98 protein-coding genes and 6 tRNA genes (1 of these 104 cut by a window edge) are annotated in these 113,484 nt (G+C 65.2%); 48 read left to right on the top strand and 56 right to left on the bottom strand.

Going from position 1 to position 113,484, the window contains the following annotated elements:
- On the bottom strand, window positions 1-415 hold the 5' portion of the coding sequence (locus AC1RQC_RS26535; protein WP_492372800.1) for a TetR/AcrR family transcriptional regulator. The gene continues 260 nt to the left of window position 1, outside the view; only the first 415 of its 675 coding nucleotides appear in the window; its start codon is at window positions 413-415; its stop codon lies beyond the left edge, outside the window.
- 125 nt (window positions 416-540) lie between these two features.
- Between AC1RQC_RS26535 and AC1RQC_RS26530 the strand changes: the two genes are divergently transcribed.
- The 7 genes from AC1RQC_RS26530 (at window position 541) to AC1RQC_RS26500 (ending at window position 10,375) form a co-directional block, all read left to right on the top strand.
- Window positions 541-2,349, top strand: a complete 1,809-nt coding sequence (locus AC1RQC_RS26530) for an ABC transporter ATP-binding protein (protein ID WP_492372799.1) — start codon at window positions 541-543, stop codon at window positions 2,347-2,349.
- Window positions 2,343-4,109, top strand: a complete 1,767-nt coding sequence (locus AC1RQC_RS26525) for an ABC transporter ATP-binding protein (protein WP_492372798.1) — start codon at window positions 2,343-2,345, stop codon at window positions 4,107-4,109. The genes AC1RQC_RS26530 and AC1RQC_RS26525 overlap by 7 nt, the downstream gene beginning before the upstream one ends.
- Window positions 4,109-5,050: an ABC transporter permease gene (locus AC1RQC_RS26520; RefSeq protein WP_492372797.1), complete on the top strand. Its 942-nt coding sequence runs from the start codon at window positions 4,109-4,111 to the stop codon at window positions 5,048-5,050. The genes AC1RQC_RS26525 and AC1RQC_RS26520 overlap by 1 nt, the downstream gene beginning before the upstream one ends.
- Window positions 5,047-5,997 carry an iron chelate uptake ABC transporter family permease subunit gene (locus tag AC1RQC_RS26515; protein WP_492885088.1) on the top strand — a complete coding sequence of 317 codons (951 nt, stop codon included), beginning with the start codon at window positions 5,047-5,049 and terminating at the stop codon, window positions 5,995-5,997. Before AC1RQC_RS26520 ends, AC1RQC_RS26515 begins: the two co-directional genes overlap by 4 nt.
- Window positions 5,994-6,770, top strand: a complete 777-nt coding sequence (locus AC1RQC_RS26510) for an iron ABC transporter ATP-binding protein (protein WP_492372795.1) — start codon at window positions 5,994-5,996, stop codon at window positions 6,768-6,770. The genes AC1RQC_RS26515 and AC1RQC_RS26510 overlap by 4 nt, the downstream gene beginning before the upstream one ends.
- The gene (locus AC1RQC_RS26505) at window positions 6,767-7,774 is read left to right on the top strand and encodes a siderophore ABC transporter substrate-binding protein (RefSeq protein WP_492372794.1); all 1,008 of its coding nucleotides are present in this window, start codon (window positions 6,767-6,769) and stop codon (window positions 7,772-7,774) included. The genes AC1RQC_RS26510 and AC1RQC_RS26505 overlap by 4 nt, the downstream gene beginning before the upstream one ends.
- A 120-nt stretch (window positions 7,775-7,894) precedes the next feature.
- Entirely contained in the window at window positions 7,895-10,375 is a 2,481-nt protein-coding gene (locus AC1RQC_RS26500; protein ID WP_492372793.1) for a TonB-dependent siderophore receptor, read from the top strand.
- A gap of 46 nt (window positions 10,376-10,421) precedes the next feature.
- On the opposite strand, the gene AC1RQC_RS26495 is transcribed toward AC1RQC_RS26500, so the two are convergent.
- The 5 genes from AC1RQC_RS26495 to phaC form a co-directional block, all read right to left on the bottom strand.
- Complete coding sequence (locus AC1RQC_RS26495; RefSeq protein WP_492372792.1) at window positions 10,422-11,402, bottom strand: tRNA dihydrouridine synthase; 981 nt, start codon at window positions 11,400-11,402, stop codon at window positions 10,422-10,424.
- A gap of 383 nt (window positions 11,403-11,785) precedes the next feature.
- The gene (gene phaR / locus AC1RQC_RS26490) at window positions 11,786-12,337 is read right to left on the bottom strand and encodes a polyhydroxyalkanoate synthesis repressor PhaR (RefSeq protein WP_006155938.1); all 552 of its coding nucleotides are present in this window, start codon (window positions 12,335-12,337) and stop codon (window positions 11,786-11,788) included.
- 396 nt (window positions 12,338-12,733) lie between these two features.
- On the bottom strand, window positions 12,734-13,474 hold the full coding sequence (locus tag AC1RQC_RS26485) for a 3-ketoacyl-ACP reductase (protein ID WP_043345337.1): 741 nt from the start codon (window positions 13,472-13,474) through the stop codon (window positions 12,734-12,736).
- A 115-nt stretch (window positions 13,475-13,589) separates the two neighbouring features.
- Entirely contained in the window at window positions 13,590-14,771 is a 1,182-nt protein-coding gene (locus AC1RQC_RS26480) for an acetyl-CoA C-acetyltransferase (RefSeq protein WP_043345333.1), read from the bottom strand.
- 76 nt (window positions 14,772-14,847) lie between these two features.
- Complete coding sequence (gene phaC / locus AC1RQC_RS26475) at window positions 14,848-16,641, bottom strand: class I poly(R)-hydroxyalkanoic acid synthase (RefSeq protein ID WP_492830833.1); 1,794 nt, start codon at window positions 16,639-16,641, stop codon at window positions 14,848-14,850.
- A gap of 372 nt (window positions 16,642-17,013) precedes the next feature.
- Between phaC and AC1RQC_RS26470 the strand changes: the two genes are divergently transcribed.
- Window positions 17,014-17,274, top strand: coding sequence for a hypothetical protein (locus tag AC1RQC_RS26470; protein WP_492372790.1), 261 nt, complete (start codon window positions 17,014-17,016; stop codon window positions 17,272-17,274).
- Window positions 17,275-17,287: 13 nt separating this feature from the next.
- On the opposite strand, the gene pgeF is transcribed toward AC1RQC_RS26470, so the two are convergent.
- Window positions 17,288-18,079 carry a peptidoglycan editing factor PgeF gene (pgeF, locus tag AC1RQC_RS26465; RefSeq protein WP_492372789.1) on the bottom strand — a complete coding sequence of 264 codons (792 nt, stop codon included), beginning with the start codon at window positions 18,077-18,079 and terminating at the stop codon, window positions 17,288-17,290.
- Window positions 18,069-19,379, bottom strand: coding sequence for an RluA family pseudouridine synthase (locus AC1RQC_RS26460; RefSeq protein WP_492372788.1), 1,311 nt, complete (start codon window positions 19,377-19,379; stop codon window positions 18,069-18,071). Before AC1RQC_RS26460 ends, pgeF begins: the two co-directional genes overlap by 11 nt.
- Between AC1RQC_RS26460 and AC1RQC_RS26455 the strand changes: the two genes are divergently transcribed.
- Window positions 19,303-20,133 carry an outer membrane protein assembly factor BamD gene (locus AC1RQC_RS26455; RefSeq protein WP_183031633.1) on the top strand — a complete coding sequence of 277 codons (831 nt, stop codon included), beginning with the start codon at window positions 19,303-19,305 and terminating at the stop codon, window positions 20,131-20,133. The genes AC1RQC_RS26460 and AC1RQC_RS26455 overlap by 77 nt on opposite strands.
- Before the next feature lie 92 nt (window positions 20,134-20,225).
- Here AC1RQC_RS26455 and yoaA read toward each other — a convergent pair whose 3' ends face one another.
- The 3 genes from yoaA to AC1RQC_RS26440 form a co-directional block, all read right to left on the bottom strand.
- Window positions 20,226-22,403: a DNA repair helicase YoaA gene (gene yoaA / locus AC1RQC_RS26450; protein WP_492827026.1), complete on the bottom strand. Its 2,178-nt coding sequence runs from the start codon at window positions 22,401-22,403 to the stop codon at window positions 20,226-20,228.
- Window positions 22,404-22,479: 76 nt separating this feature from the next.
- Complete coding sequence (locus AC1RQC_RS26445) at window positions 22,480-22,683, bottom strand: DUF465 domain-containing protein (protein ID WP_150987726.1); 204 nt, start codon at window positions 22,681-22,683, stop codon at window positions 22,480-22,482.
- Window positions 22,684-22,828: 145 nt separating this feature from the next.
- The gene (locus AC1RQC_RS26440) at window positions 22,829-23,641 is read right to left on the bottom strand and encodes a hypothetical protein (protein WP_492826782.1); all 813 of its coding nucleotides are present in this window, start codon (window positions 23,639-23,641) and stop codon (window positions 22,829-22,831) included.
- 201 nt (window positions 23,642-23,842) lie between these two features.
- On the opposite strand from AC1RQC_RS26440, the gene AC1RQC_RS26435 reads away from it, so the two are divergent.
- A complete protein-coding gene (locus tag AC1RQC_RS26435) occupies window positions 23,843-26,212 on the top strand; it encodes a Tex family protein (RefSeq protein WP_492372786.1) in 2,370 nt (789 codons plus the stop codon).
- 121 nt (window positions 26,213-26,333) lie between these two features.
- On the opposite strand, the gene AC1RQC_RS26430 is transcribed toward AC1RQC_RS26435, so the two are convergent.
- The 8 genes from AC1RQC_RS26430 to AC1RQC_RS26395 all read right to left on the bottom strand — a co-directional run bounded on the left by AC1RQC_RS26430 (window position 26,334) and on the right by AC1RQC_RS26395 (window position 35,958).
- Window positions 26,334-28,232: a potassium transporter Kup gene (locus AC1RQC_RS26430; protein ID WP_492372785.1), complete on the bottom strand. Its 1,899-nt coding sequence runs from the start codon at window positions 28,230-28,232 to the stop codon at window positions 26,334-26,336.
- Window positions 28,233-28,562: 330 nt separating this feature from the next.
- Window positions 28,563-29,282, bottom strand: coding sequence for an ABC transporter ATP-binding protein (locus AC1RQC_RS26425; RefSeq protein WP_492807656.1), 720 nt, complete (start codon window positions 29,280-29,282; stop codon window positions 28,563-28,565).
- The gene (locus AC1RQC_RS26420) at window positions 29,279-30,109 is read right to left on the bottom strand and encodes an ABC transporter ATP-binding protein (RefSeq protein WP_492372783.1); all 831 of its coding nucleotides are present in this window, start codon (window positions 30,107-30,109) and stop codon (window positions 29,279-29,281) included. The genes AC1RQC_RS26425 and AC1RQC_RS26420 overlap by 4 nt, the downstream gene beginning before the upstream one ends.
- Window positions 30,106-31,077, bottom strand: a complete 972-nt coding sequence (locus tag AC1RQC_RS26415; RefSeq protein WP_492372842.1) for a branched-chain amino acid ABC transporter permease — start codon at window positions 31,075-31,077, stop codon at window positions 30,106-30,108. The genes AC1RQC_RS26420 and AC1RQC_RS26415 overlap by 4 nt, the downstream gene beginning before the upstream one ends.
- Before the next feature lie 58 nt (window positions 31,078-31,135).
- Entirely contained in the window at window positions 31,136-32,002 is an 867-nt protein-coding gene (locus AC1RQC_RS26410; RefSeq protein WP_150987739.1) for a branched-chain amino acid ABC transporter permease, read from the bottom strand.
- A 110-nt stretch (window positions 32,003-32,112) separates the two neighbouring features.
- Window positions 32,113-33,294: an ABC transporter substrate-binding protein gene (locus AC1RQC_RS26405; protein WP_183030966.1), complete on the bottom strand. Its 1,182-nt coding sequence runs from the start codon at window positions 33,292-33,294 to the stop codon at window positions 32,113-32,115.
- A gap of 145 nt (window positions 33,295-33,439) precedes the next feature.
- A complete protein-coding gene (locus AC1RQC_RS26400; protein WP_492807659.1) occupies window positions 33,440-34,255 on the bottom strand; it encodes an alpha/beta fold hydrolase in 816 nt (271 codons plus the stop codon).
- Window positions 34,256-34,269: 14 nt separating this feature from the next.
- Window positions 34,270-35,958 (bottom strand): benzoate-CoA ligase family protein, encoded by a 1,689-nt coding sequence (locus AC1RQC_RS26395; protein ID WP_492807661.1) that lies wholly within the window; start codon window positions 35,956-35,958, stop codon window positions 34,270-34,272.
- 231 nt (window positions 35,959-36,189) lie between these two features.
- On the opposite strand from AC1RQC_RS26395, the gene AC1RQC_RS26390 reads away from it, so the two are divergent.
- The 15 genes from AC1RQC_RS26390 (at window position 36,190) to AC1RQC_RS26320 (ending at window position 51,161) form a co-directional block, all read left to right on the top strand.
- Window positions 36,190-37,128: a helix-turn-helix transcriptional regulator gene (locus AC1RQC_RS26390; protein WP_492372781.1), complete on the top strand. Its 939-nt coding sequence runs from the start codon at window positions 36,190-36,192 to the stop codon at window positions 37,126-37,128.
- Window positions 37,129-37,239: 111 nt separating this feature from the next.
- The gene (gene boxC / locus AC1RQC_RS26385) at window positions 37,240-38,928 is read left to right on the top strand and encodes a 2,3-epoxybenzoyl-CoA dihydrolase (RefSeq protein WP_492885085.1); all 1,689 of its coding nucleotides are present in this window, start codon (window positions 37,240-37,242) and stop codon (window positions 38,926-38,928) included.
- An 83-nt stretch (window positions 38,929-39,011) separates the two neighbouring features.
- The gene (gene boxB, locus AC1RQC_RS26380; RefSeq protein WP_174422703.1) at window positions 39,012-40,436 is read left to right on the top strand and encodes a benzoyl-CoA 2,3-epoxidase subunit BoxB; all 1,425 of its coding nucleotides are present in this window, start codon (window positions 39,012-39,014) and stop codon (window positions 40,434-40,436) included.
- Between the two features lie 84 nt (window positions 40,437-40,520).
- The gene (gene boxA / locus AC1RQC_RS26375) at window positions 40,521-41,759 is read left to right on the top strand and encodes a benzoyl-CoA 2,3-epoxidase subunit BoxA (protein WP_492372779.1); all 1,239 of its coding nucleotides are present in this window, start codon (window positions 40,521-40,523) and stop codon (window positions 41,757-41,759) included.
- A gap of 213 nt (window positions 41,760-41,972) precedes the next feature.
- Window positions 41,973-42,362 carry an MbcA/ParS/Xre antitoxin family protein gene (locus tag AC1RQC_RS26370; protein ID WP_043345277.1) on the top strand — a complete coding sequence of 130 codons (390 nt, stop codon included), beginning with the start codon at window positions 41,973-41,975 and terminating at the stop codon, window positions 42,360-42,362.
- Entirely contained in the window at window positions 42,322-43,074 is a 753-nt protein-coding gene (locus AC1RQC_RS26365; RefSeq protein WP_492807665.1) for an RES family NAD+ phosphorylase, read from the top strand. Before AC1RQC_RS26370 ends, AC1RQC_RS26365 begins: the two co-directional genes overlap by 41 nt.
- Before the next feature lie 123 nt (window positions 43,075-43,197).
- Window positions 43,198-43,273 (top strand) — tRNA-Met (locus AC1RQC_RS26360).
- Between the two features lie 203 nt (window positions 43,274-43,476).
- Window positions 43,477-44,061 (top strand): NUDIX hydrolase, encoded by a 585-nt coding sequence (locus AC1RQC_RS26355; protein WP_174422706.1) that lies wholly within the window; start codon window positions 43,477-43,479, stop codon window positions 44,059-44,061.
- 28 nt (window positions 44,062-44,089) lie between these two features.
- Window positions 44,090-44,830, top strand: coding sequence for a leucyl/phenylalanyl-tRNA--protein transferase (gene aat / locus AC1RQC_RS26350; RefSeq protein ID WP_492807666.1), 741 nt, complete (start codon window positions 44,090-44,092; stop codon window positions 44,828-44,830).
- Between the two features lie 91 nt (window positions 44,831-44,921).
- Window positions 44,922-45,767: an arginyltransferase gene (locus AC1RQC_RS26345; protein WP_492807668.1), complete on the top strand. Its 846-nt coding sequence runs from the start codon at window positions 44,922-44,924 to the stop codon at window positions 45,765-45,767.
- Window positions 45,768-45,868: 101 nt separating this feature from the next.
- Window positions 45,869-46,903, top strand: a complete 1,035-nt coding sequence (locus tag AC1RQC_RS26340) for a quinone-dependent dihydroorotate dehydrogenase (protein WP_492807670.1) — start codon at window positions 45,869-45,871, stop codon at window positions 46,901-46,903.
- A 58-nt stretch (window positions 46,904-46,961) separates the two neighbouring features.
- Window positions 46,962-48,020, top strand: coding sequence for an aldo/keto reductase (locus tag AC1RQC_RS26335; RefSeq protein WP_492885083.1), 1,059 nt, complete (start codon window positions 46,962-46,964; stop codon window positions 48,018-48,020).
- A 323-nt stretch (window positions 48,021-48,343) separates the two neighbouring features.
- Window positions 48,344-49,315, top strand: coding sequence for an ABC transporter substrate-binding protein (locus AC1RQC_RS26330; RefSeq protein ID WP_043345265.1), 972 nt, complete (start codon window positions 48,344-48,346; stop codon window positions 49,313-49,315).
- Window positions 49,316-49,468: 153 nt separating this feature from the next.
- Window positions 49,469-50,365: an ABC transporter permease gene (locus AC1RQC_RS26325; RefSeq protein ID WP_492375942.1), complete on the top strand. Its 897-nt coding sequence runs from the start codon at window positions 49,469-49,471 to the stop codon at window positions 50,363-50,365.
- A gap of 1 nt (window position 50,366) precedes the next feature.
- On the top strand, window positions 50,367-51,161 hold the full coding sequence (locus tag AC1RQC_RS26320; RefSeq protein WP_492375941.1) for an ABC transporter ATP-binding protein: 795 nt from the start codon (window positions 50,367-50,369) through the stop codon (window positions 51,159-51,161).
- Window positions 51,162-51,252: 91 nt separating this feature from the next.
- Here AC1RQC_RS26320 and AC1RQC_RS26315 read toward each other — a convergent pair whose 3' ends face one another.
- From AC1RQC_RS26315 to AC1RQC_RS26300, 4 genes are read right to left on the bottom strand one after another with little or no spacing between them, the layout of a single operon-like run.
- On the bottom strand, window positions 51,253-51,528 hold the full coding sequence (locus AC1RQC_RS26315) for a hypothetical protein (protein ID WP_492375940.1): 276 nt from the start codon (window positions 51,526-51,528) through the stop codon (window positions 51,253-51,255).
- The gene (locus tag AC1RQC_RS26310) at window positions 51,528-52,937 is read right to left on the bottom strand and encodes a LutB/LldF family L-lactate oxidation iron-sulfur protein (RefSeq protein ID WP_492375939.1); all 1,410 of its coding nucleotides are present in this window, start codon (window positions 52,935-52,937) and stop codon (window positions 51,528-51,530) included. Before AC1RQC_RS26310 ends, AC1RQC_RS26315 begins: the two co-directional genes overlap by 1 nt.
- 41 nt (window positions 52,938-52,978) lie before the next feature.
- Window positions 52,979-53,704: a (Fe-S)-binding protein gene (locus tag AC1RQC_RS26305; RefSeq protein ID WP_150987773.1), complete on the bottom strand. Its 726-nt coding sequence runs from the start codon at window positions 53,702-53,704 to the stop codon at window positions 52,979-52,981.
- Between the two features lie 33 nt (window positions 53,705-53,737).
- Window positions 53,738-53,866 carry a hypothetical protein gene (locus tag AC1RQC_RS26300; RefSeq protein ID WP_492375938.1) on the bottom strand — a complete coding sequence of 43 codons (129 nt, stop codon included), beginning with the start codon at window positions 53,864-53,866 and terminating at the stop codon, window positions 53,738-53,740.
- 75 nt (window positions 53,867-53,941) lie between these two features.
- Between AC1RQC_RS26300 and AC1RQC_RS26295 the strand changes: the two genes are divergently transcribed.
- From AC1RQC_RS26295 to AC1RQC_RS26285, 3 genes are all read left to right on the top strand, one after another.
- The gene (locus AC1RQC_RS26295) at window positions 53,942-54,727 is read left to right on the top strand and encodes an IclR family transcriptional regulator (protein ID WP_150987776.1); all 786 of its coding nucleotides are present in this window, start codon (window positions 53,942-53,944) and stop codon (window positions 54,725-54,727) included.
- A gap of 173 nt (window positions 54,728-54,900) precedes the next feature.
- Window positions 54,901-55,647: a FadR/GntR family transcriptional regulator gene (locus AC1RQC_RS26290; protein WP_492885081.1), complete on the top strand. Its 747-nt coding sequence runs from the start codon at window positions 54,901-54,903 to the stop codon at window positions 55,645-55,647.
- 30 nt (window positions 55,648-55,677) lie between these two features.
- A complete protein-coding gene (locus AC1RQC_RS26285; protein ID WP_492885079.1) occupies window positions 55,678-57,090 on the top strand; it encodes an FAD-binding oxidoreductase in 1,413 nt (470 codons plus the stop codon).
- A gap of 93 nt (window positions 57,091-57,183) precedes the next feature.
- Here the strand turns inward: AC1RQC_RS26285 and pbpG are convergent, their stop codons facing one another.
- The 5 genes from pbpG to AC1RQC_RS26260 form a co-directional block, all read right to left on the bottom strand.
- Window positions 57,184-58,329 (bottom strand): D-alanyl-D-alanine endopeptidase, encoded by a 1,146-nt coding sequence (pbpG, locus tag AC1RQC_RS26280; protein ID WP_492375935.1) that lies wholly within the window; start codon window positions 58,327-58,329, stop codon window positions 57,184-57,186.
- A 367-nt stretch (window positions 58,330-58,696) separates the two neighbouring features.
- Window positions 58,697-59,398, bottom strand: coding sequence for a nitroreductase (locus AC1RQC_RS26275; protein WP_492375934.1), 702 nt, complete (start codon window positions 59,396-59,398; stop codon window positions 58,697-58,699).
- A 28-nt stretch (window positions 59,399-59,426) separates the two neighbouring features.
- The gene (locus AC1RQC_RS26270) at window positions 59,427-59,879 is read right to left on the bottom strand and encodes an acyl-CoA thioesterase (RefSeq protein ID WP_150987792.1); all 453 of its coding nucleotides are present in this window, start codon (window positions 59,877-59,879) and stop codon (window positions 59,427-59,429) included.
- A 22-nt stretch (window positions 59,880-59,901) separates the two neighbouring features.
- Complete coding sequence (locus AC1RQC_RS26265; protein ID WP_492885077.1) at window positions 59,902-60,807, bottom strand: DMT family transporter; 906 nt, start codon at window positions 60,805-60,807, stop codon at window positions 59,902-59,904.
- Window positions 60,804-61,790, bottom strand: a complete 987-nt coding sequence (locus AC1RQC_RS26260; protein WP_492375932.1) for a histone deacetylase family protein — start codon at window positions 61,788-61,790, stop codon at window positions 60,804-60,806. Before AC1RQC_RS26260 ends, AC1RQC_RS26265 begins: the two co-directional genes overlap by 4 nt.
- 451 nt (window positions 61,791-62,241) lie before the next feature.
- Here AC1RQC_RS26260 and phaP1 point away from each other — a divergent pair, with 451 nt between their 5' ends.
- Complete coding sequence (phaP1, locus tag AC1RQC_RS26255; RefSeq protein ID WP_150987801.1) at window positions 62,242-62,820, top strand: TIGR01841 family phasin PhaP1; 579 nt, start codon at window positions 62,242-62,244, stop codon at window positions 62,818-62,820.
- Between the two features lie 368 nt (window positions 62,821-63,188).
- On the opposite strand, the gene lpdA is transcribed toward phaP1, so the two are convergent.
- The 4 genes from lpdA to aceE form a co-directional block, all read right to left on the bottom strand.
- Window positions 63,189-64,979: a dihydrolipoyl dehydrogenase gene (gene lpdA / locus AC1RQC_RS26250; protein ID WP_492375931.1), complete on the bottom strand. Its 1,791-nt coding sequence runs from the start codon at window positions 64,977-64,979 to the stop codon at window positions 63,189-63,191.
- 28 nt (window positions 64,980-65,007) lie between these two features.
- Window positions 65,008-65,625 carry an Ntn hydrolase family protein gene (locus AC1RQC_RS26245; protein ID WP_150987807.1) on the bottom strand — a complete coding sequence of 206 codons (618 nt, stop codon included), beginning with the start codon at window positions 65,623-65,625 and terminating at the stop codon, window positions 65,008-65,010.
- Window positions 65,626-65,706: 81 nt separating this feature from the next.
- Window positions 65,707-67,377 carry a dihydrolipoyllysine-residue acetyltransferase gene (gene aceF, locus AC1RQC_RS26240; protein ID WP_492885075.1) on the bottom strand — a complete coding sequence of 557 codons (1,671 nt, stop codon included), beginning with the start codon at window positions 67,375-67,377 and terminating at the stop codon, window positions 65,707-65,709.
- A 165-nt stretch (window positions 67,378-67,542) separates the two neighbouring features.
- Window positions 67,543-70,230 carry a pyruvate dehydrogenase (acetyl-transferring), homodimeric type gene (gene aceE, locus AC1RQC_RS26235; RefSeq protein WP_492375929.1) on the bottom strand — a complete coding sequence of 896 codons (2,688 nt, stop codon included), beginning with the start codon at window positions 70,228-70,230 and terminating at the stop codon, window positions 67,543-67,545.
- A gap of 430 nt (window positions 70,231-70,660) precedes the next feature.
- Here aceE and AC1RQC_RS26230 point away from each other — a divergent pair, with 430 nt between their 5' ends.
- Together AC1RQC_RS26230 and AC1RQC_RS26225 are read left to right on the top strand one after the other, a co-directional pair.
- Window positions 70,661-73,249 (top strand): PAS domain S-box protein, encoded by a 2,589-nt coding sequence (locus tag AC1RQC_RS26230; protein WP_492807689.1) that lies wholly within the window; start codon window positions 70,661-70,663, stop codon window positions 73,247-73,249.
- Between the two features lie 134 nt (window positions 73,250-73,383).
- Window positions 73,384-74,016 (top strand): response regulator transcription factor, encoded by a 633-nt coding sequence (locus tag AC1RQC_RS26225; protein ID WP_006155997.1) that lies wholly within the window; start codon window positions 73,384-73,386, stop codon window positions 74,014-74,016.
- A 66-nt stretch (window positions 74,017-74,082) separates the two neighbouring features.
- Here the strand turns inward: AC1RQC_RS26225 and AC1RQC_RS26220 are convergent, their stop codons facing one another.
- A complete protein-coding gene (locus tag AC1RQC_RS26220) occupies window positions 74,083-74,775 on the bottom strand; it encodes a hypothetical protein (protein WP_492807691.1) in 693 nt (230 codons plus the stop codon).
- Between the two features lie 98 nt (window positions 74,776-74,873).
- Between AC1RQC_RS26220 and folD the strand changes: the two genes are divergently transcribed.
- Both folD and AC1RQC_RS26210 read left to right on the top strand, forming a co-directional pair.
- Complete coding sequence (gene folD / locus AC1RQC_RS26215; protein WP_043345220.1) at window positions 74,874-75,725, top strand: bifunctional methylenetetrahydrofolate dehydrogenase/methenyltetrahydrofolate cyclohydrolase FolD; 852 nt, start codon at window positions 74,874-74,876, stop codon at window positions 75,723-75,725.
- A 129-nt stretch (window positions 75,726-75,854) separates the two neighbouring features.
- The gene (locus AC1RQC_RS26210) at window positions 75,855-77,969 is read left to right on the top strand and encodes a M3 family metallopeptidase (RefSeq protein WP_492807693.1); all 2,115 of its coding nucleotides are present in this window, start codon (window positions 75,855-75,857) and stop codon (window positions 77,967-77,969) included.
- 33 nt (window positions 77,970-78,002) lie between these two features.
- On the opposite strand, the gene AC1RQC_RS26205 is transcribed toward AC1RQC_RS26210, so the two are convergent.
- Window positions 78,003-79,232: an MFS transporter gene (locus AC1RQC_RS26205; protein ID WP_492376227.1), complete on the bottom strand. Its 1,230-nt coding sequence runs from the start codon at window positions 79,230-79,232 to the stop codon at window positions 78,003-78,005.
- Between the two features lie 277 nt (window positions 79,233-79,509).
- On the opposite strand from AC1RQC_RS26205, the gene hutC reads away from it, so the two are divergent.
- Entirely contained in the window at window positions 79,510-80,223 is a 714-nt protein-coding gene (gene hutC, locus AC1RQC_RS26200; protein WP_174422728.1) for a histidine utilization transcriptional repressor HutC, read from the top strand.
- Here the strand turns inward: hutC and AC1RQC_RS26195 are convergent.
- Window positions 80,220-81,110, bottom strand: a complete 891-nt coding sequence (locus tag AC1RQC_RS26195) for a LysR family transcriptional regulator (protein ID WP_492885073.1) — start codon at window positions 81,108-81,110, stop codon at window positions 80,220-80,222. The two genes, hutC and AC1RQC_RS26195, sit on opposite strands and share 4 nt — an antisense overlap.
- 137 nt (window positions 81,111-81,247) lie before the next feature.
- Here AC1RQC_RS26195 and AC1RQC_RS26190 point away from each other — a divergent pair, with 137 nt between their 5' ends.
- The 6 genes from AC1RQC_RS26190 to AC1RQC_RS26165 all read left to right on the top strand — a co-directional run bounded on the left by AC1RQC_RS26190 (window position 81,248) and on the right by AC1RQC_RS26165 (window position 86,513).
- Entirely contained in the window at window positions 81,248-82,660 is a 1,413-nt protein-coding gene (locus AC1RQC_RS26190; RefSeq protein ID WP_492885071.1) for an MFS transporter, read from the top strand.
- Window positions 82,661-82,705: 45 nt separating this feature from the next.
- A complete protein-coding gene (locus AC1RQC_RS26185; RefSeq protein ID WP_492376224.1) occupies window positions 82,706-83,101 on the top strand; it encodes a hypothetical protein in 396 nt (131 codons plus the stop codon).
- Between the two features lie 125 nt (window positions 83,102-83,226).
- Complete coding sequence (gene xth / locus AC1RQC_RS26180) at window positions 83,227-84,024, top strand: exodeoxyribonuclease III (protein ID WP_492376223.1); 798 nt, start codon at window positions 83,227-83,229, stop codon at window positions 84,022-84,024.
- A 97-nt stretch (window positions 84,025-84,121) separates the two neighbouring features.
- The gene (gene hpaR / locus AC1RQC_RS26175) at window positions 84,122-84,571 is read left to right on the top strand and encodes a homoprotocatechuate degradation operon regulator HpaR (protein ID WP_492376222.1); all 450 of its coding nucleotides are present in this window, start codon (window positions 84,122-84,124) and stop codon (window positions 84,569-84,571) included.
- Window positions 84,568-86,382, top strand: a complete 1,815-nt coding sequence (locus AC1RQC_RS26170; protein WP_492885069.1) for a SulP family inorganic anion transporter — start codon at window positions 84,568-84,570, stop codon at window positions 86,380-86,382. Before hpaR ends, AC1RQC_RS26170 begins: the two co-directional genes overlap by 4 nt.
- Window positions 86,379-86,513, top strand: a complete 135-nt coding sequence (locus tag AC1RQC_RS26165; protein WP_492885067.1) for a hypothetical protein — start codon at window positions 86,379-86,381, stop codon at window positions 86,511-86,513. Before AC1RQC_RS26170 ends, AC1RQC_RS26165 begins: the two co-directional genes overlap by 4 nt.
- A gap of 41 nt (window positions 86,514-86,554) precedes the next feature.
- Here the strand turns inward: AC1RQC_RS26165 and AC1RQC_RS26160 are convergent, their stop codons facing one another.
- On the bottom strand, window positions 86,555-86,818 hold the full coding sequence (locus tag AC1RQC_RS26160) for a DUF1488 family protein (protein WP_006159541.1): 264 nt from the start codon (window positions 86,816-86,818) through the stop codon (window positions 86,555-86,557).
- Window positions 86,819-87,105: 287 nt separating this feature from the next.
- On the opposite strand from AC1RQC_RS26160, the gene AC1RQC_RS26155 reads away from it, so the two are divergent.
- Window positions 87,106-87,181 (top strand) — tRNA-Lys (locus AC1RQC_RS26155).
- A gap of 255 nt (window positions 87,182-87,436) precedes the next feature.
- Here the strand turns inward: AC1RQC_RS26155 and AC1RQC_RS26150 are convergent.
- Together AC1RQC_RS26150 and AC1RQC_RS26145 are read right to left on the bottom strand one after the other, a co-directional pair.
- A complete protein-coding gene (locus tag AC1RQC_RS26150; protein WP_492376220.1) occupies window positions 87,437-88,822 on the bottom strand; it encodes an 8-oxoguanine deaminase in 1,386 nt (461 codons plus the stop codon).
- Window positions 88,823-88,965: 143 nt separating this feature from the next.
- Window positions 88,966-89,874: a LysR substrate-binding domain-containing protein gene (locus tag AC1RQC_RS26145; RefSeq protein ID WP_492376219.1), complete on the bottom strand. Its 909-nt coding sequence runs from the start codon at window positions 89,872-89,874 to the stop codon at window positions 88,966-88,968.
- A 211-nt stretch (window positions 89,875-90,085) separates the two neighbouring features.
- On the opposite strand from AC1RQC_RS26145, the gene AC1RQC_RS26140 reads away from it, so the two are divergent.
- The 4 genes from AC1RQC_RS26140 (at window position 90,086) to AC1RQC_RS26125 (ending at window position 93,467) form a co-directional block, all read left to right on the top strand.
- Window positions 90,086-91,360: a DUF2252 family protein gene (locus tag AC1RQC_RS26140; protein ID WP_492807704.1), complete on the top strand. Its 1,275-nt coding sequence runs from the start codon at window positions 90,086-90,088 to the stop codon at window positions 91,358-91,360.
- A 63-nt stretch (window positions 91,361-91,423) separates the two neighbouring features.
- Window positions 91,424-91,499, top strand: a tRNA-Lys gene (locus AC1RQC_RS26135).
- 335 nt (window positions 91,500-91,834) lie between these two features.
- Window positions 91,835-92,809 (top strand): Bug family tripartite tricarboxylate transporter substrate binding protein, encoded by a 975-nt coding sequence (locus AC1RQC_RS26130; RefSeq protein ID WP_174422736.1) that lies wholly within the window; start codon window positions 91,835-91,837, stop codon window positions 92,807-92,809.
- Between the two features lie 310 nt (window positions 92,810-93,119).
- Window positions 93,120-93,467, top strand: coding sequence for a hypothetical protein (locus AC1RQC_RS26125; protein WP_492374717.1), 348 nt, complete (start codon window positions 93,120-93,122; stop codon window positions 93,465-93,467).
- Window positions 93,468-93,858: 391 nt separating this feature from the next.
- Here AC1RQC_RS26125 and scpC read toward each other — a convergent pair whose 3' ends face one another.
- On the bottom strand, window positions 93,859-95,373 hold the full coding sequence (scpC, locus tag AC1RQC_RS26120; RefSeq protein WP_492374718.1) for a succinyl-CoA:acetate CoA-transferase ScpC: 1,515 nt from the start codon (window positions 95,371-95,373) through the stop codon (window positions 93,859-93,861).
- A gap of 369 nt (window positions 95,374-95,742) precedes the next feature.
- Between scpC and AC1RQC_RS26115 the strand changes: the two genes are divergently transcribed.
- Together AC1RQC_RS26115 and AC1RQC_RS26110 are read left to right on the top strand one after the other, a co-directional pair.
- Complete coding sequence (locus AC1RQC_RS26115) at window positions 95,743-100,623, top strand: NAD-glutamate dehydrogenase (protein ID WP_492830870.1); 4,881 nt, start codon at window positions 95,743-95,745, stop codon at window positions 100,621-100,623.
- Between the two features lie 63 nt (window positions 100,624-100,686).
- Window positions 100,687-101,277: a DUF2939 domain-containing protein gene (locus tag AC1RQC_RS26110; RefSeq protein WP_492807708.1), complete on the top strand. Its 591-nt coding sequence runs from the start codon at window positions 100,687-100,689 to the stop codon at window positions 101,275-101,277.
- A 69-nt stretch (window positions 101,278-101,346) separates the two neighbouring features.
- Here AC1RQC_RS26110 and AC1RQC_RS26105 read toward each other — a convergent pair whose 3' ends face one another.
- The 6 genes from AC1RQC_RS26105 to AC1RQC_RS26080 form a co-directional block, all read right to left on the bottom strand.
- Window positions 101,347-101,601 (bottom strand): hypothetical protein, encoded by a 255-nt coding sequence (locus tag AC1RQC_RS26105; protein ID WP_441630569.1) that lies wholly within the window; start codon window positions 101,599-101,601, stop codon window positions 101,347-101,349.
- Between the two features lie 207 nt (window positions 101,602-101,808).
- Window positions 101,809-102,177 (bottom strand): hypothetical protein, encoded by a 369-nt coding sequence (locus tag AC1RQC_RS26100; protein WP_492374721.1) that lies wholly within the window; start codon window positions 102,175-102,177, stop codon window positions 101,809-101,811.
- A 107-nt stretch (window positions 102,178-102,284) separates the two neighbouring features.
- On the bottom strand, window positions 102,285-102,536 hold the full coding sequence (locus AC1RQC_RS26095) for a hypothetical protein (protein WP_150983934.1): 252 nt from the start codon (window positions 102,534-102,536) through the stop codon (window positions 102,285-102,287).
- Between the two features lie 75 nt (window positions 102,537-102,611).
- Window positions 102,612-102,854 carry a hypothetical protein gene (locus AC1RQC_RS26090; protein ID WP_492374722.1) on the bottom strand — a complete coding sequence of 81 codons (243 nt, stop codon included), beginning with the start codon at window positions 102,852-102,854 and terminating at the stop codon, window positions 102,612-102,614.
- 20 nt (window positions 102,855-102,874) lie between these two features.
- Entirely contained in the window at window positions 102,875-103,165 is a 291-nt protein-coding gene (locus AC1RQC_RS26085) for a hypothetical protein (protein WP_492374723.1), read from the bottom strand.
- 189 nt (window positions 103,166-103,354) lie between these two features.
- Complete coding sequence (locus AC1RQC_RS26080; protein ID WP_492374724.1) at window positions 103,355-103,609, bottom strand: hypothetical protein; 255 nt, start codon at window positions 103,607-103,609, stop codon at window positions 103,355-103,357.
- 411 nt (window positions 103,610-104,020) lie between these two features.
- On the opposite strand from AC1RQC_RS26080, the gene AC1RQC_RS26075 reads away from it, so the two are divergent.
- Window positions 104,021-104,440: a hypothetical protein gene (locus AC1RQC_RS26075; RefSeq protein WP_492374725.1), complete on the top strand. Its 420-nt coding sequence runs from the start codon at window positions 104,021-104,023 to the stop codon at window positions 104,438-104,440.
- A gap of 163 nt (window positions 104,441-104,603) precedes the next feature.
- Here the strand turns inward: AC1RQC_RS26075 and AC1RQC_RS26070 are convergent.
- The 11 genes from AC1RQC_RS26070 to AC1RQC_RS26020 all read right to left on the bottom strand — a co-directional run bounded on the left by AC1RQC_RS26070 (window position 104,604) and on the right by AC1RQC_RS26020 (window position 113,481).
- Window positions 104,604-104,680, bottom strand: a tRNA-Pro gene (locus AC1RQC_RS26070).
- Between the two features lie 55 nt (window positions 104,681-104,735).
- Window positions 104,736-105,167, bottom strand: a complete 432-nt coding sequence (locus AC1RQC_RS26065) for a MerR family transcriptional regulator (RefSeq protein ID WP_492374726.1) — start codon at window positions 105,165-105,167, stop codon at window positions 104,736-104,738.
- Window positions 105,168-105,291: 124 nt separating this feature from the next.
- Window positions 105,292-105,708: an integration host factor subunit alpha gene (locus tag AC1RQC_RS26060; protein WP_267606194.1), complete on the bottom strand. Its 417-nt coding sequence runs from the start codon at window positions 105,706-105,708 to the stop codon at window positions 105,292-105,294.
- 69 nt (window positions 105,709-105,777) lie between these two features.
- Window positions 105,778-108,225, bottom strand: a complete 2,448-nt coding sequence (gene pheT / locus AC1RQC_RS26055) for a phenylalanine--tRNA ligase subunit beta (protein ID WP_492830871.1) — start codon at window positions 108,223-108,225, stop codon at window positions 105,778-105,780.
- A gap of 71 nt (window positions 108,226-108,296) precedes the next feature.
- Window positions 108,297-109,328, bottom strand: coding sequence for a phenylalanine--tRNA ligase subunit alpha (pheS, locus tag AC1RQC_RS26050; RefSeq protein WP_043345035.1), 1,032 nt, complete (start codon window positions 109,326-109,328; stop codon window positions 108,297-108,299).
- A 337-nt stretch (window positions 109,329-109,665) separates the two neighbouring features.
- Window positions 109,666-110,022: a 50S ribosomal protein L20 gene (gene rplT, locus AC1RQC_RS26045; protein ID WP_006163216.1), complete on the bottom strand. Its 357-nt coding sequence runs from the start codon at window positions 110,020-110,022 to the stop codon at window positions 109,666-109,668.
- Between the two features lie 27 nt (window positions 110,023-110,049).
- Window positions 110,050-110,247, bottom strand: coding sequence for a 50S ribosomal protein L35 (gene rpmI, locus AC1RQC_RS26040; protein ID WP_006163215.1), 198 nt, complete (start codon window positions 110,245-110,247; stop codon window positions 110,050-110,052).
- A gap of 170 nt (window positions 110,248-110,417) precedes the next feature.
- Complete coding sequence (gene infC, locus AC1RQC_RS26035; protein WP_081488948.1) at window positions 110,418-110,939, bottom strand: translation initiation factor IF-3; 522 nt, start codon at window positions 110,937-110,939, stop codon at window positions 110,418-110,420.
- A gap of 45 nt (window positions 110,940-110,984) precedes the next feature.
- Window positions 110,985-112,892 (bottom strand): threonine--tRNA ligase, encoded by a 1,908-nt coding sequence (thrS, locus tag AC1RQC_RS26030; protein WP_043345032.1) that lies wholly within the window; start codon window positions 112,890-112,892, stop codon window positions 110,985-110,987.
- A 366-nt stretch (window positions 112,893-113,258) separates the two neighbouring features.
- A tRNA-Val gene (locus tag AC1RQC_RS26025) sits at window positions 113,259-113,335 on the bottom strand.
- 69 nt (window positions 113,336-113,404) lie between these two features.
- Window positions 113,405-113,481: transfer RNA gene (locus AC1RQC_RS26020), tRNA-Val, on the bottom strand.
- Window positions 113,482-113,484 lie beyond the last annotated feature (3 nt).

Raw genomic sequence — 113,484 nt, 5'->3', positions numbered from 1 at the left:
GGCTCTGGTGCCCGTCGATTTTGGCGAGCATGGGCTGTGTCGCAGCCAACCTGCGGATCACGTACGGCGTCAGCCCAGGGTGTGCCTTGACGAACTCCCGTACCGATGTGGTGAACGCGATCAGGTAATCCTTTAATCCGCCACGTCCCTTGCCGCAAGCCTGCGGAATCTGCCAGCGGCTGAAGATCTCCTCAGCGACCAGGCGCTTGAGTTCCTCAAGACTCGGCACATGCTTGTAGAGCGCCATATGGCTGACCCCGAGTGCGGCAGCGACGCCGACGAAGGTGATGTTCGGCAAGCCGATCTCGATGCCCGCGTCGGCGATCCGTTCGCGCGTGATGGTACGAGGGCGCCCGCGCGCCGAAGGTTGTTGTGGCGATTTCATCTTTGTTCCTTGATCGCTGGTGACAGCCATGTAGCCGCCTTGCCAGCCTTTCGTCAATTAGTTTATAGTCATGCAACTAATTATCATTTCGATTCACGGGACTCCTCCATGACCGCCCCATCCCACCTTTCTGAATCTCTGGACGTCTCTTTTTCATGAACACTCGTGACGCGGCTGCGGCCAAACCCAAGGGACCCGGACCGCTCAGCCAAGTATTGAACCCCATCCGTGGGCAACTGATCGCCGCCGCGGCACTGGCCGGCGTGGGTGCCATGTTCACGCTGGTGCCGCTGGCCGGCATCGCGCATATCGCGAAGATCGTCCTCGGCGGCGCCGACATCGCGGCAGCGGCACGCACGCAAGTGCAGGGCGAAGTCTGGTGGACCGTCATTGCCAGCGTGGTGAGCCTGTTCGTCGGCATGGCGCTGGTGTCCGCCGGGGAACTGACCGCCCATCTGGCCGACAACCGCATCACCCATCACCTGCGCCTGGCGGCCGCGCAGCGGCTGGCCCGCGTGCCGCTGGGCTGGTTCACCAGCCGCGCATCGGGCGAGGTCAAGCAGGCGATGCAGGACGACATCGGCACGCTGCACAGCCTGACCGCGCACTTTTACACGACGCTAGGGCGCACCGTCGGCGCCATCCTGATCTCGGTCATCTACCTGTTCGCGATGGACTGGCGCATGGCCATCGTCTCGATCCTGCCGTTCCCGGGCTTCTTCCTGTTCTTCGGCAGGGCCATGAAGGCCAGCGGGGCGAACATGAAGGCATTCGTCGACGGGCTGGGGCGGATCAACAACGCGGTAGTCGAGTTCGTCAACGGCATTCCCGTGGTCAAGTCCTTCGGGGCCAGCGGCAAGGCGCACGGCGGCTACCGCGAGGCAGTCGATGCCTTCGCCCAAGCCTTTGTCGGTTTCACCCGTCCCCTCGTGGGCTCGATGGCCAACGCCAACGCGATGATCGCGCCGGTGGCGGTGCTGGGCGTGGTGCTGGTCTTCGGCACGCTGTTCGTTAGCCTGGGCTGGATTACCCCAGTGGACGTGCTGCCGTTCGCTCTGGTGGCACCGGGCCTCTGCGCGCCGTTGCTGCTGCTGCACTACATCATCCATGACCTGAACCATGCCACCGGTGCCGCCCAGCGCGTGCAGGCGCTGCTGGAGACGCCTGTGCTGGAGCAGCCGGCGCCCGATAGGCGGCAGTTGCCCACGGGTACCGAAATCCGCGTTGAGCACGTCGGTTACGCCTACGACGCACAGAACAAGGTGCTGTCGGACGTCAGCTTCACCCTCAAGCCCGGCACGGTGACCGCCATCGTCGGCGCGTCCGGTGCTGGCAAATCGACCCTGGCCCGGCTGCTGCTGCGCTTCTTCGACCCGACCGATGGGCGCATCACGCTCGGCGGCGTGGATTTGAGGCATATCGAGACCTCGGATCTGTACCAGCGCATCGGTTTCGTGCTGCAGGAGGTGCGCCTCATCCACGCCAGCGTACGCGAGAACATCGCGCTGGGCCGGCCCTCGGCCAGCCGGCAGGAGGTCGAGGACGCCGCGCGCGCCGCGAACATTCATGAGCGCATCCTGGGCCTGCCGCGCGGCTACGACTCGATGATAGGCGAGGACGCGCTGCTCTCCGGTGGCGAGCAGCAGCGCGTGAGCATCGCCCGTGCCGTGCTGCTCGATCCGTCCGTGCTCGTGCTCGACGAAGCCACCGCGGCCGCCGATGCCGAGAACGAGGTGGCGATCCAGGACGCGCTATCGCGCTTCGCGCAAGGCCGCACGCTGCTGATCATTGCACACCGGCTCGACACGGTGATGCACGCCGACCACATCATCGTGATCGAGAACGGCACGATCCACGAGCAAGGCCGCCACGCCGAGCTGATCGCGCGCAAAGGCCGCTATGCACGGCTATGGACGCTGGGCGGCTACGAAGAACCCCAGGAGCTGGCGGTGCCGTCATGCTGAAAACCTTCATTCGATTGCTGGGCGACGATGCGCACGTCTTGCGCCGCTACGCCTGGATGGCCGTGTTCCATGGCCTGCTCAGCGGGCTGACCATCACCACGCTGGTGCCCATTCTCAGCCGCCTTCTGGCCGGCGATACGCGCGGCGCGGCGCTGTGGCTCATCGTGCTGCTGGCCGGCATGACGGCCTGCTGGGGCTGGCGGCGCAAGGTGGAGAAGGCCGGCGTGCGCGTGGGGGTTGCCGTCCTGCAGGGCGCGCGCCAGCGGATCGGCGACCACGTTGCACGCCTGCCCGTCGGCTGGTTCACGCCGGAGAACAGCGCCCGGCTTGGCCATGTCATCACGAACGGCATGATGGCAGTGGCCCAGCTTCCCGCACACGTGCTCACGCCGGTGATCAGCGGCGCCGTGACACCGGTGGTGATCGTGGCCGCGCTGTTTGCGCGGCACTGGCCGATGGGCCTGATCGCGCTGGCGGCGCTGCCGATCCTGATCGGCACGTTCCTGATCGCCGCGCGCCTGGGCCGGCGCGCCGACCACACCTTCCATCGCCACTTCGCCCACACCAGCCAGCGCATGGTCGAGTTCGCCCAGGCCCAGTCGGCACTGCGCGCATTCAACGGTGGAGGCGGCAGCACGCGCTTGCTTGAACAGGCCATCGACCAGCAACGCCATTCCGGCACGCGGCTGATCTATCTGTCGGCGGCGTCCACGGCGCTCAACGCCTGGGTCGTGCAGGCCGTCTTCGCCGCGTTGCTGATCGCCGCCGCATTGTGGCTCAACGCCTGCCTGGGCGGCGCGCTGGAAGCGGACTCGGTCGTCGCCGTCATCGTGGCCCTGCTGCTGGCCAACCGCTACATCGATCCGCTGCTGGACGTGGCCGGCTATGGCGATGTCCTGCGCGGCGCGCGCGGCCAGCTCGACGCGGTGCGCGAGATCCTTGCGGTCAAGCCCTTGCCGGAACCGGACCAGCCGCAGGCACCGCGTGATGCGTCGATCGAGCTGCGCGAGGTGAGCTTGCGCTACACACCGGATCAACCCGATGTGCTGAAGGGCGTGAACCTGCGCATCGAGCCGGGCAGCATGACCGCGCTGATTGGCGCCTCCGGGTCGGGCAAGACCACACTGGTGCGGCTGATCGCACGCTTCTTCGATGTGAGCCAGGGCAGCGTACTCGTCGGTGGCGTGGACGTGCGGCAGATGTCCAACGCGCAGTTGGCCGGCCAGATCAGTCAGATCTTCCAGGACAACTACCTGTTTGCGGGCAGCATTGCCGACAACATCCGCATCGGCAAACCCAATGCCAACGATGTCGAGATCATGCAAGCTGCGCGGCAGGCCGGCGTGGCCGAGATCATCGAGCGCCTGCCGCAGGGCATCGACACCCCGGTCGGCGAAGGCGGCGCACGCCTGTCGGGCGGTGAGCGCCAACGCATCGCCATCGCCCGCGCGCTGATCAAGGACGCGCCCATCCTGCTGGTGGACGAAGCCACCGCCGCGCTGGACGCGGAGAACCAGGCCGCCATCGCCGAGGCGCTGGCGCGTCTGCGCGGCAAGCGCACGCTGATCGTCATCGCGCACCAACTCTCGACGGTGGCAATGGCCGACCAGATCGTGGTGCTCGATGGCGGCAAGGTCGTCGAGCAGGGTTCGCCCGCGCCATTGCGCGCGAGCCAGGGGCGCTACGCGCATTTCCTGGCCCAGCGCCGGGCCGCCAGAGGCTGGCGCATCGCGGCGGCGTCGAACGGAGACCGACGCTGATGCGCGCACATTGGCTTGGCTTGTTCGCCATCCTCTGCGGCGCCTCGCTGCTGGTCGGTGCCCGGCAGCTGGCGTGGTCGCAGGTATTCTCGCTGTCGGGCGATGCCTGGCTGACGATGACGGCCAGCCGCCTGCCCCGCCTGGCAGCGCTTGTTCTGACCGGCGTAGGCCTGTCCGTCTGCGGCGTGATCCTTCAGCAGATCGTCCGCAACAAATTCGTCGAGCCGGCCACCTCGGGCGGACTGGATGCGGCCAAGCTCGGCATCCTGGTGTCGATGACGCTGGCGCCCGCCGGCGGCCCGATGGGCCGGATGCTGTTCGCGCTGGTCTTCTGCTTCGCCGCGAGCCTGGTCTATGTGGCGATCATCCGCCGCATCAAATTCAAGAACACCGTCCTCGTGCCGGTCATCGGCCTCATGTACGGCAGCGTGCTCAGTGCCGTGGCCGAGTTCTACGCCTACCGGTACAACATCCTGCAAAGCATGCAGGGCTGGCTGCTCGGCGATTTCTCCAAGGTCGTCCAGGGCAACTACGAGATCATCTACCTGATCCTGCCGATCGTCGCGCTCACCTACCTGTATGCGCACCGCTTCACCGTGCTCGGCATGGGCGAAGGCATGGCCACCAGCCTGGGGCTGAGCTATTCGGCAACGGCGGCGCTGGGCCTGATGCTGGTGGCGGTCACGGTGTCGGCCACGGTCATCACCGTCGGCGCGATCCCCTTCGTCGGGCTGGTCATCCCCAACCTGGTCGCGCTGCATCACGGCGACAACCTGGGCCGGACGCTGCCCATCGTCGCGCTGGGCGGCGCGTCGCTGCTGCTGGGGTGCGACATTCTCGGCCGCCTGCTCATCTACCCGTTCGAGGTGCCCATCGGCCTGACCGCAGGCAGCGTGGGCGGCGTGCTGTTCCTCGTGCTCATCATCTGGAAGAAGCAATGAGGCGCGCGGCCCCCCGATATGCCCTCTGGATGGTGGTCCTCGCCTTGGCCGCGGCTTTCGTCCTCGTGCGATCCGGCTTCGACCTCGACTACGTCATTCCCAAACGGCTCGCCCGGCTGGCCGCCATCGTCATCGGCGGAATCTGCGTCGCCTTCTCCTCGATCACGTTCCAGACCATCGCGGGCAACCGGATTCTGACGCCGGCGATCATGGGATACGAGGCGGTCTATCTGCTGTTGCAGTCGCTGCTGATCCTGGCCATGGGCACGCATGGCCAGGTGGTACTCGGCCAGAGCGGCAACTTCTTCCTCTCCATCCTGTTGATGCTCGCCTATTCGTGGGCCATCCATCGGTGGCTTTTGCGCAACGGCAGGTACAACGTGTATTTCCTCCTCCTGCTGGGACTCGTGCTGACCATGGTGATCGGCACTGTCACACAGTTCGTCCAGCTCAGGATCAGCCCGGGCGAGTTCGCCGTTCTCCAGGGCTTTGGCTACGCATCCTTCAACAGGGCACAACCCGAGCAGTTGCTCTATTCGGCCCTTCTGGTCGCGGCCGTGTGCCTGCCAGGGCTGAAGACCCTGCCGATCCTCGACGTGCTCTCGCTGGGCCGCGACCAGGCCATTTCCCTAGGGGTCGATTACCAGCGGTACGTGAGGCTCTACTTCGCGCTGATCGCGGCTCTCGTGGCGGTCTCGACCAGCCTGCTCGGGCCCACGGCCTTCATGGGGATCTTCGTGGCGAACATCGCCTATGCGATGGCCCGGACTTCCAGGCATCGGGTCACGCTGCCCATCGGCTGCGCGATCGCCATCGGCATCTTCATCGTGGCCCAGCTCCTGGTCGAACACGTTTTCAACTACAAGACCACCGTCAGCATTCTCGTCAACCTGGTGTGTGGCGCGTATTTCCTCGCGCTGATGGCTCGCACCCGAGGCACCGCATGATCACCGTTCACAACCTTCACAAGGCCTACGGCGCCAAGACCGTACTTTCCGGCGTCAGCGCGCAATTCCCGGCGCAGCGCGTGACGTCTCTCATCGGCCCCAACGGCGCAGGCAAAACGACGCTGCTGCTGATGATCGCGCGCCTGTTGGAGCCGACCCAGGGCGACATCCTGATCGGGGATCGCAGGGTTTCAAGCATCGGCATCAGCGAATACGCCAAGCACGTCGCCACCTTGCGCCAGGCGCCCGACTTCAACCTGCGCCTGACGGTCGAGGAACTCGTCGCTTTCGGGCGCTTCCCCTACAGCCGCGGCGCGCTCACCCCCAAAGACCACGACGTGATCGACGAGGCCATCGCGTTCCTGTCGCTGCAAGCGCTGCGCGGGGCCTACATCGACGAACTCAGCGGAGGGCAGCGCCAGATGGCCTTCCTGGCGATGACCATTGCCCAGCAGACGAACGTTCTGCTGCTGGACGAGCCACTCAACAACCTCGACATGAAGCATGCCGTCCAGATCATGCGCGCGCTTCGCCGCTTGTGTGACGAGCACGGGCGCACCGTGATCCTGGTGATCCATGACATCAATTTCGCGGCCAACTACTCCGATCACATCGTCGCATTGAAGGGCGGCATGGTTCGCTTCTGCGGCCCCGTCGTGGAGGCTGTGACCGAGACACGGCTGCAGGAACTGTATGGACTGGACTTCGAAATCGTGCGCAGCGATCGAGGATGCGTATGCAACTACTTCAATCCATCAGGAAAACTGAAATGACCCGGAATCACAGAAACAGGCGTTGGGCGTTAGCCCTGCTGATGGCCGCAACCGTCGCGGTACAGGGGTGCGGCCGGAAACCAGCCGAACCGCCAAAGGCAACCGCACAGCCGGATTCTGCCAGCCGGCCCCCGCAGGAAGCGTTCGCGCCCGTCACGGTTCAGCACAAGCTGGGAACGACCGTCGTCGAGCACCTTCCGCAACGCGCGGCGGCCCTCGACATGAATGAAGTCGATTTCCTCGACCAACTGGGTGTCCCTGTCGTTGGCATGCCGAAGGATTTCGTCCCGCACTTCCTCGCCAGGTACAAGGACGCCCCGGACGTTCAGGATCTGGGCTCGATCGTTCAGCCCAATCTGGAGCGGGTTCATGCCGCCAGGCCTGAACTGATCCTGATCACCTCGCTCCAGGCGAACCACTACAAGGAATTGAGCGAGATCGCTCCGACGATTCATTTCGATGTGGACTACCGGGATAGCGAGGTCAAGCACATCGAGGTCATCAAGGACCACCTCATGACCCTGGGGCGAATCTTTGGCAAGGAAGGCCTCGCCCGCCAGAAAGCGGCTGAACTGGACGCCAAGGTCGAGGAGGCCAGGCGCATGACCCGGGGCCGTCTCGAGAAGGCGCTTGTCGTTCTGCACAACAACGGCGCCTTCAGTTCCTTTGGCGTGCATTCCCGTTACGGGTTCGTCTTCAATGCCCTGGGCGTGAAACCGGCCAGCCCGACTGTCGAGACCGGCCTGCATGGCCAGCCGATTTCCAGCGAATTCATCCAACAAGCCAACCCCGACATCATCTTCGTGGTGGACCGGACGGCCGTCATGGAGCGCCGTCCGGTCATGGACGCCGGGAGCATGGGCAACCCGCTGCTGCGCCAGACCAACGCCTGGAAGAACGGCCGTGTGGTCTTCGTTGATGCTGAAGCTTGGTACGTCACCGCCGCCAGCCCGACCTCTTTGAAACTCGTGATCGACGACGTCATCAAGGGCTATCAGCACTGATTTGTTCCAGGGCCTGTCCCTGGCCCTAAGCCAAAAACGTAATGATTCGTATTCGCCATAGCTTTCTCACTCGCAAGACGTGCTGAGAACCAACCCGATCTCAACTGAAAAGAGCTTGTAATGACCAAACGTCACCATCGCATCGCGCGATCTGCACAGCAGGCGGTGCGCCCCCAACCCGCCTTTGCCCTGAAGCGCGCCGCTGCCGTGCCGACGGTGCTGCTGGGGCTGACCGTGGGCGCCCTGGCCTTGGCCGCCCCGCCGGCACTCGCACAAAGCACCGGCCAGGCGGTGGACGCCCGGAGCCGCTTCAACGTGCCGACCGGCCCGCTGGGCGAGGCGCTCAAAGCCTATGCCGCTGCGGCCGGTGTCGAACTGACCGTGGATGCGAGCCTGCTCCAAGGCAGGAACAGCCAGGGGCTGTCCGGCAGCTACAGCGTGCGCGAGGGTTTCACCGAACTGCTACGCGGGCACGGTCTGCAGGCAGTGCGCGAGGCCAACGGCCGCTACACGCTAAGCCGGACGGCCCAACAGACGCAAAGCCCAGCCGCAGAAAGTGGGGTTACGTTGCCGGCGGTGACGGTACAGGCGAGCTCAGCGATCGACGCCTACGCCGGCGGGCAGGTGGCGTCCGGCAGCCGCGTGGGGCTGCTGGGCGACAAGGACTTCATGGAAACGCCGTTTTCCACCATCAGCTACACGGACAAGTTCATCGAAGACCGGCAGGCCAAGGACATCACCGACGTGATCGCCGCCACCGATCCCACGGTGTTCAGCAACGGCGTCACCGGCGCCTGGAGCGAGAACTACTCCATCCGCGGCTTCGCCTCCAACACCAGCGATATCACCATCGGCGGCCTGTTCGGCATGGCGCCGTACTACCGCACCACCCCCGAAATGTTCGAGCGTATCGAGGTATTGAAAGGCCCATCGGCCCTGCTCAATGGCATGCCTCCGGGCGGCTCGGTGGGCGGCACCGTCAATCTGGTGCCCAAGCGCGCGGGCGATGAGCCGCTGACGCGACTGACGGCGACCTACATGTCCAATGCGCAGTTCGGCGGACATGTGGACCTTGGGCGGCGCTTTGGTGAGAACAAGCAGTTCGGCATCCGCTTCAACGGGGTCTATCGGGATGGAGAGGGGGCCGTCAACCGGCAGGAGAAGAAAACCCAGTTCGCGTCCCTCGGGCTGGACTGGCGGGGCGAGCGCGCTCGCGTCTCTGCCGACCTCTACAGCAGCGATGACCGCGTGGACGGCGTGACCCGAGGCATCAATCTAGCCCCCGGCGTGGCAGTGCCCAAGCCACCCAGGCCCGAGACCCTGCTGAACCCGGATTGGTCCTTCGTCAACACCAGGGACAAGGGTGCGATCGTCCGCGGCGAATTCGACGTGAGCGAAAACCTGATGGCCTATGCAGCCTTCGGCACCAGCAGGACCAACTACAAGTACAACGGTACGATGTCGGCCCAGGTGCTCAACGCGGCGGGCGATGTTCGGCACAGCATGGGCCAACTGGCCTTCGATATTGAAAAGACATCGGGGGAAGCTGGATTGAAGGGCAAGTTCCAAACCGGCAGCGTCAAGCATCAATGGGCTTTAAACATCACGCACTACTCGGACACCGAAAGGGACTATGGCCGCAGATCGGTCCCGGGCGCGGACTGGACCACCAACATCTACAACCCGGTCTGGGGCCCAGCCGCCGGAATGCGTTGGCCGCCGACCCTCCACACGGAAACGCGCCTGACCAGCTACGGCGTAGCGGATACCCTGTCCTTTGCACAGGACAGGGTGCAACTGACGCTGGGCGTGCGTCACCAGGAAGTACTCACCGATACCTTCAGCCTCACGACCGGGGCGCGCAGTGCCCGCTATGACGCAAGCGCCATGACACCCGCGGCCGCGCTGCTGGTCAAAGCCACGAACCATATTTCCGTGTACGGCAATTACATTGAAGGGTTGAGCAAGGGTCAGACCGCGCCGGCAACTGCCGCCAATGCGGGAGAGCTGTTTCCGCCGTCCAAGACCAAGCAGAAGGAAATCGGCCTCAAGCTCGATCTCGGCGAATTCGCCCACACGCTCAGCTTGTATCAAATCGAGCGGCCAAGCAGCTATACCGACATTTCCACCAACGTCTTTTCCTTTGGCGGAGAGCAGCGCAACCGGGGTGTCGAGTGGGGCTTCTTTGGCTCGCCGCTGCGCGGCGTGCGCTTGATGGGTGGCATCGCCTATGTGGACCCCAAGCTCACCAAGACCGCCGGTGGCGTCAACCAGGGCAAGCAGGCGACCGGGGTGCCCAAGCTGCAAGGCAAGCTGGGCGTGGAGTGGGACACCTCCGCCGTGCCGGGCTTGACGCTGACCGCCAATGCGACCGCCGTATCCAAGCAATACATCAGTGCCGACAACTCGCTGTCGGTGCCGGGCCACACGGTGTATGACCTGGGCGCACGCTATGCTACCCAGGTCTCCAGCCATCCGCTGACCGTGCGGGCCAGCGTCAATAACGTGACAAACAAGGCCTATTGGGGCATGCCGCTGTTGTCCAGTTTGGCCCTGGGCGCCCCGCGCACCTTCATGCTCTCGGCCACGATGGACTTCTGAACGATGCGCGCGCATACGCGTCTGATGGCCGCGCCTGCTCGCGAGCCTATTGCAACGAGGGTGATGTCCCCGGCATGCCCTCCAGGGCGCTCTCGATCACCGCCTGAACCTCCAGCGCCCCTTGCAGGCGCCGGATAGCTGCATGCAGCTCTGCGGCCTGCGGCCAGGTCCGTTTCAGGTAGCTGAGCCACAGCTTGACGCGTCCGTGCTCGTGAGCGCATTCGTCATTGGCCTGCAGCTTCTTCAGGTAGCCGGCGATATGGCGGAGCACCGACGGCCATTCCTCGGCGCAGGGCGTTCTGTCCATCAGTCCGCGTATGCGCAAGGCCAGGAATGGATCCGACACGGCGCCCCGCCCGATCATCACGTCGGCACAGCCGCTGACGGCCCGGCATCGCTCCCAGTCCGCAACCGTCCAGACTTCGCCGTTGGCAACAACGGGCACGTCCACGGCGGCATCGATCCGAGCGATCCACTCCCAGTGTGCGGGAGGCCGGTAGCCATGATCGCGCGTCCTGGCATGCACGACGAGCGAGGCTGCGCCGCCTTCCGCCAGCGCCGTGGCGCAGTCGATCGCCAGCGCGGTATCGGACACGCCAAGCCGCATTTTGGCTGTCACGGCGATGTTCGCGGGCACTGCGGCGCGAACGGACAACACGATCCGGTTCAGCAGTTCCGGGTCCGCCAGCAGCATGGCCCCGCCACCGTGCCGGTTGACGACTTTGGCGGGACAGCCGAAATTCAGGTCGATGCCATGCGGCGACACGGTAGCTGCCTGGGCCGCATTGACCGCCAGCCACTCAGGATCGCTCCCGAGCAGCTGGATCACCATCGGCGTGCCGCTTGGAGTATGGCCGCCGTGAAGGATTTCGGGTGTGTCCCTCTCGTAGACACGCTCGGGAAGCAAAGAGCCCGTCACCCTGACGAACTCGGATACACATCCATCGTATCCTCCCGAGCCGGTCAGTACGTCGCGCAGCACGTAATCAGCAAGCCCCTCCATGGGGGCAAGAAACAGCCGGCTCATAGCAAAGCTGGCGGCGATGCCGGAAAACGAGAAAACGCCAAACCCACCGTCGGAACGGGCGTGGCCTCGGCGGCGAGCGCCTGGCGAAGGTCTTGGATTGCGGAGGGCATTGGGATTCGCGCTGTGCAGGCGAGTCCGCAGTATGAATCGCCACATTTGACAGGGGTAGCAGCCGCGGTGATTCCGCGCGTTACCCGAATATGCGTGATTTTAACCGATCGCCCCGATCAGCGAAGGAAGGTCATGCGTGCGCTGGGAATTCGCCTCCACGCCAGCCCGGCCTGAAGCCACTTTGCAGGAAAGGAGGCTGCCGGCGCCGCGAGGGTTCCATGCGTTCCCGGGGGATTGGGAACGCGCAACAGGCCGGCGAGGCGTGCGCCGGCTTATTTCTTGTCCGGCTGATTGAACGGGAACGTGCCAAACATGTTCTTGGCCTGGCTTTGCATCTGCTCCTGCATCTGCACAAACAGGTTCTTGCTCTGCTCGATGTAGTTGCTCATCATCCCTTGCATCATCGGGCCCTGCATGTTCATGAACTGGGACCACATATCGGGGCTGAACGGCTCGCCCGAGTACAGGCCCTTGGAGTTCTCGGCCAGCTTGCTCTGGATGTCGATGAAGGCCTGGATGTTCTTTTCCAGGTAGGTGCCCATCATGCCCTGCATCGCATGGCCGTAGTAGCGGATGATCTGCGACAGCATGGAGCTTGAGAACATCGGCACGCCGCCCGTCTCTTCTTCGAGAATGATCTGCAGGAGGATGCTGCGCGTGAGCTCGTCGCCGGACTTGGCGTCGATCACCTTGAAGTCTTCGGTATCCATCACGAGCTGCTTGACGTCGGCTAGCGTGATGTAGGTGCTGGTCTGCGTGTCGTAGAGCCGGCGGTTTGGATACTTCTTGATCAGTCGCTCTGCGCCTTTCTTGGTGGTAGCCATCGTGCTCTATCCTTTTATCGTCGCTGTTGCATGCTGCTGCACCGCATGCTGTGCGGTGCGCAAATCGGGACCGCCAGCGGGGGATACAACGTGTTGACCTGCAACGCATGATCTATTTTGGTGCGGGCTAGCCGCTGCCCTGATTCTATGCCCAACAAGGCACTATTGAAAGCCGGACCCGTTAAGGAAAACCCGCACGGGGCAAAGGATTGCGGGTGTTTGGGGCCCGCAATGCCGCGCCACGCCCGCGCGTTGGTGCGGTGCGGGGTGTGCGATGCAATATTGCTGCGGGGTGAGAGGCCTCCCGAGCGGCCGCGGAAATAAAAAAGGCCCTCGGCAGAGGACCTTCCCAAGACAAGAAACCATCCAGGAAAACCAGGGATGGCTTGCCGTTCATCACCCCATGTGCAGGCCGCCGTTCAGCGAGAAGTCCGCGCCCGTCGAGAAGCCCGACTCTTCGGACGCCAGCCACGCGCAGATCGAGGCAATTTCTTCCGGCGCGCCCAGGCGCTTGACCGGAATCGTGCCGACGATCTTGTCCAGCACGTCCTGGCGGATCGACTTGACCATATCGGTGGCGATATAGCCCGGCGACACCGTGTTCACGGTCACGCCCTTGGTCGCCACTTCCTGCGCCAACGCCATGGTGAAGCCGTGCAGGCCAGCCTTGGCGGTGGAGTAGTTGGTCTGGCCGAACTGGCCCTTCTGGCCGTTGACCGACGAGATGTTGACGATGCGGCCAAAGCCACGATCCGCCATGCCGTCGATGACCTGTTTGGTCACGTTGAACAGCGAGGTCAGGTTGGTGTCGATCACGGCATCCCAGTCGGCGCGCGTCATCTTGCGGAACACCACGTCGCGCGTGATGCCGGCGTTGTTGATCAGGATGTCGACCTCGCCCACTTCGGCCTTGACCTTGTCGAACGCGGCTTTGGTCGAATCCCAGTCGGCAACATTGCCTTCCGAGGCGACAAAATCGAAGCCCAGGGCCTTCTGCTGCTCGAGCCATTTTTCGCGGCGCGGCGAGTTGGGGCCGCAACCGGCCACGACCTTGTAGCCATCCTTGGCCAGACGCTGGCAGATGGCCGTTCCAATGCCACCCATGCCACCGGTTACGTATGCAATGCGCTGAGTCATATCTACTCCTTGATGGCTAGTTTTTATTGACGCCGGCAAGCGGGAAGCCCCCCGCGCCGGCACACCCCTCAGACCGGCCTGCGCGCTTGTTCGCTGCGGCAAGCCCGGCAAATCGTCACTTGCGTTCCACAGCCAGCGCCACACCCATGCCGCCGCCGATGCACAGCGAGGCCAGGCCCTTGTGGGCGTCGCGGCGCTTCATTTCGTGCAGCAGCGTGACCAGGATGCGGCAGCCCGACGCACCGATCGGGTGGCCAATCGCAATGGCGCCGCCATTGACGTTGACCTTGGACGTATCCCAGCCCATCTGCTTGTGCACGGCCAGGGCCTGGGCGGCGAAGGCTTCGTTGATTTCCATCAGGTCGAGCTCTTCCACGCTCCATCCGGCGCGCGACAGGCAGCGCTTGGACGCAGGCACCGGACCCATGCCCATCACCTTGGGATCGACACCGGCGGTGCCGTAGGCGCGGATCGTGGCCAGCGGGGTCAGGCCGAGTTCCTTGGCCTTGGCCGCCGACATGACCACCACCGCGGCGGCGCCGTCGTTCAGGCCCGAGGCGTTGGCAGCGGTCACGGAACCAGCCTTGTCGAAGGCCGGCTTGAGACCAGCGAGCGCATCTTGCGTGACGCCGTGGCGCACGAACTCATCGGTGGCGAACATCACCGGGTCGCCCTTGCGCTGGGGAATCGGCACCGGCACGATTTCTTCATCGAACTTGCCGGCCTTCTGCGCGGCTTCCGCCTTGTTCTGCGAACCGGCCGCGAACGCGTCCTGGGCTTCGCGCGTGATGCCGTATTCCTTGGCCACGTTCTCGGCGGTGACGCCCATGTGGTACTGGTTGTAGACGTCCCACAGGCCGTCCACGATCATGCTGTCGATCAGCTTGGCGTCGCCCATGCGGAAGCCATCGCGCGAGCCCGGCAGCACGTGTGGCGCGGCGCTCATGTTTTCCTGGCCACCGGCCACCACGATCTCGGCATCGCCCGCGGCAATCGCGTTGGCGGCCAGCATCACGGCCTTCAGGCCGGAGCCGCAGACCTTGTTGATGGTCATGGCCGGCACCATCACGGGCAGGCCAGCCTTCAGCGCTGCCTGGCGCGCCGGGTTCTGGCCGGAGCCGGCCGTCAGTACCTGGCCCATGATCACTTCGCTGACCTGCTCGGGCTTGACGCCGGCACGCTCAAGCGCAGCCTTGATGACGATGGCGCCCAGCTCAGGCGCGGGAATCTTGGCGAGCGAGCCGCCGAACTTGCCCACCGCGGTACGGGCAGCGGATACGATGACAATGTCAGTCATTGGGAGGTCCTCTCGAGTTGGATGCAAATAAGGGGTGAAAGAGGCCGGCCCCGCAGGGCGCCGGCCCGGACAAATCCTATGCCTTCGCCTTGACGTAGCGGCCCGGTGCCGGCTCGATCGCGCGGTAATCCTTGTTGCCGTAGTCGGTGGGGGCCGCCTTGCGCGCGCCGGCGTGCTTGGCCAGCCAGGCCGCCCAGTCCGGCCACCAGCTGCCGGCGTGCTCGGCGGCGCCGTCGAACCACTCCTGCGCCGAAGCCGGGAGCTTGTCGTTGGTCCAGTGGCTGCGCTTCTTCTTGGCCGGCGGGTTGATCACGCCGGCGATATGGCCCGACGCGCCCAGCACGAAACGCAGTTTGTTCTTGAGCAACGCGGTGGAAGCATAGGCCGACATCCAGGGTACGATGTGGTCTTCACGCGAGCCATAGATGTAAGTTGGCACGTCGATGCTGCCCAGGTCCACCGGCGCGTTGCACACGGTCAGCTTGCCCGGCACCTTGAGCTCGTTCTGCAAGTAGGTATGGCGCAGGTACCAGCAATACCAGGGGCCCGGCAGGTTGGTGGCGTCGCCGTTCCAGAACAGCAGGTCGAACGGGACCGGCGTATTGCCCTTCAGGTAGTTGTCGACGACATAGTTCCAGACCAGGTCGTTGGGACGCAGGAACGAGAACGTGTTGGCCAGTTCCACGCCACGCAGCAACGCGCAGGGCGTGCCCGCCGCGCCACCCAGCGTGTTTTCACGCAGCTTGACGTGGGCTTCGTCGACGAACACATCGAGCACGCCGGTATCGGCAAAATCGAGCAGCGTGGTCAGCAGCGTCAGGCTGGCGGCGGGATGCTCGCCGCGCTTGGCCAGCACCGCCAGCGCAGTGGAGACGATGGTGCCGCCCACGCAGAAGCCCAGCACGTTGATCTGGTCCTGGCCGCTGATCTCGCGCGTGACTTCGATGGCGCGGATGGCGGCATGTTCGATGTAGTCATCCCAGCTGAGCTCGGCCATCGAGGCATCCGGATTGCGCCAGGAAACCATGTAGACGGTATGGCCCTGCTCCACCATGTAGTGCACCAGCGAGGTCTGCGGCTGCAGGTCGAGGATGTAGTACTTGTTGATGCAAGGCGGCACAAGCAGCAGCGGGCGCGCAAACACCTTGTCGGTGACGGGCTTGTACTGAAGCAGCTGGAAATAGGCGTTCTCGTAGACCACCGCGCCCTCGGTCACGGCCACGTTGCGGCCCACTTCGAAGGCGGATTCGTCGGTCTGCGAGATCTTGCCGCGGCCAAGGTCGTCGAGCATGTTGCGCACGCCGGCCCGCAGCGATTCGCCGCCGGAGTCGATCAGCTTTTTCTGCGCCTCCGGATTGGTGGCGAGGAAATTGGCCGGCGACATGGCGTCGACCCATTGCGAGATCGCGAAACGGATACGCTGGCGGGTCTTGGCATCGGCTTCGACCGCGCCCGCCAGCTCATTCATGGCACGCGCATTGATCAGGTAGAAAGCGGCAGCGTAGTGAAACGCCGCGCTGCTGCGCCAGGCATCGCCGGAAAAGCGGCGATCAGCCAGGGCCGTGGCGGGATTGGCGCCGCCCTCGGCCATGCTTCGCCAGAGCGCGGTGAAGTCCTTCATGTAGCGTTGCTGGATGTCGGCCAGTTGATCGGGCGCGATTTTCACGCCCGCCATGGCGGAACCCTTCAATGCCTCGAAACCGGGGATAAATGGCATGCCAGGCATGCCCTGCTGGGTCGTCGCACCGTTAGCCTGTGCCTGACGGGACCATTCCAGCCATGTCGCTGGATCAAATGGCCCCGAAGCAAATGAAAACGGTTGGGACTTGTCTTCCTTGGTGGAAGCTGCCGCACCTTTGCCGGTTGCCATGATGTTTCGTCTCTCTGCCGTCACTTATTTGAAAGCTGGCTGGGCGGCGTACCACCACCGCGGGGCTCTCCCCCGCCGCCAGCCTCGGAACCGGCCCGCGCTGACGCCCTCGGCTGGTGACGTCATGCGGTATGCTTGCCGGACACGCCGCGCCGCGGACCTGAACGTCCCGGCGGAGCCTGCGAATGCCTGCCAGCACACTGCCTTGCAGTGCATTCGAGGCCATTGTTGCCTTGCAATGTTATGCCTGTCAATGCGGAAAAATGCGCGGACCGGCGCTAACGGCAAAATGCGCTCAGCGCGAACCTGCGAGCCTCCCTTTGGCGCCACTCCGGCCACGGGGCTAGCTTGCCCGAGAAGGATGACTTCCTGATGTACATCGTTGCAATCGGTTGGCTGTATGTGGTCCTGATGATGGCCATTACCGAGCATACCGTGGTCGCGGGACTGGCCACGTTCGTCTTTTACGGCCTGTTCCCCGTGGCGATCCTCGTGTACATCATGGGCACCCCGGGGCGCCTGCGCCGGCGCAAGGCAGAGGAAGCGAGGCAGGCGAAGAGCGCGCAAGCGCCCTCCGGCTCCGTGGAACCTGCAGAATCCGCGGGACAGGAACAGCCGCCTGCCCGGGATTGACGCTGGGAAAGTTTCAGGCGGCCAGCCAGACCAGGCTGGCCATGCGCCCTGTGACGCCGTCGCGCCGGTAGGAGTAGAAGCGCTGCGCATCGCCAACGGTGCAGGCGTTGCCGCCGTACACCGCGGTGCAGCCGGCGCGGGCCAGGCGGATGCGGGCCAGCGTGTAGATATCGGCGAAGTACTTGCCGCCTGCGCCGGCGCGGAAGGCAAGATCCACCTGCGCCATCTCGTCAGGCCGCGCCTGGGCCAGGAACGCCTGCCGGACTTCGGCGCCAACCTCGAAGGCATCCGGGCCGATCGCCGGCCCGAGCCAGGCCAGCCACTGCGCCTGCGCGCCAACCTGCTTGCCCATACGCGCCAGGGTTGCCTCGATCACGCCGCCACACAGCCCTCGCCAGCCGGCGTGCGCGGCGCCAACCACGGTGCCGGCACGGTCGCACAGCAGCACGGGCAGGCAATCGGCGGTCATCACGGCGCAGACCCGGCCAGCGGTCGTGGCAATGCTGGCGTCCGCCTGCGGAGCCACGCCATCGGCGGCAAACTGGTCCTCGGTGGCGATCGCGCAGCCGTGCACCTGCTCTAGCCAGCCGGGCACGGCCGGCAGCCGCGCGGCCAGCCGTGCGCGGTTGGCCGCGACCGCGGCGGCTTCGTCGCCCACATGGGTGCCAAGGTTCAGCCCGCCCGGGCTGCCGTCAGCCAGGCCGTAGGGGGCCTCGCTGACGCCGCCCTGGCGGGTGGTGGACAACGCGCGCACCCGCGCCGGAGCCGGCCAGTCCGGGACTAGCCAAGGCGCCTCAGTCGTCATCGCCGTATTCCCATGCGCCGTCCTCGCCTTCGGTCCAGCCGTCGTCCTCCTCTTCGTCGTCGGCACGGTCAAAGTCGAGCGCCTCGATCAGCGCCTGCAAGTCATCGGGCGGCTGCGCTTCCCAAGATACGAGCTTGCCGGTGGCCGGGTGCACCAGCCCAAGCCGGAAGGCGTGGAGCGCCTGGCGCGCCAGCGGCACCGGCAGCGGTGCCTTGATGGCCGGACGCTGGCCGCGCTGGGTGGCGGCGCGGTGATAGACCGGGTCGCCCACCATCGGATGGCCGATCGACTCGAAGTGGACGCGAATCTGGTGGGTGCGGCCGGTTTCGAGCTGGCACATCACCATGGAAACATGGCCGCGCCCGAGCGGCACCGTGCCAAGGGTACGGAAATGGGTGCGCGAGGGCTTGCCGCTGTTGGTGAGCACGATCGCCATGCGGATCCGCTCGCGCGGATCACGGCCGATCGGCGCGTCGATCGTGCCGGACTCGGGCGTCACGCCCCACACCAGCGCCAGGTAGCTGCGCTTGACAGTACGCGCCTGCAGCTGGCGCACCAGGTCGGTCTGGGCGGTCAGCGTGCGGGCCACCACCATCAGCCCCGACGTTTCCTTGTCGAGCCGGTGGACGATGCCCGCGCGCGGCAGGCTTGCAGCCTCCGGGTAGCGGTGCAGCAGGCCGTTTAGCACCGTGCCGCCCCAGTTGCCGGCGGCAGGATGCACCACCAGGCCGGCGGGCTTGTCGATGACCAGCAGCGTGGCGTCCTCGTACACGACGTTGAGCGGCACGTCTTCGGCCACGAAGGCGCGCGATTCTGCCGCCGCCTGCGGACGGACCACGACGCGTTCGCCCATCTGCACGGAGGACTTGGAGCGGCGCACCTCGCCGTCGACCAGCACCGCCCCGTTCTCGATCCATTGCTGCAGGCGGCTGCGCGAGAAGCCGCTGAGGTGGCGTGCCAACAACTTGTCGAGGCGCTCGCCGTGTGATGCACCATCGACTTCGATCTCTACCGGCTGCATTTCCAATTCGATTGGAGATGCCTCCGCTCCTGCCTCCAGGCCGCCTAGCGCGGCCACATCGGTCAGGTCTTCCAGGTCCTCCACCTCGTTCAAGATGTCGGTTGAATCGGCAGCTTGCTGCTCGATGCCCTTGGCGGCGGTTTCCGACAAGGGGCTTGGGCTATAATGCTTGACGCTATTTTTCATCCGGGATACGTTGCCCATGCAATTGATGAGCATGAAGCGCGCCAGCTGGCGCGCAAGAATTGGAGCGATTCTGCTCGCAGGCGGCTGCGTCATGCTATCGGCGTGCGGCCTGCTGTCGGATCAACCAGACGAAACTGCCGGCTGGTCGGCTAACAAATTATATTCGGAAGCCAAGGACGCACTAGATTCCGGCGACTTTACCCGAGCTGTGAAGCTGTACGAGAAGCTTGAGGGACGTTATCCCTTCGGCCGTTTCGCCCAGCAGGCACAGATCGATACCGCCTACGCCAACTACAAGGACGGCGAAACCGCCGCCGCGCTTGCCTCGGTCGACCGCTTCATCCAGTTGCATCCGAATCACCCGAACGTGGATTATGCCTATTACCTGAAGGGCCTGATCAACTTCAATGACAATTTGGGCTGGCTCGGCCGTTTTTCCGGTCAGGACCTGAGCGAGCGTGACCCCAAGGCCGCGCGCGCTGCTTATGACGCCTTCAACACGCTGGTCACGCGCTTCCCGGACAGCAAGTACACGACGGACGCTGCCGCGCGCATGCAATACATCGTGAACTCGCTGGCCCAGCACGAGGTCCATGCGGCACGTTACTACTACCGCCGTGGCGCCTACCTGGCTGCGGCAAACCGGGCCCAGCAGGCGCTCAAGGACTATGACGGCGCACCGGCCAACGAGGAAGCGCTGTACATCATGATCCGCTCGTACGATTCGCTGGGCATGAAGGACTTGCGCGACGATACCGCCCGCGTGATGGAAAAGAACTTCCCCAACAGCGATTACATCAAGTACGGGGAACGCCGCAAGGACAAGTCCTGGTGGGAAGTGTTCTGAACGTCAGGCACCGCGCTTGAGTGCGCTGGCAACAAAAAACCCGATCGGAAGATCGGGTTTTTTGTTTGTTGGCCGCCGCCCGCGCCAGGCGGTCAATCGGGTGCGGCTTCCCCTCCGGCGTCGTCGGCCGCCGGCGCGCTTTCGCCATTGCGCAGCGACTCCAGGAAGTGCACCACCGTCTCGGCCTCGCGCGTGCGCTTGAAGGGCGGCAGGCTCTGCCAGATCTGGCGGCCGTAGGGCTTCTCCACCAGCCTGGTATCGCAGATCACCAGCACGCCACGGTCGGATTCCGAGCGGATCAGCCGCCCCGCGCCCTGCTTGAGCGTGATCACGGCATGCGGCAGCTGATGCACGGCGAACGGGCTCAGGCCCTTCTTTTGCAGTACTTCCATGCGCGCCGCCAGCACCGGGTCGTCGGGCGGGGCGAACGGCAGCTTGTCGATGATGACCAGCGAGAGCGCCTCGCCGCGCACGTCGACGCCTTCCCAGAAGCTCTGGCTGCCCACCAGCACCGCATTGCCAAGCTCGCGGAAGCGATCCAGCAATTCGGTACGGCTGGCCTGGCCCTGCACCAGCAAGGGCAGTTCCAGGCCGCGTTCGGCAAAGGCCTCGTAAAGCAGGTCGGAGGCACGTTGCACTGCCCGCAGCGTGGTGCACAACAGGAAAGCGCGGCCGCCGGCGGCCTCGATCAGCGGCAGCGCGGTCTGCACCACGGCGTCGGTGAACTGCGGCGACTGCGGCGCCGGCAGGTCGCGCGGCACGTAGAGCAGGCCCTGGGTGGCGTAGTCGAACGGACTGGGCAACGTCAGCGACTTGTCTTTGTCCAGGCCAAGCTGGGCCGCATAGTGCGTGAAATTGCCCTTCACGGATAGCGTAGCCGAGGTGAAGATCCAGGCGCGAGGGTGCCCTTCGCGCTGGCGCGTGAAGATCGGCGCGATCGACAGTGGCGTGCGGTGCAACTGTACGGTCTGGGAGAACACCTCGACCCAGCGCACGGTTTCCGGCCCGAAGGCCGCGCTGGCCGGGGACTTTTCATCGCCCTCGACTGCGGCGGGCGGTGGCACCGCCTTGGCATCGTTGCGCCAGGCGGCCAGGCGCTGGTCGAGCTCCACCGCGCGGCGATGGCACTGCTCCAATGACTCGGCGCGTTCGGCCTGGCTTTCCAGCAGGGTCACGAATTCCGACAGCGCGGTTTCGAGCGCATCCAGCGTCTCGAAGAATGGCTTGCCGATGCGGGGATCCGCCTCGATCTGGCTCACCGCCAGGCGGGAATTGTCCCGGGTGAAGGCCAGGCGCAGGTCCCGCGCGGCGCGCTCCAGGGGGGCCGCGATCCGCACCCAGTCGGCGGCGTCCCGCGCGTGCGAGAGGCCCTCGGCCACGGTGTCCCGCGCCAGCTCCAGCAACTGGCTGGTGGACAGGCTCTCGCCGAAGAATAGCGTCGCCGTATCGGGCAACTGGTGCGCTTCGTCGAAGATCACCGTATTGGCCGCTGGCAGCAGCTCGGCCATGCCCGTGTCACGCAGCACCACGTCGGCAAAGAACAGGTGGTGGTTGACTACCACGATGTCCGCCTGCTGTGCTTCCTTGCGGGCGCGCATCACAAAGCACTCTTTGTAGCTCGGGCACTCCGTGCCCATGCAGTTGTCGCGGGTCGAGGTAACCAGCTGCCAGACCGGCGCGTTTTCCGGCACCGAGGCCAGCTCGCCCTTGTCGCCCGACGACGTGACCTTGGCAAAGCGGGCGATCTCGCGCAGCCAGGCGGCATCCTGGCGCGAAGCCAGGCGGCCCTGGATCTCGGCCCGCTCCAGGTGGTAATGGCAGAGGTAGTTGGCCCGCCCCTTTAGCAGCGCCACCGACACCGGCACGTTGAGCGCTTTACGCACCGTGGGGATATCGCGAAGGAAAAGCTGGTCCTGCAGGTTCTTGGTGCCGGTGGAGAGGATCACCTTGCCGCCCCACAGCATGGCCGGAACCAGGTAGGCGAAGGTCTTGCCCGTGCCCGTGCCGGCCTCGACGATGACCGTGTCTGCGCGCTCGATCGCCCCGGCCACGGCGGCAGCCATCTGCTCTTGCGCCGCGCGCGGGCGATAGCCTTCGATGCCGGTGGCCAGTGTCCCGGTCTCGGCAAAGATAGTGGCCAGTTGAGCGGCGTGCGAAGCCGCCGTACCGGACGGCCCGGCAGCGCTGGCCGCCGGTGCTTCGGGCGAGTCAGGCGTGTCGGGCGTAGCGGCTTGATCAGACGGATCTGACGTTACGTTGGCGGCGGGCAGGTCTTCGGAGTCGGGCAAGGCGAGGCTTTTTGGCGAGCCACTTCAAGAGCGGCCCGGGGCAAGGGGAATCGGGGAATCAGGCGGGCACGTCCGGCTCGAGCTGAAGCTGTAGCAAGGTAATCGCGTCCTTGAGCTTGAGACGGCGCTTTTTCAGTCGGCGCAGTTGCAGCTCATCGTGCGCGGCATCAGCCGCCATGCGGTCGATCAGGTAATCGAGATCGCGATGCTCGATCTGCAACTCCATGATCTGTCGCGATAAGGTATTCAGGTTGCGGTCCATGGGCTCCCCCGCTCAAAGCCGGCGCTGGGCGCCGGCGGGCCGGTACGGCAAATGACGTGGGCGCGGCCAGATGCATCGCGCCGACGTCTGGCACCGGCTATTGTCGCCGGTATTGCCCCCGGCTGTGGGCGCGGCGCTTAGCCGCTCAGAAACCGAAGGGACGTGGCGCGGACGCCTGACCCTGCTGCTCCTTGGCCTTGGCACGACGCTCGTCGACGTCTTTCTGCCGTTGCTCGGCGTCACGCTGCTTTTGCTCGTAAGCCTTGACATTTTCCTGCCGCTGCTTGGCTTGCTGCGCGCCCTGCTCCTGGGCGGCCTTGACGCGGGCATCGAAGTCGGCCTGCTTCTTGTCGTAGGCCTGGGCATTGGCGGCGCGCTGCGGCGCATCGGCCTCATGCTGCGCATCGCGCAGTTTCTGCTCTTGCTGCTTGCGCTCGTAGCTTTCGCGGCTGGCGCGCTCGTTGGCGTCGCGGCTGGGCTGTTCCGCTTCGTACTGGGCGCGCTGGATCGCCTGTTGCCGGTCACGCTCGGCCGCCTTGAATGCGCGCTCAGCGTCACCGACCTCAAGCTCCCGCTTGCGCAGCACCTGCAACTCGGCACGCTGCGCGTCCTTGGCCTTGTCGATGCAATGCGTGACAAAGAACTTGTTGTAGCAATCGTGCTCGGCCGTGCCATAGCGATAGGTGGTCCAGGCGCGCGAGTCGCTGATGGCCTTGCGCTCCGCGGCGAAATCCCGGGGCGGCGTTTGCGCCGCGCCGGCAGCGGCAGGAGGCTGCGCGGCACCAGGGGCCGCCTGCGCCTGGCCGAGCGTTGGCAGGAACAACGCCGCCAGGCCAGTGGCAAGCACGGCAAGCCGCACCTGCGCAGGCAGGAAGCGGGCCGCGCGGAGCACAGCCGGAGTGGCGAGGCGGTCGGGGAACGCGGCCGCAAAGGCGGTCGGATGTGGCTTGACGATCATGCTTGGATTCTAACATCCGCCCTGCCGGTTGCCGTGCTTGTTGCCACGCTTGTTGACATACGGGCGGGCCGGCATCCCGGCGCGGCGCCACCGCCCCCGCGGGCACCCCGGGGCCACGCAGGCAGCCCCACTCCCAAGCGCCTCGCCGCGTGGCGGCAAGCTTGTGGCAAAATGCCCCGCTTTCGACCGACTGTTTTCCTGATGTCCACTCTGCCAGCTTCCGTCATGCAAAAGATCGTGTCGCTCATCGCGGCCGAACTGTCCGTCCAACCCCGCCAGGTGGCGGCGGCCGTAGAACTGCTCGACGAAGGCGCGACCGTGCCGTTCATTGCGCGCTACCGTAAGGAAGTGACCGGCAACCTGGACGACACGCATCTGCGTAATCTGGAAGAACGCCTGCTCTATCTGCGCGAGATGGAAGAGCGCCGCGCCACCATCCTCGCCTCGATCGAGGAACAGGGCAAGCTGACGCCCGAGCTGCGCGCAGCCGTCGAAGGCGCGGAGACCAAGCAGGTCCTGGAAGACCTTTACCTGCCCTACAAGCCCAAACGCCGCACCCGCGCCCAGATCGCGCGCGAATGCGGGCTGGAACCGCTGGCGCTGGCGCTGCTGGCCGACCCCACGCTGGACCCGCAGGCCGAGGCCGCCAAGTACGTCAACGGCAACCCCACCGCCGAGGGCGGCGTGCCGGACGTCAAGGCCGCGCTGGATGGCGCGCGCGACATCCTGTCGGAACAGTTTGGCGAAACCGCCGAGCTGCTCGGCAAAGTACGCGAGCACCTGTGGAGCCATGGCCTGGTCACCTCCTCTGTGATGGAAGGCAAGGAAGGCGCGGAAGAAGAGAAATTCCGCGATTACTACGAATACAGCGAAACCATTCGCACCATTCCGTCCCACCGCGCGCTGGCGCTGTTCCGCGGCCGCAATGCGGGCGTGCTGATGGTCAAGCTCGGTCTGGGCGAGGAACAGGACGCGATGGTGCCGCACCCGTGCGAAGGCATGATCGCGCGCCATGTCGGCATCCAGAACCAGAACCGCCCGGCTGACAAGTGGCTGGCCGATGTCTGCCGCTGGTGCTGGCGCGTCAAGGTGCAGCCGCACCTGGAAACCGAGCTGCTGACCCAGCTGCGTGAAACCGCGGAAAGTGAAGCCATCAAGGTGTTCGGCCGCAACCTGCACGAACTGCTGTTGGCCGCGCCGGCGGGTCCGAAGTCCGTGATGGGCATCGACCCGGGCATCCGCACCGGCTGCAAGGTGGCCGTGGTCGACGCCACCGGCAAGCTGATCGACACCGCCACCATCTACCCGCACGAGCCGCGCCGCGACTGGAACGGCTCGCTCGCCACGCTGGCGCGCATGGCCAAGCAGCACAATGTCATGCTGGTTTCGATCGGCAACGGCACCGCCAGCCGCGAAACCGACAAGCTGGTGCTGGACCTGATGAAGGCATTGCCCGAAGCCAAGCTGACCAAGATCGTGGTCAGCGAAGCCGGCGCCTCGGTGTACTCGGCATCGGAGCTGGCCGCCAAGGAATTCCCGGACCTCGACGTGTCGATTCGCGGCGCGGTCTCGATTGCGCGGCGCCTGCAGGATCCGCTGGCGGAACTCGTCAAGATCGATCCCAAGTCGATCGGCGTGGGCCAGTACCAGCATGACGTGAACCAGCGCGAGCTGGCCCGCGCGCTGGACGCCGTGGTGGAGGATTGCGTGAACGCCGTGGGCGTGGACGTGAATACCGCCTCGGCCCCGCTGCTGGCCCGCGTGTCCGGCCTGAACACGGTGCTGGCGCGCAATATCGTCGAGTACCGCGATGCCAACGGGGCCTTCCCCAATCGCGCTGCGCTGAAGAAGGTGCCGCGACTGGGTGACAAGACGTTCGAGCAGGCCGCGGGCTTCCTGCGCGTCAACGATGGCGACAACCCGCTGGACCGCTCCTCGGTCCACCCGGAAGCCTACCCGGTGGTCAAGCGGATCCTCGACCAGATCAAGAAGGGCCTGCCGGAAGTGATGGGCAATCGCGAAGCGCTGCGTGGCCTCTCGCCGACATCCTTCACGGATGAGACCTTCGGCCTGCCGACCGTGCGCGACATCCTGTCCGAACTGGAAAAGCCCGGCCGCGACCCGCGCCCCGAGTTCAAGACCGCCACCTTCCAGGACGGCGTGGAAGACATCAAGCACCTGCAGCCGGGCATGGTGCTCGAAGGCGTGGTCACCAACGTTGCCGCGTTTGGCGCGTTCGTCGATATCGGCGTGCATCAGGACGGACTGGTCCATATCTCCGCCCTGTCCACCAAGTTCATCAAGGATGCGCACGAGGCGGTCAAGGCTGGCCAGATCGTCAAGGTCAAGGTGATGGAAGTGGACGTCAAGCGCAACCGCATTGGCCTGACCATGCGGCTGGACGACGAACCCGGCCAGGGCCCGGTCCGCGCGGGCCAGACCGACCGCGGCAACGCGCCGCGCCAGGGTCAGGGCCAGCGGCCCGGCCAGGGCAAGGGGTTCGGCGGCAATCAGCGCCGCGATGAACCGTCAGGCGCCATGGCGGCAGCCTTCGCCAAGCTCAAGCGCTGAGCCTCGCGGGACCGACGTAAAAAAGCCCCTGTGCCATGTGCACAGGGGCTTTTTTACTATCTGCGGGCCAGTGAGGCTATCCCGGCCGCTACTGCGGCATGCGAGCCGGGGGGGAGTGCCGTCAGATTTCCACCTTGGTTCCAAGCTCAACTACACGGTTGGCTGGAATCTGGAAGAAGTCCGAGGGCTTGGCACCGTTCTGATGCATCCACGCGAACAGGCTTTCACGCCACATCGACATGCCCGGCAGCTTCGACGGAATCACCGATTCGCGGGCGATGAAGAACGAGGTTTCCATCAGCTCGAACTGCATGTTGAGCTTGCGCTGGGCCAGATCCAGCACCCGCTGCACATCCGGCGTTTCCTTGAAACCGTACTCGGACTTGAGGATGAACACGCCGCCGCCAAGATCCTTGCAGGTCAGGCGATGGTCATCGTCCACATAGGGCACGTCGCGCGTGACGAAGCTCAGGAACACCACGCGCTCATGCAGCACGCGGTTGTGCTTGAGGTTGTGAAGCAGCGAAACCGGTACGGACTCGGTGTTGCCGGTCAGGAACACGGCCGTGCCTTCGACCCGATGCGGCGGGTGCGCCAGCAGGCCACCGATAAACGGCTCGAGCGGAATGCCATCTTCCAGGCTGCGTGCGCGCAGCAGCTTGCGCCCGCTGTGCCAGGTCATCAGCAGGAAGAAGGCGGTGCCGCCCATCAGCAGCGGGAACCAGCCGCCCTCGGCGATCTTGAGCAGGTTGGCCGAGAAAAACGCCAGGTCAACCAGCAGGAAGGTCAGGCCGATCAGGGTCACCAGGATCGGGTTCCACTTCCACACGTTGCGCATGACCACGGCGGCCAGGAACGTGGTGATCACCATGGTGGTCGTCACCGCGATACCGTAGGCGGCCGCCAGGTTGTCGGACTTCTTGAAGGCCACCACCACGATCACCACCAGCACCAGCAGGAGCCAGTTGATGACCGGCAGGTAGATCTGGCCGATTTCAGCGTCCGAGGTATAGCGGATGCGCATGCGCGGCACAAAGCCCAGCTGGATAGCCTGGCTGGTCAGCGAGAAAGCACCGGAGATGACAGCCTGCGAGGCGATCACCGTGGCAAAGGTGGCCAGCAACACCATCGGCAGCAGCAAGGGTTGCGGCACCATCAGGTAAAACGGGTTGCTGATGGCTTCGGGGTTCTGCAGCAGCATCGCGCCCTGCCCGAAGTAGTTCAGCATCAGGCAAGGCATCACCACCGCGAACCAGCCCGTGCGGATCGGCCGGATGCCAAAGTGACCCATATCGGCGTACAGCGCTTCCGCGCCGGTCAGCACCAGGAACACCGAGCCAAGCACCACAAAGGCCTGCAGCGAATGCTCCATCAGGAAGGTGACCGCGTAGTACGGGTTGACCGCCATCAGGATCGAGGGCACATGCATCATGTGGTAGGCGCCCAGCGCGCCTAGCGCGGCGAACCACACCATCATGATGGGCCCGAACAGCTTGCCCACCGCGGCGGTGCCGCTGCGCTGGATCATGAACAAGGCCACCAGGATCACCAGCGTGATCGGTATGACGAAGTGCGACAGCCCGGGCGCGGCGATCTCCAGGCCCTCCACCGCGGACAGGACCGAGATCGCCGGGGTGATCACCGCGTCGCCATAGAACATGCAGGCGCCGAAGATGCCGAACATCATCAGCAGCTTTGCCATGCGCGAGCGCGGTGCCGCGGTACGCAGCGCCAGCGCCATCAGGGCCAGGATGCCACCCTCGCCGTCGTTGTCGGCGCGCATGACGAACATCACGTACTTGAGCGAAACCACGATGATCATCGCCCAGAACAACATGGAGATGATCCCCATGACGGCGGCGTCGCTAAATGGGATGCCGTGCTCGGTGCTGAAGCACTCCTTCAGGGCGTACAACGGGCTGGTACCGATATCGCCGAAGACGACGCCGATCGCCCCGATCACCAGCGCACGCTTGCTGGGACTTTCGACGAAATAATGACTGGATGCGGGCTGGGTCATGGATAAGGGTAAGGTTGAAAGGCTCGCGCAACGGCATCGGCGCACGGATATGTGCGCCTGAGATGGCGCAACGGCACCGCGCCGCTATTGCATTGCACAAACGCGCGCCATTCTAGATGAAGTGCCGGGTGACGACCACTAGGGAGCATCCCGCCTTGAGGAACCTGCCTCGTGCTGGTGACGTGGCAAGCATGCGAGGGAAGTCCCGCCCGGTCAAGCGCTTGCGCGGGGTGGACCACCAAATCGCCCACGAATAGGGGGATACGCACGTTGCTGCACCGCCACAAACTGTGCACATTTAGTCACAATTGAACATGGATCGTGTGCGGATCAAACGCCAAGATAGCGATCCAGCAAGCCGGGTTGCACCGCCAGTTCGGCCGCAGGCCCGTTCATGACGACCATGCCCTTCTCCAGCACCACCACGCGATCGGCATTGGCCAGCACCGTGCGGTAGTTGCGATCCACCACCACGGATGCAATGCCGGTGGCGCGCACGGTGGCAATGACCTGCCAGATCTCGGCGACAATGCGTGGCGCCAGGCCTTCGGTCGCCTCATCGAGGATCAGGCAGTCCGGGTTGGTCATCAGGGCCCTGCCGATCGACAGCATCTGCTGCTCGCCGCCGGACAGTTGCTGCCCACCGTGGCCAAGGCGCTCCTTGAGGCGCGGGAACAGGTCCAGCACCCTTGCCTCGTCCCAGTCCATCCGGCCAGACGGCCCTTTGCGCGCCGCCATCAAGAGGTTCTCGCGCACTGAGAGATTGGGGAAGATGCCCCGTCCTTCGGGCACATAGGCCACGCCCAGGCGTGCCACTTCATACGGCTGCGCACGGGAGACGTCGCGCCCGCCGGCGAGGATGGTGCCCTCGCGCTGCCGCACATGGCCCAGGAGAGTACGCAGCAGCGTGCTCTTGCCCATGCCGTTGCGCCCCAGCAAGCCCACGGTCTCGCCCGTGCCGACGCTGAAATCGATCCCGCGCAGGACGTGGCTGCTGCCATACCAGGCATGGACGCCGCGTGCGGCAATCATCTCGCTTGGCGCGCTCATGCTGCCTGCTCCCTATGCAGGGCCGCCTGGTGGGAGGCTGCCCCCTCCTCGTCCTTCTCAGCCTCCTCGCCCAGGTAAGCCTGCTGGACTTCGCGATTGACGCGGATCGCTTCGGGATCGCCAGAGGCGATCACAGTGCCGTTGACCATCACCGTGATCCGGTCCGCCACGGAGAACACCGCCTCCATGTCGTGCTCGACCAGCAGCACCGCGTGGCCATCGCGCAGCGAACGCAGCAGCGCAAGCATGCGTGCCGACTCCTCCGCGCCCATGCCGGCCAAAGGCTCATCCAGCAGCAGCACGGTGGGCTGGGTGGCCAGGCACATCGCCACCTCGAGCTGGCGCTTCTGGCCATGCGACAGCGCCGTGGCAACGGTATCCGCGCAGCCTGCCAGGCCGGCGCACTCCAAGGCTTCGTCGCCCAGCGCGCGGCTGGTGCGGCATCGCTGCGCGCCCTCCCACAGCCGCCAGGCCCGCTGCGCGCGCGACTGTGCCGCCAAGCGGCAGTTCTCGCGCACCGTCAGCGGCAGGAAGATATTGTTGCGCTGGTAGCTGCGGCCCACGCCTTCGCGCGCCAGGCGCGGCTGCGACCAGCCGGTCACGTCGCGCCCCTGCAATTGCAGCGCGCCAGACGATGGCGGCAGCTCGCCCGACAACATATTGATCAGCGTGGACTTGCCCGCGCCATTGGTGCCGATCACCGCGTGGATCTCATGCAAGGCCAGGTCCAGGTCCACGTCGCCCACCGCGGTGAGGCCGCCAAAGCGGCGAGTCAGCTTGCGGGCCGACAGGACCGGCGCAGGTACGACAGGTACAGGTGCGTTCATCGTGATCCTCCTTGGCGCCGGCGCGCGGCACCACGGGCCAGGCTGATCAGCCCATGCGGCAGCAAAGCCACCGCCAGGATGACAAAGCCGCCCATCAGCAACTGCCAGTGCTTGGTCAGCGTGCTGAACCACTCCGCGAGCAAGACGAAGGAGAAGGCCCCCAGCACCGCGCCCGCCAGGCTGCCGGCCCCGCCCAGGATCACCATCAGCATGGCGTTGCCGGACTGGTGCCAGGATGCGATCTCCGGATTGACGAAGCCGTACTGGATGGCATACAGGTAGCCGGCCAGGCCGGCAAAGGTGCCGGCCACCACGAAGGCGCCAAGCTGGTAGCGATAGGTGGCATAACCGGCAGCACGCATGCGCTGCTCGTTATGCTTGATGCCCACCAGCGCATGGCCGAAGCGCGAGCGCAGCACCACCGCCAGCCCGGCCACCGTGAGCACCAGCGCGCCAAGCACCAGCCAGTAGAAATGCGTGACGTCGTTGACGTCGAACGGGTGCGCCCCCAACAAGCCGAACTCCGGTCGGAAATAGATATAGGTACCGTCGCTGCCGCCCGCGATCTTGGTGTCGTGAAAGACGAAATACACCATCTGCGCGAATGCCAGCGTGACCATGATGAAATAGATGCCACGCGTGCGCAGCACCAGCGCGCCCACCACCAGCGCCAGCAGCGCGGCCGCGCCAAGCGCGCCCATCAGCAAAAGCCAGCCGTTGCCCGGACCGGCCTGCGGCGCCATCATCGCGGTGGCGTAGGCGGCCATGGCAAAGTAAGCCGCATGGCCCAAGCTGACCAGCCCGGTGTAGCCGATCAGCAACTGCAGCGACAGCGCGAAGATGGCCATGATCATGACCTTGCTGACCAGCTCGATGTAAAAACGCTGCCCGTCCGAGTTCAGCAGTAGCGGCAGCACTGCCAGCACCGCAAACGCGGCCAGCCAGCCCAGGCCGCCCAGCCAGGGCATGGGCTGGCTGCGCGCGCGCGCCGGCCCCTCCAATGCATTGGTATCGCTTGGCATATCCCTACCCCGCCTTGAACAAGCCCTGGGGTTTCCAGAGCAGGATGAGTGCCATCAGCAGGTAGACCAGCACGCCGGAGGCCTCCTGCCAGAACACCTTGCCGAACGTATCGACGAAACCCAGCAGCAGCGAGGCCACCATGGCCCCCTTGACCGAGCCGATGCCACCGATCACCACCACCACGAAGCACACGATCAGCACCTGGCTGCCCATGCCCGGATAGACCGAGGACACCGGCGCGGCGATCATGCCGGCCAGCACCGCCAGGGCCACGCCCAGCGCAAACACGAAGCGGTACAGCACCGTGACGTTGATGCCCAGCGACTGCACCATCTCGCGATTGGTGGCGCCGGCGCGAATCATCATGCCAAGGCGCGTGCGGCGGATGACCAGGTACATGGCCGCGGCCACCAGCAGGCAGATCGCGGAGATAAACAGGCGATAGACCGGATAGGTCATGTCATTGCCGATCGGCAGGGCCCAGTCGAGCATGGCCGGCACGGTCACGCCATGTACGTCGTCGTCCACCAGGATGCTGCGCAGTTCCTCGAACACAAGGATGAGCCCGTAGGTCATCAGCACCTGCTGCAGATGCTCGCGCTCGTAGAGATAGCTGAAGAACACCCACTCCAGCACGTAGCCGAACGCCACCGCCAGCACGATGCCCAGCGGAATGGCGATCAGCAGGCTGCCGGTCAGCCCGGCCAGCGTGAAAGCCAGGTAGGCGCCCAGCATGTAGAAGCTGCCGTGGGCGAGGTTGATCACGCCCATGATGCCGAAGATCAACGTCAGGCCGCTCGCGACAAGAAAGAGCAATAGGCCGTACTGGATGCTATTGAGGCACTGAATGAAGAAGGAAACGATATCCATGGATATCCATGCGGCAAAGCGGCAACTCGGTTGCGGTATGCGGCCCGGCTGGCGCCGGGCCGGACTTCGGCACGGCGCCTTGGCGGCGGCGGGCCACGGCGACTACCCGCTCAGAGCCGGCAGCCGCGCGCCGGATCGGCCAACGCCTTCACTGCAACGGCGCCCAGCTTGTTCTCCCGGCCATCGACTTTGCGCAGGTAGAAATCCTGCACCGGATTGTGGGCCTTCGAGAGCGTGAAAGTCCCGCGCGGGCTATCGACCTTGGTCTGCTCCATCGCCTTGATGACCTCGGCCTTCTTGCTCATGTCGCCCTTGACCGCGCCGGCGCCTGCGGCCAGCAACTGCGCGGCGTCGTAGCCCTGCACGGCGTACACGTCGGGCTGCAGCTTGTAGGCCTTGGCGTATTCCAGGCGGAAGCTCTTGTCGCGCGGGTTGGGCAGGCCATCGGCATAGTGCAGCGTGGTTTCGATGCCTTGCGCCGCGGCGCCCTGTGCTTCCAGCGTGCCGTCGGTGAGGAAGCCCGACGCGTAGAGCGGAATCTTGTCCTTGAGGCCCGCCGCGGCCCAGTCCTTGACGAATTTCACGGCGCCGCCGCCGGCGAAGAACACGAAGACCGCATCGGGCTTGATCGATGCGACCTCGGTGATCAACGCCTGGAATTCCACGTTGGGGAACGGCAGGCTCAACTCCTTCACCACCTTGCCGCCCTTGGCCTCGAAGGCTTCCTTGAAGCCCTTGACCGACTGCTCGCCGGCCGCGTATTTCCACGTCAGCGTGACCACCTTCTTCATGCCGCGCTCGGCCAGCACATGGCCCATGGCGTAGCCCGGCTGCCAGTTCGAAAACGAGGAGCGGAAGATATTGGGGCCGCACAGCGGGCCGGTGGCTTCATCCACACCCGCATTGGGAATGATCAGCAGCGTGTTGTTTTCCTTGGCCACCTTGACGATGCCCATCTGCACGCCCGAGTGCACCGTGCCCACCACCACGTCGACCTGGTCGCGCTTGATCAGCTTGGTGGCGTTCTCCGGCGACTTGGCCGGATCGGACTCGTCGTCCACCTTGAAGTACTCGATCTCACGCCCGCCCAGCTTGCCGCCCTGCTCCTGCACGTACATCTTGAAGCCATTCTCGATGGCGTTGCCCAGCGACGCATAGGTGCCCGTGTAAGGCAGCATGAAGCCAACCTTGATCTTGCCGGTGCCCTGGGCATTGGCGCCCGCGGCAAAGGCAAGGGATGCAGCGATGGCTAGGCATGCGGGGGCCAGCCCGCGCGATGTGAAGCGATGCATGGATGTCTCCTGGTGGTCAAGCCGACTTCCGTCGCCTGGGCCGGCATCGCCAGCCTGCGGGACTCCCATCCGTGCGCGGCATTCGCAGACCTCGCGAGCTGCCGGACGGGGGGGAACTGCAGGCCAACGCGCAGGGGGCGCGGAATTATTTTAGGTATGAAGTATGTGCCGTTATAAACCTGACTGCCGCGTCCGTCAACGGCCCGGGCTGGTCGCGGTGAGGCGAGTGGCCGCATCGCGGGAGTTTAAGCAGGACGGTTTGTGGCGCATATCGATGGATACCCTCAATCTGCGCCATGGTGCCGTATTCATCGTCCTCGCCTTGCACCGCCAGCACGGGACATTGGATCTGCGACAGCAGCGGATGCAGGTCGAAGGCGCGGAACGCGGGATCGAGCCAGATATCGTTCCAACCCCAGAAGGCGGAATCCACATCGTCGTGATGGCGCGCCAGCTTGCTGCGCAGGTCCGCCTGCAGATAGGCCTCGCGGGCGGCCCGGATGCTGCTCACCGAGATATCCTCCACCAGGATGTGCGGCGCCAGCACGGTGATGCCATCGACCGCCTGAGGGAAACTCGCGGCATGTATCAGCGCGATCGAGCCGCCGTCGCTGTGGCCGAACAGCCAGGGCTTGCCACGTTTGCGTCCCGGCCCGATCTCGAGTGTGTCGAACAGCGCCGGCAGTGCCTCGCGCGCCTGGCGATGCATGTAGTCGACGCCCCACTTTTCCGGGGCGGGACGCGGGGTGGAGCGCCCATAGCCATAACGCGACAGCACCAGCCCGCGAAAGTCTCCAGCCTCGCACAGCGCGGCGGGATAGTCGCGCCACATGCTGATCGAACCCAGCCCCTCGTGCAGGAAGACCACCAGCGGGCGCTCCTGCCGCTGCGGCCGCAGCCACTGGATCTCTACCTGGATACGGCGGCCGTCGAACGGAATTTCCACCAATTCGCTTTGCATGCCCTTGCCCTTCATCATCGGTCTGTCGTCGCCGGCGCGATTGCCGACTCCGGAGCCGCGCCATCGGCAGCCGCGTGCGCAGCCTGCTCACGCTGGCGCAGCCGGAAGCGCTGGATCTTGCCGGTGGCCGTCTTCGGCAGTTCAGCCACGCACTCGATCTGGCGCGGATACTTATACGGGGCCAGCCGCGACTTGACGAACGCCTGCAGCTCGGCCGCCATGCCCTCATGCCAGGACTGGCCGGGGCGCAGCACCACGAAGGCTTTCGGCTTGACCAGTTCGTCGGCATCGGCCACGCCGATCACCGCTGCCTCCAGCACGGCCGGATGCAAGGCCAGCACGGCCTCGACCTCGAATGGCGATACATAGATGCCGCCCACCTTGAGCATATCGTCGCTGCGCCCGGCGTAGATGAAATAGCCATCCGCATCCTGCTGGTACTTGTCGCCGCTGCGGGTCCATTCGCCCACGAAGGTGTCGCGGGTCTTGTCGCGGTTGCCCCAGTACATCAGCGCGGCGCTCGGGCCCTTGATAAAGAGGTCGCCAATCTCGCCCTGCGCGCAGGGCTGGCCCGCTTCATCCAGCAGCCTCAGCGCGTAGCCGGGCACCGGCTTGCCGGTGGTGCCGTAGCGCACGTCGCCGGGACGGTTCGACAGGAAGATGTGCAACATCTCGGTGGAGCCAATGCCGTCGAGGATGTCGCAGCCAAAATGCGCGCGGAAACGATCACCGATATCCTTGGGCAGTGCCTCGCCCGCCGACGTGCAAACGCGCAGCGCAACCTCCGGCCGACGCGGCAGGTCGCCCGCGGCCAGCATGCCGGCATATAACGTGGGCACGCCGCAGAAAACCGTCGGGCGCTGCTCGCGCAGCCGGCGGAACACCGCTTGCGGCGTGGGACGTTCGGCCATCAACACGGTGGTGGCGCCAACGGCAAGCGGAAACGTCAGCGCATTGCCCAGGCCGTAGGCGAAGAACAGCTTCGCCGCGGAAAAAACCACGTCGTCTTCACGCAGGCCAAGCACCTGGCGCGCATAGAGATCGGCGGTATGGAACAGGTTGCCATGCGTGTGCACGGTGCCCTTTGGGCGCCCCGTGGAGCCGGACGAATACAGCCAGAAGGCGATGTCGTCCGGCCGTGTGGCGGCAGCGCCTTCCAGCGCCATGCCCTGCCCGGCCATCTCGGCCACGCTCGGCCCCGGGCCGGCACTGCCGGCATCCGGTGCGGCGAGGATCAGCGCGGGCGCGGTGCCAGCTTTGCCGATGGCATCGCGCATGACGCTGGCCAGCGGTGCCGAGACCACGACCGCGCGCGCGCCGCTGTGGTCCAGCATGTAGGCGTAGTCGTCGACGGTCAGCAGCGTGTTGACGGCCACGGGCACCACGCCGGCGAGCAGGCAGCCGAGGAACACCGTGGGGAAATCGATGGTGTCCAGCGCGCACAGCAGCAGGCGCTCCTCGGGGCGGATCCCGGCATGCAGCAGGGCGGCGGCAAAGCGCCGGCATCGCTGGTCCAGCGCGGCAAAGCTGAGCAGGCCGGCATCGTCCACATAGGCGACCTTGTCGGCGCGGCCTGCCGCCAGGTTGCGCGACAGCAAGTCGGCGGCGGCGTTGTAGCGGGCCGGCAGTACGGAAATGGCCGCCGCTGTAGCGGCATGAGTCGCATCGGCCGCCGGGGACGGGGATGCAATGGGGGGCGTCATGTCTCCACTCCTCGATGCCGTCCCCGGGGTCGCACTTCGCCGTGGGAACGGAGTCAGGTTTGTCGTGATTTTTTGTTTTTTCTTGACCTGCATTTGTCGATGCATTTTATTGCATATCGCCTATTATGCAAGCAGAGAAATGCACTATATGACACGAAGGCCGCGTCCCTTATAATCGCAACCCCGATCCTGGCCCCAACCGCTCCCATTCCCTATCCAAACCCGCCCGCCATGCGCCGCGACCCAGACCCACTGCTGGCCCCCGATTCCTCCGACGCCCGCCCTGCCGGCGAGCGCGATCCCTACCTGACGCAACTCGGCGAGCGCATCCGCTCGCTGCGCGCGGCGCGGGGCATGTCGCGCAAGGACCTCGCGCGCGGCGCGGAGGTGTCCGAGCGCTACCTCGCCAACCTGGAGACCGGCACCGGCAATGCGTCCGTGCTGCTGCTGCGCCAGGTGGCGCGCGCGCTGGATGTGCCGCTGCCGGTGGTGCTGGCGGAGATGGAGACCCAGCACGCTGCTGGTGGCCAGCCTGCCTCGGAGTTCTCGCAGCTGGTGCAGTGGCTGGCGCAACTGCCCGCGGCCGACCTGTCACGCGTGCGCGAGGCTTGCCGCCATGCCCTGGCGCCCTCCGCCTCCCATGACGCGCGCCATCGCCGCATTACGCTGATCGGGCTGCGCGGCGCCGGCAAATCCACACTCGGGCGGGCGCTGGCCGCGGCCATGGAAGTGCCCTTCGTCGAGCTCAACGGTGTCATAGAGCAGGAAGCCGGTGCCAGCCTGGCCGAAATCCACTCCCTCTACGGGCAGGCCGCCTACCGCCGCTACGAGATGCGCGCACTTGAACGCGTGCTGCGGGAGAACGACCGCATGGTGCTGGCCACACCCGGGAGCCTGGTCTCGGAGCCCTCCACCTTCAACCTGCTGCTGGCACGCTGCTACACAGTCTGGGTAAAGACCTCGCCCGAGGAACACATGGCACGAGTGGTAGCGCAGGGCGACATGCGCCCGATGGAAGGCAACCGTGAAGCCATGGACGATCTGCGCCGGATCCTGCTGGCGCGCACTCCGCTGTACTCCCGCGCGGACGTGACGATCGACACCAGCGGCCAGGATCCCACCACCTCCCTGCAGGCTTTGCGCGCCCATCTTCGCGTGATTGGCGCGTGATTGGTACCTGTTTGGCGCCTGAACATCGAGCAAGGATTGCGTCGGCCAGATTTGTGCACTATATTTCATCACAAGGGATGATCGACAATATAATGCATAAAGGAGACCACGATGTCCGCCCCGGCCACTCCCACCGCCACGACGATTGAGCAAGCCCCCGTCACCTTTGAGCGCGACCCCGCGCAGTACCGCCACTGGAAACTGACGTTCGCGGGCCCGGTGGCCACGCTGTCCATGGATGTCGACGAAGACGGCGGCCTGCGCCCCGGCTATGCCCTCAAGCTGAACTCCTACGACCTCGGCGTGGACATCGAACTGCACGACGCCGTGCAGCGCATCCGCTTCGAGCACCCGGAAGTGCGCACCGTGGTCCTCACCAGCGCCAAGGACCGCATTTTCTGCTCAGGCGCCAACATCTTCATGCTCGGCAAGTCATCGCACGCCTGGAAGGTGAACTTCTGCAAGTTCACCAACGAAACCCGCAATGGCATCGAGGACGCCAGCCGCCACTCTGGCCTGAAGTTCATCGCGGCCTGCAACGGCACCACCGCCGGCGGCGGCTATGAGCTGGCCCTGGCCTGTGACGAGATCGTGCTGGTCGACGACCGTTCCTCCGCCGTCAGCCTGCCCGAAGTGCCGCTGCTGGGCGTGCTGCCTGGCACCGGCGGGCTCACGCGCATCACCGACAAGCGCCGGGTGCGGCGCGACCACGCCGACATCTTCTGCACCACCACCGAGGGCGTGCGTGGGCAGCGGGCGCACGACTGGAAACTGGTCGATGCCGTGGTCAAGCCGGCGCGCTTCGCGGAACATGTGCAACAGCGCGCGCTTGCGCTTGCCGCGCAGAGCGACCGGCCCGCCGGCCAGGATGGCGTGAAGCTCACGCCACTGTCGCGCAGCCAGGATGCGCACGGATACCGCTATGAAACGGTCCAGGTGCATATCGACCCGCATGCCCGCAAGGCCACGCTGACGGTCTTCGGCCCGACCAAGCACCAGCCGCAGGCGCTGGCCGCGATCCTTGCCGCCGGCGCCGACTGGTGGCCGCTGAAGATGGCGCGCGAGCTCGACGACGCCATCCTCACGCTGCGCGCCAACCATCTCGACATTGGCATGTGGATCCTCAAGACCGAAGGCGATCCCCATCAGGTGCTGGCCACCGATGCGCTGCTGGATGCGCATGCCGGGCACTGGTTCGTGCGCGAAACCATCGGCATGCTGCGCCGCACGCTGGCGCGCCTGGAGGTGTCGTCGCGCACGCTGTTTGCGCTGATCGAGCCGGACTCCTGCTTTGCCGGCACGTTGCTAGAGCTGGCCCTGGCCGCCGACCGCAGCTACATGCTGCACCTGCCCGACGCGCCGGACGATGCACCGCGCGTGTTCGCCAGCGCCGCCAACTTCGGCCGCTATCCGGCCGTCAACGGGCTGACCCGGCTGGCCGCGCGTTTCTACCAGGACGAGGTGGCGGTCCAGGCCGTGCAGGACCATATCGGCGCGCCGCTCGACGCCATCAACGCCGCCTCGCTCGGCCTCGTCACCGCCACGCCCGACGACATCGACTGGGAAGACGAGATCCGCATTGCCATCGAGGAGCGCGCCAGCCTGTCGCCGGACGCCTTGACGGGACTCGAAGCCAACCTGCGCTTCGGGCCGGTGGAGACCATGGAGACCCGCATCTTTGGCCGCCTCACCGCCTGGCAGAACTGGATCTTCAACCGGCCAAATGCGGTGGGCGAGCAAGGCGCGCTCAAGGTGTTCGGCTCGGGCAACAAGGCCCGCTTCGACTGGGACCGCGTCTGAGCCCGTTTGCCCATCCGGGCCAGCCGTCCGCGCAACAAGAAACAAAAAACAAGAAACAAGAAACAAGACAAGGAGACAACCCCGTGAGCATCGACTACAGCCAGAAGATCCCGAACAACGTCAACCTGTCCGACGACCGCGCGCTGCAACGCGCGCTCGAGCACTGGCAGCCCGCCTTTCTCGACTGGTGGCGCGACATGGGACCCGAAGGCTCGCACCAGCACGATGTCTACCTGCGCACGGCGGTCTCAGTCGATCCTTCCGGCTGGGCGCATTTCGACCACGTCAAGATGCCCGACTATCGCTGGGGCATCTTCCTCCAGCCCGCCGACCCGGCACGCCGCATTCATTTCGGCGAGCACAAGGGCGAAGCGGCCTGGCAGGAAGTGCCGGGCGAGCATCGCGCCAACCTGCGGCGCATCATCGTCACCCAGGGCGACACCGAGCCGGCCTCGGTGGAGCAGCAACGCCACCTGGGCATGACCTGCCCCTCGCTCTACGACCTGCGCAACCTGTTCCAGGTCAATGTGGAAGAAGGCCGCCACCTGTGGGCCATGGTGTACCTGCTGCATCGCCATTTTGGGCGCGACGGGCGCGAAGAGGCCGAGGCGCTGCTGGGACGGCGTTCCGGCGACGAGGACAACCCGCGCATCCTGGGCGCCTTCAATGAGCGCACGCCCGACTGGCTGGCCTTCTTCATGTTCACCCACTTCACCGACCGCGACGGCAAGTTCCAGCTCTGCGCGCTGGCCGAATCCAGCTTCGACCCGCTGGCGCGCACCACGCGCTTCATGCTGACCGAAGAAGCCCACCACATGTTCGTCGGCGAGTCCGGCATCTCCCGCGTGATCCAGCGCACCTGCGAAGTCATGCGCGAGCGCGATATCCAGGATCCCGCGGACGTGCGTGCTGCTGGCGTGATCGATCTCGATACCATCCAGCGCTACCTCAACTTCCACTACAGCGTGACCATCGACCTGTTCGGCGCCGACCAGTCGTCCAACGCCGCCACTTTCTACAGCGCCGGGCTCAAGGGCCGCTTCGAGGAAGGCAAGCGTGGCGACGACCACGTGCTCAAGGGCGAGGTGTACCGCATCCTCGACGTCACCGACGGCCGCCTGGGCGAGCGTGAGGTGCCCATGCTCAACGCGCTCAACGAGGTGCTGCGCGACGACTACGTCAAGGACACGCTCGGCGGCGTGGCGCGCTGGAACAAGGTGATCGAAAAGCACGGCATCGCATTCCGCATGACAGTGCCGCACAAGGCATTCAACCGCAAGATCGGTAGCCTGGCCAACGTCCATGTCTCGCCGGCTGGCGAACTGCTCACCGAAGCGCAATGGCAGGCCGGCGAGCGCGAGTGGCTGGCAACCGACGAGGACCGCGCCTTCGTGGCCTCGCTGATGGGCCGGGTCACCGAGCCCGGCAAGTACGCCAACTGGATCGCTCCGCCGGTGGTGGGCGTCAACCGCCAGCCGATGGATTTCGAGTACGTGCGCTTCAACTGACCCTGACCAGCCCGGACTGACCCACGGGCAACATGCGGCGCAGCACCGGCGACAGACCGGCCGCGCGCCAAGGAGACCAAAGAGATGGGCGCCCCCGACATCATCAAGCAGCACCTGATCGACCCCGAGATCTGCATCCGCTGCAACACCTGCGAAGACACCTGCCCGATCGACGCGATCACCCATGACGACCGCAACTACGTGGTCAGGGCCGACGTGTGCAACGGCTGCGGCGCCTGCCTGGGGCCGTGCCCCACCGGCGCGATCGACAACTGGCGCACGATGCTCAAAAGCGCGGCCTATCCGATCGAGGCGCAGTTGCTATGGGACGAACTCCCCGCCAGCCTGCCCTTGCCGGCGGACGCGGGGCTCGATAGCGCGCCGGATCCGGCTTCACCGCCGCAGACCGGGCAGGAGCCGCAAACCCAGCAGGTGGAAACCAGCCGGCATACCTCGCCCAAGGCGCCGTGGTCGGCGGCGCATCCGTATGTCAACCTGCACGGCGTGCGCGCCCCCGTCACCGCCACCGTGGCCGGCAACTACCGCCTGACCGCCGACGACGCATCGAGCGATGTGCATCACATCGTGCTGGATTTCGGGCAGCACTATTTCCCGGTGCTGGAAGGCCAGGCCATCGGCATCGTGCCGCCCGGCACCGACGCCAACGGCAAGCCGCACTACATCCGCATGTACTCGATCGCCAGCCCGCGCGACGGCGAGCGGCCGGGCTACAACAACCTGGCGCTCACCGTGAAGCGCGTCGAGCAGGATCATGACGGGCAGCCTGTGCGCGGCGTGGCATCCAACTTCCTGTGCGATCTCGCGCGCGGCGACGAAGTGCGCGTGGTCGGCCCGTTCGGCACCACCTTCCTGATGCCCAACCACCGTGAAGCCAGCGTGATGATGATCTGCACCGGCACCGGCTCGGCCCCGATGCGCGCCATGACGGAGCACATGCGGCGCAACGTCGAGCAATTCGACGGACAGCGCCTGTTGTTCTTCGGCGCCCGCAACGCGCGGGAACTACCCTACTTCGGCCCGTTGATGAAACTGCCGCCGAGCTTCCTCGATATCCATCTCGCCTTCTCGCGCGATCCCGGCCAGCCCCGACGCTATGTGCAGGACGCCATCCGCGAAGCCGGCGCCCGCGTGGCGGCGCTGCTCAACGACCCGCACGGCCATGTCTACATCTGCGGCCTCAAGGGAATGGAAGACGGGGTGCTGGCTGCGTTCGCAGAGGTCTGCGCCAGCACCGGGCTGGCCTGGGGTGAACTGGAGGTTGCCATGAAGACAGAGGGACGGCTGCATATCGAGACGTACTGAGACGTACTGAGACATACTGATCCGGCGGAAGGCCTCGCTCCGTTGCGCCCCACACCCTCGCAACGCAGAGCGCCGCAGAAATGTCGTATACAGGACAAGTGCGCATTCTGCAGTGGGCGAGGCCACCAAACCATGCGGATAAAGATGGTGTTTTCCCGCTTCCCTTACGAAACGAACCGCCTATAATGTTTCTGAAGAAACAGGAGCGAGGCGATGCAACCCAAGCAAGTCCCGGAGCATCTTCCTGCCGGCAGTCCGGACCCCGGCACCACCCTCACCAAGGCGGTCATGCGTGCAGCCGGCTTTCTTGGCATCAGCCAGGCAGGCGTGGCCAACGTGCTGGGCATCAGCACCGCCTCTGTGTCCCGAATGGCTTCCGGGGGCTATGTGCTCGATGCGCATCGCAAGGAATGGGAGTTCGGCGTGCTGTTCGTGCGCCTGTTCCGCTCGCTCGACGCCATCCTCGGCCACAGCGACCAGGCCCGCCTCTGGCTGGCCAACGAAAACCTGGCGTTGGGTGGCAAGCCGCTCGACCTGATCCGCACAACAGAGGGCCTGGTACGTGTCGTTCACTATCTGGATGCCACCCGCGGTCGCGTCTGAGCGCAAGCCGTTTGCGCTCACGCTCTGGCGCGCGGTTGAGGCCCAGCATGTGGTATCGACCATGCCGCTGGTCGACAGCCTGGAGGAGCAGGCCGTGCTGGAAGCCGTGCTGGACGCCGGCAAGCCCGCGGTGCCCGCCGACGCACGCCACCTGCACTACCTTCTGTTCACGCCCTTTCGCTACCCGCCCTCGCCCTGGGGCTCGCGCTTTCGCGCCGAGCAGGATCCTGGCGTGTTCTACGGCGCGGACGATATTCGCACCGCCTGCGCGGAACTGGGCTACTGGCGCTGGCGCTTCCTGCTCGACAGCCCGGCGCTGCCCCGCATCGACGCCCGGCCCCATACCTTGTTCCAGGTGAGCGTGCGCACCGAAGGCATCGCGCTCGACGCCCCGCCCTTTGCCGAAGACGCAACGAAGTGGACCGATCCCGACCACTATGATGCCTGCCAGGCCTTGGCCCGCACGGCCCGGGAAGCTGGCCTCGGCATGATCCGCTACACCTCGGTGCGCGACCCGGAGCACGGCGCCTGCGCCGCACTGCTAACCCCGCGCGCCTTCGCCGAACCCCAGCCACGCGTCACCACCACCTGGATGCTGACCGTGCGGCCTGACCGCGTCATCTGGCAACGCGACGACCTGCTGCAGCGGGACAGCTTCCAGTTTGCCGCCAGCGTCTGGCAGCGCAGCAAGGCCAGTCCCGCCCCTGCCTGAACCCCCGCGCGCCATTGCGGCCGCGATCCTTATCGGGGCGAGTTCTTGCGCCCTTCGCCATTCTGGCGCAATTGGCTGTTGCACCGCGGTAGGATTTGCCTTATAATCTTTTTCTTCGACGGACGCGGGGTGGAGCAGTTGGCAGCTCGTCGGGCTCATAACCCGAAGGTCGCAGGTTCAAGTCCTGCCCCCGCAACCAAACGCCTGCATGCCAATGCAGTCACGGTCGAATGCAAAGCAAACCAACGCCCCAACGCCCAATTCCGGGCGTTTTTTGTTTTGTGCGCCGGGTGCTCGACTTCGGTGCGGTCCCGCGCGCTAGCCCACCCCAAACTCGCACCCCACCCCCGGCAGCCCCCATCGGCGGTGATACACTTTCGCCATTCCTCCCGGACGCCCCTCATGAAATTCTGCTCGAACTGCGGCCATGCGGTCGTGCTGCGCATCCCTGAAGGCGACTCGCGCCTGCGTTCAGTGTGCGACAACTGCAGCACCATCCACTACGTCAACCCGCGCAATGTGGTCGGCACCATTCCCGTGTGGGAGGACAAGGTCCTGCTGTGCAAGCGCGCCATCGAGCCGCGCTACGGCTTCTGGACGCTGCCGGCCGGCTTCATGGAGATCGGCGAGACCACCGCGCAGGGCGCCGCGCGCGAGACGCTGGAGGAGGCCGGGGCACGGGTGCAGGTCGGCGAACTGTTCTCGATCCTGAATGTGCCGCATGTGCATCAGGTGCACATGTTCTACCTGGCAACGCTGGAAGACCTGGACATCTCGGCGGGCGAGGAAAGCCTGGAGGTAAAGCTGGTCGAGGAAGCCGACGTACCCTGGGACGAACTGGCCTTCCCCACCGTAATCCATTCGTTGCGCTGCTTCTTCGCGGATCGCGCGGCGGGACGGCTAGCCGACGGCACCTTCCGCCTGCACAGCCTGGATATCGACAAGCCGATGCGCCCGCTGACCACCCGGGCCACGGTCGAACCCTGAACCCGGGCACGTTGCCCGCACTGCCCGCATGATCACCTGGCTGGATCCGCATGATCCGTTCCCGCCGGTCGAGCGTGCGCTCGGCCCGGGCTCCGACGCGCCCGGCCTGCTTGCGGCCAGCCGCGAGCTGTCGGCGCAGCGCCTGCTGCTGGCTTACCGCCAAGGCATCTTTCCCTGGTATGCCGAAGGCCAGCCGGTGCTGTGGTGGAGCACCGATCCCCGCATGGTGCTGCCGCCGCAGGCGCTGCGCGTTTCCAGCACCTTTCGCAAGACCCTCAAGCGCGTGCTGCGCGACCCCGACTGGGAAGTCCGCGTCGACGACGACTTTATCGCCGTCATGCAGGCCTGCGCCGAAACCCCGCGCGATGGCCAGCATGGCACCTGGATCACCGAGGACATCATCACCGCCTATGGCGCACTCCACCGCAATGGCCTGGCGCATTGCGTGGAGACCTGGTACCAGGGCGAGCGCGCGGGTGGCCTGTACGGCGTGGCGCTCGGGCGGATGTTCTATGGCGAATCGATGTTCGCGCGGCGCACCGATGCCTCCAAGATCGCCCTGGCCGCGCTGTGCGCGTTCCTCGGCAGCCACGGCGTGGCGATGATAGACTGCCAGCAGGAAACCGATCATCTGGCTTCGCTCGGGGCGAGCCCCATCCCGCGTGCGGAGTTCGCGGCCCATATCCGCATTGCCACCCGCCAGCCGGATATCGTGCCGTGGGGTTTTGACAAGACGGTGCTGCAGAGATGGACTCAGGTGCAGCCGTAGGGCGCACCGCATTGGCCACTCGCCGCAAGGCCTGGTCGCTGCGCCATCGGCTTTCCCGCGTTGCTGTTTCATCCCTGGCCGTTGCAGACACATGAGCAAGCTAAAGGAACTCCCCCTTTCCGCGTTGCAGTTTTACGCTACGGCACCCTACGCTTGCAGCTACCTCGATGGCCGCATGGCGCGCTCTCAGGTGGCCACGCCCGCCCACCTGATCAATGCCGATGTCTATTCGCGGCTGGTGCGCGCCGGCTTCCGGCGCAGCGGCATCTTTACCTACCGCCCCTATTGCGATGAATGCCACGCCTGCACGCCGTGCCGCGTGGTGGTCGACCAGTTCCGCCCTGACCGCAGCCAGCGCCGGGCCTGGCGCCAGCACGGCAGCCTGCAGGCGCTGGTGGCGCCGCTCACCTACGTGGAAGAGCATTATTCGCTCTACCTGCTGTACCAGTCGATGCGCCACGCCGGCGGCGGCATGGACCAGGACAGCCGCGACCAGTACGAGCAGTTCCTGCTGCAAAGCCGGGTCAATTCGCGGCTGGTGGAATTCCGCGAGCCGCCGGGCTCGGCCGAGGCCGGGCGGCTGCGCATGGTCAGCATGATCGATGTGCTCGACGATGGCCTGTCCTCGGTCTACACCTTCTACGACCCGCTGGAGGTGCACGCCAGCTACGGCACCTATAACATCCTGTGGCAGATCCAACAGGCCCGCGAACTCGCCCTGCCACACCTGTACCTGGGCTACTGGATCGCCGATAGCCGAAAAATGGCCTATAAGGCGCGCTACCAGCCGCTGCAGGTGCTGACCGCAAACCAGTGGCGCGCGTTCGATGCGGCGCCGGCGTCGCTGCGGGATGCGGCACCCGCCGTGACATCGCCCACCGCTGTGCCCGTCGTGCCGCCGCAGCCTGGCGACGAAGCCCCGGAAAACAGCCTGTAGCGGACAGCCTGCGCAAGTCATGCCCGCGCCAGCGGCGCAGTACCCGATCCGGCCCAACCGTTACAATGCCGCCTTGGTCCCGACTTCCAAGCTGATTCCCTGTGCTGAACGCGCTCTACCCCCTGTTTCGCCCCGCCCTGTTCTCGATGGATGCGGAGGACGCTCACCATTTCACCCTCAACAACCTGCTCCGCGCCAAGCGCATGGGGCTGGCGGGCTGCATCGGCAATACCATCGCCGATGACCCGCGCACGGTGATGGGCGTGCGCTTCCCCAACCCGGTTGGCCTGGCCGCCGGGCTCGACAAGGATGGCGCCTACATCGACGGGCTGGCCGCCTTCGGCTTCGGCTTTATCGAGGTAGGCACCGTAACGCCGCGCCCGCAGGCGGGCAACCCGCGGCCGCGCATGTTCCGCCTGCCGCAGGCGGATGCGCTGATCAACCGCATGGGCTTCAACAACGGCGGCGTGGATGCCTTTATCGCCAATGTGAACGCGTCGCGCTGGAAGGCCGAAGGCGGCGTGCTGGGCCTGAACATCGGAAAGAATGCCGATACGCCGATCGAGCACGCGGTGGACGACTACCTGCACTGCCTGGAACGGGTCTACCCGCACGCCAGCTACGTCACCGTCAATATCTCCTCGCCGAACACCAAGAACCTGCGCCAGCTGCAGGGCGCCAGCGAGCTCGACCACCTGCTCTCCACGCTCAAGGACGCACAGCAGCGCCTGGCCGACAAGTACAAGCGCTACGTGCCGCTCGCGCTCAAGATCGCGCCGGACCTCGATGCCGACCAGATCGGCAATATCGGCGATGCGCTGGTCCGCCACCGGATCGACGGCGTGATCGCCACCAACACCACGATCGCCCGCGACGCCGTCAAGGGCCTGCCGCACGGCGAGGAAGCCGGCGGCCTGTCGGGCCGGCCGGTGTTCGAATCCTCCACGCGCGTGGTCAAGAGCCTGCGCGCGGTGGTTGGGGACGCGGTGCCCATCGTAGGCGTGGGCGGCATCTTCAGCGGTGCCGATGCGCAAGCCAAGATCGCGGCCGGCGCGCAACTGGTGCAGGTGTACAGCGGGCTGATCTACCGCGGCCCGGTGCTGGTCAAGGAATGCGCCGCCGCGCTGCGCGCCTGACGGCCCCGGCCCAAACCCGTTTTTTGCGCCTTATCACCCCAGCCTCACAAGGATAGCCATGGAAACCACCCGTCTTGGCCGCAGCGACCTGCAGGTTTCGCGCATCTGCCTGGGCACCATGACCTTCGGCGAGCAGAACACCGAAGCCGAAGGCCACAGCCAGCTCGACTACGCGGTGTCGCGCGGCATCAACTTCATCGACACCGCAGAGATGTACCCGGTCAAGCCGCGTGCCGAGACCTATGGCAGCACCGAGCGCATCGTCGGCACCTGGCTCAAGCGCCAGCAGCGTGAGCGCGTCGTGCTGGCCACCAAGGTGGCGGGCCCGGCGCGCATGCCGTGGATCCGCAATGGTGGCGACCTGACCCCGGACAGCATCCGCGCGGCGGTGGACGCCTCGCTGGCGCGCCTGCAGACCGATTACATCGACCTGTACCAGATCCACTGGCCCGCTCGCAACGCGCCCATCTTCGGGCAAAAGCAGTTCGATCCGGCCAATGAGCGCGAGTGCGCCTCGATCCAGGCGCAGCTCGAAGCCATGGGCGAGCTGGTGCGCGCGGGCAAGATCCGCTATGTCGGCGTGTCCAACGAAACGCCGTGGGGCGTGGCCGAGTTCGTCAAGCAGGCGGAGCTGCACGGCCTGCCGCGCATCGCCACCATCCAGAACCCGTACAACCTGCTCAACCGCAGCTTCGAGCAGGGCCTGGACGAGGCGTGCTTTCGCACCGACGTGAGCCTGCTGGTATACAGCCCGCTGGCCTTTGGCCAGCTCACCGGCAAGTACCTCGGCGGCGACCTCGCCCACCCCGTGTTTGACGCGCAAGCCAAGGGCCGCCTGACGCGCTTCCCGCCCGACTGGAGCCCGCGCTACCTGCGCCCGGAAAGCCTGGCCGCGGCCGCCCGCTATGTGACGCTGGCACGCGAGCACGGCCTCTCGCCGGCAACGCTGGCGCTGGCCTGGAGCTACTCGCGCTGGTTCGCGGCGAGCACCATCATCGGCACCACCTCGCTGGAACAACTGCGCGAGAACATCGATGCCTGGCAAACGCCGCTGCCTGAGGCGATCACCGCGGCCATCGCCCGCATCCACGCCGAAATCCACAATCCGGCGCAGTAACGTTTCCGCGTTCCAGGCACCAGCGACGGTGCGCCGCCCGGCGCCGCCCATAGCGCGCTCCGGGCCTGCCGTTTTCCCCTACTGACGCACTGGAACAAGGCAAAACCGGGCAAATTTCGCCTCGAAAATGGTATCCTCGCAGGCTTATCACCGTCGTATCCGCTGTACAAGAGCGTCCTCCAGCCTGCCGCCTGGTGTATCGCCCACACAACGGACCGGCCGGTTGGCGCAGCGCGCCGCCGGGCAAGACGGCGGACCAGTTCTTATCGAGAACGAAACGCGGCTCATCACCCAGAACCCATATCCGGGGGAGATTAAAAATTATGAAGTGTCTCAAGACATCGACCAAGACCATCCTGGGCAGCGCCGTCGCCCTCGCGCTGCTGTACGGTGGCGCCGTGCAGGCCCAGACCGTCAAGGTGCTCTCGATTGTCGACCATCCCGCGCTGGACGCCATCCGCGATGGCGTGCGCGACGAGCTGAAGACCGCCGGCTTTGACGCCGACAAGAACCTGAAGTGGGAATACCAGAGCGCGCAGGGCAATACCGGCACGGCCGCGCAGATCGCCCGCAAGTTCGTTGGCGACCAGCCCAACGTGATCGTGGCCATCGCCACGCCGTCGGCCCAGGCCGTGGTGGCCGCCACCAAGTCGGTGCCGGTGGTGTACTCCGGCGTGACCGATCCGGTCGCCGCCCAGTTGGTCAAGAGCTGGAGCGCATCGGGCACCAATGTGACCGGCGTGTCGGACAAGCTGCCGCTGGACCGCCAGGTTGCCCTGATCAAGCGCGTGGTGCCCAAGGCCAAGACGGTCGGCATGGTCTACAACCCCGGTGAAGCCAACTCGGTGGTGGTGGTCAAGGAGCTGAAGGCGATGCTGGCCAAGGAAGGCATGACGCTGAAGGAAGCCGCCGCACCGCGCACGGTCGACATCGGCGCCGCCGCCAAGAGCCTGATCGGCAAGGTCGATGTGATCTACACCAACACCGACAACAACGTGGTGTCGGCGTACGAAGCCCTGGTCAAGGTTGCCAACGAGTCGAAGATCCCGCTGGTGGCTGCCGATACCGACAGCGTCAAGCGTGGCGCCATTGCCGCGCTTGGCATCAACTACGGCGACCTCGGCCATCAGACCGGCAAGGTGGTGGTGCGTATCCTGAAGGGCGAGAAGCCCGGCGCGATCGCTTCGGAAACCAGCGACAAGCTGGAGCTGTTCGTGAACACCGGCGCGGCCGAGAAGCAAGGCGTGACGCTGTCGCCCGAGCTGATCAAGGAAGCGAAGACCGTCATCAAGTAATCACGGCACGCTGACCCTGCGCGTTCTCGCGCAGGTGGCTCTATCCGGGCCCGCCCCCGGAAACGCCTGCGCCGCGCCGCCTGACCCGGGCAGCGTGCCAGGCGTTTTCAGATTCGGCCTCCCGTGCCGGACACAAGCAACTGGATTTCCCCCATGTCCCTCTTTTCCCTGCTGGGCGCCCTGGAGATCGGCCTGATCTTCAGCCTCGTCGCCCTGGGGGTGCTGATCTCCTTCCGCATCCTCAATTTCCCCGATCTGACGGTCGATGGCAGCTTCCCGCTGGGTGGCGCCGTGGCGGCCACGCTGATCGCCTCGGGCCAGGATCCGTTCATCGCCACCGCGCTGGCGATTGTTGCGGGCGCCTTTGCCGGCTTCGTCACCGGCTGGCTCAACGTGCGCCTCAAGATCATGGACCTGCTGGCCAGTATCCTGATGATGATCGCGCTGTACTCGATCAACCTGCGCATCATGGGCAAGCCCAATGTGCCGCTGATCACCGAGTCGACCATCTTCACCATCCTGCAGCCGGACTGGCTGCCCGACTACATGCTGCGCCCCGCGCTGCTGCTGATCGTGGTGGTCGTGGCCAAAGTTGGCCTGGACTGGTTCTTCTCCTCGCAGCTCGGCCTGGCCATGCGAGCCACCGGCGCCAATCCGCGCATGGCGCGCTCCCAGGGCATCGCCACCGGCCGCGCCACGCTGGCGGGCATGGCGCTGTCCAACGGCCTGGTAGCCCTCGCGGGCGCGCTGTTCGCGCAGACCCAGGGCGGCTCCGATATCTCCATGGGCATCGGCACCATCGTGATCGGCCTGGCCGCGGTGATCATCGGCGAGAGCATCCTGCCGGCGCGCCGGCTGGTGTACACCACGCTGGCCGTGGTACTGGGCGCCATCCTCTACCGCTTCTTCATTGCGCTGGCCCTGAACAGCGAGTTCATCGGCCTCAAGGCACAAGACCTGAACCTGGTCACTGCCGTACTGGTGACCGGTGCCCTGGTGTTGCCCGGGACCCGCAAGAAGCTGTTCGGCCGCAAGAACGGAGGTGCCTGAGATGCTGCGCGCACAAGACCTGAAACTCACCTTCAATCCCGGCACCCCGATCGAGACGCGCGCGCTGCGCGGCCTCAGCCTGGATATCCCGACGGGCCAGTTCGTTGCCGTGATCGGCTCCAACGGCGCCGGTAAATCCACCTTCCTCAATGCCATCAGCGGCGATCAGATGGTGGACACCGGCCGCATCACGATCGACGACGTCGACGTCACGCGCAAGCCGGCCTGGGACCGCGCCCCGCTGGTGGCGCGCGTCTTCCAGGACCCAATGGCGGGCACCTGCGAGGCACTGACGATCGAAGAAAACATGGCGCTGGCCATGGCACGCGGCAGCCGCCGGGGCTTTCGCGCGGCGCTGAACAAGCCCTCGCGCGAGCTATTCCGCGACAAGCTGCGCCTGCTCAACCTCGGCCTGGAAAACCGCCTGACCGACCGCATCGGCCTGCTGTCGGGCGGCCAGCGCCAGGCCGTGAGCTTGCTGATGGCCTCGCTGCAGCCCTCGCGGATCCTGCTGCTGGACGAGCACACCGCTGCGCTGGACCCGAAGACCGCCGCCTTCGTGCTGGAGCTGACCGCCAAGATCGTGGAGCAAGCCAAGCTCACCACGATGATGGTCACGCACAGCATGCGCCAGGCGCTGGACTACGGGCAACGCACGGTGATGCTGCACCAGGGCCAGGTGGTGCTGGACGTGTCGGGCGACCAGCGCGCCGGGCTGGACGTGCCGGACCTGCTGCGCATGTTCGAGCAGACACGGCATGAGCAGCTGGATGATGATGCCCTGCTGCTGGGCTGAGCCTCGCGCTTCGTTCGCTTAGCCACGCACCCATGCAAAAGGCCCCCGCTTGAGCGGGGGCCTTTTGCATTCGGGCACGGCGTGTGGCTGCTCAGGCTGTGGCCGCCTTGTCCAGCCAGCGCTTGAGCTGGTCGGTGACGGCGGTGCTCGAGAACGAGCAGCTATCCTGCGCGAATACCGCCGCCATCTCCAGCCGGCGCAGCAGCTCTTCCATCGCCTGCCCGAACATCGGCGGCAGCACCAGGCCGGGAGCTGCCTCGCGCCAGCTGCGCACCAGGCCATCGGCCGCGAGCTGGCCGCCGACGTGTTGTTCAAGTGCGGCGCGCATGGTTGCCAGCGCCGGTGCATTGTTCGTGGTCGTGGCCATCAACGCGCCCTCCTTTCTTTGTAAAGTTCGCGGAACGTGCGTCCGCTCGGTGCCGGCAGGTCGCGGGTCTCGGTCCAGCCACGGCCCGCCATCGGCAAGCTGGCAATCAGCTTGCTGCTGCCGCCCATGCGCGCAAGCAAGCGCGCGCCGACGCGGGTGGCGAAGGCGTATAGCCCCGGGCGGCGCGCCACGTAGCCCCACACTTGCAGCCCGAGCCGCTCCTGCCAGGGACGCAGGCCACGCTCCATCTGCTTCTCGCGCAGCTTGCGCAGCAGGTCCGACAGCGGGATCGAAGCCGGGCACACGCGGTTGCATTCTCCGCACAGCGTGGCAGCCTGCGGCAGGTCCAGCGCATTGGCGATGCCGACATAGCTCGGCGTCAGCACGCTGCCCATCGGGCCCGGGTAGACCCAGCCATAGGCATGGCCGCCGATCTTCTGGTACACCGGGCAATGGTTCATGCAAGCACCGCAGCGGATGCAGCGCAGCATGTCCTGGAAGTCGCCGCCGATCAGGCCGCTGCGCCCGCCGTCGACCAGCACGAAATACATATGCTCCGGGCCGTCACGCTCGCCCTCGGCGCGCGGGCCGGTCAGCAGCGAAAAGTAATTCGAGATGGCCTGCCCGGTGGCCGAGCGCGGCAGCAGCCGCATCACGGTAGCCAGGTCTTCCAGCGTCGGCAGCACCTTCTCGATGCCGGTCACGGCCACATGCACGCGCGGCATCACCGTGCACATGCCTTCGTTGCCTTCATTGGTCACCACCGCCACCGAGCCTGTTTCGGCAATGATGAAATTGCCGCCGGTCACGCCCATGTCGGCCGACAGGAATTCCGGCCGCAGCACTTCACGCGCCTCGCGCGTCATCTCCGAGATATCGGTCAGGCGCGGCTTGTGGTGGACCTTGGCGAAGAGATCGGCGATCTCTTCCTTGTCCTTGTGCACTACCGGGGCAATGATGTGCGACGGCGGCTCGGCATCGTTGATCTGCAGGATGTATTCGCCCAGATCCGTCTCGATGCTCTGCACGCCCATCTCGCCCAGCACCTGGTTCAGGCGCATTTCCTCGGTCACCATCGATTTGCTCTTGATGACCTTCTTCACGCCGTGCTTGTGCGCAATTTCGGCTACCAGCCGCGCGGCGTCGGCCGTGGTCTCGGCAAACAGCACTGTGGCGCCGCGGCGCGTGGCGTTTTCCTCGAAGGTGGCGAGCCAGACGTCGAGGTTCTGCAGCGCGCGGTCGCGGCGCTCCTTGAGTGCCTCGCGGGTGGCATCGAAGTCGATGTCGCGGATGGCGTCGGCGCGCGCCGTGACGAATTTGGTGGAGAGCTTCTTGAGGTTCTGCTGCAGGCGCTGGTCGGCCAGCTTCTGGCCCGCGCGCGCTTTGAACTCCATGCTGCGAACTTGCATAGCGGGGATCTCGCTAAGGTTTGTTTTTCAGCTGGCCGGGATCAGGCATCACCGGCGAGCACTTGCGCGATATGCAGCACCTGGGTACGCGTGTCGCCGGTCCTGCGCAGGCGCCCTTCGATATTGAGCATGCAGCCGAGGTCGCCCAGCACCACGGCATCGGCACCGCTGGCCTTGATGTTGGCGCACTTCTCATCGACGATGGCCGTGGAGATATTGCCGTACTTGACCGAGAAGGTGCCGCCGAATCCGCAGCAAGCCTCGCAGTCCTTCATCTCGCTCAGCTGCACACCGGGCAATTGCGCCAGGAGAGCGCGGGGCTGGCTCTTGACGCCCAGTTCGCGCAAGCCGGAGCAAGAGTCATGGTAGGTAATGCGGCCCGTGAACTTTGAATCGAACTCGCCCAGCTTGGCCACGTTGACCAGGAAATCGGTCAGCTCGAACACGCGCGAGCGCAGGCCTTCGTAACGGCCATTCAACTCGGGGTCGTCGCCGAGCAGGTCCGCATAGTGGTGCAGCACCATGCCGCCGCAGGATCCGGACGGAATCACCACGTAGTCGAACATTTCGAACTCGCGCAGGAATTTTTCCGCCAGGTCGCGCGATGCCGTGCGCTCGCCCGAGTTGTAGGCAGGTTGCCCGCAACAGGTCTGGGCTTCGGGCACCATCACCTCGAAGCCAGCCTTCTCCAGCAACTTGAGCACCGAAAAGCCGATTTCCGGACGCATGAGGTCCACCAGGCAGGTGGCGAACAGACCAACTCGCATTGTTTCCCTTTTCCAGACCCCGAAACCCCGCAATTATGCGCCCTTGCGCACCGGCCAGCATACAAAAGCGCGCACGGCAGGGGTGAATTCGCCGCTTTTTTGCATGCCTTTTTCGACACATTCGCTACCAGCAAAATCAGAAGATTCTTTCGGCAATGCCATTTCACCTATTGAAATTTTCACAATGCGAGATAGAATCAGGCAACCGCTTAATTTGCCGCACGGCAACATTTCCCCATGGCAGAAGCAGACAAAGCCCCCGGCAAGACGTCCATCCAGGTCATCGAACGCATGATGACCCTGCTGGATGCGCTCGCCCAGCACGCTGATCCGGTCAGCCTCAAGGAGCTGTCGCTGACCACCGGGCTGCACCCGTCCACCGCGCACCGCATCCTCAACGACATGGTGGCCTGCCGCTTTGTGGACCGCTCCGATCCGGGCAGCTACCGGCTTGGCATGCGGCTGCTGGAGCTCGGCAACCTGGTCAAGGCCCGGCTGTCGGTACGCGACGCCGCGCTGGCACCGATGCGGGCCCTGCACCGCGTGACGGGCCAGACGGTGAACCTGTCGGTGCGGCAAGGCGACGAGATCGTCTACATCGAGCGTGCCTATAGCGAGCGCTCCGGCATGCAGGTGGTGCGCGCCATTGGCGGCCGCGCCCCGCTGCACCTGACTTCGGTCGGCAAGCTGTTTCTGGCCGCCGACGAAGTGGCGCGCGTTCGCAACTACGCCACCCGCACCGGGCTGGCCGGCCACACCCGCACCTCGATCACCGACCTGATCAAGCTCGAGCGCGAACTCAACTGGGTGCGCACCAACGGCTATGCGCGCGACAACGAAGAGCTGGAACTCGGCGTGCGTTGCATCGCCGCCGGCATCTACGACGACTCGCGCCGTCTGGTGGCCGGGTTGTCGCTTTCGGCCCCGGCCGACCGCCTGCAGGACAGCTGGCTGCAAAACCTGAAGGACACCGCGTTGCAGATCTCGCGCGGCATGGGCTACGCGACTGACGTCGCAGCCTGAACATGGCGGGGTGAACGGCGCGGGAAGCCACGCGCCCTTCGCGCCGAACCCTTACCTCGCCCCCTTCCCTTTTCCCTTCCCCTTCTCCCCTTTCCCTCACGCAGGGCCTCAATCGAGAATTAGGTATATACCCTTAGTTTTCAGATAACCTGAATAGCTATATCCTGCTGGGCATGCGGACCAAAGCCATTACCCTCACCGAACAGGTAACCCAGCAGTTGCGCGCCGAGATCGCCGGCGGCACCTACCCCGTTGGCGCCCGGCTGCCGACCGGCAAGCAGCTTGCCGAGCAATACGGTGTGAGCCCCGCCGTCATCCGCGAGGTGACCGAGCACCTGCGCTCCCAAGGCCTGGTCGAAAGCCGCCAGGGCGTGGGCAGCACGGTGCGCTCGCGCGTGGGCAATGCCGGCTTCCAGCTGCCGCAGGAGATCGGCATCGATCGCGACGAACTGGCCAGCATCTACGAGCTGCGGCTCGATCTGGAGAGCGCCGCCGCCGCGCTGGCGGCGCTGCGGCGTACCGCGCAGGATGTCTCCGGCATGCAGGCGCTGCTGGACCGGCTCGCGGCGCAATTGCACGACCCGCACCGCAGCACTGAGGCAGACACGGCCTTCCATGTGGCGATCGCCACCGCCACCCACAACAAGTACTACCTGCAGCTGCTGCAGTACCTGAACCTGCAACTGCACCAGGCCGTGCATGTGGCGCGGCTCAATACCCGCCAGCAGGAAGGCCTGTCCGAACAGGTCCACCAGGAACACCTGGCCATCTTCCACGCGATCCGCGCCGGCGACCCTGAACAAGCGCGCGCCGCGGCGGTAGCCCACCTGCGCGGCGCGGCGGCACGCCTGGGCCTGCAACTGGCAGCGCGCGGCAAGCCCCTCACCAACGGCCAGGACCCCACTCATTCCGCGGCCTGAATCCGCATTGCCACTCCGGATAGACCCATCATGCAAAATTCAGCTTTCCTGCCCCGCCTGATCGAAGCGCTAGGCACCGACGTGGTCGCCACCGAGCCAGACCAGGTTGCGCCGTGGCTCGCCGACTGGCGCGGCCTTTACCGTGGCAACGCGCAGGCCGTGGTGCGCCCGCGCTCGGTGGATGAAGTGGCACGTTGCCTGGCCTTGTGCCAGCAGGCCGCGGTCCCGGTGGTGCCGCGGGGTGGCAACACCGGCCTGTGCGGCGGTGCCGCGCCGGACAGCAGCCCCGCCAACGTGGTGCTGAGCATGGACCGCATGAACGCGATCCGCTCGATCGATACCATCGCCAACACGCTCGTCGCCGAAGCGGGCTGCATCCTGGGCAACCTGCGGCGCGCCGCGCAGGAGGCGCATCGCCTGCTGCCGCTCAGCCTGGCAGCCGAGGACTCCTGCCAGATCGGCGGCAATCTCGCGACCAACGCCGGCGGGGTCAATGTGGTGCGCTACGGCATGACCCGCGAGCTGGTGCTGGGCGTGGAAGCCGTGCTGCCCAACGGCGAGATCTTTCACGGCCTGCGCGCCTTGCGCAAGGACAACACCGGCTACGACCTCAAGCAACTACTGATCGGCTCCGAGGGCACGCTGGGCGTCATTACCGCGGCAGCGCTGCGCCTGTTTCCGCGCACCGACGCACGCTCGGTGGTGCTTGCGGCAGTGGCCTCCCCGCTGCAGGCGCTGGAGCTCTTCGAGCTGCTGTTCGCGCAGTGCGGCGCTCGCCTGCAAGCCTTCGAATTCTTCACCGGCGATTGCGTCGACCTCGTGCTCAAGCATGCGGAAGGCGTGCAGGAACCCTTCAGCCAACGCTATCCCGCCTATGTGCTGGTGGAGCTGGCCGACACCACCGACGAAGCCGCCCTCAACGTGCTGCTGGAGCGCGTGATTGGCGAGGCACTGGAGCGCGAGCTGTGCCTGGACGCCGCCGTCTCTGCGTCGCTGTCGCAACTGCAGAGTCTGTGGAAGCTGCGCGAGGAAATCTCCGAGGCCCAGCGCGCCGACGGGCCGCACCTGAAGCACGATGTGTCGCTGCCGATCGAGCAGATCCCGGCCTTCATGGTGTCGATGGAGGCGCGCCTCAAGGCCATCAGCCCCAGCATCCGCCCGTTTATCTTCGGGCATTTCGGCGACGGCAACCTGCACTACAACCTGTCGCGCCCCGCGGGCGCGGAGCGCGACTGGACCGCGCAGCATGGCAAGGCGCTGACCGCCGAAGTGCTGGATGAAGTGGCGCGCTACGGCGGCAGCATCAGCGCCGAGCATGGCATCGGCCAGCTCAAGCGCGATGATTTCCTGCGCCTCAAGGACCCACTCGAGCTGCGCATGATGCAGGGCATCAAGCAGTTGCTGGATCCGGCCGGCATCATGAATCCGGGCAAGCTGCTCTAAGCGCGCCGCCCACGCCCCAAAGAAAAACGCGCCGGTGACGGCGCGTTTTTTTGATTTCAAGCAGCAGGCGGCCAGATCACTCCGGCGCCGCCATCAGATGCCGCGAGGCTGCTGGGCGGTCAGGATTGCCTGGGGGCTGGTTGGGCTGCCAGGCCCCTGCGTCAGGTTTGGGGACGTCGGAAAAGGGCGGCCAGGCCCGGTCTGCACGTGTTCCAGCCAGTCCTTGACGCGGTTGGCATCGGCGAAGCGGGACAGCTTGCCAACGGAATCCAGGAACACCATCACCACATTGCGGCCATTTACGCGTGCCTGCATCACCAGGCACTGGCCAGCCTCGGAGATAAAGCCTGTTTTCTGCAGGCCGATCTCCCAGTTGCCGCCGCGAACCAAACGGTTGGTGCTGACGTAGTGCTGGGTGCGGCCCAGTACATTGACCTCATGCTCGGTCTGCGTCGAAAACTCGCGGATGGTAGGGTTGCGGTACGCCGCGTTGACCATGCGCACGAGGTCCATCGCGCTCGACACATTGCTGCTCGACAAGCCGTTCGAATCGACAAAGTGGCTGTCGTTCATGCCGAGCTCGCGTGCCTTGCGGTTCATGGCTTGCACAAAGGCCGGCAGGCCGCCCGGGTAGCTGCGGCCCAGCACCGATGCCGCACGATTCTCCGAGGACATCAGCGCCAGCAGGAGCGCCTCCTGACGGGAGAGCTGCGCGCCAAAGCGCAGGCGCGAACTGCTGTGCTTTTCGTTGTCGCGGTCTTCCTCGTTGATGGTGAGCACCTCGTCCATCGGCTGGCGCGCGTCCATCACAACCAGGGCCGTCATCAGCTTGGTGATCGAGGCGATCGGCAGAACCGCGGCGGCGTTCTTCTGGAACAGCACTTCGTTGGAGTTCTGATCCATCACCAGCGCCACGCTGGAGCGCAGCGCGAGCGCGTCTTCGGTGTCACGCAGGCCGAGCGCCTCGCCCAGCGAGGGTTTCGCGGGGATGAACGCCGCACGAACCGGTACCGCCTGGCGCTGCGCCACCACGGTGCGCTTACCGTTTTTCAGTACCACGACCTTGCGCGTAGTGGCGCGCTCGGCCTTGCCGCTGGTCGCGACCTGCTTGGATTTCGCGGATTTAGAGGGGGAATTTGCCGATTTTTTTTCGGACTTGGCGACTTTTGCCGACTTTTTGCTGGTTTTAGCGGTGTCCGACGTTTTCGTCGCGGCATCGGCCACAGGGGCGGCCAGCATGGAAACGGTCAACAGCACAGAGGCTGCAACCGAAGTAAGAGGGGTAGAGCCGAAGAATCGCAAAAATAGGGGGGAATCAGACCGGAACATGATTCATTCAGCGCGCAACTAGGATTGCGCCAGTTTAGGAAAAAAAGAAATTGTTAGCAAGATTAAAGACTTACGAAGCCTCTTTAAAGTTCGATTTGCAAACAATTCCACATTACGGCAAATGCGGGGCACGCATCACATGACACGTGCATTAAGACCGACGTCGACTGTGGTAATTCCACACTGTTTCATCTTTCTCACCCGCCCGTGGGGTTGCCCCGAGCCAACATGCAGCGGCAGCGACGGCACAAAGCGGGCCTTCGCCGCCGACAGCTTCTTAAGATAAGAAACGCGCGAACCCGCTTACCGGTTCACGCTCGGTACTAAGGGTATTCTCTATGGCGGCGGGGTCAGCATGGCCCAGGGCCATGCCGCACACCACCATTTCATCCGCCGGCAGGCGCAAGTGATTGCCGATGACCGCGTGGAACTGGGTGAACGCCGCCTGCGGACAGGTATCCAGCCCGCGCGCCCGCGCCGCCACCATGATGCTTTGCAGGAACATGCCGTAGTCCAGCCAGCTGCCCAGCTCCAGGATGCGGTCGATCGTGAAGATCATGCCCACCGGGGCACCGAAGAACGTGAAGTTGCGCGAGTGCTGCGCATGCATGCGCGCCTTGTCCTCGCGGCTGATCTGCAGCAGGCTGTACAGGTCCCAACCTACCTTGCGGCGGCGGTCAATGTACGGCGCCACCCACTCGCGTGGATAGTAGGGATACTCCTCGCGATACTTGCTGTCGCGCTGCGGATCGTCGTAAGCGGCCAGCACGTCCGCCGACAGCTTCACCTTGGCATCGCCAGTCAGCACATAGACCCGCCATGGCTGTGCGTTGGTGCCCGACGGCGCCCGGCTGGCCACGGCCAGGATCTCGTTGACCACGTCGCGCGGCACCGGCGTATCGAGAAACGCGCGCACCGAGCGGCGCGTGATGATGGCCTGATCGATCAGGGCGGCGCTCCGTTTCTGCAGCGAATCCATGGTTGTTAACTCCTCTGCGCGGGCCGGATCATGCACCGGCATCCGCGGGTTCGCACACCAGGGCCTGCAGGGCATCGCGCAACGCGGGCGGCAGCGGCACCGGGCGGCGCGTGGCGCGATCCACATAGACATGAACAAAATGGCCCTGCGCCGCAGCGACGTCTTCATCGTTACGGAACAGGCCCACTTCGTAGCGCACGCTCGAATTGCCCAGCCGCGCCACGCGCAGCCCCGCCACCACCGTGTCGGGAAAACTCAGCGCGGCAAAATAATTGCATTGCGTCTCGATCACCAGCCCGATGGTGTCGCCGGACTCGATATCCAGCACGCCCTCCCGGATCAGGTAGGTGTTCACCACGGTATCGAAATAACTGTAGTAGATGACGTTGTTGACGTGGCCATAGACGTCGTTATCCATCCAGCGCGTGGTGATGGGCTGGAAATGGCGATAGGCGCTGCGGGTATCTGCGGTCGGTTTCATCGAAAAGCGCGAAATGGGGAAATTAGCGGCGGATCACCAGCGCAACGCCACCGGCGGCCAGGGCCATGCCAAGCGCGGCCAGCAGCGGGAAGCTCTCGCCGAACAGCAGCCACGCCATGGCGGCGGTGGTCGGCGGGGTGAGATACATCAGGCTGGATACCTTGGTGGCCGCGCCTTGGCGGATCAACAGGAACAGCAGCGAGATGGCCCCGATGGACAACGCGACCACCGACCAGGCGAGCGCGCCAACCATCTCGGCATTCCACTCAACGTGACGGGTTTCGGTCAGGAACATGAACGGCAGGCAGGCCAGCGCCGCCGCCGCGAACTGGATCACCGAGCCCATGCGCAGGTCGAACATCGGGCAATGGCGTTTCTGGTATAGCGTGCCGAAGGTGATCGAGAACAAGGCGCCCAGCGCCAGCAGCAGGCTTGGCGCGGACAGCCCGCTGGCCGACAGTTTGTTTGCCACCACCAGACCCACGCCAAGGATGCCTAGCAGCAACCCCAGCCACTGGCGCCGCCCGATGGTCTCACCCATGCGCGAGGCCGCCAGCGCGGTCAGGATCGGCTGCATGCCGACGATCAGCGCGGAGACGCCCGCCGGCATGCCAAGCTTGACCGCTGCCCACACGCCACCCAGGTAGCCCGCCTGCAGGAACAGCCCTGCCAGCGCGATGTGCCCGACCATGCGCCAGTCGGTCGCCCCGGCGCGCTGCGGCAGCGGGACGCGCGCCATCAACACGAAGGGCACCATCAGCACCAGCACACCGACAAAGCGCAGAAACAGGAAGGTCATCGGCTCCGCGTGCGGCATGCCGTACTTGGCTACGATGAATCCCGTGCTCCAGATCACGACGAACAGCCACGGCATGGCGGCCATCCACAAGGTGCCGCGTGCCGCGTGGGCCTGGCTGGTTGCACTCATCGTTGCGCCTTCTCCGTATCGCCAGTGGGCAGGATCGCACCTGCACCCGCACCTGCACCAGCGGCGTCCGGCTTGTCGCGCCGGGCATAGCGTTCGTGATATTGCGCGGCGAGTGCGATGGTCTGCGCATGCACCGCGACGGTATTCTCGATCTGGTTGCCGTAGCCGCCGGCCATGGCCACGGCAATGGGCAGGCCGCGTTCCAGGGCCGCATCAAACACCAGGCAGTCGCGCCGGGCCAGCCCGGCCAGCGTCAGTTTCAGGCGTCCAAGCCGGTCGCCCTCATGCGGATCGGCCCCGGCTAGATAAATGAGCAGGTCGGGAGCGAAACGCGCGAACAGCGTATCGAGTGCGCCCTGCAGCGCTTGGGCGTAAGCCTCGTCGTCGCAGCCATCGGGCAGGCCCACGTCGAGATCGCTGGCCTCCTTGCGGAAGGGATAGTTTTTCTCGCCATGCAAGGACAGCGTGAAGACGAAGGGATCGTCACGCAGGATGGAGGCGGTGCCGTTGCCCTGGTGCACGTCGAGGTCGACCACGGCCACGCGCGCCACCCGGCCGTCGCCACGCAATTGGCGCGCGGCGATGGCCGCGTCGTTGAAGACACAGAAGCCACCGCCCTTATCGGCATAGGCGTGGTGCGTGCCGCCCGCCAGGTTGACCGAGATACCCTCACGCAGCGCTACGCGGCAGGCCTCGATGGTGGCACCAGCGGAGCGCCGCGAGCGCTCGACCATGGCGTCCGACCACGGAAAGCCAATCTCGCGCTGGCGCGCCGGGTCCAGTTCGCCCAGGGAGACGCTCGCGACATATTCAGGCGTGTGCGCCAGCAGCAAGGCATCGTCCCCGGCCCGCGGCGCCTCGACCAGCACCAGCCCTGGCACGTCGCGCTCGACCGTCTCCCTCAACATGCTGTACTTGCGCATCGGGAAGCGGTGGCCCTCAGGTAGGGGCAGGACAAAATGATCGGCGTAAAAAGCGAGCATGAGGGCAAACATAGGCGGGCGGCCGGTCGCGGCAACTTGGCCGTGCATCGGCCGGCGGGTTGCGCCCTTGGGAGACGGCGATTCCGGCAGACCGCGATGGTAGCACTGTGCTGGCTCCAGGGTGCGCGGCCCCTCCCGTCCCTCCTCCCTGCAAGGTGCCGGGCGTGGCACGCCTGCCGATGCTACGCAGCCAAAATGTGACAGCGCACCGACTTCAACAACAGTTATTTGTGCAATGCACAAGAAGCCCTTGACACCGTTTTTCTTTTCCCTACAATTGGAATTGTTGCGGCGCACCATCGATTTTGCAGAGCAAGCGGAGCGCGCCGATAACCCCCTTACGCCTGGGGCTGGCTGACGAGAAAACAGGTTTAACCTTGATTTCGTCATGGCTTTGACATCTGGGCGGCCTAATTTTGCATGACCTTGAACTTCATTATTGGAGACCAGCATGAGCTTCACCCCGGAACAAGTCGCCGCAGCGCAAAAAGCCAACCTCGAAACCCTGTTTGGCCTGACCACCAAAGCTTTTGAAGGCATCGAAAAGCTGGTCGAGCTGAACCTGCAAGTCGTCAAGGCCACGTTCGCTGAAAACGTGGACAACGCCAAGAAGGCCCTCTCGGCCAAGGACGCCCAGGAATTCCTGGCCCTCCAGACCTCGCTGGTCCAGCCGGTTGCCGAAAAGGCCCTGGCCTACAGCCGCCACGTGTACGAAATCGCCTCGGAAACCCAGGCTGAATTCACCAAGGTCGCCGAAGCCCAGCTGGCCGAGAACTCGAAGAAGGTGCAAACCCTGGTCGAGAACCTCGCCAAGAACGCCCCGGCCGGCTCCGAGTCGACCGTTGCCATCGTGAAGTCCGCGATCAGCGCCGCCAACAACGCTTACGAGTCGGTCCAGAAGGCCACCAAGCAAGCTGTTGAAATCGCTGAGACCAACTTCCAGGCAGCCGCCAGCGCCGCCACCAAGGCCGCACAGCAAGCCAGCGCCACGGCTCGCACCGCGACCAAGAAGGCCACCACCGCCGCCTAATCCGCGACGGCAGGAAACGGACCGGCTTCGGCCGGTTCGTTGGCAAAGCGCGCCTGGCATGGCCAGCGCATTTTGCCAACGAAGGCAGCACGGAAGGCTACCCAAGCCGCTCTGCCTCCTACGGTGTCTCCTCGGTATCTGGTTTCCATGTATTCCAATATCGATTCATTCCCGGCCATGCGCCGGGATTTTTTTGCCCGCGACACATGGGCAAGCGGACACACTGACACACGCCCTCCCCTGTGCAAGCAAGCTTTGACCGGCGTAGCCGCAAGCGTATGCGGAAAAAATCTGGCGGTTAATTGCGGATCGAGATGTAAAAAGGCCCGCCATACGGCGGGCCTCACTCGTGTCGCTAACGTCCGGGCTTAGCGCTTGCGCGGCGGCGGGACGTCGGTGCAGACACCTTCGTAGATCTCGGCTGCCATGCCGATGGATTCGCCCAGCGTCGGGTGCGGGTGGATGGTCTTTCCGATATCCACTGCATCGGCACCCATCTCGACTGCCAGGCAGACTTCGCTGATCAGGTCGCCGGCATGCATGCCAACGATGCCCCCGCCGATGATCCGGTGGGTTTCCTCGTCGAAGATCAGCTTGGTAAAGCCTTCGTCGCGGCCATTGGCGATAGCACGGCCGGAAGCTGCCCACGGGAACACGCTCTTGCTGTACTTGATCCCCTGCGCCTTGCACTGGTCTTCGGTCACGCCGGCCCAGGCCACTTCCGGATCGGTGTAGGCCACCGACGGAATCTGCTTGACATCAAAGTAGGCCTTCTCGCCGTGCGCGGCTTCCGCTGCCACGTGCGCTTCGTGCACCGCCTTGTGGGCCAGCATGGGCTGGCCGACGATGTCGCCGATAGCGAAGATGTGCGGCACATTGGTGCGCATCTGCTTGTCGACGTCGATAAAGCCGCGATCCGTGACCGCCACCCCCGCCTTCTCCGCGCCGATGCGCTTGCCGTTGGGCACGCGGCCCACCGACACCAGCACCAGGTCGTAGCGTTGCGGCTCGGCCGGCGCCTGTTCGCCTTCGAACTTGACGTAGATGCCGTCCGGCTTCGCTTCCACGCCGACCGTCTTGGTCTTGAGCATGACCTTGTCGAAGCGCTTCTTGTTCATCTTGTCCCAGACCTTGACCAGGTCGCGGTCGGCGCCCTGCATCAGGCCATCGAGCATTTCCACCACGTCGATGTTGGCGCCCAGCGTGCTGTACACCGTGGCCATTTCCAGCCCGATGATGCCACCGCCGATGACCAGCATCTTGTTGGGCACTTCCGGCAGTTCCAGCGCGCCGGTGGAGTCGACGATGCGCGGGTCCTCGGGGATGAAAGGCAACTTGACCGCCTGGCTGCCGGCGGCGATGACGGCTTTTTCGAAGCGGATCACCGTCTTCTTGCCCGTCGTCTCCTTGGCGTCGCCTTCGGTTTCCTGCACCTCGAGGTGATGCGGGTCGAGGAAGGTGCCGATACCGCGCACGACCTGTACCTTGCGTGCCTTGGCCATGCCGGCCAGGCCGCCGGTCAGCTTGCCGACCACGGTTTCCTTGTAGTGGCGCAGCCCGTCGAGGTCGATCTTGGCCTCGCCGAACAGGATGCCGTGGGCCGCCAGGGCCTTGGCTTCGTCGATCACGGCGGCGTTGTGCAGCAGCGCCTTCGAGGGGATGCAGCCCACGTTCAGGCAGACGCCGCCGAGCGTGCTGTAGCGTTCGACCAGCACGGTGTTCATGCCGAGATCGGCACTGCGGAAGGCGGCCGAGTAGCCACCAGGGCCGGCGCCGAGCACCAGCATGTCGCAGGTAATATCCGCGCTGCCCGCATGCGCGGCGGCCACGGGAGCCGCAGCCGGAGCTGGAGCCGCCGCGGGCGCGGATGCCTGCGCAGGCGCGGGCGCAGGGACCGGCGCGGCCGCCGGCTTGGCCGCGGCTTCGCTCTCCAGCGTGCAGATGACGGCGCCCTTGGCGACCTTGTCGCCCACCTTGACGCGCACCTCCACCACCTTGCCGGCGGCGGATGACGGCACATCCATGCTGGCCTTGTCGGACTCGAGCACGATCAGCGACTGCTCCTGCTCGACCGTATCGCCAGCCTTGACCAGCACCTCGATGACTTCCACCGCGTCGAAATCGCCGATATCCGGCACCTGGACTTCGATCACACTCATGTTTTGCTCCTCAAGAACGCACTCCGCTTCAGATGCGGGGCGCGCCATCGTTATTGGTTGCTCCGTCGCCAGCCATGTCAGCCAGTTGCACCACCTGCACCTCGACCGGGCCTGCCGAACTCTTGTCGAACTCCACCCCTGCATCCACCCCGATCCGCGCGATCTCGCGGGCAGCCAGGCCCGGCTGGTCGTAGACCGCGTGCATGGCGCCCAACGCGTAGTTGCGCCCCGAGCCAATGCCCCAGAAGCGATCGAACGAGAAGACTTCGCGGTATGAATACACGCCGAAGATGCCGGCCGGATTGGCAATCAGGCAGACGATCTGCGAGGACTCGTAAGGATCGTCCTCGTCCTCCTTGGTGTTGATGAAATACTCGTTCTTGAGTTTTTCATGCACCTTGAGGAAGGTCCGGAAGACGTCATCGCGCGAACCCAGCCGGCAATCCTCGCCCAGTCCGGCCAACAGGCTGCGCATGACCGGGAAGTGCGCGGTGGTGCCGGCGAGCGCCACGAAGCTGTCACCCACCGGGAACACCTTCTGGTTGCGCTCGTAGGCGCGCGTGAGCCGGGTGTCGCCAAACGTCACCAGCGCGTCGGCGGCAATCGCCACTTCGCCGGCCTTCTTGACGACAACGCAGGTAGTCATGGGCTCGCTTCCTGTTTGCAGGTTGCAGACGTTGCAGGTAAGGGCGCGCATGGCCGCGAGGCCGGGCGCGCCCTGCCCGCCTTACAGCAGGATGCGGCGGAAATCGGCCAGCAACTGACCGAAATAGGTGTTGAAGCGAGCCGCTTCCGCACCGTCGATGACGCGGTGATCCCACGACAGCGACAGCGGCAGCGTCAGGCGTGGCACGAACTGCTTACCATCCCACACCGGCTTCTGGTACGACTTGCACACGCCCATGATGGCCACTTCCGGCGCGTTGATGATCGGCGTGAAATACGTGCCGCCGATGCCGCCCAGCGAGGAGATCGAGAAGCAGCCGCCTTGCATCTGGTCCGGCTTGAGCTTGCCGTCGCGCGCCAGCTTGGCCAGTTCGTTCATTTCCTGGCCGATCTCGATCACGCCCTTCTTGTCGGCGTTCTTGATCACCGGCACAACCAGGCCGTTCGGCGTGTCAGCGGCGAAACCGATGTTGAAATACTGTTTCAGCACCAGGTTCTCGCCATCGAGCGAAGCGTTGAAGTTCGGGAATTTCTTCAGCGCGGCGACGGTGGCCTTGATCATGAAGGCCAGCATGGTGACTTTGACGCCTTGCTTCTCGTATTCCTTGTTGAGCTGCACGCGGAAGGCTTCCAGCTCGGTGATGTCGGCCTCGTCGTGATTGGTGACGTGGGGAATCATCACCCAGTTGCGATGCAGGTTCGCGCCCGAGAGCTTCTTGATGCGCGACAGTGGCTTGCTTTCGACCTCGCCGAAACGGGTGAAATCCACCTTCGGCCACGGCAGCAGGTTCAGCTCGCCACCACCAGCCGGGGCAGCGGCTGCCTTTGCCGGGGCTGCGGCCTGACCGCTCATCACGCCCTTGACGTAGGCCTGCACGTCGTCCTGGGTGATCCGCCCCTTGGGGCCGGTGCCCGGCACGCGCGACACATCCACACCCAGCTCACGCGCGAACTTGCGCACGGAGGGGCTGGCATGGGCAGCGGTGCCGGTCACGCCGGCTACCGGAGCAGCCGCGGCGGGCGCGGCCGCAGGGACCGGGGCCGGAGCGCTGGCTGCGGGAGCGGGAGCGGCAGCCGGAGCAGCAGCAGCCGGGGCAGCCGGGGCAGCAGCGGCAGGCGCGCTGGCCGGAGCACCGGCGGCGCCTTCGAGAATCAGGATCAGCGTGCCTTCGGCGACGTTGTCACCGACCTTGATCCGGACTTCCTTGACCACCCCGGCGGCCGGCGACGGCACGTCCATGGTGGCCTTGTCGGACTCCAGCGTCACCAGCGCGTCTTCGGCGTTGATGGTGTCGCCCGGCTTGACGTGGACTTCGATCACCGGGACCGAGTCGTAGTCGCCGATGTCCGGCACCTTGACCTCGACCGGGCCTGCGGCAGCGGCCGGCGCGGGAGCGCTGGCTGCCGCCGGGGCCGGGGCCGGCGTCGGGGCGGGAGCCGGCGCGGCGGCGGCGGCTGCGGGAGCCGGTGCGGGCGCGGCGGCAGCCGCACCGGCAGGCTCCAGCATCACCAGCACGGTGCCTTCGGCGACGTTGTCGCCAATCTTGATCCTGACTTCCTTGACAGTGCCGCCCTGGGGCGAAGGCACGTCCATCGTGGCCTTGTCCGATTCCAGGGTCACCAGCGCGTCTTCCGCGTTGATGGTGTCGCCCGGTTTCACGTGCACTTCGATGACGGGAACGGCGTCGTAATCGCCGATATCCGGCACCTTGATTTCAATCGCTTGACTCATTCAGTGTCTCCTGGGCAGGCCAGCGCGCACGACAAACACGAGCGTGTGAGGTTACCCTCACCGCCGTGATCTGTCACGCCGCCGCGCCGCAAGGCGCCGGGAATCAGCCCGGCGCCCGCGCACGCGGCATTGCCGCTCCTGCGGGGGTTCGTGCAGTCGGCCTGCTTAGACCGACATCGGGTTCGGCTTGTTGGGGTCGAGGTTGTACTTCTTGATGGCTTCGGCCACCTTGTCGCGACCGATGGCACCTTCGTCAGCCAGCGCCTTCAGTGCAGCCAGCGTCACCCAGTGACGGTCCACCTCGAAGAAGTGGCGCAGCTTCTCGCGGGTGTCCGAGCGGCCGAAACCATCGGTGCCCAGCACCACGAAACGACGCGGCACGAAGGGACGGATCTGGTCGACAAAGGCGCGCACGTAATCGGTCGAGGCGATCACCGGGCCGCGCACCGACTTGAGGCTCTTGGTCACGTGCGACTCGCGTTGCGGCTCGCTCGGGTGCAGCAAGTTCCAACGCTCCACGTCGTGGCCTTCGCGGGCCAGTTCGGTAAAGCTCGGGCAACCCCACAGGTCCGATTCCACGCCCCAGTCCTTCTTGAGCAGGTCGGCAGCGGCAATCACCTCGCGGAAGATCGTGCCCGAACCCAGCAGCTGCACGCGCGGTGCATTGCTGTTTTCCACGCCCTTCTTGAACTGGTACATGCCCTTGACGATGTCGCCCTCTACGCCAGCCGGCATTTCCGGATGCTCGTAGTTCTCGTTCATCACCGTCAGGTAGTAGTAGACGTCTTCCTGCTCGGCGTACATGCGGCGCAGGCCGTCCTGCATGATCACCGCCAGCTCGTACTGGAAGGTCGGGTCATACGAGATGCAGTTCGGGATCACGGCATGGAACACATGCGAGTGGCCGTCTTCGTGCTGCAGGCCTTCGCCGTTGAGCGTGGTGCGGCCCGAGGTGCCGCCCAGCAGGAAGCCGCGCGAGCGCATGTCGGCGGCCGCCCAGCACAGGTCGCCGATACGCTGGATGCCGAACATCGAGTAATAGATGTAGAACGGGATCATCTGGATGCCGTGCGTCGAGTACGACGTGGCGGCGGCGATCCAGTCGCACATGGCGCCGGCTTCGTTGATGCCTTCCTGCAGCACCTGGCCAGTCTGCGATTCCTTGTAGAACATCAGCTGGTCGTGGTCTTCCGGCACGTACTTCTGGCCTTGCTGGTTCCAGATGCCGATCTGGCGGAACAGGCCTTCCATGCCGAAGGTACGCGACTCGTCGGGCACGATGGGCACCACGTGCTTGCCGATCTGCTTGTCCTTGAGCAGCGTGTTCAGGATCCGTACGAAGGCCATGGTGGTGGACACTTCACGGCCTTCACTGGTGGCCTTGAGCAGCGCGTCGAAGGCGGACAGCTCAGGCACCTTCAGGGCCTCTGCCTTCTGGCGGCGGGCCGGCAGGTAGCCGCCCAGGTCCATGCGGCGGGCGCGCATGTATTCCAGTTCCTTCGAGCCTTCCTCGAAGGTGATGTACGGCACTTCCTCGATCTTGTCGTCGGAGACCGGGATGTTGAACTGGTCGCGGAAGCGGCGGATCGCGTCCACCGGCATCTTCTTTTGCTGGTGGCTGATGTTCATGGCCTGGCCGGCATCGCCCATGCCATAGCCCTTGATGGTCTTGGCCAGGATCAGCGTGGGCTGGCCCTTGTGTTCGTTGGCGGCGCTATAGGCGGCGTAGATCTTGTGCGGATCGTGGCCACCACGGTTCAGGCGCCAGATGTCCTCGTCGGACCAGTCGGCCACCATCGCCTTGAGCTCAGGGGTATTGAAGAAATGCTCGCGCACGTAGGCGCCGTCCTTGGCCTTGAAGGTCTGGTACTCGCCGTCCACGCAATCCATCATGCGCTTCATCAGCAGGCCCTTCTTGTCGCGTGCCAGCAGCTGGTCCCAGCGGCTGCCCCACACCACCTTGATCACGTTCCAGCCGGCGCCGCGGAACTCGGATTCGAGTTCCTGGATGATCTTGCCGTTGCCGCGCACCGGGCCATCCAGGCGCTGCAGGTTGCAGTTGATCACGAACACCAGGTTGTCCAGCTTCTCGCGCCCGGCCATGCCGATGGCGCCCAGCGATTCCGGCTCGTCGGTCTCGCCGTCGCCCAGGAAGGCCCAGACCTTGCGGCCTTCGGTCTGCACCAGGCCGCGGCTGTGCAGGTACTTCATGAAGCGGGCCTGGTAGATGGCCATGATCGGGCCCAGGCCCATCGACACCGTCGGGAATTGCCAGAAGTCCGGCATCAGCCACGGGTGCGGGTAGGACGAGATGCCCTTGCCGTCGACTTCCTGGCGGAAGCTGTCGAGTTGTTCCGTGCTCAGGCGGCCGAGCAGGAAGGCGCGCGAATACACGCCCGGGGCCGAGTGGCCCTGCACGAACACCAGGTCGCCGCCGTGTTTCTCGGACGGAGCGTGCCAGAAGTGGTTGTAGCCGACGTCATACAGCGTGGCCGCCGAGGCAAACGAGGAAATATGGCCGCCAACGTTGGTGTGCTTGTTGGCGCGCAGCACCATCGCCATGGCGTTCCAGCGGGTGTACGAGCGGATGCGGTGCTCGATGTCCTGGTCGCCGGGAATGCGGGCCTGCTGCTCCACCGGGATGGTGTTGATGTACTGCGTTTCAGCGTGGAACGGCTGGGTGACGCCGTTCACGCGTGCGTATTCGATCTGCTTGTCGATCAGGAAGGCGGCCCTGTCGGTGCCTTCGGCGGCGATCACGCCCTGCAGGGCATCAAGCCACTCGTGGGTTTCCTGGGGATCGGCGTCGTTGGCGCTGCTTGCGCCGAGGATCTGCTCTGGTACAGCTGACATGACTGTCTCCTGGTGAATTCCTGCCTCGGTGCCCCCTGATTCTTGTGGTGGGAGCCCCGGCCTGACGGTGTGACTACGGTACGGCGCGCGGGCCGCGAGTGTCTTCGCACGGTCCTTCGCTAGCGCTTCGCCCGGGCTTGCCAGCGAGGCTGGCAGGACCGGACGCAGCACTGCCGTCCGCACTTTTCGGTCGGACCGATTCTATGGAAGCACATTGGGCAAGACAAGCCTAATTTTCAAATTGCGATATGGTTTCTTACAATGCGAAATATTGCGGCAGCGCACCACAAAACTGCGCCAGCCCTTGCCACCAAACGCCGCCGACCCGCCGCGCCTTCGGCAGGAATGCCGCAGTGCCGCATTGGCGCTTACCCCAAGCGACGGGGCGCCGCAATCCCGCTACACTGGTCGGTCAGTCGTCAATCCCACCATGCCGTCCCTCAAAGATTTCTTTTCCCACCTCCGCGCCGCAGTCGTCCCTCCCTCCGCTTCCGGCTCCGCCAAGGCGAGCGGCAGCGACCCTACGCTGGTCGCCCCGCCCAACCCGCTGACGCCCCTCGATACGCTTGGCCACGTGGACGAGCCCGCCGCCGTCAACGGGCCGCCGCGCGGATTGTGGTGGCTGCGCTGGCGCAACCTGGTGGCGACCAGCTGGTTCATGTTCATCCCGCTGATAGCGATCGTGCTGTTCACGGTGGCGATGGGCGTGATCCTGTGGTCGCTCCATGAAACCGAGCGCCAGCAGCAACGCGACGCGCTTTATCGCGACGCTGCCTGGGCCCAGCAGCGCGTGCGCCTGTCCCTGCTGAGCAACCAGGATCAGCTAGCCTCGCTGGCGCGCGACATCGCCGCCGCCCAGCTGGACCAGGGCGCCTACCGCACCGCCGCGCAGGAAATCCTGCGCGAGAACCCGGAAATCGTCTTCGTCAACTGGCTGGATGCGACCCGGCGCGGGCGCTGGTCGCTGCCGTCCACCTCCGAATTCGCCAGCCGGCTGCGCGAAACCCAGGACCAGCCGCTGGAGCCCGAGGTGCTCGATACCTTCGACGCAGCGCGCGAAACCCAGCGCGTGGTGTACTCGCGCCCGCTGGTCAACGACCGCGGCGACAGCTTCATGCTGATGGAGGTGCCGATCGTACGGGACAACGAGTTCCTCGGCACCCTCGGCGCGCTTTACTCCATCAACGGCATCCTGACCCACCTGCTGCCGCCGGAGCTGACCGAGCGCTACCGCTTCTCGCTGATCGACAAGAACAACCAGATCCGCGCCAGCACTTCGTTGCGGCCGGTGCCGGGCAACGCGCTGTCCTACGAGGTGCTGCTGGACCCGCCGGGGCACTCGTTGTCGCTGCGCGCCGACGCCTACCCGCCCGCCTCCAACCTGCCCAACAACATGCTGCTGTGGCTGGTGGTGGGGCTGTCGTGCTTCCTGCTGTGGAGCCTGTGGAGCATGTGGCGCCACACCAGCCGGCGCTCCGAGGCGCAGCGCGCCTTGCTGGCTGAGACGTCGTTTCGCCGCGCGATGGAAAACTCGATGCTGATCGGGTTGCGCGCACTCGACCTGAATGGCCGCATCACTTACGTCAATCCCGCCTTCTGCCGCATGACCGGCTGGCAGGACAGCGACCTGGTCGGCCGCGTGCCGCCCTTCCCTTATTGGCCGCCCAATGACCATCAGGAGATGCAAAAGCAGATCGACCTGACGTTGCAGGGCAAATCCCCGGCCAGCGGCTATGAGATGCGCGCCATGCGGCGCGACGGCAGCAGCTTCTACGCCCGCATGTATGTCTCGCCGCTGGTGGACAGCCGCGGCAGGCACACCGGCTGGATGGCCTCGATGACGGATATCACCGAGCCCAAGCGCGCCCGCGAGGAGCTCGCCGCCGCCCACGACCGTTTCACCACGGTGCTGGAAAGCCTGGACGCCGCGGTGTCCGTGCTGGCCACCGACAAGCCCGAGCTGCTGTTCGCCAACCGCTATTACCGCCAGCTGTTCGGCTGGGAAGCCGAGGGCCACCTGAAGCTGGCCGGCGGCGAGGTCGACAAGGAGCAGGTCTCCAGCGACGCCACCGACTTCGTCGACGCCTACGCCGGCCTGCCAGCCTCGGAGCTGATGCCCTACTCCTCGGACGCGCGGGAAGTCTTCGTGCCCGACATGCAGAAATGGTTCGAAGTGCGCCGCCGCTACATTCAGTGGGTCGACGGCCATCTGGCGCAGATGCAGATCGCCACCGATATCACGGTGCGCAAGGCCGCCGAGGAAATGGCGCGCCAGCATGAGGAACGGCTGCAGTTCACCAGCCGCCTGACCACCATGGGCGAGATGGCGTCGTCGCTCGCGCACGAGCTGAACCAGCCGCTGGCGGCCATCAACAACTACTGCATGGGCGCGGTGGCCCGGCTGCGCTCCGGGCGCAGCACCGCCGAGGACCTGATCCCGATCCTGGAGAAGACCTCGGCGCAGGCCGTGCGCGCCGGCACCATCATCAGCCGCATCCGGGGCTTCGTGAAGCGCAGCCAGCCCCAGCGCCGCGAAGCCGCCCTGCACGACATCGTGGCCGACGCGGTCGGGCTGGCCGACCTGGAGGCCACCCGCCGCCGCGTCACCATCCTGACCCGGCTGCCGGCGCCGCCGGTGGTGCTGTTCGTCGATCCGGTGCTGATCGAGCAGGTGCTGGTCAACCTGCTTAAGAACGCCGTCGAGGCCATGGCCGGGCTGCCGGCGCTGCGCGCCACCGGCGTGGTGCGCCTGCACGCGCGCATCGAGCCGGGCGAGATCGGCCCGAACATGCGCATCGACGTGATCGACCAGGGCCCTGGCGTTGACGAAGCCACGAAAGAACGCCTGTTTGAACCGTTCTTCAGCACCAAGTCCGACGGCATGGGCATGGGCCTGAATATCTGCCGCTCCATCATCGAGTCCCACCAGGGGCGCCTGTGGGTAGAGAACAATGCCGACGGCATCGGCTGCACGTTCAAGATCATGCTGCCGCTGCAGCCGGCGCTGATCGACCAATAACCGACCAATAAGGCGCCGGGCGGGCCGCCCGGCATTGCCAAGACAGGATCAGGCGCGCCAGGGCCGCCCCTGTCGCTTGCCGCCCGGCCCGGTTACACTTGGCGGCAAATGACTTTGATGTCCCAGGAGACTTCATGACCGTAACGCCAAACCCCACCTCCCACCGCGGCGAGACCGTCTTCATCGTCGACGACGATGAAGCCATGCGCGACTCGCTGACCTGGCTGCTGGAGGGCAATGGCTACCAGGTTCGCAGCTTTACCAGCGCCGAACAGTTCCTTTCCGCCTACGACTCGGGCCAGGTCTCCTGCCTGATCCTGGACGTGCGGATGCCGGGCATGAGCGGGCCCGAGCTGCAGGAACGCATGATCGCGGAGAACATCAATATCCCGATCGTCTTCATCACCGGCCACGGCGACGTGCCGATGGCAGTCTCCACCATGAAGAAGGGCGCAATCGACTTCATCGAAAAGCCGTTCGATGAGTCCGAACTGCGATCGCTGGTGGAGCGCATGCTGCAAAAGGCCCGCACCGACCATTCCGCCGCCCGCGAGCAGCGCGCCGCCAAGGACCTGCTGGGCAAGCTCACCACGCGCGAGCAGCAGGTGCTGGAGCGCATCGTGGCCGGCCGGCTGAACAAGCAGATTGCCGACGACCTGGGCATTTCCATCAAGACCGTGGAGGCGCACCGCGCCAACATCATGGAAAAGCTCAACGTCAACACCGTGGCCGACCTGCTGCGCCTGGCCCTGTCCAAAAACAGCTGAAGCAACAGCCGAAACAGCCGAGCCGGCGCCGAAGCCCCCCGCCGAGCTTGCGGGGGGGGTGCCAGCTCAACGCCCGAGGTACTCCTCGTCGCGAAAGGTCACGACCCATTGCGGCTTGTAGACCACGAACACCGCCACCAGCATGCCCGTGAGAAAGGCCTCGCCAAACGCCAGGATCAGCACGGCGGTCAGCGTATCGGGCAGCGACAGCACCCCGTCGCCCACGCTGTAGCTACGCCAGACCGCGCGCGCCGCCCCCGCGCCCAGGGCGGCCAGCCCGGCGGCAAAGTAGCCATGGCCGAGGATGAACACAAAGGGATGGCGCGGCAGCAGCCGGCGCATGGCCCCCTGCAGCGCGGCCGACAACAAGGCGGGCAACAACCCCATCCAGACATAGCGCGGCCATAGCGCCGCCCAGTCCAGCCGGGCCCAGGTGTCGCCAGCCAGGTAGCCCAGCCCCAGGAACGACACCAGATCCACCACGAACAGCGACAGCAGGGCCAGCGGCAGCCCGAACAGGGTCACCATCAGGGTGGCGCCGAACAGCTGGATCGCCAGCCCGCCCGGCAGCGTCGCACGGGCCGTCCATAGCAGCGCCAGCAGCACCAGCGCGCCCAGCCAGCCGTGCTGCAAATCGTCGCGCTGCAGCAGTTGCCAAGGCCGGCGGCTCAGCGCCCAGGCCATGGCGGCCAGGCTGAGCACGATGAGGACAGCTGGTTCGGCCGCGGCGGCCATGGCGAAAGGGTTCGGGGCATCCATGCGGCCATGCTACCAGCGCCCTACTCTCCTGCGCCCCGGGTTGCGTCAACCTTTATAATTCCGCTTTGACCACCTCCAGCTCTCCAGCGCCCATCCCCATGCCAGCCCAACTCATCGACGGCAACGCCCTTGCCAAGCAACTCCGCACCGAAGCCGCCCAGCGCGCCGCCCGCCTGACCGAACGCGGCCACCGGCCCGGCCTGGCCGTGGTCCTGGTGGGCGAAGACCAGGCTAGCCAGGTTTATGTGCGCAACAAGGTCAAGGCCTGCGACGACAATGGCTTCCATTCCTCGCTCGACCGCTACCCCGCCGACCTGTCCGAGGCCGACCTGCTGGCCCGCATCGACGCCCTGAACCGCGACCCGCACATCCACGGCATCCTGGTGCAGTTGCCGCTGCCCAAGCATATCGACAGCCACAAAGTGCTCGAAGCGATCGCCCCGGAAAAAGACGTGGACGGCTTCCACGTGGCCAATGCCGGCGCCCTGATGACCGGCGCCCCGCTGTTCCGCCCGTGCACGCCCTATGGCTGCATGAAGATGCTGGAATCGGTCGATTTCCCGCTGCGCGGCGCCCGCGCGGTGGTGGTCGGCGCCTCCAATATCGTCGGCAAGCCGATGGCGATGCTGCTGCTGCAGGCCGGCGCCACCGTCACCATCTGCAACAGCAAGACGCGTGACCTGGGCGCCCATACGCGCGACGCGGACGTGATCGTGGCCGCCGTGGGCCGGCGCAACATCATCACCGCTGACATGGTCAAGCCCGGCGCGGCCGTGATCGACGTGGGCATGAACCGCGACGACAATGGCAAGCTGTGCGGCGATGTCGACTTCAACGGCGTCAAGGAAGTGGCCGGCTACATCACCCCTGTGCCGGGCGGCGTTGGCCCGATGACCATTACGATGCTGCTGATCAATACGCTGGAAGCCGCCGAGCGCGCGGCCGGCTGAACGTCGTATCGGCCTGCCGCGGACAGCGCCGGCGCCTTGCGCGCCGGGTGCTGCCTGGCACTGGAAATCCCGCTGCCCCGCCCCAATGTGCGGGGCATTGCCCTTACTGGCCCTGCCAAGAGAGACGTCATGGACCAAGCCGCCAACCAAGCCAACGCTGCAAATCACGCAAACGGCGACAATCCGCTGCTGGATTTCACCGACCTGCCGCGTTTCTCCGAGATCCGCCCCGAGCACATCGGCCCGGCGCTGGACGTGCTGCTGGCGACCGCGCAAGCCGCCGTCGACCGTGCCGAAGACCCGGCCACCGAAGCCACGTGGGCCAATGCCGTGGAAGCGCTGGAAGCCGCCACCGAGCCGCTGGGACGCGCCTGGGGCGTGGTGGGTCACCTGAGCGCGGTGGCGGATACGCCGCCCTTGCGCCAGGCGCATAGCGACAACCTGCCGCGCATGACCGAGTTCTGGTCGTCGCTGGGCCAGAGCCTGGCGCTCTATGACAAGTACAAGGCAATCGCCGCGAGCCCCGAATTCGCCACCATGAGCGCGGCTCGGCGCCAACTGATGGAAAACGAGTTGCGCGGTTTCCGCCTGGGCGGCGCGGAACTGCCCGAAGACAAGAAGCCCCGCTTTGCCGCGATCCAGGAGCAGCAGGCCCAGTTGTCCAAGGCCTTCTCCGACCACGTGCTCGATGCCACCAATGCCTACGCGCTGCTGATCGAGGACGAAAGCCGCCTGAGCGGCATCCCTGAAGACGCGCTGGAAGCCGCGCGCCATGCCGCTGAAAAGGACGGCAAGCCGGGCTGGAAATTCACCCTGCACTTCCCCTCCTACTTCCCGGTGCTGCAATACGCGGACGACCGCGCGCTGCGCCAGACCATGTACGAGGCCAGCGTCACCCGCGCCTCGGAACTGGCTGAGCAGTACGGCCAGGGCAAGGCCGAGTGGGACAACACGGCCAATATGCGCGAGCAGCTCGCGCTGCGCCGCGAAGAAGCGCAGTTGCTCGGCTACGCCTCCTTCGGCGAGGTCTCGCTGGTGCCCAAGATGGCAGAATCCCCGGCCGAAGTGCTGCGCTTCCTGGACGAACTGGCCGCCAAAGCGCGTCCGTATGCCGAGAAGGACTGGGACGAGCTCAAGGCATTCACCGCAAGCGAGCTGGGCCTGAGCGACCTTTCGCCCTGGGACGTGGCCTACGCGTCGGAAAAGCTGCGCGAGCAGCGCTACGCCTTCTCCGAGCAGGAGGTAAAGCAATACTTCCCCGAGCCGCAGGTGCTCAAGGGCTTGTTCAGCGTGGTGGAGAAGCTGTTCTCGGTGCGCATCGAAGCCGACCAGGCCCAGACGTGGCACGAAGACGCGCGCTTCTTTCGCGTGGTATCGCCCGAGGGCGAGCTGCTGGCGCAGTTCTACATCGACCTTTACGCCCGCGAAGGCAAGCGCGGCGGCGCGTGGATGGATGATGCCCGAGGCCGCAAGCTGCTGGACGACGGGCGCGTGCAAACCCCGGTGGCCTACCTGACCTGCAACTTCACGGCGCCGGTGGGCGGCAAGCCCGCGGTCTTCACCCACGACGAAGTGATCACGCTGTTCCACGAGTTCGGACACGGCCTGCACCATATGCTCACCCAGGTGGGCGAGCTGGGCGTGTCCGGCATCAATGGCGTGGAATGGGATGCCGTTGAGCTGCCCTCGCAGTTCATGGAGAACTTCTGCTGGGAGTACGAAGTGCTGGCCGACATGACCGCGCACGTCGACACCGGCGAGCCGCTGCCGCGCGAGCTGTTCGAGCGCATGCTGGCCGCAAAGAACTTCCAGAACGGCATGATGACGCTGCGCCAGATCGTGTTCTCGTCGTTCGACATGCACCTGCACACCAGCTTCGACCCCGCGGGCGAGAAGTCCGTGCTGGCGCTGTCCAGGGAGATCAACGATCGCGCCCATGTGGTGCCGCAGCACCCGCTGTCACGCTGGCCGAACACCTTCAGCCATATCTTTGCCGGCGGCTATGCGGCGGGCTACTACAGCTACAAGTGGGCCGAAGTGCTGTCCGCCGACGTCTATGCGGCCTTCGAGGAAGCCGCGAAGCTCTCCGGCACCGTGCTCGATGCCGAGACCGGCGCACGCTACCGCAGGGAAATCCTGTCGGTGGGCGGCAGCCGCCCGGCCATGGAATCGTTCACCGCGTTCCGCGGCCGCGCGCCGCAGATTGACGCACTGCTGCGGCACGGCGGCATGGCGGTGGCTTAACGCAGCACGTCGTTAATAGAAGAATAGAAGAGGTTAAGCGGCTCGGTCTGAGCCGCTTTTTTCATGGCGGCTCGCGCGTGCAATGCAGGTGGTCGACAGCAACGCGCAGCCCCCGCTCACCGCAATCGCCACCGAGTAACTGCCGTAGGCATCGAAGAGCCAGCCGGCGAGGCTGCCGCCCGCCATCGCGGCAATGCCCACCGCGATGTACAACCCCCCAAGGATCGCCCCGAGGTTTGCCGTGCCGAACCAGGTCGCAGCGAGCGCCGGGTACAAGGAGATGCAACCGCCGTTGGCCGCACCGAACAGGACAGCAAACAGCGCCAGCGCCGGGAAGCTTGTGGCCCCAAGCCACACGCCGTTGAGCAGCGCGAGCATCAGCGTCAGGCACATGAGCAGCCGCCCGGGACCCAGCCTGTCGCCGAGCCCGCCCAGCAACAGGCGCCCCAGGATATTGCCGGCGCCCACCAGCCCGATCAGCAGATTCCCGGCCGTGGAAGACAAGCCATGCTGCCGCGCGTACGGATGGATATGGACCAGCGCGGCGAACAGGCCAACCGAGCCCAGCAGGATGGCGCCGAAGTACCACCAGAATCGCCCGCCGCGCACGGCCTGCGCCAGGCTGAGCCCGGATGGCGGGGGAGAATGGGCAACGCCAGGCGCCGCAGGCGCGCCATCGGGATACAGGCCGGCCTCTTCCGGGCGCCCCTTTAGCAGCATTGCCATTGCCAACCCGACCACGGCGATGGCCAGCGCGAAGCAACGCATTGTCGCCTGCCAGCTCATATGCTCCATCAGCAGGCCCGCCACCACCGGTCCGATGAACGTGCCAAGCCCGGTGCCCGCCAGCGCAAGGCCCGACGCCCGGCTGCGATGCCTGACGAACCAGCGCTGCACCGCCGTCACCGCCGGCACGTAGACCAGGCCTACACCCAGGCCCACCAGCGAGCAGAAGGCCACCAGGAACCCCGCCAGCGAATCCGTGACGACGCTGGCGATGGCAAATCCCAGCGCCAGCGAGACAATGCCCATCGCAATGACCCGGCGGGTGGAGATCCGGTCGGCCAGGGACCCGGAGAATACGCCCACCACGTAGTAAATCAGCGCGGTGAACGAGAACACGGAAGCCGCCGACGAACTGCCCACCCCGAAGCCTTCCTGGATGCTCGCGAAAAATGCGCCAAACGAGTACGCGGCGCCAAATATCAGCGCCAGCAGCACGTGCGTCGCGCCAACCACATACCAGCCCGGGAATATGTTCATCCCCGCATTCCCCCTTGCGCTCACCTTTGCCATGTTGTCTCCGGTCGCCCTCTCGCCTGCCCGCCCGCGATTCCAGCATCCTGGAATCATCGATTGCGGCACATATTCTTGTATATACAAGATAAGACAACAAATCAGCGAGCCGGGATTACCCTGATCGGAGCCACACCCGAAGCCAAAACCCGCCCCCTTTTTTCTGGCGGATGCCGACCTTGAAACGAAAAATCGCTACCAATGGAAATTGGCTAGACAAGCGCGGTCAAGTAAACTGCGTGCCATGACCTACCTGCCACCCGCCGCCGCCTACGCACACATCAAGAACTACCTGAAGGACGGACTCAGCGCCGGACGCTGGCCGCCTGGCACGCTGATGCCGTCGGAATCCGAGCTGGTCACCCAGTTCCGCGTCAGCCGCATGACCGCCAACCGGGCGGTGCGGGAACTGCAGGCCGAAGGCCTGGTGGAGCGTGTGCAGGGCGTCGGCACGTTCGCCACCCAGCCCTATCGTGCGTCGTCCACGCTGACCATCCGCGACCTGCACGACGAGATCACGGAGCGGGGCCACCGCCACCGCTCCGACGTGCACATGGCGCGCGCCGAAGTCGTCACCGAGGCATTGGCGCCGCGCATCGGGTTGCCCGTCGGCAGCGAGGTCTTCCACACCTTGATCGTGCATAGCGAGAACGGCGTGCCGCTGCTGTGCGAGGACCGCTACGTCAACCCCGCCCGCGCGCCTGACTATCTCGACGTGGACTTCACCAAGACCACGCCTACCAATTACCTGCTGACTGTGGCACCGCTATGGGAAGCGCAATACTCCATCGAGGCGCAGTTGCCCACCGAGCAGGAGGCCGAGCTGCTGGGCGTCAAGCCGAGCGAGCCCTGCCTGATCGTGATCCGCCGCACCGAAAGCCAGGGCTCGCCGATCACGCTGGCACGGCTGGTGCATCCGGGGTCGCGCTATACCATCGAGGGCTCGTTCAAGCCCTAGGCACGGCCGGGCCGCAATGCGCGCAGATGGTCGATAAACCCGCGGACCTTGGCGCTGACGTGCCGCGTATCCGGATAGACCGCAAAGACCTCGGCCCTTGGCAAGACATGGTCCGGCATCAGGACCTGAAGCCGTCCGCCCTTGAGATGGTCGTCAAGCAGCCACTCGGGCAGCGCTGCGACGCCACAGCCGGCCAGCACAAACGCTAGCAGGGCCGAGGCCGTATCCGCGTGGGCCACGTTGCGGACCCGGATCGTGTGCGGCTTGCCGTGTGGGTCAGCCAGGGTCCATTGCCCGCCCTGCCCCGCGCGATTGGCAAGCCACGGCAGCGCCGCCATCGCCTGCAGCGAATCGGGCGCGCCGGTTGCACTCAGCAGCGCCGGGCTTGCCACGATCACCAGGTTGAATTGCCCGATCGGCTTAGCGCGGTGCCGCGAGTCCTCCAGCGGCCCCACCCGGATGGCTACGTCCAGCCGCTCTGCGATCAGGTCAGCGTGGGTCGAGCTGGCCTGGTAGCTCACCCGCAGATCGGGATGCAGGCGGGCAAACCCGGCCAGCGCGGGAGCGACGACGAGGTTGCCGTAATCCACCGATGCCGTGACGCGCAAGCTGCCCGAGAAGGACGCATGACCAGACCGGACCTGCTCCACGGCCGATTCAGCCTGCCGCAGCAAGACCGAGCAGTCGCGATAGAACCGCTCGCCCGCCTCCGTCAGTGCCAGGCGCCGCGTGCTGCGCGTGAGCAATGCCACCGATAGATCTTGCTCCAGCTGCTTCACGTTGAAGCTGACCACGGCCTTGGTGGTGCCCAGCGTGCCGGCTGCCGCCGTGAACGAGCCACACTCCACCACGGCCACGAACATGGCCAGACGGTTCAGATTGATCACGTTCTCAGCGCTCCATTGTCAAAAATCAGAGAACAGTATATCGGCCACTAGGCTGTTTTCTTATTCCTCCATGGTTTCTAGAATGCCGTCTTCCAGCCTGCACCTGCATGGCGCTTGCCGCCATTGCTCGACTTTCCATGCCCTACAAATCACGCGTTGCGTCGGTCTACCTCCTCGGCTTATTTATCGACCTGGTCAATATGTTCATGGCATCGGTCGCGTTCCCCGATATCGGCCAGTCACTGCAGGCGTCCGTGGGGACCGTTGCATGGGTGGCCAATGCCTACACGCTGGGGCTGACGCTGGTCATTCCGGCAAGCACCTGGCTGGCCGGCCGCTACGGAGACAAAGCGATCTTCGTGGCATCGCTGGGGATTTTTTCCGCAGCCGCTGCCGGCGCCGGATTCGCCGGCAGCATTGAGGCGCTGATCGCCTGGCGCCTGCTGCAAGGCCTGGGGGGTGGGCTTTTGATTCCCGTCGGGCAAGCCATGACCTATCGCCTCTACTCGCAGGACGAGCGCGCGCAACTGTCAGTGATCGTGATGGCCTGCGCGCTGCTCGCGCCGGCGCTGTCGCCACTGATGGGCGGCTACGTCGTGGACAGCCTGGGATGGCGCTGGGTATTCTGGCTCAACATCCCGCTGGCCTTGGTTGCGCTCGTGCTTGCCGTGCTTTGGCTGCGCTCCGGCGAAACCACCCAGGGACACAGGCCGGACGTTGCCGGCATCGGGCTGGTCAGCCTGGCGCTTGCGCTGCTGCTGATCGGCTTGTCCCGGTTCGAGCACACCGGGCAGACCCGCGTGGGCACCGCCCTTGTCACAGGCGGCGTCGCCGCGGGCTTGCTGCTTTTGCGGCATGTACGCCGGCGGGAGCATCCAGTCCTGGATTTCCGCGTTCTGCGGGATCCGCTGCTTCGGGCAGCCATGGTCGTCTACCTGTTCGTGCCCGGCGTGTTTACCGGCGTCAGCCTGCTCAATATGTTCTTCCTGCGCAGCGTGCTAGGCCTGAAGGCCGTCAGCGCGGGGGCGCTGATGATTCCCTACGCCCTGGCCGCCGCTGCGGGCATGACGCTGGCCGGGCGCCTCTTCAACCGGCTGGGGCCCCGCGCCCTGCTGCTGCCGGCCATGACGGTGCACGCGACCGGCATCGCCATGCTGGCGACCGTGAGCGAACCTGGCGAATGGCCGGGCATGGTGGCCGCCTTCTTGCTGATGGGAGCCGGCGGCGGCATCTGCTCGAGCGTTGCGCAAACCCTGGCGCTGCTGAATGTGTCCCCAGCGGGAATGGGCCCCGTCAGCGCAATATGGAATCTGAATCGTCAGTTGTCGTTTTGCGCTGGCGTCGCCATGGCCAGTCTTTTACTGGGCCAGTGGCTGGCCCGGCAAGGCATGGCCGACCTTGCCCTCGCGCGCGACACCACGATCGTGACGCAGGTATTCCATGGGTGTTTTCTCGTCGCCGGCTTATGCACACTCGTGCCGCTGCTTGTCGTCTGGCGTCTGGACGACCGGCATCATCGCCAGCCGGCAGCATCGACAACGCTTCCCTAACTCCGGGGCAACCCGCCCTGCCAACTCCTGAAGGAAACACCATCCATGCCTGACATCGCCGCGCTTTGCCTGCGTGAAATCGCCGACACCCATGTGCTGATCGAGCAATGGCTGTCGAACCCCGCTTGCCCGGAAGCCGTACTGGAAACGCTGCTGCAACGGTTTGGTCCGGACTTCAGCATGATCTCGCCAACCGGTGCGCGCATGGAGGCAGGCGGCTTTCCCGCGCTGTTCGCACGACTGCGCGGCGCCCGGCCCGGGCTGCAAATCAGGATCGATGAGTTGACGCTCGTGCATGAGGACGCGCGCTCGGCCACGGTCAGCTACCGGGAGACGCAGGCCTGGAACGCGGGCGCTTCCGAGCGGCGTGCCTCGGCGCTGTTCGTGACTGGGAACGATGCGCTTGTCACTTGGCGACACTTGCATGAGACCTGGGCCTGAGGACACCTGCCTCCCGACGTGCCTGTGGCCGCAGCGGTCGTTCATAATGTGCAGGCAAACCAGGGTGACACCGGGACGAATTCCAATGTCGCCCAGGCAACCGTCAATCAACAAGCCATTTGAACATGAGAATCGCAACCTGGAACGTCAACTCGCTGAAGGTCCGGCTACCGCAGGTACTGGACTGGTTGAGCGAGCAGGAAAAGGCCGATACGCCGATCGATGCCCTGTGCCTGCAGGAGCTGAAGATGCCGGACGACAAGTACCCGCTGGCCGAACTGGAAAGCGCGGGCTTCCACAGCGTGTTCACCGGCCAGAAGACATACAACGGCGTGGCGATCCTGGCGCGCAATGCCACCATGGCGACGCCCACCGACGTGGTGCGAAATATCCCTGGCTTCGACGACCCCCAGCAGCGCGTGGTGGCGGCGACCTATGGCGACGTGCGCCTGGTATGCGCGTACTTCCCCAACGGGCAGGCGCCGGACTCCGACAAGTTCACCTACAAGCTGGGCTGGCTGCAGGCGATCACCGCGTGGCTGCAGGAGGAAATGGTGAAGTACCCGAAGCTCGCGCTGCTGGGCGACTTCAATATCGCACCCGAAGACCGGGATGTGCACGATCCCAAGAAGTGGGAGGGGCAGAACCTGGTGTCGCCGCCGGAGCGCGATGCGTTCCGGGCGCTGGAGGCACTTGGGCTGACCGACGCATTCCGCATGTTCGAGCAGCCGGAGAAGAGCTTCTCCTGGTGGGACTACCGCATGTTTGCGTTTCGCCGCAACGCCGGCCTGCGCATCGACCACATCCTGCTGTCGCCGGCCCTGCGCGAGGCGTGCGGCGCCTGCGTGATCGATCGCGTGCCGCGCACCTGGGAGCAGCCCTCGGACCACACGCCGGTGGTGGCCACGCTCGACCTGGGCTGAGGCGTTGCGCCAGGGCGCCGGCCACCAAGCCGGCGGTCGGCATATCCGGGTAGCCACCGGCTCGCGTCCGGGCGTCTGCACGGCTACACTTGCGGGCATGAAACCGGCTACCTTCCGCCACCGCAACCTCCCCCACCTGCTGCTGCAAGCCCGCGAAACGCTGATGGCGGGCTTCCGGCCCATCCTGCGCCAGCACGGCATGACCGAGCAGCAATGGCGCGTGGTGCGCACCCTCAACGAGCAAGGCGAGATGGAGCCTAACCAGCTCGCCGATGCCTGCCTGATCCTGAGCCCGAGCCTTACCCGCATGCTGTCGAGCATGGAGGAAGCGGGCCTGATCCTGCGCTCGCGCTCCACCACGGACCAGCGCCGCCAGCTGATCTCGCTGACCGACAAATGCCGTGCCCTGATCGCCGAGATGGAGCCGCTGATCGACCGCCGCTATGAGGAGCTCGAGCAGATGATCGGCGCGGAGCGGCTGGGCAAGGTCTATGGCGCGATCGACGAATTGCTGGTGAGCCTCAGCGAACGAGACCCGCAAGCATGACCGCTCCGGTTGCGCAGGGCACAACCGGCCGGATGCTCGGGCGCCTGTTGCCGGCATGGCGTCACCGCGTGAGCCGCGCCTCCTTGCGTGCGGACCTGGTCGCGGGCCTGCTTGGCGCGGTGCTGGTGCTGCCGCAGGGCGTGGCCTTTGCCACGCTAGCCGGCCTGCCGCCGCAATACGGCATCTACGCGGCCGTGATTCCCTGCATCGTGGCGGCCTTGTTCGGCTCCAGCTGGCATGTGATGTCCGGCCCGACCAACGCCAATTCGCTGGCGCTGTTCGCCATGCTGAGCCCGGTGGCATTTGCCGGCAGTCCCGAGTACATCAATCTGGCGCTCGCCGTCACCATCATGGTTGGCTTGCTGCAGCTTGCCGTGGGCACCTTGCGCCTTGGCACGCTGGCCAACTTCATCTCGCCCTCGGTGCTGCTTGGCTTCACCTGCGGCGCGGCGACGCTGATCGGCCTCTATGCGCTCAAGGACCTGTTTGGGCTGGCCGTGCCGACGGGTACGAGCGCCTTCGGTGTGGTGCGCTTTTTGCTGGACAATGCCGACGGCATCAACTGGAGCGCGTTCACGGTAGCGGCGATCACGCTGGCGGTGACCATCGCGGTGAAGCGCGTCTCGCGCCGCCTGCCCTTCATGCTGATCGGCCTGCTGGCAGGCTACGGCGTCGCCCTGCTGCTCAACGCGCCGGGCTGGAGCGCAGGCGCGCACCACGTCAATGTGGTCGGGCCGATCCCGTCGGCCATCCCGCCCTTCCACCTGCCGAATATTTCCTGGCAGGCGATCCCCGACCTGCTTGGCATCGCCGCCGCGCTGACCATCGTGGCACTCGGCCAGTCGATCTCGATCGCCAAGGCGGTGGCGCTGCGCTCGGGCCAGCACATCGATGCCAACCGCGAATTCATCGGGCAGGGCCTGTCGAACATCGCAGGTGGCTTGTTCTCCGCCTATATCTCCTGTGGCTCGCTGAACCGCTCCATGCCTAACTACGAGGCCGGCGCGCAGACGCCGCTGGCCAGCATTTTTTCGGCCTTGCTGCTGGTGGTGCTGGTCACGGCCAGCGCCTCGCTGCTGGCGCAGATCCCGCTGGCCTCCATCGCCGCGATGTTGCTGCTGGTGGCCTGGGGCCTGTTCGATTTCGGCCGGCTGCGCCGCATCGCCAGCCTGAGCCGCACGGAATTCGCCATCGCCATCAGCACCTTTGTCGCCACGCTGGCCATCCGCCTGGAGATGGCGGTCTTGCTCGGCACCATCCTGTCACTGGTGGCCTATCTCTATCGCACCTCGCGGCCGGCGGTGCGCAGCCTGGTGCCAGACGCCGACGACCCCGACCGGCGCTTTACGCCGCTCGACGAACTGCATCGCCCGCAACCGGAATGCCCCCAGCTCAAGCTGCTGCGCATGGAAGGCGCGATCTACTTCGGCGCGGTCCAGTACGTGACGGACCGCCTGCACGAAGCACGCAACGCCCATCCCGGCCAGATCCATCTGCTGGCCATGACCAAGAGCATGAACTTCATCGACCTGGCCGGCGCCGAGATGTGGGAAAGCGAGCTGAGCGAGCGGCGCGCCACCGGCGGCGACCTGTATTTCCATCGTCCGCGCACGCAGGTGCTGCAGACGTGGGACCAGACCGGCTTCGCGCTGAAGCTGGGCGAAGGGCACATCTTTTCCACCAAGCGGCAGGCGCTGCACACCATCATTGCGCGCCTCGATCCCGCAGGCTGTGCGCAATGCCAGGCACGCATCTTCGAAGAATGCGCTAGCCGCCCTGGCGGGCCAGGCTACCCAGCAAAACCGGCTTGAGCACGATCAACGTGATCGGCACGATCGGCGCGATCGGGAAGCTCAGTGATGAGCGCGGGGAATTAAAAAGAGAAACGCCGGCGGGAAACCGGCGTCAGGCGGCGAGAAGCCGCAACGACTTGAAGCGGTAGCCCGGGATCGGACCGATGACCGGCCCGGACTGGGATCCGCTTCAGAGCGGCGCGACATGGGCGCGCTTGACTACCACTGGCTGGGCGGCGCCCTGCTCGATCAGCACCACCGCAGCACGCTCGATGGTTTCACGTCCGGCGCGGAATGCCTCTTCCAGCGATAACACCTGGTCGGCACTGAAGCCTTCCCACAGCGCTTCACGGGTCACCACGCAAGTGACTGGTTGGCCGTCGACAACGGCGTGAAATAGCAAGCCTTCATTGTTGATATCGTAACGCTCTTGCTCTTGGAACTTGATATCCATCGGTACAGCCCTCCATTGCAAGTGAAGAATCATCCTAACATGGGTCGGCCCGACTCGTCCGCAAAGGCCTACGCTCCGCTCACCCCAAGCAAGACTGCCGAAACCCCGGGCGAGTTCCCACGGCGTGAGTGCCTGAGTTCGGTGCAAGGAGAAGGAATAAGGCTGCCCGGGAATTGCACGTACGACGGCGAAATCGCACACGGCATTTCCAGAGCACCCTCATGCGGGAAAAATTACGCAGGGTGTTTGACAAACTCAAAAACCATGATACAATCTTTTTCTTCGTTGGGGCGTTAGCTCAGTTGGTAGAGCAGCGGACTCTTAATCCGTAGGTCGAGTGTTCGAGTCACTCACGCCCCACCAGCGAATTCTAAAAGCCGGAAGCAGCAATGCTTCCGGCTTTTTCCATTGGCTCTCCAGGTCTGTCGTCGCCCGCCCTACGTCTGCGGCGATCCATCAGTCGAAAAACACGCACAAAAAAAAGCCCGCTATCGATGGCGGGCTGGGGAAGGGTCAGGGGCGTTCAGGGAACGACCCGAGGCCTAGTGTGAATACATTACAGACATGCCGCGACCCCTCTCCAGAGGGGTCGCACGCGCGGCACATTCCATTGTTGCCTCACCCTTGCCTGGCGCGCTCGAACAGTTCACGCGCGAGCCCGCGATGCTGCGCAAGGACGCGCGGCAACTCCACCGTCTGCAACTCGCCATCGCGCACCACCACCTTGCCGTTGATCACGCTGGTGGCGACATTGCCCGGCGTGCAGAACACCAGCGCCGCCACCGGATCGTGGCCTGCACCGGCGTAGCCCACCTGCGCCATGTCGAACGACACGAAATCGGCCGACATGCCAGGCTCAAGCGCACCGATATCGTCGCGCCCCAGCACGCGCGCCCCGCCCAGCGTAGCGATCTCCAGCGCCTCGCGCGCGCTCATGGCGGCGGGCCCGTAGCCCACGCGCTGCAGCAGCATGGCCTGGCGCACCTCCCCCAGCATATGCGCGCCATCGTTCGACGCGCTGCCATCCACACCCAGCCCGACCGGCACGCCGGCATCGCGCATTGTGCGCACCGGCGCAATGCCTGACGCCAGGCGCATGTTCGAGCAAGGGCAATGGGCAACGCCCGTGCCCGTGCGGGCAAACAGCGCAATACCTTCATCATCCAGCTTGACGCAGTGGGCGTGCCACACATCGGGGCCGACCCAGCCGAGTTCTTCGGCGTACTGGGCCGGCGTGAGGCCGAACTTCTCGCGCGAGTAGGCGATGTCGTTGTCGTTCTCGGCCAGGTGGGTGTGCATCGACACGCCATAGTTGCGTGCCAGCAGTGCCGACTCGCGCATCAGGTCGCGCGAGACGGAGAACGGCGAACACGGCGCCACCACCACCCGCAGCATCGCGTGGCGCGAAGCGTCGTGGTACCGCTCGATCAGCCGCTGGCTGTCCTTCAGAATGGCGTGCTCCTCCTCCACCACCGAATCGGGCGGCAGGCCACCCTTGCTGCGGCCCACGCTCATCGATCCGCGCGCGGCATGGAACCGCATGCCCATTGCCGCCGCGGCTTCAATGGAATCGTCCAGGCGCGAGCCATTGGGATACAGGTACAGGTGATCGCTGGTGGTAGTGCAGCCGGACAGCATCAACTCAGCCATCGCGGTACGGGTCGACACGTCGATCATTTCCGGCGTCAGGTGCGACCACAACATATAGAGGTTGGTGAGCCAGGTGAACAGCTCGGCGTCCTGCGCCGCCGGCACGGCGCGGGTCAGGCTCTGGTACATGTGGTGGTGCGTGTTGACCAGCCCGGGGATCACCACCTTGCCACGCATATCGATCACCTCGGCGCCGCCCTCGTCGATCAGCCGGCGGTATGGCGGCGGCAGCTCGGTGGTGGCGCCCACCCATTCGATCGTCGGGCCTTGCGCCACCAGCGCGCCATCCGGGATCTCGCGGCGTTGCGCATCCATGGTCACCAGGATGTCGGCATTGATAAGGATGAGGGGCATGGCAGGATCTTCAGGTTGGTGGCGAAAATACCCGGCACGTCATGCGGCCAGGCCCACACAGTCTAAGACGCCGGCAGGCCTTGGCAAAGCATCGATTTCCACCGACGGTGTACGCAAAAACAGCACAACCAAGCACTGCGCCGCTAACGCACGCCAGCAAACAACACCACCAGGCCCTCGCCAATCCGTTCGGCCATCAGTTCCGCCGCAGCGCTCAGCGGATTGCGCGCGCGCGCGACCAGCCGCAGCGTCTGACACGGCAGCTGGCCGTCGCGCAACGGCACCCAGGCCAGCGCCCCGCGCTCCCGCTCCTCCAGCACGTCGAGCGGATTCAGGAAGGCGATGCCGGCCCCAAGCATGACCAGGCGGCGCATCAGCGCGGTCGAAGTGGTCTCGGTGACCGGCGACACCGCGACCGCGGCTCGCGCGAAGGCCTCATCGAGGATGGCGCGGATCGACATCGACGGCGCGGGCAGGATCACCGGGCAGGCCAGGCACTCGCTGAGCAGCGTCGACGGCTGCGCGGCCAGCGCATGCCCGGGCGGCACCACCGCGCCGATATGCCAGTCGTTGCTGGCCAGGATGCGGAAGGCAGCGATATCGGGCAGGTCGTAGGCAAGGCCGAGATCGACATCGCCGCGCTCGACAGCGCTGACGATGTCGGCCACGGGCAGATCCAGCAGGCGCACCAGAATGCCCGGGTACTGCTGGCGAAAGGCATGCACCAGCGACGGCATCAGCGAGCCGGCGAGGCCGGCCGTGGTCGCCACGGTGACTTCGCCCTGGCGCACACCCTTCACGGCTTCGATACGGCTGCGCAGCAGTTCGTGCTCGCGCAGCGTCTGGCGCACGTGCGCCAGCACCATTTCGCCCAGCGGGGTCAGGCGCAGGCGTTTGTTGATGCGCTCGAACAAGGGCGCGCCCAGTTCCGTCTCCAGGTCCAGGATCTGCCGGTTGATTGCGCTCGGCGCCACGTGCAGATGCAGCGCGGCCTGGCGGATCGATCCGCGGCTCACCACCTCATCGAGGTAGCGCAGGACTCTGGCGTGCATGACGGGCTCCGGATTCGGGCGTTGGATTCAGCGCGGAAGCGACATTCCGCGCCTGGGAAGACGAGCGCATTGTAGCCGCTGGCAAGGCGCACGAAATCCGTGTCGCGCTGACAGTCTCTTCAGGCGACATGGAGTACGCTGGCATCAGTTGCCGGCCGATGGCGACCCGGCCCACCTCGATATCCTGCCAGCGCCCGGCGCTCCGACTTCCATGGCCACGAAGACAAGCAGCAAGAAGCCCGTCACGAAGCGCGGTGCAAAGCATGGCGGCGAACCCCGCCCGCCCGGCCCGGCAAAACGCCAGGATGCACTGATGCGGTGCCGGAACCTGAAGATGGCGCGCTCCGCCCACGCATACGTGCGCGGCAACACGCGCAAGTTCTACGAATGGCTGGAGGCCAAGCAACCGCACGCCCTGCCCGAGGGCCCGGCGATCTGGATCTGCGGCGACTGTCATGTGGGCAACCTTGGTCCGATCGCCGATATCCAGGGCCACGTCGACATCCAGATCCGCGACCTTGACCAGACCGTGATCGGCAACCCGGCGCACGACCTGATCCGCCTGGCGCTGTCGCTGGCCACCGCAGCGCGCGGCTCGGACCTGCCCGGCGTGATTACCGCGCGCATGCTGGAAAGCCTGATGGTGGGCTATGAAAGCGCTTTCGATAATCCCGAGGCCGCGGCCGGCCTGACTTCGCGCCGGCCTGCCGCGGTACGTACCGTGATGCGCCAGGCCCTGGGGCGCCAATGGAAGCATCTCGCCCACGAACGCCTGCGGGACACCGCCCCCTCCATTCCACTCGGCAAACGGTTCTGGCGGCTCGCCGCGGACGAGCGGCGCGCAATCGGCGCCCTCTTCGAGCGGCGCGAGATCGCCCACCTCGCCACGCTGCTGACCTCCCGTGACGAAGGCGCGCGCGTGGAGGTGATGGACGCCGCCTACTGGGTCAAGGGCTGCAGCTCGCTGGGACGATTGCGCTTCGCCGTATTGCTGTCCGTTGGCAGCAATGACAGCCCCGATCCCGAAATCTGCCTGATCGATATCAAAGAAGCGGTAAACGCTGCGGCGCCGGGCTACCCCAAGGTGAACATGCCACGCGGCAATGGCGAGCGGGTAGTGGAAGGCGCCCGCCATCTCTCGCCGGCACTGGGCGATCGCATTCTTTCTGCGCAGCTGCTCGACAAGGCGGTCTTCATCCGCGAGCTGCTGCCGCAGGACCTGAAACTGGAGATCGATACGCTGCCACAGGAAGAAGCCAGCCGCGTCGCGAGGTACCTGGGTGAGGTGGTCGGCAACGCCCATGCGCGCCAGATGGACCTGGCCACCCAGCGCAGCTGGCTTGGCGAGCTGGCGCGCAATCGCTCCAGGCAACTGGATGCGCCGTCCTGGCTATGGACCAGCGTGCTGGACCTGATCGCCAGCCATGAGGTGGGCTACCTCGAACACTGCCGCAAATTCGCGCTCGGACCGGAGGCACATATCTAAAATCCAAAAGCAAAACAGCTATTGCAAAGTCAAAAATCGTCCTCTATAATCTTGGACTTCGTTGGGGCGTTAGCTCAGTTGGTAGAGCAGCGGACTCTTAATCCGTAGGTCGAGTGTTCGAGTCACTCACGCCCCACCAGCGAATTCTAAAAGCCGGAAGCAGCAATGCTTCCGGCTTTTTCCATTGGCGCGCCAACCCTGCTGGGTCTCTCCGTGGGCGTGGCAACCCTGGGCCAACCTCCTCCCACACAACGGCGCATACGCGGGTTGATACCAATTCCGCCGGCTACGCTTTCACGGTTGAATTGCGCCTGGAGCATAATGCGGAACATGGTTCCGCATCACGGAACCCATCCGACATCTCCAGCGTCCCGCGGCAAGCAGGAACAAGGGCAGCAGCGCGACGCAGATCGCCGTGCCCCAACCCGCGCCCGCCCGGGCCGTCATTAGACCTAGAACCCTCGGGAGCCTCTCTTGAAAGCAGTATTGAATGTCGGCAGCGCAGCTTGCCTGGCCCTTCTTGGCCTGTGCCACAGCGCCTTTGCACAAACCTACCCGACCAAGCCGATCCGCCTGATCGTGCCGTTCGCCGCGGGCGGCACCACGGACATCGTGGGCCGCGCGGTGGCCGACGGCATCGGCCGTGAGCTTGGCCAGGTCGTGGTGGTGGAGAACCGCGGCGGCGGCGGCGGCGCGATCGGCGCCGATGCGCTGGCCAAATCCGCGCCCGATGGCTACACGCTGGGCATTGCGACGGTCAGCACCATGGCGACCAACCCCGCCACCAACGCCCGCAACCCCTACGATCCGATCAAGGACTTCGCGCCCATTACCAACCTGGTCAATGTGCCGAACGTGCTGACGATCAACCCCAAGGTGCCGGCCAAGAACCTGCAGGAGTTCATCGCGCTGGTCAAGGCCAACCCCGGCAAGTACAGCTATGCGTCGGCAGGCAAAGGCAGCATCTCCCACCTCGACGGCGAACTGTTCAAGTTCCTGACCAAGACCGACATGGTCCACATCCCCTACCGTGGATCGGGCCCCGCCCTGAACGACACGCTGGCGGGCCAGGTGAGCGGCCAGTTCGACAACCTGCCCTCATCCATGCCGCACATCCAGGCCGGCAAGCTGCGCGCCCTCGCGGTAGCGGCGCCCAAGCGCGTGGATGGCTTGCCCGACGTGCCGACCTTTGCCGAAGCCGGCATGAAGGACATGAACAACATGGCCTGGTACGGCCTGGTGGCACCCGCCGGCACGCCTGCCGCGATCATCGCCAAGGTGCATGACGCTGCCGTGAAGACCTTGCAGGACCCGAACGTGAAACGCCGCCTGGCGGAAAGCGGCGCCTACCCTGACGGCAACACGCCGCAGCAATACGCCGCGCAGATCAAGCGCGAGCTGGAAATGCGCAAGAAGATCGCGCGCGACCAGAACATTACGCTCGAGTAACCGGCGACCAGTAACGAGTAACGTCGCAACGGCCCGGCTGCCTGCAGCCGGGCCTTGCCAGGGCTCGCGCCTTCGGCAAACCCGCCCCCCTCCCTTCCATAAGCCCCTCCCCAAAAACAACGCTTGCCTTGATCTGGCGCATAGCCGGCCAGGCCAATAAGCGGTTCAATACAGTGGGAAGAAAGATTAACTTCGCAGGGTCATCCCAAGTCGGTAGAGTCACCCTGGTCTGACGACCATTTTTGCGGCCATGCCCCCTGCCCGTGGCCATTGCTCTCGAACTACCCAAGCTTTACTCACGAGGATGAAAATGCGCAACAAGACCGTACCCGCCCTGATCATCGCCGCCCTCACCGCCTTTGGCGGCGTGCAGCTGGCGCACGCCCAGAAGAACTACACCGATGGCGGCGACCTTTATGGCGGCGCCCATACCAACAAGACGGACCCGAACAAGAGCGCCGCCAAGTCCGGCAAGTTCGATCCGTACACGGATGGCGCGAAGAAATCGACCAAGTCGAACCTGAACGCTTCCGGCGCCAAGAAGAAGGCCGATCCCTATACGGACGGGGCCAAGGCTGGCAAGCCCGATCCGTACACGGACGGCGCCAAGGCCGGCAAGTTCGATCCCTATACCGACGGCGCCAAGGCCAAACAATAAGCGGAAGCGGCAGGCAGCAAGCAGCCTGTCCCGCCGGATGGTGCGCCAGCGCACCATCCGGGCCGCAGGGAACAGGCAAGATCAGCCAGCGGGATCGAACACGGCAATGCCCAACGCCCGCTTGAAACGCCATCTGAGCCAGATGGCGCCGCATGTGGAAATGTGAGAAATGTCCGAGAATGGATTCGGAAGGCCGCCTACAGCGTGAACCGTAGCGCAGGCTTACCCTTTCGCGATCCCGGACCTCTCCCTTTCGGAGACCATCATGCTAGACCTGCTGATCCTAATGGCTTCCTCCCTGGTGCTGGCCGTGCTCATCTTCAAGGGATAAGGGATACCGAAAAGGGATGAAGGCCGGAAGACAACAAGGAAGGTCCAAGCGCAAGCCGCTTCAGGCTGCGGCCAGGGCCGCCTTCGTGCCGCCCATCGTGCCTTCCTCGCGCAAGCGCACGTGCCAGGCCAGCGCCTCCTCGATGAGGTGCGGGGTATGCCCGCCGCGGCGCGTGGCGCGCGTCACGTAATCACGCAGCAACTCCCGATACAACGGATCCGCGCAGTTGGCGATGATCTGCTGCGCGCGCTCGCGCGGCGCCAGGCCGCGCAGATCGGCCAGGCCATGCTCGGTCACAATGATGTCGACATCATGCTCGGTGTGATCCACGTGGGACACCATCGGCACGATGCTGGAGATGGCGCCGGCCTTTGCCATCGACTTGGTGACGAACACCGACAAATGCGCATGGCGCGCGAAGTCTCCCGACCCGCCGATGCCGTTCATCATGTGTGTGCCACCCACGTGCGTGGAGTTCACGTTGCCGTAGATATCGCACTCCAGCGCCGTGTTGATGGTGATCAGCCCGAGCCTGCGCAGCAGCTCCGGATGGTTGCTGATCTCCTGCGGGCGCAGGATCACACGCTCCTTGTACCGATCCAGGTCTGCCAGGAAGCGCGCGTAGACGGCGCTGGTCAGCGTCACCGATGACGCAGAGGCAAAGCGCAGCCGCCCGGCGTCCAGCAACTCGATCGTGCTGTCCTGCAGCACTTCCGAATACATCGTGAGATCGCGGAACGGGGAATCGATCAGGCCATGCAGCACGGCGTTGGCGATCGTGCCGATGCCGGCCTGCAGCGGCTGCAGCGAAGGTGCCAGCCGGCCTGAGCGTACTTCATGCGACAGGAAATCGTTCAGGTGCCCGGCGATCTGGCGCGTTTCCTGGTCGGGCGGCAGCGCATTGGACGGGCTATCGTCCTTTTGCGTGATCACGATGGCGGCGATCTTCGCGGGGTCCACCGGAATAAAGGGCAAGCCGATGCGCTGGTCCACCGAGACCAGCGGAATGGGCTGGCGATGTGGCCGCGCCGTCGGCAGGTAGATGTCGTGCAGGCCTTCCAGGCCGGCCGGCATACTGAGATTGATCTCGACGATCACCTTCTGCGCCAGCATCGCGAAGCTCGCGGAGTTGCCGACCGAAGTCGACGGCACGATGCCGCCGGATTCGGTGATCGCGACCGCTTCCACCACTGCCACGTCTACCGGCGCGATCTGGCGCCCGCGCAGTTGTTCCACGGTTTCGGACAGATGCTGGTCGATGAACATCACCTCGCCCGCGTTGATCTTGCGCCGCAAGGTGGCATCCACCTGGAACGGCAGGCGCCGCGCCAGCACATTGGCCTCGGCCAGCATCTTGTCGGTATCGTTGCCCAGCGAGGCGCCGGTCATCAGCGTGATGCGCAGCGGCTCGTGCGCCGCGCGCCTTGCCAGCGCCTGCGGCACCGCCTTGCAGTCGCCGGCGCGGGTGAAGCCGCTCATGCCTACGGTCATGCCGTCCCGGATCATCGCCGCCGCGGCCTCGGCCGGCATGACCTTGTCGAGCAGGCTGGCCAGCCGGATACGTTCCTTGTACATCTTATGTCTCCATGATGCCCGTCCCGGCCCGTGAGGCCGCGCCGCGCGCCGCGACAAGGCCAGGCGCCCAGTTCGGCTCGCGCTTCCTACCGGCGGGTAAGGCGCAGATAGGCAGTGTAGCCACGGCAGGCACATTCCTGCGGCGATATAAAATCATGAAAACCAGTCGTAAATCTCATACATCCCAACGCCCGCGCCAGCCCGGAGCGGGCAAAGCCAGCCCGCGCACATTGTGCGCGGTGCCGCCCTTTATGCTCTACAGTAGTTAGCACGGTCATGCTGCCAGGACGCAGGCAACACACGACGCGCGTCGCGCGGTGCCTGTGGCGGCAACGGACTGCCAAAACAGCCGTCTGGGGGAGAGACACCATGCTGGCGGAAAGCGAAGCGCGACAGGCCCAGTTGCTGGCCGACCTGATGCAGTTCGCCCAGGGCCGCCTGCCCGGCGACGTGTTCGTCCAGGCCGAGCCATTCCTGCGGCACTACTACGACCTGGCCGACGCCGAAGACCTGCTCAAGCGCAACGTGGCCGATCTCTATGGCGCGGTCATGGCGCACTGGCAGACCGCCCAGCGCTTTGTCCCGGGCAATGCGCGGCTGCGCGTCTACAACCCCAACCTCGAGCAGCACGGCTGGCACTCCGACCACTCGGTGGTGGAGATCGTCAACGACGACATGCCGTTCCTGGTGGACTCCGTCACCATGGAGATCAACCGGCTGGGGCTGGCCCTGCATTCCGCGATCCACCCGGTCTTCCGGGTCTGGCGCAACGCGGATGGCACCATCGCCAAGGTGGGCCTGGGTGGCGAGGGCGACACCACGGCGAGCGAGCCCGCCGGCGGTCCCCGGCTCGAATCCTTCATCCATTTCGAAGTGGACCGCTGCGGCGACACCGCCACGCAGGAGGCCTTGCGCAACGGCATCGCCCGCGTGCTGGGCGACGTGCGCGCCGCGGTGCAGGACTGGCCGGCGATGACCGCCATCACCCGCGCCACCATCGACACGCTGGCGCAGGGCCCGGATGGCAACCGGCCCGATACACAGGAAGCCTGCGCCTTCCTGCAGTGGATGCTGGACGAGCATTTCACCTTCCTCGGCCAGCGCGACTATGAACTGGTCACCCAGGACGACCGCTTCTTCCTGCGCGGCGTGCCCGGCTCCGGCACCGGCATCCTGAGCGAAAGCCTGCACCCGCCCGAGGAGGACACACTGACCGAGCTGCCCGCGGCGGCCACCTCGGTCATCGAAGACAGGTCGCCGATCTTCGTGACCAAAGCCAATTCGCGCTCCACCGTGCACCGGCCCGGCTACCTGGACTACGTCGGCATCAAGCTGACGGACGCCAACGGCAAGCTCTTTGGCGAGCGGCGCTTCGTGGGCCTCTACACCTCCACCACCTACATGATGTCGTGCGAGGACATCCCGCTGGTGCGGCGCAAGTTCGGCAACATCCTGGCGCGCGCGGGCTTCCTGACCAAGGGTCATCTCTACAAGTCGCTGGTGACCATCATCGAGCAATACCCGCGCGACGAACTGTTCCAGGCCGAGGAAGACGAACTGTTCCACATCACGCTGGGCATCCTGCGCCTGCAGGAACATCAGCGCATCCGCCTGTTCGTGCGACGCGACCGCTTCGACCGCTTCGTCTCCTGCCTGGTGTTCGTGCCGCGCGACAAGTACAACACGGATCTGCGCCAGCGCATCCAGAAGCTGCTGATGACCGCCTTTTGCGGCAACAGCTGCGAGTTCACGCCGCAACTCTCCGAGTCACCGCTCGCGCGCATCCAGCTGATCGTGCGCGGCGAGCCTGGCACCATGCCCGAGGTCAACCCGGACGAGCTGGAAGAGCGCATCGTGCAAGCCGCCCGCCGCTGGCAGGACGACCTTGCCGCCGCCCTGCTCGACAGCACCGGCGAGGAGCAAGGCAACCGCCTGCTGCGCCGCTACGGGGACTCCTTCCCGGCCGGCTACCGCGAGGACTACCCGGCCCGCATCGCCGTGCGCGACATCGAGCTGATGGAGGCGGCACAGGCCACCGGCGGCATCGCCATGAACCTGTACCGGCCCATCGAAGCCGCGCCCGGCGCATTCCGCTTCAAGGTCTACCGCGCCCGCGAGCCGATCGCGTTGTCGCTCAGCCTGCCGATGCTGGAGCACCTTGGCGTGCGCGTGGACGAAGAGCGTCCCTACCTGATCGAGCCCAACGGCGCGGCACCGGTGTGGGTCCATGATTTCGGACTGGAAATGGCCGATGGGGTCGCGGCCGGCATCGACCTTGGCGCCGATATTGCGCGCATCAAGGCGCTGTTCGAGGACGCCTTCGCGCGCGCCTGGAACGGTGAGATCGAGAACGACGACTTCAACCGCCTGGTGCTGCGCGCCGAGCTCGCCGCGCGCGACGTGACCATCCTGCGCGCCTATGCCCGCTACCTTCGCCAGGTCGGGTCGACCTTCAGCGATGCCTATATCGAGCGGGCGCTGACCGGCAACCCGGCTATCGCCTCGCGCTTCGTGGAACTGTTCGTCGCGCGCTTCGACCCCGCCACGGAAAGCGCCCGCGCCGCGCGCTGCGAGCGCCTGCAGCAAGCCATCGGCACGGAGCTGGACCAGGTGCCCAACCTCGACGAAGACCGCATCCTGCGCCTGTTCCTGGGCGTGATCAACGCCACGGTGCGCACCAACTATTTTCGCCACGGCCCCGACGGCGGGCCGCGCCCTTACCTGTCGTTCAAGTTCAACCCCGCGCTGGTGCCCGGCCTGCCCGAGCCGCGCCCGATGTTCGAGATCTGGGTCTACTCCCCGCGCGTGGAAGGCGTGCACCTGCGCGGCGGCCCGGTGGCGCGTGGCGGCCTGCGCTGGTCCGACCGGCGCGAGGATTTCCGCACCGAGGTGCTGGGGCTGATGAAGGCCCAGATGGTGAAGAACACGGTGATCGTGCCGGTGGGCAGCAAGGGCGGGTTCGTGGTCAAGCGCCCGCCGCCAGCGAACGACCGCGACGCCTTCCTGCAGGAAGGCATTGCCTGCTACCAGACCTTCCTGCGCGGCCTGCTCGATGTCACCGACAACCGCGTCGCCGGCACCTTGGTGCCGCCGCCGGAAGTGGTGCGTGAAGATGGCGACGACCCCTATCTGGTGGTCGCCGCCGACAAGGGCACGGCCAGCTTCTCCGACTACGCAAACGCGATCTCCGCGGAGTACGGCTTCTGGCTCAGCGACGCGTTTGCCTCGGGCGGCTCGGTCGGCTATGACCACAAGAAGATGGCCATCACGGCGCGCGGCGCCTGGGAATCGGTCAAGCGCCATTTCCGCGAGATGGGCGTCGACATCCAATCCACGGACTTCACCGTCGCCGGCATCGGCGACATGTCGGGCGACGTGTTCGGCAACGGCATGCTGCTGTCGCCCCATATCAAGCTGGTGGCCGCGTTCGACCATCGCCATATCTTCCTCGACCCCAACCCCGACCCCGCCGCCAGCTTGCGCGAGCGCCAGCGCATGTTCGAGTTGCCGCGCTCGAGCTGGGCGGACTACGACATGAGCCTGGTCTCCGCCGGCGGCGGGCTGTTTCCGCGCTCCGCCAAGACCATCGCGATCACGCCGGAGGTGCAGGCGAGCCTTGGCATCAGCGCGAGCGTGCTCTCGCCCGCCGAACTGGTCCACGCGATCCTGTTGGCGCCGGTCGACCTGCTCTATAACGGCGGCATCGGCACCTATGTCAAATCCAGCCGCGAGAGCCATCTGCAAGTGGGCGATCGCGCCAACGACGCGGTGCGCGTCAACGGCGCCGAGCTGCGCTGCAAGGTGGTGGGCGAAGGCGGCAACCTTGGCTTCACGCAGCTTGGCCGCATCGAGTTCGCGCTCAATGGCGGGCGCATCAACACCGATGCGATCGACAACTCTGCCGGCGTCGATTGCTCCGACCATGAGGTCAATATCAAGATCCTCCTGGGGCTGGTGGTGGCGGACGGCGAGATGACCGAGAAGCAACGCAACAAGCTGCTCGCGGAAATGACTGACGAAGTCGGCTTGCTGGTGCTCGAGGACAACTACTACCAAAGCCAGGCGCTGTCGGTTGCCGGGCGCAACGCCGCCGCGCTGCTTGATGCGGAGGGCCGGCTGATCCGGTGGCTGGAGCGCGCCGGCCGCCTCAAGCGCGCGCTGGAATTCCTCCCGAGCGAGGATGAACTGGGTGAGCGCAAGGCCGCCGGGCTGGGCCTCACCTCGCCCGAACGGGCGGTGCTGCTGGCCTACAGCAAGATGTGGCTGTACGACGAGTTGCTCACGTCGGCGCTGCCAGAGGACCCACTGGTGGCCGGCCTCCTGCCCGCCTATTTCCCGCAGCCGCTGCGTGAGCGGCACGCCGACACCATGCTGCGCCATCCGCTGCGCCGGGAGATCCTGGCCACGCACCTCACCAACACGCTGGTCAACCGCATCGGCGCCACCTTTGTCCACCGCATGCAGGAAGAAACCGATGCGCGGCCCGCGGACATCGTACGCGCCTGCCTGATTGCGCGCGACGTATTCGGCCTGGACCCGCTCTGGCTGCGCATCGACGCGCTGGACAACCAGGTCGACGATGACGTGCAGGCGCGCATGTTCGTCGCCGTGGGACGCCTGCTGGACCACGCCAGCCTGTGGTTCCTGCGGCATCCGCACGCGGGCGGCCCCACCGATGGCGACAGTGCGCGCTACGCCGAAGCCGCGGCCTGGCTCACACCGCAGCTACCCGCACTGCTGGCCGGGCCAGAGGCCACCGCGCTGGCGCAATGGCGGCAGGACCTGACCCAGTCCGGCGTGGACGATGAACTGGCCCTGCGCGTGGCTGCGGGAGAAATCTCCGCGGCGGCACTGGATATCGCCGAGGTGGCGGCGGCCACGCAGCGCAGCCTGGCGCTGGTGGCAGGTGTCTATTTCGCGCTCGATACGGAGTTCAGTTTTGGCTGGCTGCGCGAACGCGCCCTGGCTTTGCCAGCCGACAGCCATTGGGACCTGCTGGCGCGCACCACGACACTCGAAGACCTCGGCCGCCTCAAGCGCGCGCTCACGGTCAGCGTGCTGGCGCAGCCACAGGCACTGGATACGCCGGCACAACTGATCGAGGCATGGCGCGGCGGGCGCCAGGCGCAGATCGAGCGTTTCTCGCGCATGCTGGCGGATCAGCGTGCATCGGGTGCGGCCGGCTTGTCGATGCTGTCGGTGGCGGTGCGGGAAATCGGCTTGCTGGAACGCAGCCAGCAAGCCGGGTAGACGCAGGCACGGCCGATTGGCGACAATGGGGGCCTTAGCCAGCGCGCTTGCACCGGACCCCCGATGAACAAACCCGTCAAAGCCGCGATTGCTGCGGCGATCGTCGTCGCTGCCACCAGCTACGCCAGCCCCTACTGGACGCTCTACCAGATGCGCGCTGCCATCGAAATGCGCGATGCCGACAAGTTCTCCCGCTATGTCGACTATCCGGCCCTGCGGGAAAGCCTGAAGGCGCAGCTGACGTTGTCCCTGCAGCAAAAGCTCGGCACGCCCGCCTTGCAGAACATGCCCTTTGCCGGCATCGGGCAGGCAATCGGCCTGGCGGTCATCAACACCATGATCGACACCATGGTGTCGCCCGCCGGCGTCATGGCGCTCATGGCCGGCGAGAAGCCCGCCACGGCGCCGCAGCCAGCACCCCGCGTGCGCCCTGCCCCCGCACCTGCGGAAAACAAGGGCGAACCGGCCGGGCCCGCCAAGGAGGAAGCCGCCAAGGACGCGCTCAAGTACAGTTTGTCCTATCGCGCGCTGAACACCGTGGAAGCCTCGGCCACCAAGGACAATGGCGACCGCATTCTCATTGGCCTGACGCGCCAAGGCATATGGACGTGGAAATGGAGCAGCGTCGTGCTGCCGGAGCTTTCCAAGCCTTAGGCCATATTTGGCCTAAGGCCTCTTTTGGACCTTAGGCCCCTTTTGGACCTTAGGCTTTGATGCCAGGATTCACCGGCCCCATTTCGCCTCGAGCAGCACCGCCGCCTTGATGGCGTCGATGGTCTCCTCTTCGGTCTTGAAATCGCCCAGCAGCCGCTTGGACTTGCCGCTGAGCACTGCCGCCTGGAGCGCCTTGCCGGATGCCTCCGACGTGCCCGGACTCCAGCAATAGCGCGCCGTCCATGAGCCATCCTGCAAACGCTCGGCCACCCAGATGACGCGAAAATCCTCGAACACTACCCCGAAAGGCTCGTCTTCGTTCATTGCAACCTCCACAACACGCGATCGCTCCCCTCGAACACCACGGCAGTGCGCGCGCGTGCCGTGTCAGCATCATCGCCCGGTCGGGATCGGCGTCGGGCCGGGTGATACGTCGCCGTCGGTGCGGCGATCTGGTTGATCGCGAGATGCTAGCACGCAGCCTCGCCGCCGTGTCCGCCATGGCGCACTACTGCTCCGATCGTGGGGTATCTAGTCGACAGGGATCTCGTGGCTGCCGTGCGCCAGCAGGCTCCCTGGGCTGTCGCCGAGCATGCGCGGCCTGCGCGGCTGCAACTCCAGGCCCAGGCGGATGAGCAGCTCGAACGCATCCGCCAGCAGATGCTGCTGGCGCGGCAACAAGCTGGCATAGGGCATGTCGTAGATGGACTGGTGCGAGCCACGCGCACCTTTGAGGCCGCGATCGCGGGCCATGTCGGACAGCAGCGCGGCAAAGCCGCTCAGGTCCTCGGCGGCCAGGGCGGTGTTTAGCACCGCGGCCAGCACATGGGGCGATGACGAACCCCACCCCATGGCATCGGCATTTGCGGCGCATTCTTCGGAAGCATCGAATGAGTTCATACCCGGATTAACGACAGCGATCCCGCGCCATGTAGGCTGGCCGGAGAAACTTCTGCCCGAGCCAATGCATGGCCAGGACGGCCTGCCAGGCCACCAGGATCAATCAGTCAGCCCGCGGCATAGGCAACATGGTCGACCGTCGCATCGATCAGCCGGCAAGCGCGCGCCTGCGCCCGGTCAGCGACTTCCATGAGTTCGCCCTGCTCATGCCCCACCCACGACTGCAGCGGCGACGGATTGCGCACCGCGCCTTTGGCCTCCTGGACGATCGAGGCACTCACCAGGCATCCGCGCTCATGCTGCTGTACCGAGATCAAAATCACGTAGCCTCGGTAATGCTGTGTTCTGGATTCATTCATTGCGTCTCCCTTTGCCGGCCATCGTAGCATGCCGCAGCGCAGCGTCCGGCCAGCCGGGGCAAGGGGCTGCCGGGCCTAGGTCCGGTCCTGCGGGCGATCCTGTGGGCGGCGCCCCATGCGCCAGACATTGGGCGGCTCGCCGTGGGCGGCATTCTGGAACATCCAGGCGCCGCAGACCGTGCAGCGCCAGGGCCGGTCCACCCAGCGCGAGTTGATGTCCATGCCAAGTGCGGCCGCACCCGATGCGGCCAGGTTCTCATGCGGCCCCACCGTGGTCGGCGCACCAACGAGAAGATGGCAGAGATCGCAAGCGTGCATGCCTTACTCCAACAAAACGCTCACTCCAGCGAGGGCGGAGTGCCAAAGGGATCAGCGCTCTGCTGGCCCGGCACCTCGGTCAGGTCGAACTCGTCACGCGCCTTGTCCACCACGGCCCGGATACTCCTTTCATAACCCGCGGCATTGCCGAAGGCCTTCATATCCCAGTTGCGCCCGCGCGCATCGCGCGCATGCGCTTGCGGTGCCGGCACCCGGATCTTCGCGCCGTCCTCCACAATGTCATCAATACGCTGGATGCGCCGGCTCACCTCGTCTTGCAAGGCCCTGGCAGCACGTTCGCGCTTGGCCATCCCCTACTCCTATCCTATGCGTTCCACGCGGTAAACGGCATCCGGCCAAACCAGTGCCCCCGGGACCCTGCGCATCGCAAACGTCTGCCTGAAAAGACATGCACACCGCACGGTCGATGGTTTGATTGTAGAGTCCGCCGCCCCTTCACGACAAACCAGATTGACCTGATTGATCGGAAAAAGGCTTCGCTAACCCACCACGTCATTGGTCACCGCGACCGCAACGGGCGGGTGCACCTCACCGAACACGGACAAGCGAATGGGCATGCCTGCCAGTATGTTGGCAATGTCCTGCTCCGTGGGCTGCCAGAAAGAGTGCATCACGCCATGCGCCGCATCGAGGTGCACCGGCAGCCCCGAGAATTCCCCGTCCCTGGCGGCATCCCAGTCAAGGGGCTCGCCGACCACGAGGTTGGTGTGCTTGGTTTTCACGGGTGGCATCATGGCGCTCTCCACTGTGGAGCGAGCTCCGTGATGTAAGGAGCTGCTCAGCCCCCGCTGGGATCGCCAGCGGCAGCCATCATCCAATGGTGAAACATCTTGCCGGCAAGAGCATCGGACAGATGCATTAGTCCGTTTAGCGCTACCCGCGTGCCACCACTAGCGCGGCAAGGCGGGCGAGGATGATCAGTCCAGATATCCGGAAGTAGAGATGCTTCGCCCAGCTCCGCGTGTAGCCAATGTAATTGACTACGGCGTCAGCAACCTGTGCTCCGAGAAAAGCTAGAAACCCACCCATTCTGACTCGCCGGATAGTCTGGACGCCGCTACGTTAGCACGGGCCACGGACGGCCTAGCCGGACGCCAACAGCCCAGCTATACTGTATATCCATACAGTGTTTTCTGAGTGAAGCTATGTTCACCTGCGATCCTGGCGTCATCTATCTCTACACCCGCAACACCGGCCACACCCACGGCGCGGCCATCGCGTGCCAGACCCTGACCGTGGACGACCCACTGCTCACGGCGGATACCTGGAACCCGGAAGCCGAGGCCGCCGCGCAGGCCGCCGGCGCAACGCTCTATCTGATGGGCATCGACACCGCCGCACTCAAGGCCCTGCCCCGTCCTATCGACAGCCTGGTGATCGAGCACGATGGGGCACGGCTGCGCTTCGCACTAGCGGAAGGCATCGACTTTCTCGATGCGAGATCGTTACGCGTGCGCACACGGGGCGAGCGCCACTATGCCACTCGCGAAGAGCCGGCCGATCCGTATTGGGCCACGTGGGGCAAGGCAGCTTCATCGGCCTGGCGTGACTCGCCGGCGATTTAGGGAAGGGGTGACTGCGCGACAGCGGAGGCTGCGTCGATTCGAAGAGATTAAGGCGAATTCGATGATGCTTGTTGCCGCGTGTTTTTGTCGGGCTAAATGTTGGCGTTTTGAACAGGCAACAAAAAACCCGCACAACAAATGCTGTGCGGGTTTTTCTTAATACTGGTCGGGGCGAGAGGATTTGAACCTCCGACCACCTGCACCCCATGCAGGTACGCTACCAGGCTGCGCTACGCCCCGAAAAAAAAGATTATATCAGAAGCTTTTTAAAAATGGCTAGTCATTAGTGCACTTTTTATTCGTGCTTCGCGATCTGTTGAAGCTGCGCGAGCAGGTGCTGCACTTCTACCAGTTCGTTGCGCAGGTTGTTGAGGTCGAGCGAGAAAACCGGCGCTTCACCGGCGGCTTCTGCTGCCAGCGCTTGTTCGTCCTCGGTGGCGGCATGGCTGTGCTGCCGCCCTTCGTCGAGGCGATTGCGAGCACCGTTGATCGTGAAGCCCTGCTCGTACAGCAGGTCGCGGATGCGCCGGATCAGCAGGACTTCATGATGCTGGTAGTAGCGCCGGTTGCCGCGTCGCTTGACGGGCTTGAGCTGCGTGAACTCCTGCTCCCAGTAGCGCAGCACATGCGGCTTGACGGCGCAAAGCTCGCTGACTTCCCCAATGGTGAAGTAGCGTTTGGCGGGAATCGGCGGCAACAAGATGCGTTCGCTGGATCTTTCCGACATACGGTGAATGGGCGGGCTTCAGGCCGTGCCGGGAGAGGTTGTGGTGCTCGCGCGGGCTAGCGCGCAAACAAGCGTGATACACGGATTCAGCAGGATAACGAGTCGTCACGCTGCTGGCAAACCATCAGCCGGGCACCGCTACCAGGCCGGCACGCTCTTCCACCAGGCCCTTGAGCTTCTGGCTGGCATGGAACGTCACCACGCGTCGTGCCGTGATAGGAATGATTTCGCCCGTCTTGGGATTGCGGCCGGGACGTTGCGGCTTGTCGCGCAGCTGGAAATTGCCGAAGCCGGAGAGCTTGACGCTGTCGCCCTGTTCCAGCGCTTCGCGAATCACGTCGAAGAAAGCTTCGACCATGTCCTTGGACTCGCGCTTGTTGAGGCCGACCTGGTCGAACAGCATTTCAGCGAGCTCGGCCTTCGTGAGGGTCGGCACCTCAGCGGCGCGAGCGTCGGACGTATCGTCGTCGAGCGAGGCTGCCTGGCGGTCGCCTGCTTCACCCATTGCAGAGGCCATGAGATACGCGTGTCGATCGTTCATTGTCATTCGGTGTGGCGATCCGCCCGGATGCGGAAGTCCGGGCGCTCCATTGTCATGTCAGCTGGTGGATCAGCCGCGCATCCGCGCCTGGAATGCAGCGCTGGCGGCTTCGACCATGCAACGCACCGCGCTGTCGACGGTTTCGTCCTGGAGGGTCGCCCCAGTATCTTGCAAGGTCATGCGGAACGCAAGGCTTTTCTCGTCCGCGCCAATGGCCGCCGAAGCCGCCTTGGGACGGAACTCGTCGAACAGCACCAGGCTCTGGCAATAGCGGGCGGAGCCCTGTTTTTCCAGGGCTTCGCGCATGGCGTCGAGCAGGTCCTGCACGCGCACCGACTGCTTTACCACCAGCGCCAGGTCGCGTACGGCGGCCGGGAACTTGGAGATTTCGGTGTAGCCGGGCAGGCCCACTTCACGCAACGCCTGCAGGTCCAGCTCGAACACGACCGGCGCTTGCGTCAGTTCGTACTCCTGCAGCCAGCGCGGATGCAGTTCGCCGATCACGCCGGCCACCTTGCCGTCGATCACCACTTGCGCAGCACGGCCTGGATGCAGCGCGGGATGCGATACCGGCTCGAAGCGCGCAATGCGCGGGAACAGCAAGGCCTCGACATCGCCCTTGACGTCGAAGAAGTCCACCGGGCGGGTGGCGATGCCCCACTGCTCCTCGAAGGCCGGGCCGTAGGCAATGCCGCCTGCAACCATCGGCTGGCGATAGCCGGCCACCGTCAGGCCGCCATCAGCAACCGAGGCGTCGCGATGGAACACGCGGCCCACTTCGAACATCCGCACGCGCGATGCCTTGCGGTTGAGGTTGTAGCGCACCTTGTCGAGCAGGCCACCGATCAGCGTGGAACGCATCACCGCCAACTGGCTGGCGATCGGGTTCAGCAGGCGGATCGGGTTGTCGTTACTGGCAAAATCGCGCTCCCACTTCTCTTCAACGAAGGCGAAGTTGATCACCTCCTGGTAGTCGCGCGCGGCAATCGCGTGGCGCACAGCGTGGGTCGAGCGGCGTGCTTCGTCGGTCGGGCGCATCTCGCTTTCGGCGATCGGCGGACGTGCCGGAATGCGCTCGAAGCCGTAGATGCGGGCCACTTCCTCGATCAGGTCTTCCTCGATCTCGATATCGAAGCGATAGCTCGGCGGCGTAACCACGAACACTTCGCCGTCCGCGCCTTGCTCGCGGGTAAACGGCAGCTGCAGGCGCTGGAACACGTCGGCGATGACTGCAGGCGACAGCTCGATGCCAAGCACGCGCTCGGCGCGCGCCACGCGCAGTTGCACCGGCTTGCGTTGCGGCAGGTTGACAATCAGGTCGTCGACCGGGCCGGCCTGGCCACCGCAGATATCGAGGATCAGCGCGCTGATGCGCTCGATATGCTCAACCGTGGTGGCGTAGTCCACGCCACGCTCGAAGCGGTGCCCGGCATCGGTCGAGAAGTTGAAGCGGCGCGAGCGGCCCTGGATGGCTTGCGGCCACCAGAAGGCGGCTTCGAGGTAGATGTTGGTGGTGTCGAGCGTCACGGCGGTGCTGTCGCCGCCCATGATGCCGGCCAGGCTCTCGATCTCCTTGTCGTCGGCGATCACGCCGACCTGCTCGTCGAGCTCCACGGTATTGCCGTTGAGCAGCTTGAGCTGTTCGCCCTTGCGGCCCCAGCGCACATCCAGCCCGCCGTGGATCTTGTCCAGGTCGAAGACGTGCGAGGGACGGCCGAGCTCAAGCATCACGTAGTTGGAGATGTCGACCAGCGCGGAGATGCTGCGCTGCCCTGCCCGCTCCAGGCGTTGCACCATCCATGCCGGCGTGGCCGCGTGCGCGTTCACGCCGCGGATCACACGGCCCGAGAAACGGCCGCACAGGTCAGGGGCGGAAATCTTCACCGGCAGCTTGTCGGCCAGCGTCACGGCAACCGGCTTCATCTCCGGCAGGCGCAGCGCGGCACCGGTCAGCGCGGCGACTTCGCGCGCCACGCCGTGGATCGACAGGCAGTCGGCCTTGTTGGGGGTGAGCTTGATGACGAAGACCTGGTCGTCCAGGTCCAGGTACTCCCGAATGTCCATGCCGATCTTGGCATCTTCGGGCAGGAGCATCAGGCCGCCGTGGTCCTCCGACAGCTTGAGCTCGCGCGCCGAGCAGAGCATGCCGAAGCTGTCCACGCCGCGCAGCTTGCCCACCTTGATCTCGAACGGCTTGCCGCCCGCCTCGGACGGCGGCAGCACCGCGCCGACCAGCGCGCAAGGCACCAGGACGCCGGGCGCCACATTGGGCGCGCCGCAAACGATCTGCAGGGTCTCGCCGGTGCCGGCATCGACCTGGCAAACGTTGAGACGGTCCGCGTTGGGATGGCGCTCGGTGGAAAGCACGCGCGCCACCACCACCTTGTTGAAAGGCGGCGCGACCGGGCCGACCTCTTCCACTTCCAGCCCGGCCATGGTCAGGCTGTGCGAGAGCGCATCGGTGGAAATCTTGTCGGGATTGACGAAACTGCGAAGCCAGGATTCCGAGAATTGCATGGCGCTTCTGATCCGGTAAGTATTCTGTTCTGGGGTGTCGGTGACGATGTGCTCTGGCGCGGATACGCGCCTCAGGCGAACTGGCGCAGGAAACGCGCGTCGCCTTCGAAGAACAGGCGCAGATCGTTGATGCCGTAGCGGAGCATGGTCAGGCGTTCAAGGCCGGAACCGAAGGCAAAGCCGATATAGCGCTCGGGGTCCAGGCCCATATTGCGCAGCACATTGGGGTGCACCTGGCCCGAGCCGGAAATCTCCAGCCACTTGCCGTTGCCGAAGGCCATGTCGATTTCCGCCGACGGTTCGGTGAACGGGAAGTACGAGGGGCGGAAACGCACCTGGATGTCATCGCGCTCGAAGAACTTGCGCAGGAAGTCCGTGTACACGCCCTTGAGGTCAGCAAAGCTCACGTCATCACCGATCCACAGGCCTTCGACCTGGTTGAACATCGGCGAGTGCGTGGCGTCGCTGTCGACGCGGTAAGTACGGCCGGGGCAGATCACCTTGATCGGCGGCATCTCGCGGCCCTTGTACTTCTCCACGTGCATGCGCGCGTAGCGCACCTGCATCGGGCTGGTGTGGGTACGCAGCAGCAGCAGCTTGCCGTCGCTATCACGGCCGTCCACATAGAAGGTGTCCTGCATCGAACGGGCCGGATGGTTGTCCGGGTTGTTCAACGCGGTGAAGTTCATCCAGTCCGTTTCGATTTCGGGGCCATCGGCCACATCGAAGCCCACCGAGCCGAAGATCTGCTCGACGCGCTCCCAGGTGCGCATCACCGGGTGCAGGCTGCCACGGGCAACCGCGCGGCCCGGCAGCGTGACGTCGATGGCTTCGGCGGCCAGCCGCGCGTTCATCAGCGCATCGGCCAGCGCCTGGCGGCGTGCCTGCAGCGCGGCCTCGACCTGCTGCTTGGCCTGGTTGATGCGCGCGCCTTCGCTCTTGCGCGTTTCCGGGTCGAGCTTGCCGAGGCTCTTGAGCAGCTCGGTGAGCGCACCGGTCTTGCCGAGAAAGCGGGCTTTTTCGTTTTCCAGCGTGGCGTTGTCGTTGGCTGCAGCGAAGGCGGCCTGGGCGTCGGCGACGATTTGATCCGGATCCAGAGACATGGCGGCGGTCGGCGATAAATTTGGCGTCCGGGTCACGCTGGGCCCGGGCGTGGGTTGGCACTAAGTGCGATGTAGGTGCAGAGCCCGCGCGGCACCGGGGGGCGGGGCGGGCTTCGTTTCGGATGTCGTCTTGCATCGAACCAGGAACGGCGCGCGAAACGGTATCCGAAATGAAAACGGGGCTCGGTGAGGAGCCCCGTTTCTGCAGGTCCGGCCGAATCGCCATCGCGGCGACAAGCGCTGCTCAGGCAAATTTGGCGGAAATGCTGTCGACCTTGCGGTCGGTGCTTGCCCGGGAAACCACACTAGACACTAGCGTGGCACCCCGGAGCCGGCATCAGGCAACGGTGGCTTTCACCTGGTTGACGATGGCGGCAAAGGCAGGCTTGTCATGAATAGCCATGTCCGACAGCACCTTGCGGTCCAGCTCAATCGAAGCCCGCTTCAGGCCGTTCATGAACACGCTGTAGGTCATGCCATGCTCACGCGAAGCAGCATTGATACGCGCAATCCAGAGAGCGCGGAACACGCGCTTCTTGTTGCGGCGATCGCGGTATGCGTACTGGCCAGCACGCATGACCGCCTGCTTGGCGATACGGTAGACGTTATTGCGACGGCCGCGGAAACCCTTGGCGGCGACGATGACTTTCTTATGGCGGGCCCGTGCAGTGACCCCACGTTTTACTCGAGGCATGTAATGCTCCTTTCGTTTTCGTTAGGGTTATGCGTAAGGCATCATTGCGCGAACGGCCTTCAGGTTCGTCTCATGGACGTCCTGGGTGCCGCGCAACTGGCGCTTATTCTTGGTGGTCTTCTTGGTCAAGATGTGACGCTTGAAGGCCTGGCCACGCTTGAACGAACCATTCGGACGCGCAGTAAAGCGCTTGGAGGCGCTTTTCTTGGTCTTCATCTTCGGCATGAAATACTCCAGCTTCTATGACATGCATGCAGGTGGCCAGCTAGCGCCGACACTTGCAAAACCCGCATCCACTTATTGTTGCGCTAAAGCCGCGTGCGGCCTCTGCGCTGCTTTCGCACGACGCCGCGCCCGGAGGGATTCCCCTCCGGGCCGCAGCGGCGCGCAAAATCTTACTTCTTCTTCTTGGGAGACAGCACCATCACCATCTGGCGGCCTTCCATCTTCGGCATCTGCTCGACCTGGCCAACTTCTTCCAGGTCCGCCTTCAGGCGTTCGAGCACACGCGCGCCGATTTCCTGGTGCGCCATCTCACGGCCGCGGAAACGCAGCGTGATCTTGGTCTTGTCGCCGTCTTCGAGGAAGCGCTTCAGGTTGCGCAGCTTGACGTTGTAGTCGCCATCATCCGTACCCGGCCGGAACTTGACTTCCTTGACCTGGATGATCTTCTGCTTCAGCTTGGCGTCGTGCGCGCGCTTGGCTTCCTCGTACTTGAACTTGCCGTAATCCATGATACGGGCAACCGGCGGCACCGCTGTAGGAGCGATTTCCACCAAGTCCAAGTCCTTATCCTCAGCCAGGCGGAGCGCGTCCATGAACTTGACGATGCCGAGCTGCTCGTTATCAACCCCGACCAAGCGCAATTCGGGTGCGCTGATTTCGCGATTGATGCGATGACCTTTGTCTGTAGCGATGTTGCGTTACCTCAAGAAGACAAAAAACAAGCCGTGCTCATCCCATCAGGCTTTGCTGGCAACGTCCTGTTGCAGACGCTCCACAAACGCGGAAACGGACATCACGCCCAGATCCACGTTGCCACGGGCACGCACGGCCACTTGACTGGCATCCCGTTCTTTGTCGCCCACTACCAGGAGGTAGGGAATCTTCTGAAGGGAATGCTCGCGGATTTTATACGTAATTTTCTCGTTACGCAAATCCGCCTTAGCCCTAAATCCTTGTTTTTGCAGCAGTTGCACGACGTTTTCGGCATATTCCGCCTGCGAGTCGGCAATATTCAGCACCAGGACCTGCTCTGGCGCCAGCCAGGCGGGCAGCGCGCCGGCGTGGTTTTCCAGCAAGATGCCCAGGAAGCGCTCGAAAGAGCCCAGGATGGCCCGGTGCAGCATGACCGGGCGCTTGCGCGAGTTGTCTTCGGAGACGTATTCGGCATCCAGGCGCTCCGGCAGCACCAGGTCCAGCTGCAGCGTGCCGCATTGCCAAGACCGGCCGATGGCGTCCTTGATATGGTATTCCACCTTGGGGCCGTAGAAGGCGCCCTCGCCCGGCAGCTCTTCCCACTCCACGCCGCAGGCGCGCAGCGCCAGGCGCAGGCCTTCCTCGGCGTGATCCCAGACCTCGTCCGAACCGGCGCGCTGATCCGGGCGCAGCGACAACTTGACCGCGATATCCTTGAAGCCGAAATCGTCGTACACGGAGAACGCCAGCTCGTTGAAAGCCTTGGCCTCCGCTACGATCTGCTCTTCCGTGCAGAAGATGTGCGCATCATCCTGCACAAAGCCACGCACGCGCATCAGCCCGTGCAGCGCGCCGGAGGGCTCGTTGCGATGGCAGGCGCCAAACTCGGCCAGTCGCAGCGGCAGGTCGCGGTAGGAGCGCAGGCCGTGATTGAAAATCTGCACATGGCCGGGGCAGTTCATCGGCTTGATCGCGTAGTCGCGCTTCTCCGACTCCGTGACGAACATGTTCTCCTTGTAGTTCTGCCAGTGACCTGACTTCTCCCACAGCGAACGATCCATCACTTGCGGCGTGCGCACTTCTTCATAGCCGGCCTGCGTCAGGCGGCCGCGCATGTACTGCTCCACCGCTTGCCACACCTGCCAGCCCTTCGGGTGCCAGAACACCATGCCCGGCGCCTCCTCCTGCAGGTGGAACAGGTCAAGCAGCTTGCCCAGCTTGCGGTGGTCGCGCTTCTCGGCCTCTTCCAGCATGTGCAGGTAGGCTTCCTGGTCTTCCTTCTTGGCCCAGGCCGTGCCATAGATGCGCTGAAGCATCTCGTTCTTGGCGTCGCCGCGCCAGTAGGCACCCGCCACCTTCATCAGCTTGAAGACCTTGAGCTTGCCCGTGGACGGCACGTGCGGGCCACGGCAGAGGTCGACGAACTCGCCTTCGCGATACAGGCCGATCTCCTGGTCCTGCGGGATCGAAGCGATGATCTCGGCCTTGTACTTCTCGCCCATCGACTCGAACAGCTTCACGGCTTCGTCGCGGCTCCAGACTTCGCGCGTTACCTTCTCGTCCTTCTTGGCGAGCTCGGCCATCTTCTTCTCGATGGCGACCAGGTCCTCGGGCGTGAACGGGCGCTTGTAGGCGAAGTCGTAGTAGAAGCCGTTCTCGATCACCGGGCCGATCGTCACCTGCGCCTCGGGATACAGTGCCTTGACAGCGTAGGCCAGCAAGTGCGCCGTCGAGTGACGGATCACATCAACGCCATCAGCATCCTTGTCCGTGACGATGGCGAGAGCAGCATCGCGCTCGATGAGGAAGCTGGTGTCGACCATCTGCCCATCCACCTTGCCCGCCAGGGCTGCCTTGGCCAGGCCCGAGCCAATGCTCTGCGCCACTTCGGCCACCGTTACCGGGCCGGGGAATTCGCGTCGGGAACCATCCGGCAGCGTGATTGCGATCATCTTGCACCTCATCAGAAATCCACCCGCCAGCGCCGTGCGGCCGGCAAGCGAATAAAAAGCATCTTGTAGCGCCCGGCTCATGCCTTTCGTGAAACCAGCATGGGCCTGGCAGCGGGGACTTCGCTCGGATCCACCCACGGGCGACCGAGCAGGATAGCAGGGAGCCAACAAGCGACAGACGAAAAAAAACGCAGCCAAGGCTGCGTTGTTTTTCGATTTAACCCCAATCCACCGGGTCCGAAGGCGCACCTCGACTACTGTCGCTAATTAGCGGTAGTAGTTCGCTGTGTCTTGAACATGGCGCCTCTTCCGTTCCAGGTTATCGGGATCAACCGGACTGCTTCGGTACTTCTTACTGCTATGCGTTGGTAGGCTCGATTGGACTCGAACCAACGACCCCCACCATGTCAAGGTGGTGCTCTAACCAGCTGAGCTACGAGCCTATGGTACTGCTTGAAACTAACCGCTGTATGCGCTTGCTGCACTGCGCCTACGTCTTACTGCTTGTTCGTTGGTAGGCTCGATTGGACTCGAACCAACGACCCCCACCATGTCAAGGTGGTGCTCTAACCAGCTGAGCTACGAGCCTACG

Source organism: Cupriavidus sp. GW822-FHT03E04, from assembly GCF_058801495.1.
Note: the sequence above shows the minus strand (reverse complement) of the source record. Positions and strands in the feature narration are given on the sequence as shown.

Bases quoted from the DNA above. Each gene is read 5' to 3' on its own strand.
- AC1RQC_RS26530 (WP_492372799.1), top strand. From the start codon at position 541: ATGAACACTCGTGACGCGGCTGCGGCCAAACCCAAGGGACCCGGACCG.
- AC1RQC_RS26525 (WP_492372798.1), top strand. From the start codon at position 2,343: ATGCTGAAAACCTTCATTCGATTGCTGGGCGACGATGCGCACGTCTTG.
- AC1RQC_RS26520 (WP_492372797.1), top strand. From the start codon at position 4,109: ATGCGCGCACATTGGCTTGGCTTGTTCGCCATCCTCTGCGGCGCCTCG.
- AC1RQC_RS26515 (WP_492885088.1), top strand. From the start codon at position 5,047: ATGAGGCGCGCGGCCCCCCGATATGCCCTCTGGATGGTGGTCCTCGCC.
- AC1RQC_RS26510 (WP_492372795.1), top strand. From the start codon at position 5,994: ATGATCACCGTTCACAACCTTCACAAGGCCTACGGCGCCAAGACCGTA.
- AC1RQC_RS26505 (WP_492372794.1), top strand. From the start codon at position 6,767: ATGACCCGGAATCACAGAAACAGGCGTTGGGCGTTAGCCCTGCTGATG.
- AC1RQC_RS26500 (WP_492372793.1), top strand. From the start codon at position 7,895: ATGACCAAACGTCACCATCGCATCGCGCGATCTGCACAGCAGGCGGTG.
- AC1RQC_RS26495 (WP_492372792.1), bottom strand. From the start codon at position 11,402: ATGAGCCGGCTGTTTCTTGCCCCCATGGAGGGGCTTGCTGATTACGTG.
- phaR (WP_006155938.1), bottom strand. From the start codon at position 12,337: ATGGCTACCACCAAGAAAGGCGCAGAGCGACTGATCAAGAAGTATCCA.
- AC1RQC_RS26485 (WP_043345337.1), bottom strand. From the start codon at position 13,474: ATGACTCAGCGCATTGCATACGTAACCGGTGGCATGGGTGGCATTGGA.
- AC1RQC_RS26480 (WP_043345333.1), bottom strand. From the start codon at position 14,771: ATGACTGACATTGTCATCGTATCCGCTGCCCGTACCGCGGTGGGCAAG.
- phaC (WP_492830833.1), bottom strand. From the start codon at position 16,641: ATGGCAACCGGCAAAGGTGCGGCAGCTTCCACCAAGGAAGACAAGTCC.
- AC1RQC_RS26470 (WP_492372790.1), top strand. From the start codon at position 17,014: ATGTACATCGTTGCAATCGGTTGGCTGTATGTGGTCCTGATGATGGCC.
- pgeF (WP_492372789.1), bottom strand. From the start codon at position 18,079: ATGACGACTGAGGCGCCTTGGCTAGTCCCGGACTGGCCGGCTCCGGCG.
- AC1RQC_RS26455 (WP_183031633.1), top strand. From the start codon at position 19,303: ATGCAATTGATGAGCATGAAGCGCGCCAGCTGGCGCGCAAGAATTGGA.
- AC1RQC_RS26460 (WP_492372788.1), bottom strand. From the start codon at position 19,379: ATGACGCAGCCGCCTGCGAGCAGAATCGCTCCAATTCTTGCGCGCCAG.
- AC1RQC_RS26445 (WP_150987726.1), bottom strand. From the start codon at position 22,683: ATGGACCGCAACCTGAATACCTTATCGCGACAGATCATGGAGTTGCAG.
- AC1RQC_RS26440 (WP_492826782.1), bottom strand. From the start codon at position 23,641: ATGATCGTCAAGCCACATCCGACCGCCTTTGCGGCCGCGTTCCCCGAC.
- AC1RQC_RS26435 (WP_492372786.1), top strand. From the start codon at position 23,843: ATGTCCACTCTGCCAGCTTCCGTCATGCAAAAGATCGTGTCGCTCATC.
- AC1RQC_RS26430 (WP_492372785.1), bottom strand. From the start codon at position 28,232: ATGACCCAGCCCGCATCCAGTCATTATTTCGTCGAAAGTCCCAGCAAG.
- AC1RQC_RS26425 (WP_492807656.1), bottom strand. From the start codon at position 29,282: ATGAGCGCGCCAAGCGAGATGATTGCCGCACGCGGCGTCCATGCCTGG.
- AC1RQC_RS26420 (WP_492372783.1), bottom strand. From the start codon at position 30,109: ATGAACGCACCTGTACCTGTCGTACCTGCGCCGGTCCTGTCGGCCCGC.
- AC1RQC_RS26415 (WP_492372842.1), bottom strand. From the start codon at position 31,077: ATGCCCTGGCTGGGCGGCCTGGGCTGGCTGGCCGCGTTTGCGGTGCTG.
- AC1RQC_RS26410 (WP_150987739.1), bottom strand. From the start codon at position 32,002: ATGGATATCGTTTCCTTCTTCATTCAGTGCCTCAATAGCATCCAGTAC.
- AC1RQC_RS26405 (WP_183030966.1), bottom strand. From the start codon at position 33,294: ATGCATCGCTTCACATCGCGCGGGCTGGCCCCCGCATGCCTAGCCATC.
- AC1RQC_RS26400 (WP_492807659.1), bottom strand. From the start codon at position 34,255: ATGCAAAGCGAATTGGTGGAAATTCCGTTCGACGGCCGCCGTATCCAG.
- AC1RQC_RS26395 (WP_492807661.1), bottom strand. From the start codon at position 35,958: ATGACGCCCCCCATTGCATCCCCGTCCCCGGCGGCCGATGCGACTCAT.
- AC1RQC_RS26390 (WP_492372781.1), top strand. From the start codon at position 36,190: ATGCGCCGCGACCCAGACCCACTGCTGGCCCCCGATTCCTCCGACGCC.
- boxC (WP_492885085.1), top strand. From the start codon at position 37,240: ATGTCCGCCCCGGCCACTCCCACCGCCACGACGATTGAGCAAGCCCCC.
- boxA (WP_492372779.1), top strand. From the start codon at position 40,521: ATGGGCGCCCCCGACATCATCAAGCAGCACCTGATCGACCCCGAGATC.
- AC1RQC_RS26370 (WP_043345277.1), top strand. From the start codon at position 41,973: ATGCAACCCAAGCAAGTCCCGGAGCATCTTCCTGCCGGCAGTCCGGAC.
- AC1RQC_RS26355 (WP_174422706.1), top strand. From the start codon at position 43,477: ATGAAATTCTGCTCGAACTGCGGCCATGCGGTCGTGCTGCGCATCCCT.
- aat (WP_492807666.1), top strand. From the start codon at position 44,090: ATGATCACCTGGCTGGATCCGCATGATCCGTTCCCGCCGGTCGAGCGT.
- AC1RQC_RS26345 (WP_492807668.1), top strand. From the start codon at position 44,922: ATGAGCAAGCTAAAGGAACTCCCCCTTTCCGCGTTGCAGTTTTACGCT.
- AC1RQC_RS26335 (WP_492885083.1), top strand. From the start codon at position 46,962: ATGGAAACCACCCGTCTTGGCCGCAGCGACCTGCAGGTTTCGCGCATC.
- AC1RQC_RS26330 (WP_043345265.1), top strand. From the start codon at position 48,344: ATGAAGTGTCTCAAGACATCGACCAAGACCATCCTGGGCAGCGCCGTC.
- AC1RQC_RS26325 (WP_492375942.1), top strand. From the start codon at position 49,469: ATGTCCCTCTTTTCCCTGCTGGGCGCCCTGGAGATCGGCCTGATCTTC.
- AC1RQC_RS26320 (WP_492375941.1), top strand. From the start codon at position 50,367: ATGCTGCGCGCACAAGACCTGAAACTCACCTTCAATCCCGGCACCCCG.
- AC1RQC_RS26315 (WP_492375940.1), bottom strand. From the start codon at position 51,528: ATGGCCACGACCACGAACAATGCACCGGCGCTGGCAACCATGCGCGCC.
- AC1RQC_RS26310 (WP_492375939.1), bottom strand. From the start codon at position 52,937: ATGCAAGTTCGCAGCATGGAGTTCAAAGCGCGCGCGGGCCAGAAGCTG.
- AC1RQC_RS26305 (WP_150987773.1), bottom strand. From the start codon at position 53,704: ATGCGAGTTGGTCTGTTCGCCACCTGCCTGGTGGACCTCATGCGTCCG.
- AC1RQC_RS26300 (WP_492375938.1), bottom strand. From the start codon at position 53,866: ATGGCATTGCCGAAAGAATCTTCTGATTTTGCTGGTAGCGAATGTGTC.
- AC1RQC_RS26295 (WP_150987776.1), top strand. From the start codon at position 53,942: ATGGCAGAAGCAGACAAAGCCCCCGGCAAGACGTCCATCCAGGTCATC.
- AC1RQC_RS26290 (WP_492885081.1), top strand. From the start codon at position 54,901: ATGCGGACCAAAGCCATTACCCTCACCGAACAGGTAACCCAGCAGTTG.
- AC1RQC_RS26285 (WP_492885079.1), top strand. From the start codon at position 55,678: ATGCAAAATTCAGCTTTCCTGCCCCGCCTGATCGAAGCGCTAGGCACC.
- pbpG (WP_492375935.1), bottom strand. From the start codon at position 58,329: ATGCTGGCCGCCCCTGTGGCCGATGCCGCGACGAAAACGTCGGACACC.
- AC1RQC_RS26275 (WP_492375934.1), bottom strand. From the start codon at position 59,398: ATGGATTCGCTGCAGAAACGGAGCGCCGCCCTGATCGATCAGGCCATC.
- AC1RQC_RS26270 (WP_150987792.1), bottom strand. From the start codon at position 59,879: ATGAAACCGACCGCAGATACCCGCAGCGCCTATCGCCATTTCCAGCCC.
- AC1RQC_RS26265 (WP_492885077.1), bottom strand. From the start codon at position 60,807: ATGAGTGCAACCAGCCAGGCCCACGCGGCACGCGGCACCTTGTGGATG.
- AC1RQC_RS26260 (WP_492375932.1), bottom strand. From the start codon at position 61,790: ATGCTCGCTTTTTACGCCGATCATTTTGTCCTGCCCCTACCTGAGGGC.
- phaP1 (WP_150987801.1), top strand. From the start codon at position 62,242: ATGAGCTTCACCCCGGAACAAGTCGCCGCAGCGCAAAAAGCCAACCTC.
- lpdA (WP_492375931.1), bottom strand. From the start codon at position 64,979: ATGAGTGTGATCGAAGTCCAGGTGCCGGATATCGGCGATTTCGACGCG.
- AC1RQC_RS26245 (WP_150987807.1), bottom strand. From the start codon at position 65,625: ATGACTACCTGCGTTGTCGTCAAGAAGGCCGGCGAAGTGGCGATTGCC.
- aceF (WP_492885075.1), bottom strand. From the start codon at position 67,377: ATGAGTCAAGCGATTGAAATCAAGGTGCCGGATATCGGCGATTACGAC.
- aceE (WP_492375929.1), bottom strand. From the start codon at position 70,230: ATGTCAGCTGTACCAGAGCAGATCCTCGGCGCAAGCAGCGCCAACGAC.
- AC1RQC_RS26230 (WP_492807689.1), top strand. From the start codon at position 70,661: ATGCCGTCCCTCAAAGATTTCTTTTCCCACCTCCGCGCCGCAGTCGTC.
- AC1RQC_RS26225 (WP_006155997.1), top strand. From the start codon at position 73,384: ATGACCGTAACGCCAAACCCCACCTCCCACCGCGGCGAGACCGTCTTC.
- AC1RQC_RS26220 (WP_492807691.1), bottom strand. From the start codon at position 74,775: ATGGATGCCCCGAACCCTTTCGCCATGGCCGCCGCGGCCGAACCAGCT.
- folD (WP_043345220.1), top strand. From the start codon at position 74,874: ATGCCAGCCCAACTCATCGACGGCAACGCCCTTGCCAAGCAACTCCGC.
- AC1RQC_RS26210 (WP_492807693.1), top strand. From the start codon at position 75,855: ATGGACCAAGCCGCCAACCAAGCCAACGCTGCAAATCACGCAAACGGC.
- AC1RQC_RS26205 (WP_492376227.1), bottom strand. From the start codon at position 79,232: ATGAACATATTCCCGGGCTGGTATGTGGTTGGCGCGACGCACGTGCTG.
- hutC (WP_174422728.1), top strand. From the start codon at position 79,510: ATGACCTACCTGCCACCCGCCGCCGCCTACGCACACATCAAGAACTAC.
- AC1RQC_RS26190 (WP_492885071.1), top strand. From the start codon at position 81,248: ATGCCCTACAAATCACGCGTTGCGTCGGTCTACCTCCTCGGCTTATTT.
- AC1RQC_RS26185 (WP_492376224.1), top strand. From the start codon at position 82,706: ATGCCTGACATCGCCGCGCTTTGCCTGCGTGAAATCGCCGACACCCAT.
- xth (WP_492376223.1), top strand. From the start codon at position 83,227: ATGAGAATCGCAACCTGGAACGTCAACTCGCTGAAGGTCCGGCTACCG.
- hpaR (WP_492376222.1), top strand. From the start codon at position 84,122: ATGAAACCGGCTACCTTCCGCCACCGCAACCTCCCCCACCTGCTGCTG.
- AC1RQC_RS26170 (WP_492885069.1), top strand. From the start codon at position 84,568: ATGACCGCTCCGGTTGCGCAGGGCACAACCGGCCGGATGCTCGGGCGC.
- AC1RQC_RS26160 (WP_006159541.1), bottom strand. From the start codon at position 86,818: ATGGATATCAAGTTCCAAGAGCAAGAGCGTTACGATATCAACAATGAA.
- AC1RQC_RS26150 (WP_492376220.1), bottom strand. From the start codon at position 88,822: ATGCCCCTCATCCTTATCAATGCCGACATCCTGGTGACCATGGATGCG.
- AC1RQC_RS26145 (WP_492376219.1), bottom strand. From the start codon at position 89,874: ATGCACGCCAGAGTCCTGCGCTACCTCGATGAGGTGGTGAGCCGCGGA.
- AC1RQC_RS26140 (WP_492807704.1), top strand. From the start codon at position 90,086: ATGGCCACGAAGACAAGCAGCAAGAAGCCCGTCACGAAGCGCGGTGCA.
- AC1RQC_RS26125 (WP_492374717.1), top strand. From the start codon at position 93,120: ATGCGCAACAAGACCGTACCCGCCCTGATCATCGCCGCCCTCACCGCC.
- scpC (WP_492374718.1), bottom strand. From the start codon at position 95,373: ATGTACAAGGAACGTATCCGGCTGGCCAGCCTGCTCGACAAGGTCATG.
- AC1RQC_RS26115 (WP_492830870.1), top strand. From the start codon at position 95,743: ATGCTGGCGGAAAGCGAAGCGCGACAGGCCCAGTTGCTGGCCGACCTG.
- AC1RQC_RS26110 (WP_492807708.1), top strand. From the start codon at position 100,687: ATGAACAAACCCGTCAAAGCCGCGATTGCTGCGGCGATCGTCGTCGCT.
- AC1RQC_RS26105 (WP_441630569.1), bottom strand. From the start codon at position 101,601: ATGAACGAAGACGAGCCTTTCGGGGTAGTGTTCGAGGATTTTCGCGTC.
- AC1RQC_RS26100 (WP_492374721.1), bottom strand. From the start codon at position 102,177: ATGAACTCATTCGATGCTTCCGAAGAATGCGCCGCAAATGCCGATGCC.
- AC1RQC_RS26095 (WP_150983934.1), bottom strand. From the start codon at position 102,536: ATGAATGAATCCAGAACACAGCATTACCGAGGCTACGTGATTTTGATC.
- AC1RQC_RS26090 (WP_492374722.1), bottom strand. From the start codon at position 102,854: ATGCACGCTTGCGATCTCTGCCATCTTCTCGTTGGTGCGCCGACCACG.
- AC1RQC_RS26085 (WP_492374723.1), bottom strand. From the start codon at position 103,165: ATGGCCAAGCGCGAACGTGCTGCCAGGGCCTTGCAAGACGAGGTGAGC.
- AC1RQC_RS26080 (WP_492374724.1), bottom strand. From the start codon at position 103,609: ATGATGCCACCCGTGAAAACCAAGCACACCAACCTCGTGGTCGGCGAG.
- AC1RQC_RS26075 (WP_492374725.1), top strand. From the start codon at position 104,021: ATGTTCACCTGCGATCCTGGCGTCATCTATCTCTACACCCGCAACACC.
- AC1RQC_RS26065 (WP_492374726.1), bottom strand. From the start codon at position 105,167: ATGTCGGAAAGATCCAGCGAACGCATCTTGTTGCCGCCGATTCCCGCC.
- AC1RQC_RS26060 (WP_267606194.1), bottom strand. From the start codon at position 105,708: ATGAACGATCGACACGCGTATCTCATGGCCTCTGCAATGGGTGAAGCA.
- pheT (WP_492830871.1), bottom strand. From the start codon at position 108,225: ATGCAATTCTCGGAATCCTGGCTTCGCAGTTTCGTCAATCCCGACAAG.
- pheS (WP_043345035.1), bottom strand. From the start codon at position 109,328: ATGTCTCTGGATCCGGATCAAATCGTCGCCGACGCCCAGGCCGCCTTC.
- rplT (WP_006163216.1), bottom strand. From the start codon at position 110,022: ATGCCTCGAGTAAAACGTGGGGTCACTGCACGGGCCCGCCATAAGAAA.
- rpmI (WP_006163215.1), bottom strand. From the start codon at position 110,247: ATGCCGAAGATGAAGACCAAGAAAAGCGCCTCCAAGCGCTTTACTGCG.
- thrS (WP_043345032.1), bottom strand. From the start codon at position 112,892: ATGATCGCAATCACGCTGCCGGATGGTTCCCGACGCGAATTCCCCGGC.